The organism is Candidatus Nitrospira nitrificans (genome assembly GCF_001458775.1).
Taxonomy (GTDB): Bacteria; Nitrospirota; Nitrospiria; order Nitrospirales; family Nitrospiraceae; genus Nitrospira_D; species Nitrospira_D nitrificans.
This window is the reverse complement of the sequence record NZ_CZPZ01000011.1, coordinates 1-100071: the sequence shown is the minus strand read 5'-3', so window position 1 is coordinate 100071 and position 100071 is coordinate 1. Positions and strand designations below refer to the sequence as shown.

94 protein-coding genes are annotated in these 100071 nt (G+C 56.8%); 36 read left to right on the top strand and 58 right to left on the bottom strand.

Going from position 1 to position 100071, the window contains the following annotated elements:
• The first annotated feature begins 85 nt into the window (after positions 1-85).
• The 4 genes from COMA2_RS08085 (at position 86) to COMA2_RS08070 (ending at position 2766) form a co-directional block, all read left to right on the top strand.
• Positions 86-1363 (top strand): IS256 family transposase, encoded by a 1278-nt coding sequence (locus COMA2_RS08085; RefSeq protein WP_175304358.1) that lies wholly within the window; start codon positions 86-88, stop codon positions 1361-1363.
• A 333-nt stretch (positions 1364-1696) separates the two neighbouring features.
• The gene (locus COMA2_RS08080; RefSeq protein ID WP_090896335.1) at positions 1697-2056 is read left to right on the top strand and encodes a PilZ domain-containing protein; all 360 of its coding nucleotides are present in this window, start codon (positions 1697-1699) and stop codon (positions 2054-2056) included.
• Positions 2057-2307: 251 nt separating this feature from the next.
• Entirely contained in the window at positions 2308-2496 is a 189-nt protein-coding gene (locus COMA2_RS08075; protein ID WP_217490668.1) for a hypothetical protein, read from the top strand.
• 6 nt (positions 2497-2502) lie between these two features.
• Positions 2503-2766 (top strand): type II toxin-antitoxin system RelE family toxin, encoded by a 264-nt coding sequence (locus COMA2_RS08070; RefSeq protein WP_090896331.1) that lies wholly within the window; start codon positions 2503-2505, stop codon positions 2764-2766.
• A 154-nt stretch (positions 2767-2920) separates the two neighbouring features.
• Here the strand turns inward: COMA2_RS08070 and COMA2_RS08065 are convergent, their stop codons facing one another.
• On the bottom strand, positions 2921-3460 hold the full coding sequence (locus COMA2_RS08065; RefSeq protein ID WP_090896347.1) for a zinc ribbon domain-containing protein: 540 nt from the start codon (positions 3458-3460) through the stop codon (positions 2921-2923).
• A gap of 37 nt (positions 3461-3497) precedes the next feature.
• On the opposite strand from COMA2_RS08065, the gene COMA2_RS08060 reads away from it, so the two are divergent.
• Positions 3498-4673, top strand: a complete 1176-nt coding sequence (locus tag COMA2_RS08060) for a THUMP domain-containing class I SAM-dependent RNA methyltransferase (RefSeq protein WP_217490667.1) — start codon at positions 3498-3500, stop codon at positions 4671-4673.
• Positions 4674-4889: 216 nt separating this feature from the next.
• Positions 4890-7292 (top strand): endopeptidase La, encoded by a 2403-nt coding sequence (lon, locus tag COMA2_RS08055; protein WP_090896329.1) that lies wholly within the window; start codon positions 4890-4892, stop codon positions 7290-7292.
• Here lon and COMA2_RS08050 read toward each other — a convergent pair.
• Positions 7289-8557, bottom strand: coding sequence for a hypothetical protein (locus COMA2_RS08050; RefSeq protein WP_090896327.1), 1269 nt, complete (start codon positions 8555-8557; stop codon positions 7289-7291). The genes lon and COMA2_RS08050 overlap by 4 nt on opposite strands.
• Before the next feature lie 428 nt (positions 8558-8985).
• Here COMA2_RS08050 and COMA2_RS08045 point away from each other — a divergent pair, with 428 nt between their 5' ends.
• Positions 8986-9627 carry a hypothetical protein gene (locus tag COMA2_RS08045; protein ID WP_090896326.1) on the top strand — a complete coding sequence of 214 codons (642 nt, stop codon included), beginning with the start codon at positions 8986-8988 and terminating at the stop codon, positions 9625-9627.
• Positions 9628-9704: 77 nt separating this feature from the next.
• Positions 9705-9947: a recombinase family protein gene (locus COMA2_RS08040; RefSeq protein WP_090896324.1), complete on the top strand. Its 243-nt coding sequence runs from the start codon at positions 9705-9707 to the stop codon at positions 9945-9947.
• 19 nt (positions 9948-9966) lie between these two features.
• On the opposite strand, the gene COMA2_RS08035 is transcribed toward COMA2_RS08040, so the two are convergent.
• Together COMA2_RS08035 and COMA2_RS08030 are read right to left on the bottom strand one after the other, a co-directional pair.
• Positions 9967-10428, bottom strand: a complete 462-nt coding sequence (locus COMA2_RS08035; RefSeq protein ID WP_090896322.1) for a hypothetical protein — start codon at positions 10426-10428, stop codon at positions 9967-9969.
• Position 10429: 1 nt separating this feature from the next.
• Positions 10430-11440 carry a YlbF family regulator gene (locus COMA2_RS08030; RefSeq protein WP_090896319.1) on the bottom strand — a complete coding sequence of 337 codons (1011 nt, stop codon included), beginning with the start codon at positions 11438-11440 and terminating at the stop codon, positions 10430-10432.
• A gap of 397 nt (positions 11441-11837) precedes the next feature.
• Between COMA2_RS08030 and COMA2_RS08025 the strand changes: the two genes are divergently transcribed.
• From COMA2_RS08025 to COMA2_RS07990, 8 genes are all read left to right on the top strand, one after another.
• The gene (locus COMA2_RS08025; RefSeq protein WP_090896316.1) at positions 11838-12857 is read left to right on the top strand and encodes an alkaline phosphatase family protein; all 1020 of its coding nucleotides are present in this window, start codon (positions 11838-11840) and stop codon (positions 12855-12857) included.
• A gap of 78 nt (positions 12858-12935) precedes the next feature.
• Entirely contained in the window at positions 12936-13334 is a 399-nt protein-coding gene (locus COMA2_RS08020; RefSeq protein WP_090896312.1) for a hypothetical protein, read from the top strand.
• Positions 13327-14682, top strand: coding sequence for a HEAT repeat domain-containing protein (locus COMA2_RS08015; protein ID WP_090896309.1), 1356 nt, complete (start codon positions 13327-13329; stop codon positions 14680-14682). Before COMA2_RS08020 ends, COMA2_RS08015 begins: the two co-directional genes overlap by 8 nt.
• Before the next feature lie 90 nt (positions 14683-14772).
• Positions 14773-15876: a HEAT repeat domain-containing protein gene (locus COMA2_RS08010; RefSeq protein WP_090896307.1), complete on the top strand. Its 1104-nt coding sequence runs from the start codon at positions 14773-14775 to the stop codon at positions 15874-15876.
• On the top strand, positions 15864-16121 hold the full coding sequence (locus COMA2_RS08005) for a hypothetical protein (protein ID WP_090896305.1): 258 nt from the start codon (positions 15864-15866) through the stop codon (positions 16119-16121). Before COMA2_RS08010 ends, COMA2_RS08005 begins: the two co-directional genes overlap by 13 nt.
• Positions 16122-16126: 5 nt before the next feature.
• A complete protein-coding gene (locus COMA2_RS08000; protein WP_090896302.1) occupies positions 16127-17227 on the top strand; it encodes a HEAT repeat domain-containing protein in 1101 nt (366 codons plus the stop codon).
• Positions 17220-17987, top strand: a complete 768-nt coding sequence (locus tag COMA2_RS07995; RefSeq protein WP_090896299.1) for a HEAT repeat domain-containing protein — start codon at positions 17220-17222, stop codon at positions 17985-17987. The genes COMA2_RS08000 and COMA2_RS07995 overlap by 8 nt, the downstream gene beginning before the upstream one ends.
• A gap of 25 nt (positions 17988-18012) precedes the next feature.
• Complete coding sequence (locus COMA2_RS07990; protein WP_175304462.1) at positions 18013-18717, top strand: HEAT repeat domain-containing protein; 705 nt, start codon at positions 18013-18015, stop codon at positions 18715-18717.
• Between the two features lie 199 nt (positions 18718-18916).
• Here COMA2_RS07990 and COMA2_RS07985 read toward each other — a convergent pair whose 3' ends face one another.
• Positions 18917-20242: a UDP-glucose dehydrogenase family protein gene (locus COMA2_RS07985; protein WP_090896293.1), complete on the bottom strand. Its 1326-nt coding sequence runs from the start codon at positions 20240-20242 to the stop codon at positions 18917-18919.
• Between the two features lie 194 nt (positions 20243-20436).
• Between COMA2_RS07985 and COMA2_RS07980 the strand changes: the two genes are divergently transcribed.
• Positions 20437-21984, top strand: coding sequence for a fused MFS/spermidine synthase (locus tag COMA2_RS07980; protein WP_090896290.1), 1548 nt, complete (start codon positions 20437-20439; stop codon positions 21982-21984).
• A 61-nt stretch (positions 21985-22045) separates the two neighbouring features.
• Here COMA2_RS07980 and otsB read toward each other — a convergent pair whose 3' ends face one another.
• Together otsB and COMA2_RS07970 are read right to left on the bottom strand one after the other, a co-directional pair.
• Entirely contained in the window at positions 22046-22873 is an 828-nt protein-coding gene (gene otsB / locus COMA2_RS07975) for a trehalose-phosphatase (RefSeq protein WP_090896288.1), read from the bottom strand.
• Positions 22874-22879: 6 nt separating this feature from the next.
• Positions 22880-25120, bottom strand: a complete 2241-nt coding sequence (locus COMA2_RS07970) for a trehalose-6-phosphate synthase (protein ID WP_090896285.1) — start codon at positions 25118-25120, stop codon at positions 22880-22882.
• A gap of 48 nt (positions 25121-25168) precedes the next feature.
• Between COMA2_RS07970 and COMA2_RS07965 the strand changes: the two genes are divergently transcribed.
• Positions 25169-26953 (top strand): glycoside hydrolase family 15 protein, encoded by a 1785-nt coding sequence (locus tag COMA2_RS07965; RefSeq protein WP_090896282.1) that lies wholly within the window; start codon positions 25169-25171, stop codon positions 26951-26953.
• Positions 26954-27047: 94 nt separating this feature from the next.
• Here COMA2_RS07965 and COMA2_RS07960 read toward each other — a convergent pair whose 3' ends face one another.
• Together COMA2_RS07960 and COMA2_RS07955 are read right to left on the bottom strand one after the other, a co-directional pair.
• Entirely contained in the window at positions 27048-27260 is a 213-nt protein-coding gene (locus tag COMA2_RS07960) for a hypothetical protein (protein WP_090896279.1), read from the bottom strand.
• Positions 27257-27586, bottom strand: a complete 330-nt coding sequence (locus tag COMA2_RS07955) for a PilZ domain-containing protein (RefSeq protein ID WP_090896277.1) — start codon at positions 27584-27586, stop codon at positions 27257-27259. The genes COMA2_RS07960 and COMA2_RS07955 overlap by 4 nt, the downstream gene beginning before the upstream one ends.
• Positions 27587-27699: 113 nt before the next feature.
• Here COMA2_RS07955 and lnt point away from each other — a divergent pair, with 113 nt between their 5' ends.
• The 7 genes from lnt to COMA2_RS07920 all read left to right on the top strand — a co-directional run bounded on the left by lnt (position 27700) and on the right by COMA2_RS07920 (position 35891).
• Positions 27700-29316, top strand: a complete 1617-nt coding sequence (gene lnt / locus COMA2_RS07950; protein ID WP_090896275.1) for an apolipoprotein N-acyltransferase — start codon at positions 27700-27702, stop codon at positions 29314-29316.
• Positions 29317-29338: 22 nt separating this feature from the next.
• Positions 29339-30482 (top strand): peptide chain release factor 2 gene (prfB, locus tag COMA2_RS07945; RefSeq protein ID WP_342672605.1). Its coding sequence is split into 2 segments (ribosomal slippage): positions 29339-29404 and positions 29406-30482, totalling 1143 coding nucleotides; the frame shifts between segments, so codons are not numbered across the junction.
• 89 nt (positions 30483-30571) lie between these two features.
• Positions 30572-32056 carry a lysine--tRNA ligase gene (gene lysS, locus COMA2_RS07940; protein ID WP_090896273.1) on the top strand — a complete coding sequence of 495 codons (1485 nt, stop codon included), beginning with the start codon at positions 30572-30574 and terminating at the stop codon, positions 32054-32056.
• Complete coding sequence (locus COMA2_RS07935; protein ID WP_090896271.1) at positions 32056-33333, top strand: lipoprotein-releasing ABC transporter permease subunit; 1278 nt, start codon at positions 32056-32058, stop codon at positions 33331-33333. The genes lysS and COMA2_RS07935 overlap by 1 nt, the downstream gene beginning before the upstream one ends.
• Positions 33334-33339: 6 nt before the next feature.
• Positions 33340-34005, top strand: a complete 666-nt coding sequence (locus COMA2_RS07930) for an ABC transporter ATP-binding protein (protein WP_090896270.1) — start codon at positions 33340-33342, stop codon at positions 34003-34005.
• 119 nt (positions 34006-34124) lie between these two features.
• A complete protein-coding gene (gene traF, locus COMA2_RS07925; RefSeq protein WP_090896268.1) occupies positions 34125-35270 on the top strand; it encodes a conjugal transfer protein TraF in 1146 nt (381 codons plus the stop codon).
• A 48-nt stretch (positions 35271-35318) separates the two neighbouring features.
• Positions 35319-35891 carry a hypothetical protein gene (locus tag COMA2_RS07920; protein WP_139077184.1) on the top strand — a complete coding sequence of 191 codons (573 nt, stop codon included), beginning with the start codon at positions 35319-35321 and terminating at the stop codon, positions 35889-35891.
• A 64-nt stretch (positions 35892-35955) separates the two neighbouring features.
• Here COMA2_RS07920 and COMA2_RS07915 read toward each other — a convergent pair whose 3' ends face one another.
• On the bottom strand, positions 35956-36543 hold the full coding sequence (locus COMA2_RS07915; RefSeq protein ID WP_090896262.1) for a hypothetical protein: 588 nt from the start codon (positions 36541-36543) through the stop codon (positions 35956-35958).
• Positions 36544-37273: 730 nt separating this feature from the next.
• Here COMA2_RS07915 and COMA2_RS07910 point away from each other — a divergent pair.
• Positions 37274-38389, top strand: coding sequence for an acyltransferase family protein (locus COMA2_RS07910; RefSeq protein WP_090896260.1), 1116 nt, complete (start codon positions 37274-37276; stop codon positions 38387-38389).
• A 417-nt stretch (positions 38390-38806) separates the two neighbouring features.
• On the opposite strand, the gene trpA is transcribed toward COMA2_RS07910, so the two are convergent.
• The 8 genes from trpA to COMA2_RS07870 all read right to left on the bottom strand — a co-directional run bounded on the left by trpA (position 38807) and on the right by COMA2_RS07870 (position 46157).
• Positions 38807-39610, bottom strand: coding sequence for a tryptophan synthase subunit alpha (trpA, locus tag COMA2_RS07905; RefSeq protein WP_090896257.1), 804 nt, complete (start codon positions 39608-39610; stop codon positions 38807-38809).
• The gene (gene trpB / locus COMA2_RS07900) at positions 39607-40794 is read right to left on the bottom strand and encodes a tryptophan synthase subunit beta (protein WP_090896254.1); all 1188 of its coding nucleotides are present in this window, start codon (positions 40792-40794) and stop codon (positions 39607-39609) included. Before trpB ends, trpA begins: the two co-directional genes overlap by 4 nt.
• 53 nt (positions 40795-40847) lie before the next feature.
• Positions 40848-41474, bottom strand: coding sequence for a phosphoribosylanthranilate isomerase (locus COMA2_RS07895; RefSeq protein ID WP_090896253.1), 627 nt, complete (start codon positions 41472-41474; stop codon positions 40848-40850).
• Between the two features lie 8 nt (positions 41475-41482).
• Entirely contained in the window at positions 41483-42310 is an 828-nt protein-coding gene (gene trpC, locus COMA2_RS07890; protein ID WP_090896250.1) for an indole-3-glycerol phosphate synthase TrpC, read from the bottom strand.
• A gap of 7 nt (positions 42311-42317) precedes the next feature.
• Complete coding sequence (gene trpD / locus COMA2_RS07885; protein ID WP_090896248.1) at positions 42318-43331, bottom strand: anthranilate phosphoribosyltransferase; 1014 nt, start codon at positions 43329-43331, stop codon at positions 42318-42320.
• 41 nt (positions 43332-43372) lie between these two features.
• Positions 43373-43936 carry an anthranilate synthase component II gene (locus COMA2_RS07880; RefSeq protein ID WP_090896247.1) on the bottom strand — a complete coding sequence of 188 codons (564 nt, stop codon included), beginning with the start codon at positions 43934-43936 and terminating at the stop codon, positions 43373-43375.
• A gap of 70 nt (positions 43937-44006) precedes the next feature.
• On the bottom strand, positions 44007-45503 hold the full coding sequence (gene trpE, locus COMA2_RS07875) for an anthranilate synthase component I (protein ID WP_090896244.1): 1497 nt from the start codon (positions 45501-45503) through the stop codon (positions 44007-44009).
• Between the two features lie 9 nt (positions 45504-45512).
• Positions 45513-46157, bottom strand: a complete 645-nt coding sequence (locus COMA2_RS07870) for a LysM peptidoglycan-binding domain-containing protein (RefSeq protein WP_090896240.1) — start codon at positions 46155-46157, stop codon at positions 45513-45515.
• A gap of 230 nt (positions 46158-46387) precedes the next feature.
• On the opposite strand from COMA2_RS07870, the gene ligA reads away from it, so the two are divergent.
• A complete protein-coding gene (gene ligA, locus COMA2_RS07865) occupies positions 46388-48448 on the top strand; it encodes an NAD-dependent DNA ligase LigA (protein WP_090896238.1) in 2061 nt (686 codons plus the stop codon).
• On the opposite strand, the gene COMA2_RS07860 is transcribed toward ligA, so the two are convergent.
• The 5 genes from COMA2_RS07860 to COMA2_RS07840 form a co-directional block, all read right to left on the bottom strand.
• Entirely contained in the window at positions 48449-49714 is a 1266-nt protein-coding gene (locus COMA2_RS07860; RefSeq protein ID WP_090896236.1) for a hemolysin family protein, read from the bottom strand. It abuts the gene before it with no gap.
• 252 nt (positions 49715-49966) lie between these two features.
• Positions 49967-50641, bottom strand: coding sequence for an SPOR domain-containing protein (locus COMA2_RS20120; RefSeq protein ID WP_175304461.1), 675 nt, complete (start codon positions 50639-50641; stop codon positions 49967-49969).
• 121 nt (positions 50642-50762) lie between these two features.
• Complete coding sequence (locus COMA2_RS07850; protein ID WP_090896235.1) at positions 50763-51173, bottom strand: ACT domain-containing protein; 411 nt, start codon at positions 51171-51173, stop codon at positions 50763-50765.
• Positions 51174-51421: 248 nt separating this feature from the next.
• The gene (locus COMA2_RS07845) at positions 51422-54958 is read right to left on the bottom strand and encodes a vitamin B12-dependent ribonucleotide reductase (protein ID WP_090896232.1); all 3537 of its coding nucleotides are present in this window, start codon (positions 54956-54958) and stop codon (positions 51422-51424) included.
• Positions 54959-55208: 250 nt separating this feature from the next.
• A complete protein-coding gene (locus COMA2_RS07840) occupies positions 55209-55580 on the bottom strand; it encodes a DUF4359 domain-containing protein (RefSeq protein ID WP_090896229.1) in 372 nt (123 codons plus the stop codon).
• A gap of 248 nt (positions 55581-55828) precedes the next feature.
• Between COMA2_RS07840 and COMA2_RS07835 the strand changes: the two genes are divergently transcribed.
• Entirely contained in the window at positions 55829-56119 is a 291-nt protein-coding gene (locus COMA2_RS07835; protein WP_090896226.1) for a hypothetical protein, read from the top strand.
• Here COMA2_RS07835 and COMA2_RS07830 read toward each other — a convergent pair whose 3' ends face one another.
• Both COMA2_RS07830 and COMA2_RS07825 read right to left on the bottom strand, forming a co-directional pair.
• Entirely contained in the window at positions 56120-57406 is a 1287-nt protein-coding gene (locus COMA2_RS07830; protein WP_090896224.1) for an AmpG family muropeptide MFS transporter, read from the bottom strand.
• A 153-nt stretch (positions 57407-57559) separates the two neighbouring features.
• Positions 57560-57964, bottom strand: a complete 405-nt coding sequence (locus COMA2_RS07825; RefSeq protein WP_175304460.1) for a hypothetical protein — start codon at positions 57962-57964, stop codon at positions 57560-57562.
• 133 nt (positions 57965-58097) lie between these two features.
• Here COMA2_RS07825 and mtaB point away from each other — a divergent pair, with 133 nt between their 5' ends.
• The 3 genes from mtaB (at position 58098) to COMA2_RS07810 (ending at position 62431) form a co-directional block, all read left to right on the top strand.
• Positions 58098-59435: a tRNA (N(6)-L-threonylcarbamoyladenosine(37)-C(2))-methylthiotransferase MtaB gene (mtaB, locus tag COMA2_RS07820; protein WP_090896221.1), complete on the top strand. Its 1338-nt coding sequence runs from the start codon at positions 58098-58100 to the stop codon at positions 59433-59435.
• Positions 59432-60763: a tRNA (N6-isopentenyl adenosine(37)-C2)-methylthiotransferase MiaB gene (gene miaB, locus COMA2_RS07815; protein WP_090896218.1), complete on the top strand. Its 1332-nt coding sequence runs from the start codon at positions 59432-59434 to the stop codon at positions 60761-60763. The genes mtaB and miaB overlap by 4 nt, the downstream gene beginning before the upstream one ends.
• Before the next feature lie 657 nt (positions 60764-61420).
• Positions 61421-62431 carry a hypothetical protein gene (locus tag COMA2_RS07810; protein ID WP_090896215.1) on the top strand — a complete coding sequence of 337 codons (1011 nt, stop codon included), beginning with the start codon at positions 61421-61423 and terminating at the stop codon, positions 62429-62431.
• Positions 62432-62447: 16 nt separating this feature from the next.
• On the opposite strand, the gene COMA2_RS07805 is transcribed toward COMA2_RS07810, so the two are convergent.
• The 8 genes from COMA2_RS07805 to COMA2_RS07770 all read right to left on the bottom strand — a co-directional run bounded on the left by COMA2_RS07805 (position 62448) and on the right by COMA2_RS07770 (position 70440).
• A complete protein-coding gene (locus COMA2_RS07805) occupies positions 62448-63164 on the bottom strand; it encodes a 3'-5' exonuclease (protein WP_090896212.1) in 717 nt (238 codons plus the stop codon).
• Positions 63161-63565, bottom strand: coding sequence for a (deoxy)nucleoside triphosphate pyrophosphohydrolase (locus tag COMA2_RS07800; protein WP_245630931.1), 405 nt, complete (start codon positions 63563-63565; stop codon positions 63161-63163). The genes COMA2_RS07805 and COMA2_RS07800 overlap by 4 nt, the downstream gene beginning before the upstream one ends.
• Before the next feature lie 7 nt (positions 63566-63572).
• A complete protein-coding gene (locus tag COMA2_RS07795) occupies positions 63573-64289 on the bottom strand; it encodes an A/G-specific adenine glycosylase (protein ID WP_090896210.1) in 717 nt (238 codons plus the stop codon).
• Between the two features lie 115 nt (positions 64290-64404).
• Positions 64405-65319 carry a 4-(cytidine 5'-diphospho)-2-C-methyl-D-erythritol kinase gene (ispE, locus tag COMA2_RS07790; RefSeq protein ID WP_090896206.1) on the bottom strand — a complete coding sequence of 305 codons (915 nt, stop codon included), beginning with the start codon at positions 65317-65319 and terminating at the stop codon, positions 64405-64407.
• Complete coding sequence (locus tag COMA2_RS07785; protein WP_090896203.1) at positions 65312-66697, bottom strand: sigma-54-dependent transcriptional regulator; 1386 nt, start codon at positions 66695-66697, stop codon at positions 65312-65314. The genes ispE and COMA2_RS07785 overlap by 8 nt, the downstream gene beginning before the upstream one ends.
• On the bottom strand, positions 66682-68376 hold the full coding sequence (locus COMA2_RS07780; protein WP_175304459.1) for a two-component system sensor histidine kinase NtrB: 1695 nt from the start codon (positions 68374-68376) through the stop codon (positions 66682-66684). The genes COMA2_RS07785 and COMA2_RS07780 overlap by 16 nt, the downstream gene beginning before the upstream one ends.
• Before the next feature lie 156 nt (positions 68377-68532).
• Positions 68533-69750 (bottom strand): type II secretion system F family protein, encoded by a 1218-nt coding sequence (locus COMA2_RS07775; protein WP_090896198.1) that lies wholly within the window; start codon positions 69748-69750, stop codon positions 68533-68535.
• Between the two features lie 147 nt (positions 69751-69897).
• Positions 69898-70440, bottom strand: a complete 543-nt coding sequence (locus COMA2_RS07770; RefSeq protein ID WP_090896195.1) for a CDP-alcohol phosphatidyltransferase family protein — start codon at positions 70438-70440, stop codon at positions 69898-69900.
• A 155-nt stretch (positions 70441-70595) separates the two neighbouring features.
• Between COMA2_RS07770 and COMA2_RS07765 the strand changes: the two genes are divergently transcribed.
• Positions 70596-70913, top strand: coding sequence for a hypothetical protein (locus COMA2_RS07765; RefSeq protein WP_090896193.1), 318 nt, complete (start codon positions 70596-70598; stop codon positions 70911-70913).
• Positions 70914-71138: 225 nt separating this feature from the next.
• Here the strand turns inward: COMA2_RS07765 and COMA2_RS07760 are convergent, their stop codons facing one another.
• From COMA2_RS07760 to rsmH, 21 genes are all read right to left on the bottom strand, one after another.
• Entirely contained in the window at positions 71139-72275 is a 1137-nt protein-coding gene (locus COMA2_RS07760) for a serine hydrolase domain-containing protein (protein WP_090896190.1), read from the bottom strand.
• A 72-nt stretch (positions 72276-72347) separates the two neighbouring features.
• Positions 72348-72860: a DivIVA domain-containing protein gene (locus COMA2_RS07755; protein ID WP_175304458.1), complete on the bottom strand. Its 513-nt coding sequence runs from the start codon at positions 72858-72860 to the stop codon at positions 72348-72350.
• 20 nt (positions 72861-72880) lie between these two features.
• Positions 72881-73177, bottom strand: coding sequence for a YggT family protein (locus COMA2_RS07750; RefSeq protein WP_090896186.1), 297 nt, complete (start codon positions 73175-73177; stop codon positions 72881-72883).
• Complete coding sequence (proC, locus tag COMA2_RS07745; protein WP_090896183.1) at positions 73177-73995, bottom strand: pyrroline-5-carboxylate reductase; 819 nt, start codon at positions 73993-73995, stop codon at positions 73177-73179. The genes COMA2_RS07750 and proC overlap by 1 nt, the downstream gene beginning before the upstream one ends.
• The gene (locus COMA2_RS07740) at positions 73988-74698 is read right to left on the bottom strand and encodes a YggS family pyridoxal phosphate-dependent enzyme (protein WP_090896180.1); all 711 of its coding nucleotides are present in this window, start codon (positions 74696-74698) and stop codon (positions 73988-73990) included. The genes proC and COMA2_RS07740 overlap by 8 nt, the downstream gene beginning before the upstream one ends.
• Positions 74699-74782: 84 nt before the next feature.
• Positions 74783-75529, bottom strand: a complete 747-nt coding sequence (gene pgeF / locus COMA2_RS07735) for a peptidoglycan editing factor PgeF (protein ID WP_175304457.1) — start codon at positions 75527-75529, stop codon at positions 74783-74785.
• A gap of 38 nt (positions 75530-75567) precedes the next feature.
• Positions 75568-76764 carry a cell division protein FtsZ gene (gene ftsZ, locus COMA2_RS07730; protein ID WP_090896175.1) on the bottom strand — a complete coding sequence of 399 codons (1197 nt, stop codon included), beginning with the start codon at positions 76762-76764 and terminating at the stop codon, positions 75568-75570.
• Between the two features lie 63 nt (positions 76765-76827).
• Complete coding sequence (gene ftsA, locus COMA2_RS07725; protein ID WP_407919011.1) at positions 76828-78066, bottom strand: cell division protein FtsA; 1239 nt, start codon at positions 78064-78066, stop codon at positions 76828-76830.
• Positions 78066-78923: a cell division protein FtsQ/DivIB gene (locus tag COMA2_RS07720; RefSeq protein WP_090896172.1), complete on the bottom strand. Its 858-nt coding sequence runs from the start codon at positions 78921-78923 to the stop codon at positions 78066-78068. Before COMA2_RS07720 ends, ftsA begins: the two co-directional genes overlap by 1 nt.
• Positions 78924-78928: 5 nt before the next feature.
• A complete protein-coding gene (locus COMA2_RS07715; protein WP_090896163.1) occupies positions 78929-79906 on the bottom strand; it encodes a D-alanine--D-alanine ligase family protein in 978 nt (325 codons plus the stop codon).
• Between the two features lie 20 nt (positions 79907-79926).
• Positions 79927-80829, bottom strand: coding sequence for a UDP-N-acetylmuramate dehydrogenase (gene murB / locus COMA2_RS07710; RefSeq protein WP_175304455.1), 903 nt, complete (start codon positions 80827-80829; stop codon positions 79927-79929).
• A 47-nt stretch (positions 80830-80876) separates the two neighbouring features.
• The gene (murC, locus tag COMA2_RS07705) at positions 80877-82268 is read right to left on the bottom strand and encodes a UDP-N-acetylmuramate--L-alanine ligase (protein WP_090896157.1); all 1392 of its coding nucleotides are present in this window, start codon (positions 82266-82268) and stop codon (positions 80877-80879) included.
• Between the two features lie 61 nt (positions 82269-82329).
• Complete coding sequence (gene murG, locus COMA2_RS07700; protein WP_090896155.1) at positions 82330-83451, bottom strand: undecaprenyldiphospho-muramoylpentapeptide beta-N-acetylglucosaminyltransferase; 1122 nt, start codon at positions 83449-83451, stop codon at positions 82330-82332.
• Positions 83448-84653, bottom strand: coding sequence for a putative lipid II flippase FtsW (gene ftsW / locus COMA2_RS07695; RefSeq protein ID WP_090896152.1), 1206 nt, complete (start codon positions 84651-84653; stop codon positions 83448-83450). The genes murG and ftsW overlap by 4 nt, the downstream gene beginning before the upstream one ends.
• Positions 84654-84804: 151 nt before the next feature.
• A complete protein-coding gene (murD, locus tag COMA2_RS07690; RefSeq protein WP_175304454.1) occupies positions 84805-86205 on the bottom strand; it encodes a UDP-N-acetylmuramoyl-L-alanine--D-glutamate ligase in 1401 nt (466 codons plus the stop codon).
• 14 nt (positions 86206-86219) lie between these two features.
• The gene (mraY, locus tag COMA2_RS07685) at positions 86220-87296 is read right to left on the bottom strand and encodes a phospho-N-acetylmuramoyl-pentapeptide-transferase (RefSeq protein WP_090896149.1); all 1077 of its coding nucleotides are present in this window, start codon (positions 87294-87296) and stop codon (positions 86220-86222) included.
• Between the two features lie 14 nt (positions 87297-87310).
• Entirely contained in the window at positions 87311-88759 is a 1449-nt protein-coding gene (locus tag COMA2_RS07680) for a UDP-N-acetylmuramoyl-tripeptide--D-alanyl-D-alanine ligase (protein ID WP_090896146.1), read from the bottom strand.
• Between the two features lie 39 nt (positions 88760-88798).
• Positions 88799-90301 (bottom strand): UDP-N-acetylmuramoyl-L-alanyl-D-glutamate--2,6-diaminopimelate ligase, encoded by a 1503-nt coding sequence (locus COMA2_RS07675; protein ID WP_090896143.1) that lies wholly within the window; start codon positions 90299-90301, stop codon positions 88799-88801.
• 18 nt (positions 90302-90319) lie between these two features.
• Positions 90320-92038 (bottom strand): peptidoglycan D,D-transpeptidase FtsI family protein, encoded by a 1719-nt coding sequence (locus COMA2_RS07670; protein WP_090896137.1) that lies wholly within the window; start codon positions 92036-92038, stop codon positions 90320-90322.
• Positions 92038-92370 (bottom strand): cell division protein FtsL, encoded by a 333-nt coding sequence (locus tag COMA2_RS07665; RefSeq protein ID WP_090896135.1) that lies wholly within the window; start codon positions 92368-92370, stop codon positions 92038-92040. The genes COMA2_RS07670 and COMA2_RS07665 overlap by 1 nt, the downstream gene beginning before the upstream one ends.
• Entirely contained in the window at positions 92367-93287 is a 921-nt protein-coding gene (rsmH, locus tag COMA2_RS07660) for a 16S rRNA (cytosine(1402)-N(4))-methyltransferase RsmH (protein WP_217490669.1), read from the bottom strand. Before rsmH ends, COMA2_RS07665 begins: the two co-directional genes overlap by 4 nt.
• A gap of 262 nt (positions 93288-93549) precedes the next feature.
• Between rsmH and COMA2_RS07655 the strand changes: the two genes are divergently transcribed.
• Positions 93550-94551, top strand: coding sequence for a hypothetical protein (locus COMA2_RS07655; RefSeq protein WP_090896130.1), 1002 nt, complete (start codon positions 93550-93552; stop codon positions 94549-94551).
• 6 nt (positions 94552-94557) lie between these two features.
• On the opposite strand, the gene COMA2_RS07650 is transcribed toward COMA2_RS07655, so the two are convergent.
• The 3 genes from COMA2_RS07650 to COMA2_RS07640 all read right to left on the bottom strand — a co-directional run bounded on the left by COMA2_RS07650 (position 94558) and on the right by COMA2_RS07640 (position 98273).
• Positions 94558-95574 carry a WD40/YVTN/BNR-like repeat-containing protein gene (locus COMA2_RS07650; RefSeq protein ID WP_090896128.1) on the bottom strand — a complete coding sequence of 339 codons (1017 nt, stop codon included), beginning with the start codon at positions 95572-95574 and terminating at the stop codon, positions 94558-94560.
• Between the two features lie 25 nt (positions 95575-95599).
• The gene (locus COMA2_RS07645) at positions 95600-96097 is read right to left on the bottom strand and encodes a YajQ family cyclic di-GMP-binding protein (protein WP_090896337.1); all 498 of its coding nucleotides are present in this window, start codon (positions 96095-96097) and stop codon (positions 95600-95602) included.
• 154 nt (positions 96098-96251) lie between these two features.
• Complete coding sequence (locus COMA2_RS07640; RefSeq protein ID WP_090896125.1) at positions 96252-98273, bottom strand: carbon starvation CstA family protein; 2022 nt, start codon at positions 98271-98273, stop codon at positions 96252-96254.
• A gap of 101 nt (positions 98274-98374) precedes the next feature.
• Between COMA2_RS07640 and COMA2_RS07635 the strand changes: the two genes are divergently transcribed.
• The 3 genes from COMA2_RS07635 to COMA2_RS07625 all read left to right on the top strand — a co-directional run bounded on the left by COMA2_RS07635 (position 98375) and on the right by COMA2_RS07625 (position 99947).
• Positions 98375-98626: an AbrB/MazE/SpoVT family DNA-binding domain-containing protein gene (locus COMA2_RS07635; RefSeq protein ID WP_090896122.1), complete on the top strand. Its 252-nt coding sequence runs from the start codon at positions 98375-98377 to the stop codon at positions 98624-98626.
• The gene (locus tag COMA2_RS07630; RefSeq protein WP_090896120.1) at positions 98617-98955 is read left to right on the top strand and encodes a type II toxin-antitoxin system PemK/MazF family toxin; all 339 of its coding nucleotides are present in this window, start codon (positions 98617-98619) and stop codon (positions 98953-98955) included. The genes COMA2_RS07635 and COMA2_RS07630 overlap by 10 nt, the downstream gene beginning before the upstream one ends.
• Positions 98956-99065: 110 nt before the next feature.
• Positions 99066-99947, top strand: coding sequence for a hypothetical protein (locus COMA2_RS07625; RefSeq protein WP_090896117.1), 882 nt, complete (start codon positions 99066-99068; stop codon positions 99945-99947).
• A gap of 27 nt (positions 99948-99974) precedes the next feature.
• Here the strand turns inward: COMA2_RS07625 and COMA2_RS19750 are convergent.
• The coding region (locus tag COMA2_RS19750; RefSeq protein WP_139076923.1) for an IS3 family transposase at positions 99975-100071 on the bottom strand (97 nt) is incomplete at its 5' end.

The following is a 100071-nucleotide window of genomic DNA, read 5'->3' as shown; positions in this document are numbered from 1 at the left end:
TGGAGTTATATTGAAGTCCGTTGAATTTTGAATGAGGGGCTCCTGCCGTGGAATACTCTACGGGCACACAGGAAAGGAGCCACCGATGAGGCGGGAGACCAGACAACGGAAACAGGTGTTGGCAGGATTGCGAGCGATGACGGGTGAGGACCGAATGCTGGGGACCCTGGTCCGTGTCATTCACTCCGGGAAACAAGCGTTGGATGCGGTGATGCTGGAGATGGGACGGATGGTGGGTGAGAGTATCATGCTGATGGAGCGCGAGGAGATCGCGGGACCGGACTACCATCCGACGGACCCTGCTCTTCAAAAGTGGGCGCATGAGGACGGCTCGATCTTCCTGGGAGACCAGAAGGTCAAGGTGACGCGCCCCCGCTTGCGGCACGTGACGCAGGGAGAGCTGACCCTGCAGTCCTATGCCCGGATGCGTGCGCCGGGGGCATTTTCGGAGGAACTGTTGGCGAAGATTCTCCGAGGCGTGTCGGCGCAGCGCTACGCGGACACCGTGATCGAGGCCGCAGGGGCGTTCGGCGTGTCCGCCTCCTCGGTCTCTCGCAAGCTCGTGGAGCTGACCGCGACGAAACTGAAGGCGTTCCAACAACGATCTCTGGCCGACGTCACGCCATTTGCCCTCTTCCTCGACACCATCCACCGAGGGGGCGAGGCGTTTCTCGTCGCCCTGGGGGTGGACCAGGGTGGGGAGAAGAAGGCCTTGGGGTTCTGGCAGGGCTCTTCAGAAAATCACGAGATCTGTGAGGCGCTGTTTGTGGACCTGGAGCGTCGCGGGCTGGTCCTCTCCCGCCGAATTCTGTTTGTCACCGATGGCGGCAGTGGGCTGATCAAGGCGCTTCGAGCCCGGTTCGGTAAGAAGCTGGTGCATCAACGCTGTGCTATTCACAAGAGCCGGAATCTACAGCGGCACCTGGCAAAGCCGTATCGGGCAGAGGCGCATCGGCGGCTGATGACGGCGTTGGAGCAGACCAGCTATGCCGACGCGAGGCGGATGCTGCAGGAGTTGGAGGCCTGGCTCCGAACCAAAAACGAATCAGCGGCCACATCGCTCCGGGAAGCCTTTGAGGAATTATTGACCCTGCATCGGCTGAAGGTGCCGCCCCTGCTGCGCAAGACGCTCATATCCACCAATCCAATCGAGAGCATGTTCTCGCTGGTCCGGCACAGTGAGCGGAACCTCAAGCGAATCCGCGGGAGTGTGATGCTTCAGCGGTGGCTGGGGACCGTGCTGCTCTGCTGTGAGCAGCGGTTCCGGAAGGTCAAGGGCTATGCCGAGATTACGCAGATCAGGGCCACAATTGAGACCGAGCAGACAGAGGCGGCCTCTGTGCCGAGCAAGAAGGCAGCCTGACAAGAGCCATAACCATGGAGCGACTCAGAACATTTTCAACGGACATCTTGATAATTCCTCCATTTTGGGGCCCTCGACATTATGGGTATTGGGGCTATGGCTGGTAAACGTTCCCTGACGGGAAACCAGCGACACCGCCTTCCGTTGTGAAGGCGGCTACTCCTGCTCGGTTCGGTCTTTTCGTTGACAAGTCGCCCACGGACACATAGCCTGCTATCTAGCACCCATTAGTTATAACTCGCTACGACGCCGATCGGCTCGACAGGCAAAGAGTCAACGTCTCATGCTTCGCAGATAGGCAAATGGATCTGCCACGAGATAGAAGGACGCACGATGGTCACCCGTAAATTCCCGCGGTTTCCGGTCACAATCCCCAGCACCTTGGTTCAGAGAGACAAACTTCGATACAACGCGTCCGTGAAGGATCTCTCACTGAAGGGCTGCCGGTTAGAGAGCGTCGTCCAGCCCTTTACCGGCATGCAGGTGGAATTACTCATTGAACTGCCCGGCGAACCCACCCCCATCCACATCAGCAGAGGGGCCGTCCGCTGGTCCGGATCACAGGGAATCGGTGTCGAATTCTTAACCGTGGCACCCACCGAACAAGAACGACTCAAGCGGGTCGTCGAACAGCTTTCCGTAACGGCGGGACAGGCCCTCATCATTCCAAAAGGCACGCTGCCGAAGGCGTGAAGCAAATCGCTCAGCCGTCAGGACAGACTATTCCTCACCTTTGACGAGATCGACCATCTTTCCAAAAACAGACGGAGATCCTCTTTAACCAGAACGCCGATTTATCCGGCAAGCTGACCGGCAGGAATTGGAATTCACCGTGCTGCGCGTCATCCACGTTCGGCGCGCACAGGTTCGATCAAGTCCGCGCCCGCAGCTGGTTGCATTCCATCCATCCTGACCCGTATTCTGATTCCATGGATCTCTCGTCGTTGTCGATGGAACAATTGAAGGAACTGGTTCAAGGCCTCGTGGACGATCGGATTCGCGAGTTGATCGGAGATCCTGATCTGGGCCTCCGGCTCGGTGATTCACTCAGGGACCGACTCAAGCAATCATTGACGAACAGCGACCGGCTCTCCGGAGAAGACGTAGCCGAGCGGCTCGGCCTCCGGTGGTAAGATTCCATGCCCTGGTACCGCCTCGCCTTTCAACCCGGCATCGCACAAGATCTCGCCGCGATTGACAAACCCATGGCCCAACGGCTGCTCGACAAGTCCAAGTGGCTGGCATCCAATGTCGACAACCTGCGCCATGAACCCATTGCAGACGACCTTCCGGGACTCTGCAAGTATGCCGTGGGGGAATGGCGGGTTTTCTACACGATCGACCGAACGGAACAACTCGTCGACATCCACGCGATCCTGCCCCAGCGCGCGCTTCGCTCCTAACAGGCGGTTGGGAAACCCTCCGGCTTCGTTCTCGCGTCGTCGCCGCCTGATTCGGTGAAGGGCGCGTCTTGGCCCTCGGCTTCGCCGCGCCGGGGTGGGCGGAGAACAGACGTCTTTTTGAATAACCTGCCAAAGAACACTGATCGGGTCTCGATCAGTTGATGGTCCCCAGCACATCGGCGACATGCAGCTCAAACGTCCCCCGTGCCACGTCTTCGATGTAATGACGCAAGGCCGCCTCTACCACCGGAAAGGCGATCTCCTCCCAGGGGATTGCGTGGCGGGGAAAGAGCTGCACATCCAGACTTTCAAACCCTGCGCTGAACTGCTTGCTCTGAAGACGGCCGATGAAGGTCATGTAGACCTGCCCGATGCGAGGCAAGCTCAATACGGAATGGAGCCGCGTAATGGTCACCTGCGCCTGCGCCTCCTCGAGCGTCTCCCGCATCGCCGCCTGTTCGGTCCCTTCGCCGAGTTCCATGAAACCAGCCGGATAGGTCCAGAGGCCCAATCTCGGCTCGATGGCCCGCCGGCATAAAAGGATTTGATCTTCCCATTCCGGAATACAGCCCGCGACGATCTTCGGATTATGGTAATGAATAGCCTGGCAGGTTTCGCACACGAACCGAGGCAGGTTATCGCCGAGCGGAACCTTTTGGGTCACAGACTTTCCACAGGCGCTGCAAAAATTCATCCGCTGGCCTCTGAATCGGTAATCATCCGTGAGCAAAATGGATAGCATAAACCATCGCTTCTTTGCACCTTGTCCGCGCGGGCTTGAAGGCGTGCTTGAGGCAGAGCTTCATCACCTTGGCGTGCCGACGACGACCAAGACAGAGGGAGGCGTGGGCTTCCAAGCCTCCTGGTCGGCCATGTATCAGGTCAATCTCAATACACACATCGCCAGTCGCGTCCTCTGGGAAGTCGGACAGAGTCCTTACAGAACAGAACGCGATGTCTATCACGCCGCTTATGCACTTGCGTGGCCCCATTGGTTCACGCCCGCGCAGACAATCAAGGTGAAGGTAAGCGCCCGTCGATGTCCTCTCCCCAGCCTGGATTTCCTGACCCTCCGCATCAAAGACGCTATCTGCGATAAGTTTGCCACGGTCAGGCAGCGGCGCCCCAGCGTTGATACGGAGCGACCGAACATCAAACTCGACGCCTTTCTGGACGAGCGCGCCGTCACGTTTTATGTGGATACATCCGGAGAGCCGCTGTTCAAACGTGGCCATCGGACAGGCTCGGTCGAAGCGCCGCTTCGAGAAAACCTGGCGGCCGGCATTCTCCGGCTCGCTGGTTGGACCGCGAACGATGCGCTGCTCGATCCGATGTGCGGGAGCGGAACGATTCCGCTCGAAGCCGCCTTCATGGCCCGCCGGATCGCGCCGGGCCTCTCACGCAACTTCGGCTTTGAACAGTTGCTCGTTCACGACGCACATCGATGGGACCAATTTCGCGACGCAGCGCGAGCCAAGCAAGTGGCTCGGGCTTCCGCCGCCATCTATGCGTCCGACCGCGATCCGGCGATGGTGAAGATCGCGCAGCGAATGTTCGAAGGCGCCGGGGTGGCACACGATATCCGGCTGACGCAACAAGATATTCTGGATCTGGACGCGCCTGCCGACACCGGCGTGATGGTCATCAATCCGCCTTATGGAGTCCGCCTCAGCCGGCCGGACGAACTGGAGTCGTTTTACCCCAAGCTTGGAGATTGGCTGAAGCAGCGCTTCGCCGGATGGCGCGCCTATGTGTTGACCGGCGACGTCCGGTTATCAAAGCTGATCGGGCTGACGCCGTCCAAACGCATCCCCCTCTTCAACGGGGCATTGGAATGCCGGCTCTATGAATTTGTCATCGTCCGAGGCGGAGCGAGACGACGCCTCAGGCCGACAAACCAGCCTTGAATACTGATTCACCCGGGCGAAGATCAACAAAGTCCGCGTGAAGAAAACCGCAGCTCGGCCTCCACGAATGTGCGGCCCGTCCACCTGACCGCAGAGAGCATGAATTGAGCGAGGGTGCGCAAGGGTGCGATGGACGCCCTCCTTCCCCTTGACTTCCGAGCGTGGGAACCTATCAAGTTGTTATAATGTCTTGAACCCTGAGCAAGGATGGCCGCCATGGAACATACTGTCTTGTCGACGTTGCCGATACTTCCCGTTAAGCGAACGGTGTTATTTCCGGGCGTGATGATCCCTCTGACAGTCGGACGTGAACGTTCCGTAGCTGCGATAAACGCGGCGATGAAGACAGAAGAAAAGACCATCGTCGTGGTCGCGCAACGAGATCCTCAGACGGAAGAGCCCGTCTTGGCCGATCTGTATTCCATCGGCACGAAGGCGATCGTCAAGCAAATCGGTCAGTTGTCCGAGGGAACGATCCATGTGCTGGTACAGGGATTGGATCGCGTTGTCCTCCTGAAAGAAGAACAGTCCACCCCCTACTCCACGGCTCGTGTCCGCACCCTGGGGCGTCCATCGGACGATGGGCCTGAAGTCAAAGCCCTTCACCGAGCCGTTCAAGAACTTGTGTCCGAGTTGCCCCGATTGATCCAAGCTCCGGGCATTCAGGAAGTGGGGGCGGTGCTGAGCAATGAGGACGATTCCGTCGCGCTGGCCTATCGCATCGCCTCACTCGTCAATCTCAATGCGGTGGAAGAGCAGCAATTGCTCGAAAGTTCCTCGACCTTGGACCTTTTGCGCAGCCTGTACACCGCGCTGTCCAAGGAAATCCAAATACTTCAGTTGCGAGAAAAGATCGCCCAGGATGCCCAGACAAAAATCGGCAAAAGTCAGCGCGAGTACATCTTGCGCGAACAACTGAAGGCCATCCAGCAAGAGCTGGGCGAAGATGAGAATGAAGAGAACGAGGTCGCCCGGTTGAAAAAGCAGATTGCCGAAGCCGACTTACCCGAGCACGTGCGCAAGGAAGTCGAGCGCGAGGCCACGAGATTGGGCAAAGTGCCGCCGACCTCGCCGGACCATCAGGTCCTTCGGGCCTATCTGGAGCTGGTCCTCGAACTTCCTTGGAACAAGGCATCCGAGGAACATCTCGATCTCTCAACGGTCCGTCAGGTGTTGGAAGAGGATCATTACGGGATCAAGGAAGTGAAAGAGCGGATCGTCGAGCACCTGGCGGTCTTGAAACTCAATCCGACCGCCAAGGCCCCGATTCTCTGTCTCGTCGGCCCTCCCGGCGTCGGGAAAACAAGCTTGGGCCAGTCGATCGCAAGGGCGATGGGCCGGACCTTCGAACGATTCAGTTTGGGTGGTGTCCACGATGAAGCAGAATTGCGCGGCCATCGCCGCACCTACGTCGGCTCGCTGCCGGGCCGCATCATCCAGGCCATCCGCCGTGCGGGCGTCAACAATCCGGTCTTGATGCTCGATGAAGTCGACAAGATGGGGCGGGATTTTCGAGGCGATCCGGCTTCGGCCCTCTTGGAAATTTTGGATCCGGCGCAGAATCACACATTCCGTGATCACTATTTGGATCTTCCGTTTGACCTCTCCAAGGTTTTCTTTATCACCACGGCCAATACCCTCGACACCATCAGCCAACCCTTGTTGGATCGGATGGAAATCATTCGCCTTCAAGGGTACAGCGAGCGCGAGAAAGCCGAGATCGCTCGACGCTATCTCTGGCCGAGACGGCTCACGGAGGCAGGCATCGAGGCAAGCCAAGCCGTGCTTACGGACGAGGTACTGAATCTCGTCATTTCGCGCTACACCAGAGAAGCCGGCGTGCGCCAGCTTGAGCAGATGCTCGGACGGTTGACCAGAAAAGTGGCCTTGACATTCGCCGATCTCCGGGAAGGCCAGGAACGACGGCCTGTCGCCATTCCACCCGACATTCTCGGCGAGTGGTTGGGCTCCGAACGGTTTATGCCGGAAGAGGCCCGGAAGAGCCTGCCTCCAGGCGTCGCCACCGGCCTCGCTTGGACCCCGACCGGCGGCGATGTCCTTTATGTCGAAACCACCTTACTCCCTGGAAGTCACGAATTGACCCTGACGGGGCAGTTGGGCGACGTCATGCAGGAGTCCGCGCGCGCGGCCAGAAGCTATCTGTGGTCGCATGCGGAAAGCATGGGGTTGGACATCTCCCGGTTCAAACGAAACGGGCTCCACATCCATGTGCCGTCCGGAGCCATCCCGAAAGATGGGCCATCGGCCGGCATCACCATGGCGACCGCCCTGGCTTCCGCCTACGAGGGTAAGGCCGTGCGAAGCGACACCGCCATGACCGGCGAAATCAGCTTAAGCGGGCTTGTCCTGCCGGTGGGCGGCATCAAAGAAAAAGTGCTGGCGGCGCATCGCGCGGGAATCAAACGGATCATCATCCCGAAGGCCAATGAGAAAGATCTCAAAGAAGTCCCGCAGGAAGTGCGCGATGAGCTGACCTTCATCCTGACGGAACGGATCGAAGAGGTGTTACCGGCGGCCTTCAACCAGGACTCAGGCTACAGATCCAGCGGCAGCGGGAATGAACCTATGGCGACCTCCAGCGCCCCTGGGCATGCTTAAGTCTCATAGAAGGCACGGATGATCTGCGTCGTGTTGAACAGCAGGGCGCGCCGGCGCGTATAGACTGCGTGGCCATAGTAGTGGTCACGAGGATTCGTCGAGCCGGTGCTGTCCTTGTAGTCCACCAGCAAACAGCGGCCTTCGCTCGGGAACCGCACCGCGCGTCTTGCGCATTCCAGCCACCGTTCAAATCCATCGTATGGCTCGACCATCTCCCACACTTTCCTATTCGCCGCCTTGGCCGGTTCAGTCGGCGGGACGGCATCGCTGCCCGCAACGGCTAATTCCTGAACGTAATCTCCACCCCAGGCGATCGGCATCTCCATGGTTATCTGAGGCAGCTCCATCTTCGCCAGCCAACTTTTTCCATCTGTCCGCAAGTTCCGGTGATTCACGACGTGCAGCAGCTTTCCGATTCCGGAAGGATCCCACCCATAGCGAACCGGCGTGCCGAAGGTCACTATGTCGAGTGTCACTCCATGAAGGGGCGACGCGGTCGCGAGCATGGACTCAACAAGTTTGATCGTGTCGATGAGTGTGGTCTGACCGGCCTGGGCGGCATAGCCGGTCAACGTGTCAAGCAGCTTTGGCCGACCAGTGATGGGGCTTGGGCAGAGAAGATTCGACACGAACGCCAGCGTGAGTCCGGCTTGCCCATGCGCTTGGATGAGAATGCGGTGCCCCTTTCCCAAGTTCTGATGCTGACAGAGCTTGTGCAGTTCGGCGAGCAGGGACACGGCGGCGAGCGCCCGCCCAAGATGGTGATGTTCCGATGACCAGAGCAACCTGGTGCAGGAGATCGGCTGCGTCAGCTTCTTATTGATGGCCTTCCTCAACGAGTCGACATACTCGCCGGTGAAGTTCCCCGCGTCACCGATCTGTTCATCCAGAATGGTTTTCGTCGCATCATCGTCCGGAAGCGGCGGTGTGAGCCCGCCCGGCAGCGCCAGAATCCCGTTGCTGTCCTCGCGCATCGCGGCAAGCAAGGCATCGAGCCCCGAGACGCCCCGTGAATACCCTCGCTTGAGCCCACCCACCTCATCCAACCGCTGCGCGCCGAAGACATCGGTGCCGTGGAGCGAGCCATGGAGCAAGACAATGGCAGCGACTCCGGCCTGAAACAGACTTGTTCCGTACGCGGACATGGTCTCAGCCCAGGCTGGGGAATCCGGAGGGACCGCATCTGCCAGGTCGGCGAAACTCAATCGCTCGCCCGGACTCTTTCGCGATAGCTCGTCGTGCTGGAAATTATTCTCGACCGGCATGGGAAGATGTTCTTACCTGAAAAAGAGGTAGGAGCGCAATGAAGCGGAACAGCGGAAACGCTTATGAATACTGAGGGACAAGATTGGCCTGCTTTGATGGCGAACCTTTGGTTCATCGTTCTCTGGGAGTTGACTGAAAACCATCTTCAGCTTATAGCTGCCGTCCGAGAGTCGGTCGGTGCAATCAACCGTCTCACCTAGGAGGCGTCACATGATATGAAGTAGAGCATGGGTGAACAAAACAGATTTGCAATGCAAATGAAACACCTGAGACAGAAAAAAGAGCTAACCCAGGCCACGCTGGCATACAAGACGAAGCTTAGTCTCGGCTATGCAGCTCGGCTTGAACAGGGTTGACATGACCCACCTCTTAGCACTTTGGCAAGGCGTGCGAAAGCACTGAAGGTGACTTTGGAGGAATGAGTGAAATGAATGAGTTTATCAGTGAAGATGATCTGCAAACGTTTGAGGGATGGCTAAAGTATCAGGCTATTGACACTTCCATGATGACTACGGAGGAGTTGACCACCTGGCGGTACTGTTTCGAGGAGACACGGAAGCAGCGTGCTGCAAGCTCCAAGGTTGGGCTGATGAATCTCAAAACAGTTCCTGGGGAGAATAAATATGCGGTCGCGGTTCGTGAGGGAACAGACCTGTTCCTTGTTTTATGGATACGGCGCAATCAAAAAGGAGAGTATTTTGTTTTGAAACCGATGAGCGATAGACAATTGGATCTACATAGTAGGCACCATCATGATGGCACCCTTCACCATAAAGTTTTCAAGCAAAAGGTTCTCCCAGCTCAGAAGTCTCAGTCATTCCCCATTATAAATGGATTCACACCGAAGGATACTGGAGCCATCTGTGATCCGAAGGCATTCACCGGCATCGTCGAGGTTGCATCAGGAATTCTTGGGCCACGGCATGGCTGTATTGGTGTGGTTCTTGCTGATTCGGGTAGTGGTCTGCCCGACTATACGTGGGCGTATGAAATATTAACTCAAACGGTTTTTCGTGAAGTATCGCCGCACGTTGTAGTTTCAATCATGCGCAAGAAACATTCCGGCTAAAAGAGCCGCCACCGTGATCATCGACCTGAACGCACTAAGGTTCACAAAGCAGACCGGACATTAGCAGGGATTGAGCCATGAGAGTCGCGTTGTACGCCCGCTTTTGCAGTGAAAGTCAGCGAGAAACATCGATTATAGACCAGTATCGAAGTTGTGAGAACTATGCCGCACGACAGCATGGCTGGGAGATTATCCAGCGCTATGAAGATCGCGCTATTTCTGGCACCAAGGATGCGGATGCACGGCCTGGCTATCGTCAGGTGCTGGCCGACGTCAAGGCTAAGTTGTTCGATGTAGTTCTGGTTGATGATTTCAGCTAACGGTCACGATGCATGCGGGTTAACGAACCACCGCGGGCGTGGGTTCCGCGACTTCTGGCGTCACCTTTGGCTGGATTTGATTCTTCGGCATCACAGCCGTCGCCGTACAAATCTTATTCTCTTCATCGATCCGGCGATCAATGATTTTCACGTCTCGTAGGTATTCCTGAACGATTTCTTCACGAGTCAGTTCGATGTCTTGTTCGCTCTCGCGCCCCGACCGTTCACGGACACGGTCGATCATGTGTTCCTTGACCAACACACGAATTTGCTTGGCCAGATCGGTCCGAGCTGAAAGCTCCGACACACGCCGGCAGACAACCTGGCCTTTGGTAAGATCACCCTGGCCTTTGCCGATCCAATACTGATCGGGAGAATAGCCCACTTCGGCAGCTGAACTCGTGATGAACCCATTTCCCCAGCTAAGCCAGAACCCCACCGCCGTAACAAGGATTCCAAGGTTCTTCTTCAAGGCTTCCATTTTAGCGGCCTCCGCCCGGTGCCCCGAAGGACGGAGTTCCCCGATGAGGCGGACCTGGTTGCTGCAATCCCGGCGGCCCCTGAGGCACTCGCCTTGCTCCGCCAAAACCTTGGACAGATTGACGATCACCCTGAGGCGATCCGGGTGTCCGATGAATGATCTCATTCAATGGCCGAGCGCCCGGCAATCCACCAGGAGGCGGCACCAGCTCATGGCTCGGCATCCGGCCAGGCTTGCTCCCAGGCCTCGGCGCGTGAGGCGGAGCCGGTTGCCGGCTGGTGATGATCTGTTGCGCGATCGCGACATGTGGATTGTTCGGGGAAAGGCCGATCGCGTTATTGAGCAGGGATTGGGGGAAACCAACCGGTGAGACCAACACCCAATTTGTCCAAGCCTGCGACACCATGGCGTTTGATTGTACCCGATCGATGATTTCCTTCCGCTTGTGCGCCGCCTGCTGGATCTGATCCGGTGTGGATGCATTGCCCAACGCTTGATTGGCCGATTTGAGTTCCTCTTGCAGCTGTTCATTTTCTTGTTTCAGTTCGGCCAGCTGAACACGGGCATCCTCGTTTTCCCGAAGCGCCGTAATCGCCCGCGCCACTTCTTCCGTATCCATCTGCGCCAGGAGGTCCGCTGTTATCACCACGACATCGCCGTCGAGAGCCGTGGAGATCCGCTGATTGAGCACGATCACTAATCCAGCCGTGTAGGTACGGATTTCATCTTTGGTCACATCCATGTCACTCACGACGGTGACGCTCTCAAGGTAGGTCGCGACTTGTTCGAGGGCGTTCCGCTTGGCCGCCTCGGTCGCGAGTCGGACGGCATCTTCACGGGTATCGCGGTCACCCATCCGGTACTCGCCTTGCGCATTGACAACCCTGATATCAGCGAGCGCGGGGGCGGCGGTGATGAACACCGCAAGCGCGAGAAACAAAACAATGGGTCGATACGATTGATAAGACAGCAGGCAGATGGGAGGCTGCTGATGAAAAACTTGACCCGACATCGCCTCCCCTTTCTCGCCCCTGCGCACGGATGGAAACGGTGAGCGGTTTCAGCATAGCAGCCGGAAGGCGGTTCCGCCAGCAATCGCCCGGTGCTTCCCCACCTTGCCTTCCGGAAAATTTGCATGTTAGGGTACCGTTCTTACTTCAGCAGGCTGCGGAAAAACGTGGTCGATGCCATATGGCCAGAATTTTCCGTTCGGTGCTGACACCAGAATTACTTCAGGATGCTCAAAAAGGCTGTCCGGCAAGACCGCAGCGAGTGAAGGGGCGAGCGTACGTTTCGGTACGTTGAGCCTCTGAGCCCGCGTCGCCGACTTTGCGAGGCGGGCGAGGCGAGAACGAAGCTGGCGGACTTTTTCAGCATCCTGTTAGGATACATGCGGGTGATACTGCGCTATGACATCTCCATCACGGCACCTTCGCTCGATCCTTGTCGGTCTCCTGACCGTCTTATTTGAAACCGGGGTCTACGCAGCCGGTGGTGCGGCGCTCCCGATCGGGAAAGAAACAGCACCCCCGGGGACTGGGACGGAACATGTCATCCTCTTTGTGCTGGAGGGATTCGGTCAAGAATCGCTCAAAGGCGGAACGATGCCGGTCCTGAGCAAGCTCATCAAGGACGGGTCGGTGACCTGGTCCGCGAGCGGAGTTAAGCCGGCCCTACGATTGCCCACGATGGCATCGCTCGTGACCGGCATGCCGGTGGAAAAACATGGAATTACGTGGAACTTTTTTGAATTCAGCCGAGGGTACCCTCGCCATCCCAGCCTCTTTGACTACCTGGATCTGAGCGGGGGCCGAGACAGCGCCATCTTTTACATGGATGAGTCTCTGTATCAGCTCGCCAAGCCGGAACCCTACACCGACTATCAACTCTGCGGGGCATTGCGGCCCGAGTGCGGCTCTCAAAAACTCGTCGCCTACATCCAGCAGTATCTGCAAAAGGCGACCAGCGGACACGGATATGGGCACGCGATTCTCTCCCTGCCTCATTTGCTGGTGGTTCACCTCCCGGAAGCAGGAAGGGCCGGAGTAACCCACGGCTGGGACTCGAAAGAATATCGAGAGGCGTTACGAACGGTCGATGACGCCATGAAGTCTGTCCTGAACCTCTTTCAGGAGTATTCACTTTCCGGGCGCACCACCGTCGTCGTCACCACTCTCAGCGGAAGGGGGACCGACCCTGGCGCCGAGGTCCCCACGACAGAGTCGCCGGTCGTTCCCTGGATCGCCTCGGGAGCCGGAATAAAACATGGCCGACTCATCCGTCGGCCGGTGTCGATCATCGATACCGGAGCCACCGTGATGAAAATCCTGAAGCTGGAAACTCACATGGAATGGGAGAGTCAGGCCGTGGAGGAAATTTTCGAAACCGCCGGGGCCACTCCAGCCGCACGGCCCCGCAAGAAACGTTAGTCAACCATGCGCTACGCTACCCTCATGCGACATTGGTCTCTCCTGATATGGGGTTGCACGCTGACGAGCCTGCTGGTTATGGCCGACTCGAAGGAGGGGTCAGCGGGAGACCCTCCGGCTGCTCATCTCAGGGAACATGGGATTACCATCGACGCCACGAAGCTGGTCCCCACTTCCTGGTGGCAAGTCCCAGGTGTGACGCCCTCGATCTGGAATTCGGATCCCGAGTCGCTCGATGCGCCCAAGACATCCGAGCGCCGGGAACTGCGGTTGAAGCCGGGCAAGTATAAGTTCATCAGCTTCACATTCGATTTTCCCTTTACGGTGAATCTCAACGGCACGCTCGATTTTTCAAAATCCTTGGATCAATGCGTCGAAGGCCGCGGGACACAGGCGTTGGTGGTGGTGTGCAAACGCATGTACCCCTACGGCGGGCAACGCGACGCCTATTACGATCAGAAACCGAACGATGGCTAACGCACTCGACGATCTGTTGGAAGCGCTTGAAGATGTGGACGATGCCACCCGAGAGGAGGCGGCGAAGACGCTGGCCGACCTGGGCGATCCCGTTACCCTGGACGCGCTGATCAGCGCTTGCGGCGATGACTTCTGGTCCGTGCGGGCCCATGCAGGCTGCGGCGTCGCGAAAATCGGCGGCCCGAAGGCGGTCGAAGCTCTGGTCGGCCTTTTCAACGATTCCATCATGGAAGTTCGCGATCAAGCGGTCGAGGCCGCGGTAAAGATAGGTCCGATCCTGGTCGATCGCCTGGTGACCGCCATGAAAGACGAACGTTGGCGCATACGCGAATATGCCGCCAAGGCGGCCGGCAAGATCAAGGACTCCAGAGCGGTCGACGCGCTGATCGGCGCCTGTCGCGACCGGGACGGGGCCGTCAAAAGCGCAGCCGCGGAAGCCTTGGGCAGAATCGCCGATCCAAAAGCCATTCCGTCCCTGATCAAGCTGTTTCGGGATTCTTCGAAGATCGTGCGCGAGACAGCCGGAACGGCGCTGGTGTACATCGGGTATCCCTCGGTCGATCCGTTGATCGACAGTCTCAAAGACAAGGATTTTGTGGTTCGATGTCACGCGGCCCGCGCGTTGGGCGGGATGACCACCGACTATCAAATCGGCAGGTCCTGGGTCCAGGACGCCAAGGTCGTGGATGCCTTGATCGCCGCCTTGAAGGATGCTGACCGAGCCGTTCGCGAAGACGCGACCATCGCGCTCGGCATGATCGGTGATCCCCGCGCAATCGACGCGCTGGTTGAAGCCATGAAAGACGGAGCCGTGAAGCGCCATGCCATCGCCTCACTCGGCATGATCGGCGATGCGCGCGCGCTCCCGGCCGTGTTGGACGCCTTGAAGGGCAAGGGCATCAAACAGGAGGGCACGCCGACACCCGGATGCATCGTCAGCGAAGATGCGTTCATCAAGGAAGCCGCCGCCACGGCCCTCGGTCAGTTTCGCGATCCTCGCGTGATTCCGGATTTGATCATGCTGCTGAAAGACGGAGTCTTGCGTGAAAAGGCCGCGGCGGCGCTGGCGGTGATCGGAGACGCGGCCATCGAACCCTTGATTGCCTTCCTCTACGACCCCAAAGCGTCCGAAGTCGAGGCTGAAAAGGAACGCGTGCTCTCTTACGCGTCTGTTCGGCTGACAGCCAAAGACGCTCTGAAACAGATCGTGCTCGATACGTTGGATAAGCTTGGATGGACGCCTCCTGATGAAGTGGTGGAGATCAGCTCAAGTCAGGCCGACAACCTGCGCGTCGATCGACCGTTAGGGCAAACCGGGCGATTTGGCCCGTCCGGCGACATCGCGTGACACGCACGCGCGAATCCATCGCTCTTCGGTGACGACCGCGAGTTCTTTCCCCACGTGAACCACGATCCTTCGCGTGGGCCGGATGACAGCATGACCGATATAGTGACGGAACAGATCGCGGCACTCAAGGACCAGGATTGGGCTATCCGTGGTGAAGCGGCCGTCCTGCTCGGCACCTTCCAAGATCCGCGAGCGGTGGTTCCCCTGGTGGCCCTCCTTCGGGACCAGGACCGTTCCGTGCGGGAGGCGGCGATTGAAGCGTTGCGCTCGATCGGAGCCTCGGCCGTCGATGCAGTGGGAACCTGCCTCATGGAGCCGGATCTCTCGGTCCAGGAATCAGCGTCGGCCATCCTGGCCGCCATTGCGGATGAGCGGGTGCTCGCGCCGCTCATCGCGGCCCTGCGCAGCGGCGACTGGATCGTTCGGATGCACGCGGCCAAGGCGTTGGGGCGGGTACGGAACACAGATGCGGTTGAGCCGCTCCTTCCGCTGCTTCAGGACAAAGTCAAAGCGGTTCGTGAGGAAACGGCTGCCGCTCTGGCCGCCATCGGCGACGCGGCGATTCCATCGCTCTTGAAGGAGTTGCAGCATGAGGACTGGCTCGTTCGTCTGCATGCGGTGGAATCGTTGGGGAAGTCAAAATCGAAAGGGGCTGTGGAACCGCTGTTGTCGGTGTTGTTCAACGATCGAGACTCGGCGGTTCGCGAAGATGCGGTGCGAGCCCTCGGCGAGATCGGTGATCCCCAGGCGGTCGAGCATCTGTTCATGGTCATGCGCGAGCCCGGACTGCGGACGGTGGCGGTTGAAGCACTCGGACGGATCGGCGATCGACGCGCCGTTCCGGTCCTGATCGATGTCGTCACAGGGGCCAATCCTCCGGAAGTGACGAGGCCGGTGGCCGGCTGCGGAGACCAATGGAATGAAGAAGCGATCACGCAAAGCGCGGCGGCTCGGGCACTGGGCATGATCGGCGACGAGAGGGCCATCCCTTCGCTTGTCGCGGCGTTGGACCGGACATGTACACGAGTGGAAGCGGCGGCGGCCTTGGCCAAATTCGGGTCGAAGGTCGTTCCCTTTCTGCTTCCGCTGTTGAACGAGCCTCGTGATGAAAATCTCCTGTTTCACGTCCGTGAGACACTGGCGTCGGTCAGATGGAGAAGCAACGGGCGGTCACGGACGGGATGGAAGCAATAGCCTACGGGATGTTCAAAAAGACCTTTGATCTCACCCGCCCAACCCCGGCGCGCCCGCTCAGCGAGGCGAGCTCGCCTCGCGCCTGCGTCGACGCCCGGCGCGGCGAAGCCGAGGGCCATGACGCGTCGTTCCACGGGCAAGGCCGCGGCGAGCGAAGCGAGGCATACTTTATTCTGTATGTTGAGCCTCCAAGCGATGCGAAGGCGAAGCTGGAGGGCTTTTTCAACATCCCGCTCCCCCACTGACTATCATGCCGAAGGAAACGATAGAGACGCTGGTCTCCGAACTGATCCATGAAGAGGATTGGCGCCGCATGCGAGCCACGGCCGCTTGTGTGGCCGGCGGTCCCCGTTCGGTGCAGGCGCTCATCGAGGCCCTCCGGTCCGGGCCCACCGAATTAAAAAAAGAAGCCGCCGCGATGCTGGCCCGTATCAAAGATCCGCAAGCCGGAGTTGCGCTCGTCGGCCTACTCGAACATGACGAGGAGGTTGTTCGAAAAGCCGGTGCGTCAGCCCTTGAACAGATGGCAGGAGTGCTCGACACGGACACGGCTCGGGCGCTGGTGGCCTTGCTTCCTAAAACTCAGGACCGTGCGACCCGACAAGTCCTCAGCCACCTGATCGGGGCGATTCCCACATCGGTTCTCTCCCTCTGCGACATGCTGAAACATCCTGATGAAGAGGTGCAAGTCGCGGCGGCGCTGATGCTTGATCAATTATTGGATCCCCGTTCCCTTGATGCATTCATCGACGCCATGGGCCGGCCGGCCGTTCGAGATATCGCCGTCGGCACGTTGAAGAAACTGGGCGCGATCCGGGAACGAATCGATGAAACGTTCAATGCGTTGCGTGAAGTCGAAGGGGCCAGCGAACGTGAGGAAGCGCGCATGGCGACGGTCATCGACCTTCTCGGGATCGGTCGGCCGAGCGTGGAAATCCTGATCGAATATCTCGAAGACGATGATTGGCTTGTGCGCGAGGCCGTGGCCGACTTATTGGGGAAAATCGGGGATGTGCGAGCCGTCGAGCCCTTGATGAAGCGGCTGGAACAGGACAAGGATACCGGCGTGAAAGAATTGGCGATCAAATCCCTTGGACTGATCGGCGATGCGCGGCCCACCCGGCTCTATCTCGACGCCATTCCCATCCGCCCGCTGCGGGTGTATGCCATGGAAGCCTTGGCCAAGATCAAGGAAGTGGAGGTCCTGCGCCCGCAGAAAGAACTCTTTGACCGACTCCGAACGGATCGTGACGGCCTCGTGGCGTATAATGCGGGCTTGATCGCCGACAAACTTGAAGCCATCATGGCCACGGAAAGTCAGCCCCCCGAAGAGGATACCGAGAATGACTGAACAAGGTGCATCGGATCGAATCGATCGACTCATTCAAGCATTGCACGACGAGAACGAGGCCCTGCGCGACCATGCGATCGCGAGCCTCGGCCAAACCGGTCCGGAGGCGCTTCCCCGGTTGATCGACCTTATGGCCGATGAAGATGCGGTGATTCGAGAGGCCGCGGCGAGCGCGGTCGTTCGGATGGGGCCATCCGTCGTCGAGCCGATGATCGAAGCCTTAGAAGACAGCTCCTGGGCGATCAGAGAACAGGCGGCCTCGGCACTCGGAAAATTGCGGGACCGACGGGCCACCGAGCCTCTCGTCAAGGCAATCAAGGACCGTGACGGCGCCGTCAGGACGGCGGCTGTGTGGGCGCTGGAGCGGATCGGCGACTCGCAAGCGGTGCCCGGGTTGATCGATGCGCTCATGGACAACACCCTCCGCGAAGATGCGGCCCGGGTGCTGAAGAAGATCGGCGACGTGCGGGCGGTGGAGGCCTTGATTGATGGGCTCTTAGGCTCCAATTGGATGGTTCGGCGTCATGCGGCAGAGGCGCTGGGCAAGATCGGTGATCGCCGAGCCGTCACTCCCTTGATGGCATCGCTGAAAGACGAAGACTGGTTGGTCAGGCGCAATGCCGCCGAATCACTCGCGCGGCTCGGCGCGACAGAAGCCATTCAGGCCTTGCTGGGGCTGCGCGAGGACGAGAACACGATGGTGCAAGAAACCGTCGAGGCCGTGCTGGCCAGTCTCGGCTGGACACCTGAACCGCAATAACCCAAACCGTAGAGGATACATGCCCATGGCGGATGAAGCTCCGAAGTTGATTCAGATCGTTCCGAAAGGTGGAGAAAAGAAAGACGGTTTCAACCTGGTGACCGAGCGGGTTGTGGCGGTCAACCCCGAAAGCAGGCAACTCGAGGTCGAACTCCTGGCTTACGACGGCAAGACAGTCGTGCTGGACGTGGACGAGGACGCGCTCGAGGATCTGAAAAAGATCAAGGCGGGAGACGGCGCCACGATCCGTGTGGTGGAAGAAGGCGGCAAGCGGGTCGCGAAGAGCTTCAGGATTCGTCCTAAAGATCCCAACACCGCCAAAGCCGACGCCATGTTGCTCGATCTCAGGGATACCCATTGGCTCAACAGAAAATACGCGGCAGAAGTCTTGGGTGAGTTGAAAGATCCACGCGCGGTCGATCCCTTGGTCGCGGCATTGAACGACGAGGTCGGCGACGTGCGGCAACGAGCCTATGATTCATTGATCAAACTCGGCGGTCCCTCCGTCCCGTCGCTCATTCCGCTCCTGGTTTCCGAGGAGGACGAGATACGTCAATCCGCAACCGAAATTCTTCGAAAGATCGGCAAACCGGCCGTCGAACCGCTGGCCACCGCGTTGACCGATGCCGATGAACGGCTGAAGACTCGCATCATGAAAGTGCTCGATCGAATGGGGTACAAGCCAAAGACCAAGGAGCAGGCCAAAGCCGAGCTGCCGAGGCTGACCTAGCAGGGTTTTAAAAAAGTCCGCCTGCTTCGTTCCCCCCCTTGCCGAAGCGGCTTCGCGAGACAGGTCGCAGCGCTTGAAAGTGCCTGAAGCCCTTCGCCGGCTCAAAGGCCCTCGGCTTCGCCGCGCCGGGCGTCGACGCAGGCGCGCCTGGGTGGGCGGGTGAAAACGTTGGCCTTTTTGAACAGCCTGCGGGCTCCGCTCAGCGAGTGTGCTTGAGACCCTGTGCCATGCGCCCGACCGATACATGCGTGAATCCGACGGCCCCAACGCGTTCGGGATCGTAGACGTTGCGGAGATCGAGCAAGAGGGGAACTCGCATGACGGACTTCAGTTTTTCAAAGTCGAGATTTCGAAACACATTCCACTCGGTCATCAACACCAGCGCATCAGCTCCTTCAGCCGCGTGGTAGGTATCTCTGCAGGGCTGGAGCTCGGGCATGATCTGACAGGCTTCCGTGAGGGCCTCCGGATCATACGCGCGAATGCTCGCGCCCTCGGCCAGGAGGGCGCGACCGATCGCCAAGGCCGGGGCCTCCCGGATGTCGTTGGTATTGGGCTTGAAGGAAAGGCCCAGCATCGCCAACGTCTTGCCTTTGAGTCCCCCGACCGCCTCTCGAATCTTGTCGATCATCCGTTCTCGCTGAATGTCGTTCACCCGTGACGCGGCGGAAGCGATCTGCATAGGATAGCCGTTTCGCTCACCGGTCTGAATGAGCGCGGCGAGATCTTTCGGGAAGCATGAGCCTCCGAACCCGGGGCCTGCGTGAAGAAACTTCCCCCCGATGCGATGATCAAGCCCCATGCCCTTCGCCACCATTTGCACATTGGCTCCGACTTTTTCGCACAGATTCGCGATCTCATTGATGAACGAAATCTTCGTCGCCAGGAACGCATTGGAGGCATATTTGATGAGCTCAGCGGTCGGCACATCCGTTACAACGATCGGTGTTTCGATCAAATACAGGGGTCGATACAGGTCCTTCATGATCGCCACCGCTTGATCGCTGTCCGCGCCGATCACCACGCGATTCGGTCGCATGAAATCCTCAATGGCCGACCCTTCGCGGAGAAACTCCGGATTTGAGACCATATCGAACCCAAAGGCATTCGCCTGAGCCTTTGCAATCACCTCGCGAAGTTTTGCGCCGGTGCCGACGGGCACTGTGGACTTGGTCACGATGACCTTGTAGCCGGTCATGTGCCGCGCAATCCCTTTGCCGACTTCTTCGACGTAAGAGAGATCGGCGGAACCATCGCCCCGAGGCGGAGTCCCGACCGCGATAAAAATGACCAACGCCTTCTCGACGGCCTTCGCGATGTCCGTGGTAAAACTCAGCCGGCCTTCTCTGATCCCCTTGGCCACCAATTCCTTGAGCCCAGGCTCATAAAACGGAACCTCGCCTTTCTCCAGCTTCTCGATCCTTCGCCCGTCGCTGTCCATGCAGGTTACGTGAACGCCGAACTCGGCGAAACATGCGCCCGTCACGAGTCCGACGTAACCGCTCCCGATCACACTGATGTGCATGATTCCTCCCTGGTTGCTTTAAGTAAGTGGTGCGAAAGTATAACAACCTGAACCGCATGGAGCAACGAATTCCAGGATGATCGGCTCCATGAAGGTCCTTCCCGCTTCGTTGACTCTCGGAAAATGCGTTGAGTACAATCCGACGCCGTTTCCCACGCTATCAGGAGAGAGGCTCCATCCCGTTGTTCAAATCGATGACTGTACATCCTGCCCACATTCCCCGCTGGTTTCTGCTCGTGACCGCCCTTGTGACCGGAGCGGTGGTGATGGCGTTGGAAATCCTCGGCAGCCGGCTGTTGGCTCCCGTCTTCGGCAGTTCGTTGTTTGTCTGGGGCGCGCTGATCGGAGTGATTCTGGCCGCCATGAGCAGCGGATACGCGTTCGGCGGATGGATCTCGGATCGCTATGCCGGCAGTGGGGTGCTGGCCGCCCTGTTGTTTTTTTCTGGAAGCTGGACGTTTCTCGTCGCGTGGGCGAACCAACCTATTCTGTTTGAGATCGAGAAGATGGTGCAAGACCCACGCTGGGGCCCTTGCCTGGCCGCGACTGTTCTCCTCGCCCCCCCCGCGTTCGGACTCAGCGGCGTATTGCCGGCCATGTTGCGTTTGGCGGTCGCGGACATGGATCACCTCGGTCGGCAGACAGGCCGCATGATCGCCCTGTCGACCGTCGGCAGTCTGGCCGGCACGTGGGGCACTGCCTTCTTTCTCCTATCGTGGCTCGGAAGCCAATCGCTGATGGCCTGGCTGGGCGGCATTCAGGTCGGACTTGGAATCTTGTGGTTCATGAAAGGGACCTTAGTCCGCCCCTTGATAGGACTGCTTGTCCTTGGTTGCTTCGCCTTGTTGGGAACCCTGGCTCTCCATCCGATCCCACGATTGAAGGCCCCCATCTATCAAGAGGAAAGTCCGTACCAGCAGGTCCGAATTCGAGAAGACGATCTCTTTCGGTATCTCGTGTTGGATCGTACGTTCCACGCCACGATGTGGAAAGTCGACCCGACGACCCTCTTTCTCCCCTACAGCCAAATGATGGTGTCTTCGCTGGCATTGGTGTCCGAACCGAAGCGCGGCCTCATTCTCGGCCATGGCGGCGGTTCGCTCGCAAAGTGGTTGGCGCGGCACTGGCCGGCTTTGGAGTTGGATATCGTGGAGTTCGACCCGGTCGTCGTCCGAATGGCCGAAGAGTATTTTGAGTACCGCCCGCCGGCCAATCATCGCGTCTTCGTGAAGGACGGGCGAGCCTTTCTCAACGCGACGGATCACACCTACGATGTCATGTGGATCGATGCGTTCGCGCGAGACATGATCCCTTTTCATCTCACCACGGCGGAGTTTTATTCCTTGGTGCGCGCGCGCCTCAACCCGGAGGGAATCGTCGCGGTCAACCTGGCCTCATCCGGGAAAGAAAGCGATCTCGCTCGAGCCGCGGCGGTCGTGCAAACCATGCGACAGGCCTTTCCGGTCCTCGCCACCTTCGCCGTCGAGGGGCCGTGGAAAACGGGAATGACCCCGGCGAAGAATCTGATCTTCTTCGGAGGCCATGCGATCGAGCATGAAACAGAGAACGCGCTCGTGGCCAAGATCACGGACATGGCGATGAATCAGCGCCTGCCGATGGAAACACTCGCGCTGTTGAGCACTCGCCGGATCGATCCCTGGCCGCCCGGCGTCGTCCTGAGCGACGATTTTGCCCCCTACGATCTTCTCCTCGGACGAGAACGATCGCCATTGGTGGAATAATGAGGACAGGCGGCGTATCGGCGGCTGCGGTAGAAGTGTCCATGAATACTGCGGGCGAGATCTATTCGTTGGGATGCTGAGCAGGCCGAGTGGCTCCCTGTTCATGGCAGCCGCTCCACGTACAAATGCTTTGATCACCGGCCTCGCCGAGCAGTCGAAGCACCTCGGCGATTTCCGCCTGTCTTTTGAGAAAATACCGAGCCGCGGACCCTTTCTTCTTGCCGACTCGCACGGTCAGAATGCGGTGATCCCGAAGCGCAAAGACATCCTCATCAGTTTCGTCGTCTCCCACGTAGAGAGCCGTGCCGCAGTCAAGACGGCGCATGTACTCCAGCACCGCCGTGCCCTTGTGTGACGCCGTCGGCGGCATCACATTGACGACGGATTTCCCAAGGACAATGCGAGGAGGCGGAGACAATTCGGCGACGATGCGGGAGATCAGCGCCCGAGCCTCGTCCCGCTGATCGACGGTTCGATAATGGAACGAGAGCGAATAGGATTTATTCTCGACGGCCACGCCGCTTCGAGTCAGCTCATCCTGAAATCGTCCGGTGATCAATTGCAGCCATCCGGAGCTGGTCTCGCGGACTTGCTGGATATCCTCCTGGCGCGTGTGAGGGCCTTCTGAACCATGGTTTCCGATCAAGTGGGGCACGGCGGTTCCAACACGCGAGCGGAGGTCCTCCACGGAGCGTCCCGAGATAATGGCGGTGGGAACGCGCTTCGCGAGTTCCTCGAGCCAGAAACGGATGGGACGCGATAGCCTCGCCGCATGATGCTCTCGGACGATCTTCGCCAGAGTTCCGTCAAAATCAAACGCATACAGCGAACGACCTTTTCGGAGCGCTCCGAGCTCGCTTCTCCCTGTTTCCGTCAATAAATAGTCCATCGTCCGTCAACTCAACAAACTCGGCCGCCGCACCTGTTTCATGACCCGCTCCTTTTGTCTCATGCGGGCGGCATCGATCAGCATGCGCCCGGCCCAGCGATACACGTTGAATTCCTGGATCAAGCCGCGCATGCTCTGCATCCTGGCCCGCTGCTCCACCTTCGGCATCGTCAGGCCAAGGTGCAGCGCGGCCGCAAATTGATCGATGTCGTAAGGGTTGATCACCAACGCCTCCGTCAGTTCCCGAGCGGCTCCTGTGAATTGACTCAGAATCAACACTCCCTGCTCGTCATCCCGGGCGCCGACGAACTCCTTGGCCACCAAATTCATGCCGTCATGGAGGCTGCTGACGACGCAGATGTCCGCGCCGCGATAACACTCACAGACCTGAGACGCCGCGTGATGCTGAATCCGCAAGCAGATCGGTTCATACCCGTCGCGCCCAAACCGCTTGTTGATCTGCTCGGCCAAGGCATAGACCTGGCTGGTGAAATGCTGGTACTGCTCGATCATGGAACGGCTGGGAGCGGCGATCTGAATAAAGGTAAACTTCCCGATCCATTCGGGCTGGAGTTCCAGTAATCGTTCCACGGCCATGAATCGCTCTAGGATCCCCTTCGTATAATCAAGCCGTTCGACCCCAAGGCCGATGAGGCGATCGGGAGGCATCCCGTAGAACGCGCGCAGTTTCGATCGACATTCCGGAACCGGTTGTTGATCGCACAACCCTTGCAGGGGCCACTCGATGGAAATCGGATAGGGGTTGACCGCCGTCATTTTCCCCCCATAGGAAACCGTCGAACTGTTTCGATCGATGCGCGCCTCGAGTATCCGGTCGACACAGTCGATGAAGTTGTTGCAATGGACTCTGGTATGGAACCCCAGGATGCTGCTCCCAAGCAGCCCTTCCAAAAGTTCCTGCCGCCAGGGACAGATCCCGAAACTTTCCGCATTAGCCCACGGAATGTGCCAGAACGTGATGATCGTCGCCGTCGGCAACCGATCTCGGATGAGCTTTGGAACCAGGGCGAGGTGATAATCCTGAATGAGGACGACCGGATTGTCGGTCGTGGCCTCCTCATAGACCGCTTGAGCGAAACGCTCATTGACGGCGACGTAGTGTTTCCAGTCGGACGAACGGAACGTGGGCCGAACGTGGGCGATGTGGCAGAGCGGCCATAATCCCTCGTTGGCAAACCCGTAATAGTATCCGGCCTCTTCCTCCGCGGTCAGCCACACACGCCGAATCTCATAGGCGGGATGCCCCGGTGGAACACTGACATGGTTTCGGCCGTCCACCACCTCTCGATCTGCGGATCCGTTCCCATGCGCGACCCATGTCCCGGAACAGGCGCGCATGACCGGCTCAAGCGCCGAGACCAGTCCGCTCGCCGGCACCTGCACGACGATTTTCTGATCCTGCCAATAGTGCGCATAGGGCTGCCGGTTGGACACGATCAGCACCTGATCGCCCGAAAACTGCTCATGGAGAATGGATTTGAGGCTGGCCGGAGACCATGAAATCTGCGTCTCATCGCGCATGCGGCGATCCGCTTCAAGAGCCTGGACCAACGAGCGCAAGTCCTTCGCCAGCGGCTGGAGTTCCGGAGCATGTTGCTCCTGCGTCAGGGGGTTCAGGAGTCGTTCGCCCTTGACCATCGCTCGAACCCCGGCCACCCATTCTTTCCAGCTGAAATGCGCGACCAAGACCGTCACGAGCGAGATGACCGCCGTAAGTCCCGCAAATAAATAAAAGACGTAGCGTTTGGTGTCGCTGCTCCGTTGTTGGATAAACCTCATGTCGTGCAGAAGGAGAAGACGTCCCAGCCGGCGCCCGTTGGATTCAATGGACGCCGACATGATATGAAGCGGTCCGCTGCTGAAAGATCGCAGGGTCGAGGAGTTGGGAGCGAGGTTCAGCGTATCCCGACAGGTCACATCCTGCGGATAGGCCTGAGTCTCGTAGAGCAGCCGATTCTCAAGGTCGCAAAAGCCCAGGGCATATAGCCGCTCATCCTGAATAATGCGCGTAAAATAGGCGGAGATCTTGTCTTTCGAATTGGTGATCAGAAGGTCCGCCAGCGGTCCTTCCATCGTGTTGACCATGAGCTTGGACCGCATATCGAGATCACGGACAAACCATTTCAATTCGAGTGAATCGACGAGCGGGATGACCCCATAGGCGATCACGGCCAACACGATCACCAAGGGGAGCACAAAACGCAGAGAGAGCGCGAGCAGCCTCATGGAAACAAGGTAGTTTACTTTCCCCGAGAAATCAAATATGGTCACTCTATGTATCAGTACGGTCTCATCGGAAACTGTCAGGTTTCCGCTCTGATCAGCGCGCACGGGTCTCTCGACTGGCTGTGTCTTCCGAGACCCGACAGCCCCCCGATCTTCGGGAAAATCCTGGACCAGGAGGGCGGCCAGTTTTCCATCTCCGCATCTATCCCGTCCTCGGAAACAACTACGACACAACAGTACCTCCAGAATACCAATATCCTGGTGACGACCGTCTCGTTACCCAACGGGGACGCCTTCCGGATTACCGACTTTTGCCCGCGCTTCCTGCAATATGGCCGCATCTATCGTCCGGCCGCCCTATTTCGAATCGTTGAGCCGCTGAACGGATCACCGTCTATTCGTGTCTGTTGCAAGCCGGTTTCCGGTTGGGACAAAGCGCCGGTTCGACCCGTCCGCGGCAATAGCCACGTGCGGTACGATATTCGCGGAGACTACTTGCGGTTGCTGACGAATATGCCGCTGACATACCTCTGCGAGGAAACGCCGGTCATCCTGACGTCGAAGATGTATTTCGCGTTGACGTGGGGACTCGGGATTGAAGATGACCTCGTCAAGGTCAGTCACGAATTCCTCGATCAGACGACCAAATACTGGCAAACCTGGGTCAAACAGTGCTCGATCCCCGTCGTCTATCAGGAGGAGGTCATCCGCTCGGCCCTCGCGCTTAAACTCAACTGTTATGAGGACACTGGAGCGATTCTCGCCGCGCCCACCACCAGTTTGCCCGAGGAACCAGGAGGACCACGCAACTGGGACTATCGCTACTGCTGGCTGCGCGATGCGCATTTCTCGCTCTCGGCGTTTCACAATCTCGGCCAATTTGAAGAAATGGAAGGCTTCCTGAAGTTTCTCCTCAATGTCGGCTATGCCAGCGAGCAATCCCACGATCGCTTGGCGCCGGTTTATAAACTCAGTCAGGATCTGCCCCTTCCGGAAATCGAGCATGTCAACTGGCAAGGCTTTCTCGGAAGCCGGCCCGTCCGGAGCCATAACCAAGCCGCCGAACATACACAGAGCGACGTGTACGGCGAAATGATACTCACGCTGGCTCCGATCTTCTTCGACAACCGGTTCATTGACCTGCGGACCAAAGATCATGAAGCGCTGGTCGCCAATTTAGTCCGCCTCTGCGAACGAAGCATCTCTCAGCCGGATGCCGGGCCATGGGAGATTCGTAACGGCTGGAAAGAACATTCGTTCACAAATCTCATGTGTTGGGCCGGCCTGGATCGCGCCTATCGCATGCAGCGGGCCGGGTTCCTCCGCGATCTCCCGACCAATCTGGACAGCGCCCGCGCGCGAGCGGCAAATGCTTTATTGCAAGCCACCAAGGACAAGGCCCTCAGGAACGGACCGACCGACGATAGTTACGACGCATCCCTAGCCCAATTGGCCATTCTTGGGTTTCCGGATCGAGAGGTGTGCGATACGACGATCACGCAAATTAAACAAGCCCTCTCTGTGCGCCGAGAAGGAAAAGAAACGGGGTTTTTCTTCCGCTACCTCCGGCAGGATGATTTCGGCAAACCGCAGTCGAGCTTTGTCATTTGCTCGTTCTGGGTCGTTCAGGCGTTGGCCAAACTCGGTCGTCTCGCCGAGGCGAAGCAGATCATGAATCAAATCCTCGCGGGCGCCAACGGCGTCGGGCTCTTTGCGGAGCACTTTGTGCCGGACACTCGCGAACAACTCGGAAACTTCCCGCAGGCCTATTCCCACGTCGGCTTGATCAACGCCGCGTTCGCCGTCAGCCCTCCCTGGAGCGATGTGCTGTAACAGCGCAGTGCCCGTATCCGTTCTCTTCCATTGCCATAACGTCGGAGGCGGCAGAAACCGGGACGGAGCGTCCCGGGGAGAATGGAATCCACGCTTATTTTTTATTTCGACAGAGGAGGCCGAATGAGCTGCCGAGGGCGAGACCCCCGAGGAAGGTGAGGCCGAGGATGACGCCGAGCAGAGAGGTGGGCGGACCCGCTTGACGGCGAATATGGCAGCGGGCTTGGGATCCGACGGTCGCCTCACCCCCGATCCAGAATCGCGGGTCATCCGGCTGCGTTTCGGTCTCAGGCCCCATGGATTTCATGTCTTTCCTCCTTCATCAAGCGCAATACTTTCATCGATCAACTGTTCCAATTCATCCAACTCCTGCTCAGGGAGATCGACAAACCGAACCCCGAACGTTCGATCGACCGCCCATTGCACTTGGGCTTGCTCGATCAGGATCGGTGTGTCGTCGCCTGGGACAATCAGCTTGACGGCGATCTGCCTTCCTGGTTGAACGACAAGAGAGCTTTCAATCCGGGCGCCGCCGAGCGACAGATCGACGGTTTCCCCCTCGACCTCGTGCGAGTTTGCCCGAAGCAGACTCTTGACTTGAGCCGGAACCCGACGATGCCGACGTCGCTCCATGCAAACTAGAATACCTCTTCCATGAGGGAAAAGCACCTGGAGCTTTCCCAAGTCGCTGATTGTTCAAGCCTTCTCTTGCAAGTCGTCGAATCTTTTGGATAAGGTACGGCACGATGGAACAAGTTCGTTCGCGTCAGATCCTCCTTGCTTGCGCGAGCGGACTGCTCTTGCCTTTCTGTTTCCCGAAATTTGACCTAGGGTTGCTGGCCTGGATCGCCCTGATTCCCCTTCATCTCGCGCTCGATCAATGCTCCAGACGGCGAGCCTTTTGGCTCGGCTGGCTGACCGGTCTCGTCGGGTTCACCGGGATCATGGCCTGGGTCGTTACCGCCATGACCACCTACGGCAAGGTTCCCGAACTCGTGAGCTACGCAATTTTGCTGCTGCTGACCACCTATCTCGGACTCTATGTCGGTCTCTATAGCCTCGCCGTCGTCTGGTTGCGCGAGCTCATCCCACGCTATGGGATATTCTTTGCGCCCTGCTTCTGGGTCGCGCTCGAATTGTTCCGTACCCACCTGCTCTCCGGCCTTCCCTGGTGTTTGCTCGGCTATTCGCAATACCGCGAACTAGACCTGATTCAGGTGGCGGACCACACGGGGGTGTACGGCATTTCCTACCTCATCATCCTGGTGAATGTGGCCTTCGCTGAGCTGTTCTTATGGATCATGCCGTTTTTTCGTGGATGTCACCCGGTCAAGCTTCCGTGGGAACTGCTCACGACGGCGGCAGCCTGCATGCTGCTGTCCTGGTTCTATAGTTCGGCGGTCCTGAGCGATCGAGATCGGCAAAGCCTGAAGACCTTCATTACCGTCGGCGTCGTTCAACCGAATATCGATCAAGCCGTGAAATGGGATGCGTCATTCCGCGACGAGACTATGCGGAGGTTCGACCGCCTGACGGCCCAACTGGGAACCAATGCCGACCTCGTCGTGTGGCCCGAGGCGGCCACGCCGTTTATTTTGGAGCGGGAGAAAGAGTATCAGTTGCAGCTCATCGCATGGGCGGAACGCGCGCAGGCGCCGATCCTCCTCGGCAGCCCGGCCTTGAGATTTTATCCGGATCGCCGCCCCTACCTGTTGAATAGCGCCTATCTGCTTGGAACGGACGGCATAGTCCTCGGCCGTTATGACAAACAGCATCTCGTCCCGTTCGGCGAGTATATCCCCCTCAAATCATCGCTCCTGTTTTTCCTCGATAAACTCGTCGAAGGCATCGGCGATTTCGAAGCAGGACCGGGACCGACGACTTTTTCGTTCAGCCCGAAATCATGGAACACTCAACGTTCGTCCGGTTCCCGACCGGTCAAGTTCGGGGTGGCGATCTGCTATGAGGTCATCTTCCCGGATTTGGTCCGTCAGTTCGCGGCAAACGGCGCGGAGTTTCTGGTGACCATCACCAATGACGGCTGGTTTGGACCGTCCTCGGCCCCCGCCCAGCACTTTGCCATGGTCGTCTTTCGCTCCGTGGAAAATCATCTGGCTTTCGCGCGGGCGGCCAACACGGGGATCTCGGGGTTCATCGATCCGTTCGGACAGATCATCGACGCGACGCCTATTTTTGTCGAGCAGGCATCGTATACGACGATCCCGACCAGACAAGCCCGCACGTTTTACAGCTATTACGGCGATGTGTTTGCCCACGCCTGTGTTATAATCTGCGCCCTGTTGTGTCTGTTCGGCTATTTCCGCACCAAGGAACCAGCCCTGACGGCCATCACCCCGGCATGACCGAAGAAGGAGGATCGTGGCAATGATAGAGGACGTGGAAGTTCGTGTTCGCTCTCTCGCGCAACAAGTCTCTGAACTACGGGGGCATCTTTGACTTCGCTCATATGACGGCCGACTTACAAGAACTCGAAGCGCAGATGGGCCAGCCGCACTTCTGGAACGATGCCCGTTCCGCCGCCGCGGTGAGCAGGAAAAAATCGACGATCGAGCAAGAGCTGCGGCAGTGGCGCGAGATCGAGACCAAAATGGGCGATGTGGATGCGCTGCTTGAGCTCGCCCGCGAAAGCGGCGACTCGGCGCTGGAAGCCGAGCTGGCGAGTGAACTGAATCAGTTGGAACCACGCCTCGCCACCCTGCGTGTCGAGCTCCTCCTGTCGGGAGAGCTGGACTCCAATAATGCCATTATGGCGATTCATCCCGGCGCCGGCGGCACGGAATCGCAGGACTGGGCGCAAATGCTCCTTCGGATGTATGTGCGGTGGGCGGAACACAAGAAATTCAAGGTGGAAACACTGGACCTGTTGCCCGGCGATGAAGCGGGCGTCAAGAGCGTGACGCTCTCCATCACGGGACCCCATGCCTATGGATACCTGAAGGCGGAAGCCGGGGTCCATCGCTTAGTGCGCATTTCCCCGTTCGACTCCAACAAGCGGCGGCATACGTCGTTCGCGTCCGTCTTCGTGTATCCTGAACTGAGCGAGGACCTCGACGTCGCGGTAGAAGACAAGGACCTCCGGATCGATACCTTTCGGGCGGGCGGCGCCGGAGGGCAAAACGTGAACAAAGTGGAAACCGCCATCCGGATTACGCACTTGCCGTCCGGTATCGTCGTGCAATGCCAGAACGAACGCTCCCAACTGCAGAATCGAAACGGCGCGATGAAAATCCTAAAAGCGCGCCTCTTCGAATTGGAACAGAAAAAAAAGGAAGCGGAGTTCAACGCCATCGTCGGCGAGAAAAAGGATATCGCATGGGGCAGCCAAATTCGGTCCTATGTGTTCCAGCCCTATCAACTGGTCAAAGACCACCGGACAGGCCATCAATTCAGTAACGTCTCCGCCGTCATGGACGGGGATCTCGATGGGTTCATCGAGGCCTTCTTGAAGAAGAAACTGGAGAAGGGAAGCGATCAACTCTCACCGGTCGGACCGGAAGACGACCTGTGACAAAACACCGTATCTCGTGAAGCGTATTTCGCGAATCTGAAGGATCTTCGCTTGCGAGCGACGAGATACGAACGACGGACGACGATGCCATGGACGAACTGAACGAACAGCGGCAACAACGGATCAAGAAACTCGAGCTCCTGCGAGAGGCCGGCGTCGCTCCGTACGGCAGCCGCTTCGAGGTCAAGGATCGGGCTGGACAATTACTCAAGCTGCATGGCGAGAAGACGAAGGAGACCTTGGAGCAAGAAAAGGTCTCATGCACCGTCGCGGGACGGGTCGTCGCCTTGCGGCGTTTCGGGAAGGCCGGGTTTGCCGTGCTGCAAGACGGATCCGATCGCCTCCAGGCATACCTCAAGAAAGATCTTCTCTCCGCGCAGGCCTACACCGTCGTCGAGCAGCTCGATCTCGGCGACTGGATCGGCGTCACGGGGACGTTGTTCCGCACAAAGACGAACGAGTTCACGGTCGAGGTCCGCCATCTGACGTTTCTCAGCAAAGCCCTCCGGCCGCTCCCCGAAAAGTGGCATGGGTTGACGGACGTCGAAACCCGCTATCGACAGCGCTATGTCGACCTGATCGCCAACCCCCAGATCCATCAGATTTTTTCGACCAGGAGCCGTATCATTGCGGGCATCCGGACATTTCTCATTGAACGAGGGTTCCTGGAGGTCGAAACGCCCATGATGCATCCCATTCCCGGGGGAGCGGCGGCCAAGCCCTTCGTGACGCACCACAACGCGCTCGGCGTCGATCTCTACCTGCGTATCGCGCCGGAGCTGTATCTGAAGCGCCTGATCGTCGGCGGATTTCCACGCGTGTTCGAGATCAACCGCAACTTCCGGAATGAGGGCATCTCGACGATCCACAACCCGGAATTCACGATGCTGGAGTTCTACGTCTCGTACGCGGATTATCACGATCTCATCACGCTCACTGAAGAACTGGTCTCGAGCCTGGCTCAACAGATTTTCGGCAAGACGGTCATTCCGTACCAAGGGAACGAGATCGTCCTCACGCCTCCATGGCGTCGCTGGTCGTACCACCAAGCCGTCCTCGAGGTGAATAATCTGGACCCCTCGGTCCTCCAAGACCGAGAGCAGGCATCGGCGGCCGCCAAACGGCTCAATGTCCCGGTGGATCCGAAGGCGTCGTTGTTCACGATCATCAACGAGATTTTCGAGGAAACCGTCGAGCCTAATTTGCAACAACCCACGTTCATTACCGATTACCCGATCGAGATTTCTCCGCTCGCCAGGCGGAAGGATACGGACCCGAACCTGACCGATCGCTTCGAGCTCTACATTGCCGGGCGAGAAATCGCGAACGCCTTTTCCGAGTTGAACGATCCGCTGGACCAACGCGAGCGGTTTGAAGGCCAGGCGGTTCAACGGGAGGCGGGCGATGAAGAGGCCCATCTCGTCGACGAAGACTTCCTCCGCGCTCTTGAATTCGGAATGCCGCCGACCGCCGGAGAAGGGATCGGGATCGACCGATTGATCATGCTGTTCACCGATCAAGCCTCCATCCGCGACGTCGTGCTTTTCCCCCAGCTCAGGCCAGAGAAATCCTAGTGACGCTTCCCTATGAAATCTTCGTCGGACTCCGCTACCTGCGCGCCAAGCGCCGCAATCGGACCATCTCGCTGAATACCTTCGTGTCGGTGGCCGGGATTACGCTGGGCGTGGCCGCGCTGATCGGGACCGTCGGCATCATGACCGGCTTCCGAGAAGACATTCAGAGCAAGATTCTCGGGACGACGGCCCATATCATCGTCCAGGAACGAATGAAAGAGCACATGACCGACTATGACCGTCTGACCGACAAGATCCAGACGGTCCCCGACGTCGTCGCGGCCACGCCGTTTGTGTTCCGCCAAGTGCTCCTCACCGCGCAAAGCGGGGTCCAAGGGATTATCCTGCGCGGGATCGATCCGAAACGAGAAGCCAATGTCACCGAACTCGCCAAGAACATCACGGCGGGACAGCTGCTCGACCTGCTCACCCCGGTGAAAGTGATGCAGGCCCCGATCGACAATCCTCAAGGCGACCTCCGCGCCGTTGAAAAGCCCGGCATCATTCTCGGCAAAGAACTGGCGCTCAGGTTGGGGGTGTTTGTCGGCGACACGGTCAATGTGGTCTCTCCCGTCGGCCCGATCAGCGCGATGGGGATGGTGCCCAAGATCCGCACGTTCGCCGTGGTCGCCCTATTCCATTCAGGAATGTTTGAATACGATTCTTCCTTTGCCTACATCGAACTCAGCGAGGCGCAGAAATTTTTCAACCTGGGCTCGAGCGTGACCGGCATCGAAGTCAAAGTCACGGATGTGTTTCGCGCCGGAGAGATCGCCCACACGATCGAACAGGAGCTGGGATTCAGCCATGGGGCCAGAGATTGGATGCAGATGAATCGCAACCTCTTCTCGGCCCTGAAGCTGGAGAAGACGATGATGTTTCTCCTGCTGGTCTTGATCACGATCGTGGCCTCATTCAACATCGTCAGCACCTTGACGATGATCGTCACGGAGAAGCAGAAGGAAATCGCGATCCTCAAAGCGATGGGCGCGACGAAGCGCAGTATTCGGCGCATCTTCATGCTGAACGGATTGATCATCGGATTTGCCGGGACAGGCATCGGCATTCCGTTGGGCTACGCGTTTCTCTGGTTGATTCAAACCTTTTGGACGTTCGACCCGAGCGTTTATTACATCTCGAGCATTCCGGTTCATGTGCTGGCCGAAGACGTGTTCCTTGTCGCCGGGTCCGCCATCCTGATCAGCTTTTTAGCCACGGTCTATCCGGCCAATCAGGCCGCGAAGCTGGAGCCGGTCGCCGCGTTGCGGTATGAATAGATTCGCATGATCAAAGTCACCGATCTCCATAAATCCTTCTCGATGGGGTCTTATGAGCTGCCCGTCCTCAAGGGGATTAACCTTGAAATTCAGCGCGGCGAGCTGGTGGCGATTGTGGGAGCCTCCGGAGCCGGCAAGAGCACGTTGCTTCACATTATTGGGACCCTTGATCAACCGACCGACGGGACGGTCACATTCGACGGGCATGACCTCTTTCGAATGACGGATCCTCAACAGGCGGAGTTCCGGAATCGGCGTATCGGATTCGTGTTTCAATTCCACCATCTGCTGGCCGAGTTCACCGCATTGGAAAATGCCTGCATGCCGGCCCTCGTCCAGCGGCGCGAACCCGCTTCCGTCAAAGCCGACGCGACAAACCTCCTCACGGAAGTCGGATTGGGGGATCGCCTGCATCACAAACCAGGAGAACTCTCGGGCGGCGAGCAGCAACGTGTCGCCATGGCGCGCGCATTGATACAGAATCCTGACTTGGTCTTGGCTGATGAACCAACCGGCAACCTTGACACGCGCAGCGGGGACGGGCTGTTTGGATTGATGCGCAGCTTGAACAAAACACGTGGAACCACGTTCGTCATCGTGACCCATAACGACAAACTCTCCGCCCAATCCGACCGCATTATTCATATGCGGGATGGACAAATTGTTTCGTGATCCCTCGGCACACACCTCTCCTGCGCGCCTTCCCGACCGGTGAACAGGCCGTGATTTCTTGACGAAGAACCATTCCTTCTCTAGACTCGCAAGACTGCTGATTGATTCGAGGATCTGACATGCGCTGTTCGCCATGGCTCCGAATGGCCATCGTGCTGGTGGCCTCAGCGTGGCCGTCGTACGGTTTGGCAGCCGAGTTTGTGATCGTGGGGCCTCGCGCGATGGGGATGGGAGGCGCCGGAGTCGCCGTCACGACCAATGGGTTCGCTACCTACTGGAACCCCGCCGGCTTAGCCATGACCCAGACTGTGGATATCCGAGTCCAGGGGGGAGGGTTGGCGATCGATCGCCGCGGCTTGGGCGATGCCCTGCACGATCTGGAGAATTTTACGACCAGCGACACCTCGCCGGGCAATTTGGCGAGAGGTCAGAGCATCGCTGATCGTATCAATCAGCCGGGCGCGACGGTGTCGGTCAACGGATCGGCCGGTCTCTATGTGAAAGGGCATCTCGGCGAACATGCGTTTGGATTCAACGTGTCTGACGTGGCAACCGGCGGTGGGTTTGTCTCAACCCCGGTACAGGCCTCTCAACCAGGCGGACCGGGAACTCCCATTACCGTGGCGGGCCAGATGTCGCTTCGCGGTCTCGAAGCCAGGCAACTGGCCTTTTCCTATGCCTATGCCTTTTCCGACAAGACCTTTGCGGTCGGCATCACGGCAAAGGTCATCCAGGGCGCTGCGTACAACGGTTCGACGGACCTCACCGGCGGAAGCGGTGTCAGCACGACCGATCATTTCGGCAAACCAAACATCTCAACGACCTATGGTATTGACCTTGGAGCGATCTATCGTCCATCTTCATGGGTGAGATTCGCGGTCGTGGCCAAGGACATCAACAAACCGACGTTCGATGCCGCCGGTGGAGGCGAATTAACACTGGAACCACAGGTCCGATTCGGCGTCGCAATCAATCCGTACTCTTCTCTCACGTTGTCGGCCGATGTGGATGCGACCTCGAACAAGACCTTCGTCCCGGGGGTGAAGAGCCAGCTCTTGAGTTTAGGGCTCGAGCAAACGATCTTATCTGAGTTTCTTTCTTTCAGGATCGGCACCTTCAAGAACATGCAGGATGCTTCCACTCCCTTTGTTCCCACGGCTGGGCTGGGCATCCGATGGTTTAATTTTCGCGCCGATGCCGGAGGGGGGTATGACTTCCGGGAAAAAGGCGCCCTGGTTTCTGCCTCTATTTCAGTGACATTCTAATGGTATACTAAACCCATGCTGTCTCGGTCATCTGCGCATATCGCATCCATGATAATGCTCGTCGCACTGCTCGGAGGCTGCGGCGGTTTACAGGAAGTGTGGGAAGGCCCCGGCGCGAAGGTATTTCGACCGCAGACCATCGCCGTATTGCCGCCGATGGCCAGCCAATACGACAGCGCTCGCGAAGACATTCAAGAGGTCCTGGCCGGAGCCCTCAACCGTCAAGGAAACATCGAACGGGTCGTCTCGCCGGAGAACGTGACGGATATTTTTCAGGCCTCAAAAGAGGCGTTCGATTCGCTCGTGTTTTACTTCTCCCGATTGGAGATGACCGGTCAATCCGATAAAGAGTCGGCCATCAAGCTCGGAAAAGCGCTCAACGTCGACTCCTTCCTGGTGGTCCGCGTCAATTCTTGGGAATATGTGCGCAAGGAAGGAGATAACGTCGGACGAGTGGGCCTGAGCCTCCGACTCATCGATGCCACGACCGGCACGACGGTCTGGAAAGCGCGCCATGAACGGTCCAGCAGCTATATGTTCATCAAGCCCAGCCTAAAGGACATCGCCAAAGAACTCGCCGACGAGATGATCAAGTACATGCCTCCGCAAGCAAAGCGGTAGATTCCCTTGTCACTATCACGACCAAACGTCCTAGCAAAGACTTCTGGAACCTGTATCCGTCCTGCTAACTCGCCCATCTGAGTCTGACGTCATCCACGGTAGGATGTGGGACAATTGCCATACTTACCAGAATCAAGAGTACGTCACGTAGTTCCCACGAGAGGGAGCGATCATGAGGTATAGAATTGTCATACAGGTGAGTATGGCAATGGCGATGCTTAGTAGCGGACCGACCTCCGCCCAGGCTGTCTTCCCCGAGACCGAATTCAGTCAGGGATTCACGGAACCGCGACGCCCGTGGCGCGAGGTGCAACAGAACACGCAGGAGCTTCGTGAAGGTCATCGTAAGCCGCACGATGAACGCCGTGACAACCAAGATATCCAGGGCGACCGGCGGGATCTCCGGCAAGACGAAGCAGTGGTTCGCCGTGATCGGCAACAGCCTCGGCAGGATGTACGGGACCGAGCCAATGTGGGACAGCTTCATCAAGATCGGCGAGACCTGCACCACGCCCGTCAGGAACTCCCATACGACCGACAGGACCTTCAAGCCGATCGGCAGCATCGTCGGGAAGACCGCCACAAAGCCCGGAAGGATCGACGCAAGATGCATCACGATCGGAAAGACCTGCGAGCCAACCATCGAGCGCATCGGTGAGGTGTCTCCTCGTCCAATGGGGCAGGATCAGCGAATAGCCCTATGGACCGTTGTTTGCCCAACCCCTAGCGCCTAGATCCTTTCAGATAAATTTCTGAGAACACACAAGAAGAGAAAGATAGAGGATCAGGCCTGGATCAACCACTGTCTCGGAGAAACGCAATGCGACTGATCGTCGCATAGTGCAAGCCCACGGCACGGCCGATCTCCAAGAGGCTATGGCTGGCCGGCGAGTGGTCATTGCGCCGTGACCGATCGATGCAAATCCTCGATCCGAAGAGTTGAATGAGCATCGGTCGTGAAGCAAAACGCTGCCGTCAGGGGAATCTCGTTAAAGAGACGCATATCTTGAAGCCTAGGCGCCGGACCTTCGACGAACCGCTCGCGGTCGACTAGTACCCGGCCTTGAAGCTCGTCCCATGGGCGAGCTTTGGCTAATCCCTGCCGATCATTTGATGGATCTTTTCAGAGGACAATCTGATCACGCATTCGGGTTTTATCCGATAGGCACATTTCACTTCATTCTTATATGCTTTCTACAGCTAGTTTGACGAATTTCTTCATAAGTTAGATCAGGGCTCCGGAACACTCTTGTGATAGATTGATGCACTGCCGCTGAACCCTACGAGGGAAAGCCTGAATCGGAACCGCAAGCTGATGAGGAGACAATGCCAAACGCTCTTCTTGAACTGTTTCGTTCAGGGATGGCGAAGGATATGATCTGGTGAAGATACGCATAGCCAGCATAGAAAGTTTTCGGGTGCTCGCCATCTTTGCGGTGATCCTCTGGCACACCTCCACCTTTGTCCCTAATCTCTCACGGTTCGCAGAGGGGCACCTCCCTGTAGTCCTCGCCGGACCCGTCGTCCTCACCGGGCATTTACTCTGGTGGATGGGGTTGCCGTATTTCTTGATCACAGCCGGATATTTTTTCCGGCAATCAGCATTGCCACACGAAGATTTCATTGCTCACTTTCTTCGATATACTTCCCCTCTCGGATGGTTACTCTTCGGATGGCTGTGCATCTACATCGTGGTTCCGTCAAATTGGCCTACCGAGGTCCTTAGCCATGGCTGGTGGCAACCGTTTTACTCGGCAGTTCAGAAGAACATACATATCCTCGCCGACAAACATATCCATCTTTTCCTAGAGGGAGGGCGCCCGGTCTGGCATCTTTGGTTCCTACCCGCTCTCATAGCCAGCCTTGCCGCTTTGACATTGGTTGCGGTTTTTCAACTGCAGAAGTACCTGATTCATTTGATTGTCATCCTCTACGTCTTGATACTCGCTGAGGAATTCATTGGTGGAGATCCCTTCAACTCGGCCATTTATCTTGGGAAATGGATGCTGGCCATTCTCCTCACAGCCCTTGGGTGGTGGCTTGCAGAACGAGAACAGCCCTCGATGGCCATGGCGTGCAGTCTGATTGTAGGAGGGTATGTTTTTACCATAATCGAAGGGACAGTCATGCGGTCTCTGTTTCAGAGTTCATACCTGGTCATTCAGAAACACGCCTTCTTGGGGGGCATTGCCCTGAGCATAGGTATCTTCCTCCTGGCGCTCGCGAAGCCTACATTGGGTCAATCGACTCCCCTCCCTTTCCTGGCCCGATTCACCTTGGGAGTCTATGTGTCCCACATTCTGGTGATGTATACGCTTAGACCGATCCTATGGTCGAAACTGGGGAATTGGCCCTTGAGAGAAGTTCTTGGTGCCCTTGTGGTCTATGCCGTTTCAGTACTCGTCACGCTTGGTGTAGGGAAGGTGCCTATAGCCAGATATTTGGTAATGAAGCCTGTTCGGAAGCAGCCACGAGCAGTTATCGGGGACGCCAACTGACCGGCAAAAACCTTCAGGGTGACGGCGAGGACCAGAGATCACATGCAGCCTCCTAGCAGGCTGCGGAAAACGCTGTGCGCATGCACCTAATAAGCTCCATGTTGAGCAACCAGTCCTCTTTTCTTGAAGGCCGCGGCTTTGACTAGATTGCGATGCCCACCAGGTTGTAGACGGTGGCGAAGGTGAACATCCAGCTGACTCGCCGCATGTTAAAATCCTATCGTCAGATCTTGGATCCTACATAGCGGAGCATTGACCATCCACCACATAACTATCCCTACGACAAGGTTTTCTCCCTTGTTAATTGTGCATCTGTCGGTGCGGAAAGCTGATCGATCCTATGGCTAGTCAGAATGTTCGCCGTAACCGTCTCAGCGATCCTTCTTTGGATTGGAAAGTCGATTCGTGTGTGGCTAGCTAGGCCGGCGCCATCGCGGCTTTGAGCGACCGCACAAACTCAGCGACGTGCCCGACCATCCCAGGATCTTGCTGGTGGGACGCAATGCGTTTCACAATGGCGCTGCCGACGATGACGCCATCCGCCATTTTCGAGACCTGCGCGGCATCCTCGGGCGTTGCGACACCGAAGCCGACGGCGACGGGAGACGCCGAGACTTTCTTGAGCTTTTGAACATTCTGTTGGATGTCCGTCACGTTGCTGAGCTTTGCCCCGGTAATACCGGTCAAGGAGACGTAATAGACAAACCCGTGCGATTCTTCCGCCACAAGTTTTCGTCGGATGGGTGTGCTGGTCGGCGCGAGCAAGAAAATGAGCGGCAGACCGGCAGCATCGGCGGGACCTTTGAGCGGCCCTGCTTCATCCGGCGGCATATCCGGCACGATCAAGCCATCCACGCCGGCAGTCGTCGCAGCCGTACAAAACGGCTCGTACCCCATCGCATGGATCGAGTTGTAATACAACATAAGGACGATCGGGATCTCTGTGCGCTGCCTGAGCGACTTCACGGAATCCAGGATCTTCCGCAGCGACGTGCCGCTCTTCAACGCCCGCTCGGCGGCCTGCTGAATCACCGGCCCATCGGCAATTGGGTCTGAAAAGGGGACACCCAGTTCGATGATATCCGCCCCGGCCTGTTCCAAGGCCACCACTAACTGTTCCGTTTCTGCCAACCCAGGGTCCCCCGCCATGAGATAGGCAATGAGCGCTTTCTCGCTCTTGTCGCGCAATCGCTTAAACGTCGCTTCCAGCCGCCCCCTCATAGCTCAACTCCTCGCATCCTCGCCACTTGCTGCACATCTTTATCTCCACGACCGGAAAGGTTGGCGATGATCACCTGTGACTTTTTCAGTGTGGGTGCGAGCTTGATGACATGCGCAATGGCATGGGCGCTTTCCAACGCCGGCACAATTCCTTCTTCACGAGCCAGCAGATCAAAGGCCGCCAACGCCTCGGCATCCGTCGCAAAGGTGTAGTCGATCCGGCCTTGGTCACGGTAGAGGCTATGCTCCGGACCAACCGCCGCATAGTCCAATCCCGCCGAGACGGAATGGGTCGAATTGATCTGCCCATTCTCGTCTTGAAGCAGATAGGTCATGGTGCCTTGCAAGACCCCCGGCTTCCCGCCGGAAAACCTTGCCGCATGTTTTCCACTCTCGATCCCAAGCCCCCCGGCCTCCACTCCGATCATCTTGACCTTGAGGTCGCGGAGGAACGCATGGAACAGACCGATCGAGTTGCTCCCTCCCCCGACACAGGCCACCAGATAATCCGGCAACCGTTGTTCAGCGGAAAGAATCTGCTTCCGCGCTTCTTTGCCGATGATCGCCTGGAAATCGCGGATCATCATGGGATAGGGATGCGCGCCCAACACCGACCCGAGAATGTAATGTGTGGTCCGCACGTTCGTGGTCCAATCGCGCATCGCTTCGCTGATGGCATCCTTGAGGGTGCGGCTGCCGGCATTGACGCCGGTCACCGTCGCGCCCAATAAACGCATGCGGAAGACGTTCAGCGCTTGGCGCTGCATATCTTCGGTGCCCATGTAGACTTCACACTGCAAGCCGAACATGGCAGCCGCCGTTGCGGTTGCAACACCGTGTTGACCGGCTCCCGTTTCGGCGATGATTCGCGGCTTCTTCATGCGCAAGGCCAGCAAGACCTGCCCGATCGCATTGTTGATCTTGTGCGCGCCGGTATGGCACAGGTCTTCCCGTTTCAGGTAAATTTTTGCCCCGCCCAACTTTTTCGTCAGCCGATCGGCACGATAGAGACTCGTAGGGCGCCCAACATACTGTTTGAGATAATAGGCAAGGTCCGATTGAAATCGGCGGTCCTTTTTTGCCTTGGCATACTCTGTCTCCAGCTCCAAAAGCGCCGGCATGAGGGTTTCGGGCACATACCGCCCACCATAAGCTCCGAACCGGCCATGGCTGTCTGGAAGCATTGGCATGGAATCAACCCCTCCTCAATGGATTTCCGCGAGTATAGCCATGGCGATCAGAGGGGCACAAGTCTCGCCGCCTCGATAAAAGTTTTCACCTTGTCAGGATCCTTCTTGCCAGGGCTCTTCTCCACACCGCTGCTGACATCAACTCCATAGGGACGGACCGCTCTGATCGCTTCTGCGACGTTTGTCGGATTCAACCCCCCAGCCAGAATGATCGGCGTCGAGCGAGCCGCCTCCTGAGCCAATGTCCAATCGACTGTTTGCCCCGTGCCGCCATAGGCCTGGTCCGAAAACGCATCAATGAGAAACCCTCGCACATTCGCGCACCCTTGAAATTCAGCCAGGGCGAGAAATGTACCCCGGTCCTTCAGCCGAAAGGCCTTCAGAGCCGGACGTCCGAGGGTCTGACAATAGAGAGCTGATTCATCTCCATGGAGCTGAGCCAAGGCAAATCCACATTCGTCCATGAGCGCTCGAACTTTCTCCGCCTCTTCATTGACGAACACCCCCACAGGGAGCACAAAAGGCGGAAGGCCCGCCACAATAGCCCTGGCCACCGCCGGCTCGACAAAACGGGGGCTTTTACGATACATGACAAACCCCAAGGCGTCCGCGCCAGCCTTGACCGTCACGGCCGCGTCTTCGACATTGGTAATCCCGCAGATCTTGATTTTCATGTTGAAGTTTAGCCGGCCCCTTCACTGCGCGCAGCCAAGCCAAGCAACTCTCGAACTTTGTCTGCTGTGTGCTCCGCGCGAATGAGCGACTCTCCGATCAACATGGCATGGACCCCTGCCTCGGCCAGCTTAGTCACGTCATCCCGACCCTGAATCCCGCTCTCACTGATGATGAGCCTATCGGGAGGAATTCGTTTCGCCAAGCGAAACGTCACATTGAGGTCGGTGGTGAACGTGTTCAGATCCCGATTGTTGATCCCAATCATCCTCGCAGCGGGAATCCACTCTAGAACCGTATCCAGCTCTCTCTCATGATGGGTTTCAAACAGACTATCCATGCCGAGTTCCGTGGCTAGGGCATGGAAATCCATCAGTTGGCGCCGCTCCAACGCCGCCACGATCAGCAAGACGGCATCGGCGCCGTGGGCCCGCGCCTCATAAAACTGCACGTCGCCGACCATGAACTCCTTATTGAGCGCCGGAATCGGCAAGGCTTGTTTGATCTCTTTGAGATACCGAAGGTCGCCTTGGAAAAAGTCCTTGTCGGTCAAGACGGATAGGGCCGCTGCCCCATGCTCCCGGTATGTTCGCGCAAGCCCCAAATAATCGAACGTGTCCGAAAATTCTTCTCGTAACAGCCCCAGGCTCGGCGACGCTTTCTTGATTTCCGCGATCAAGGCCGGGCCGGCAGGAGACCTTGTGGCATCCAGGGTGACGGCGAACCCAAGAGCCGGCGGAGCATCCCGGATCGCCGCCTTGAGGTCGGCCAGATAGGAACGGCTCTGCTTATGCCTCAGTTCGGCTCGCTTGTGCTCAAGGATGCGATCGAGAATCATGCATCACTCACGCCTTCTTGGTGAACGCAATGAGCCGCTCCAGCTTCTCGGAGGCGGCACCCGAATCGATGGTCTGCTGCGCAAGACGGAATCCATCTTTGAGTGTCTTCGCTTTTTGACCGACGACCATCGCAGGCGCGGCGTTTAGGCACACGATGTCCCGCCTCGGCCCCTTCCTGCCCTGTAGAATCTCTTTCGTCATTCGCGCGTTTTCCTCCGGCGAACCGCCGGCGAATTCTTTTCGCGCCGTACGCCGGACCTCGAATTCCTCCGGCGCGATAAAATAACTCGACACGACACCACCCTTGCCTTCAGCCACTTTCGTCCGGTCCGACAAGGTGATCTCATCCAGGCCATCCAGGCCGTGAATCACGAAACAATGTTGGGTTCCTAGCTCCAGGAGAACACGCCCAAGAATATCGGTCCACTTCGCATCGTAGACCCCAAGCACTTGATGGGTGGCCCCGGCCGGATTCGCCAGCGGACCGATCACATTCAGAATAGTCCGGATTCCCATTTCCTGGCGCACGCCCGCGCATTGTTTCATCGCGCCGTGATAGAGCGGCGCGAACAAGAAACCGATACCGACTTCGTCGATACAATCGGCCACACGACTTGGCTCGATGTCGATCGTCACACCGAGCATGCTCAGGAGATCCGCGCTGCCGGACCTTGAGGACACGGAGCGATTTCCGTGCTTGGCCACGGTAATGCCGGCCCCTGCGACCACGAATGCCGCGGTCGTGGAAATATTGAACGTATCGGCCCCATCCCCTCCCGTTCCGCAGGTATCGACAACGATCGACGAGCCGACTCTGATTCGGATCGCTCGTTCCCGCATGGCGCGCACCGAACCGACGACTTCAGCGACCGTTTCACCTTTTTGTCTGAGCGCCATGAGATAGGCGGCCATCTGAGCCGAGGTCGCGGCCCCATCCATGATCTCCAACATGATCGTCTCGGCCTCTTGCGCGGAAAGATCGGTTCGGTCGGCTAATTTGGCAAGCGCGTCTTTGATCATGAGACTCTCAGTAAAGGAGATCGGTGGCGGAATGCATTCTGTTAGAGTTTCAAGAAGTTTCGGAGCAGGTCTTTCCCGACGGTCGTCAGAATCGATTCAGGATGGAATTGGACCCCTTCGACACCCAGCGTCTTATGACGGATTCCCATGATCTCACCTTCGGCGGTCTCGGCGGAAATCTCGCAACACTCCGGGAGAGTACCTCGATCGACGATAAGGGAATGATAGCGCGTCGCGTCGAAGGGATTGGGCAACGATTGAAAGATGGTCTTGCCGTCGTGCTTGATCTGCGACATCTTTCCATGCATCAAACGCGGAGCGCGAACGACTTCTCCTCCGTAGGCAACGGCCATCGACTGATGCCCCAGGCACACGCCGAGAATGGGCAGCTTCCCCCCGAACCGACGGATCGCGTCGACTGAAACACCCGCCTCCCTTGGTGTGCACGGCCCCGGGGAAATCACAAGACGGCTCGGCTGCAGTTCCTCGATCTGGTTGAGCGTAATTTTATCGTTTCGATAGACCTGCACATCTTCCCCCAATTCTCCGAGATACTGGACGAGGTTGTACGTAAAGGAGTCGTAGTTATCGATGACCAATAGCATGGGTGTCACTCGTCGCTCGTGAAGCGTATCTCGTACGTATCCTGCGCTTCACGATTCACGAACCACGTTCTCATTCCAGCCCCTGTTCCGCCAGTTCGATCGCCTTCATCATGGCTCGGGATTTGTTGCAGGTTTCTTCATACTCATGTGCCGGATTCGAGTCAGCGACGATGCCCGCCCCGGCCTGGATGAAGGCGCGACGACGCGAGACCACCACCGTACGGATATTGATGCACATATCCATATTCCCTGAAAAACTGATGTAGCCGACGGCGCCGGCATAGGGGCCACGTCTGGTCGGCTCAAGCTCCTCGATGATTTCCATCGCTCTGATTTTCGGCGCGCCGGAGACGGTACCGGCGGGAAAACACGCCTTCAGCACATCATACACCGTCTGGTCCGGGCACAACTTGCCTGTGACATTCGAAACCATATGCATGACGTGCGAGTATCGCTCGACATTCATCAGCGACTCGACCTGGACGGATCCCCGTTCAGCCACGCGACCGACATCATTGCGTCCGAGATCCACCAGCATAATGTGCTCGGCCCGCTCCTTGGCATCGGCAAGAAGACGACGCTCCAATTCCACATCTTCCTCCGTCGTCGCGCCACGCCGTCTTGTTCCGGCGATCGGACGTACCGAGACCAACCCGTCCTCACACCGCACAAGAATTTCCGGAGACGAGCCGACCAGTTCAACCCCCGCAATTCGGAGGTAATACATGTAGGGCGACGGATTCACAAGGCGCAAGGCCCGATAGAGTTGAAAGGGGGGAGCCTGGAGGCTCGTTTCCCATCGTTGCGACAAGACACACTGAAAGATGTCTCCGGCCTTGATGTAGTCCTGCGCGCGAGACACGATCTTCTCAAAGTCCGCCTGGCTCATGTTGGCCGTGAAACGAATCGGAGTTCGCCGACGCCTCGGCCGGGCTGGTCGAAGCGGTCGACGGATTCGGGCAATCATCGCTTCAATCCTGCCGGTCGCGTCACGATAGGCCGAACGAATATCCCGTTCCGACGGAGACTTCACGTAGGCGTTGGCGACGACCTTGATCTTCTGCGATACGTTGTCGAAGATGAGCAGCGTCTCGGTCAGTAAAAATGCAAAGTCCGGAACCTTGAGTTGTTCCTTCCTGCGAGTGGGAAGATCCTCGAACGTCTGCACCATATCATAGCCGAGGTATCCGACGGCTCCGCCTACGAAACGAGGCAAATCTGGAACGGTGACGGGGCGATATGTCTCCATGATCTCCCGCAGGCGGTCCAGCGGTGCGCCTCGACTGGGGATCCGGCGTCGATGAGCCCCCTCCTTCACGCACAGATCGCCGTCATCCTCATAGATGACAATGGGAGAGCCACTCCCAAGAAACGAGTACCTCGCCCACTTTTCTCCCCCTTGAATACTCTCCAGCAAATAGGCGGAAGGACCGTGATCGATCTTGGCAAAGGCCGAGACCGGCGTGTCATGGTCCGCCAAAATTTCACGGAATAAGGGAATGAGATTGCCCTGCTTGGCGTAGGTGCGAAACTCATCCAACGTGAGTGAATAGATCGCTGCCCGCATGTCGTTCGCTTATTCGACCCCCACCAGGAGCTTCTGTCCGATCTCGACGATGTCATCCGGCAGTTTATTCAGCTTCTTGATCTTATCGACCTCAATGCCATACCGCCTGCCGATGCTATAGAGCGTTTCCCCGGCTTTGACCACATGCACCATCCCTGGCGTGACCTTTATCGGAGCAGCCGGCTCGGTCGCAGCCGCCAGACCTTTCTCTGAAAGACTGCCTCCGCTCCGACCGCCGGAAACAGCTTTCGGCAGTTCGACTTTTTTCGGTTTGGCGGAAGAAGAAGGACCTTTCCGCTGCATATCCTCCAACGCTTTTCGTTCCAGCACTGTCGCTTCCCTGATCGCCTCCGCCTCCTCTTGAAGGCGCCCCATCTGCTCGCGTGCAAGCTGTACCTGCGCGGACAGCTCACGATTTCTCGACTCAAATTCAGTCAGTTCGGCCTTGGTGTGCCTGATCTCACTGTCGAGCTCCGCCGTCCGTTTCTCTTCCTGTGCCAGGAGACGCTGGAAATTCAAGCTTCTCGCCTTTTCTGCGTTGTATTTTTCTTCCAACACGACACACCCACTTGCCGACAAACCGCTGCAGAGCAATATCCCTAGTACAACCATCCCGCGCGCGCGATCGCAGACCTGCCGCTCTCCCTTCCCCATATATCCTCCTTTGCCCAGGCGCTTTGCCGACTTCGGACCTGCCGAAGATGCTTAGAATAGTGGCCACTGCTGCGAAAGTCAAAGCGGACCGGCCCCATCGGATTTGACCGTTTCGTAACCCCTATGCTACGGTCGGCACGACTCAGCCCTCTCTCCTTTCTCATGCCAAATGTCGTCTGTCATGGCACTGTAGCAACAATCGCGAAGGCATCACCTCATTGAGCGCAACAATGCCGCAAGATTCACCCTCTAGCGACTCTCCATCCCCTTCGCGACCCGCTCGCCCCGGGCAGGAGCGACTCGCCCAACTCAGGAGCCAAATCCGGCACCACGACTACCTCTATTACATCAAGGACCACCCCGAGATTTCCGATGGGGAGTACGATCGGTTGTTCCGAGAATTGACCGACTTGGAACGGGCGTACCCGGAACTGGTTACCCCTGATTCCCCAACTCAGCGTGTCGGAGCTGCGCCTCGGGAAGAGCTCGGCAAGGTCCGGCATGAACATCCCATGTTGAGCCTGGATTCCTTAGTCGATCCCGACGAAGTCCGAGCCTTCGACCAGCGGATGAAACGGGAGCTGAGCAGGGACCAAATCGACTACACGGTCGAGCCAAAATTCGACGGGCTGTCGGTTGAACTGGTCTACGACCACGGGGCGTTTGTCCGCGGCGCAACCCGTGGTGACGGACATGTGGGCGAGGATATCACCATCAACCTCCGCACGATTCGATCGCTCCCGCTCCAGTTGCAGACAGGCGCATACCCGGACCACCTGGTTGTGCGAGGCGAGGTGTACATGCGCCTCTCCGACTTTCATGCGCTCAATCGGCGAATGACCGAACAGGGGAACGACGCCTTTGCCAACCCACGCAACGCCGCCGCGGGCTCTCTTCGGCAGCTCGATTCGCACATTACCGCGTCACGGCCGCTCGTCGTCACATGCTATGAAGTGACGGCGATGACCGGATCCTATCCCCCGTCTCACTGGGCTGAACTGGAAATGTTGGTCATGTGTGGGCTTCCGGTCCCTACCCTTCGCCGACGATGCGAAACCATCGACCAGGTCTTGACGTTTCACCGAGAAACAGAGGGCCAGCGCGACAATCTCCCCTATGAAATTGACGGAGTCGTGGTCAAAGTCGATCGCCGAGACTGGCAGGCCCAACTGGGCATGAAATCCCGAAGTCCTCGTTGGGCCATCGCGTTTAAATTTCCTCCTCGGAAGGAGATCACGGAGGTACAGGATATCGTCATCTCCGTTGGTCGAACCGGAACCTTGACTCCTCTCGCCCTCCTGAAGCCGGTGGAAGTAGGCGGCGTCACCATCAGCCGAGCGACGCTACACAATGCCGACGAGGTCGCAAGAAAGGACATCCGGATAGGCGACACGGTTCGAGTCGAGCGCGCGGGGGATGTCATTCCGGCGATCGCTGAGCGTATCCCCGTCTCGAATGAAGTCAGGGCAGATCCGTTCCAGATGCCACATCACTGCCCGATATGCGGTTCTGCCGTGGCAAGAGAGGGTGCCTACGTCTACTGTACAGGCCAAGCCGCCTGCCCCGCCCAGCTGAAAGGCGCCATCGAACACTTCGCATCGAAGGCCGCTCTCAACATCGACAGGCTGGGCAAAAAAACGGTCGCCCAATTGGTCGAACACGGCCTTGTGAAAGATCTATCCGACCTCTATCGGCTAAAGCCTGAACAACTTCTTGAGCTTGAGGGGTTCGCGGAACGGTCATCAATCCTCCTCTTTGAGGCCATCGCTCGAAGCAAACATGTCTCGCTCGACCGATTTTTGATGGGCCTGGGAATCCGCCAAGTAGGGCAGCACATCGCCAAAGTGCTCGCGAAAGAGTTCGGCTCTCTTGATGCCATTATGTCGGCTGACTGCGACCGCTTTCAGACAATCCGTGAAATTGGTCCTGAAATTTCTGAGAGTTTGGTCTCCTACTTCCAAGAACATTCGAACCGACGGGTCATCGACGAATTGCGAACACTCGGTGTGTCGATCGATGAGACCCCCCCGGCTCAGAGCCAGGCGGTTTTGCCTTTTTCAGGAAAGAGCTTCGTATTCACCGGTGGATTGGCAACGCTGACAAGAGATGAGGCCAAGGCCTTGGTCGAACGGTTGGGCGCCACGGTGTCATCCGGCGTCAGCAAGAAAACAGGCTATGTCGTAGCCGGCACAGACCCTGGCTCCAAACTCGAACAGGCTCAGAGATTGGGGTTGATGGTGCTTGACGAGCGGGATTTCTTAGACTTGATCGAGCAACAGAAGAAAAGCTAGTCACACCGAAGCTTCGACCGGCACAGGCACTTTCTCATCCTTGAAAATTTGCACGCTTCGTATCGAGCGTGGATCAGCTTCGTGAACGATCAATCGGCAGTTCTCAATGCGGAGTTCTTCTCCTGCCTGCGGAATGCGACCGAGATTTTCCTGGATCAGCCCTCCGATGGTCAGCGCTTCCTCTCCAAGCTCGACTTTCAGAAAGTCGTTCACCTTACGAACTTCCGTCCGTCCATGGACCAGGATTTGGTTTTTTCCGATCCGTTTGATGAGTTCTTCCGTGATATCCGTCTCATCGACAATCTCACCGACTACCTCTTCGAGGAGATCCTCGAGGGTCACCAGCCCCATGACTCCGCCGAACTCATTCACCACAATCCCCATATGCCGCTTTTCCTGCTGGAACTGCTTCATCAAATCGTCCGCCGTCTTGCCGGCCGGGACGAAGAGCGGAGGATGGGCGATATCCCGGAGACGCAAATCGGTTCTCCCTTTGGCCAACTCGGTCAGCGCTTTCGTCTTGTAAAGAATTCCGGTAATGTTATCGAGCATGCCGTCATAGAGCGGAATTCTGGAGTATTTTGAATTATAGAGCGGCTCTTGTGCTTCCTTGAGCCGAAGGTTCCCGTCAAGAGAAAACACGTAGATGCGCGGCGTCATCGCATCTTCCGCCGTGATATCTTTCAGCTGAAACACATTCTTGATCATTTTGACTTCTTCCGATTCCAATTCGCCGGCCTTCCCTCCTTGGTCGAGCATAATTTTCAGCTCTTCCTCTGTTACCAAGGGAAGCGTCAACCCCTTTCCTCCCGTCAAACTGTAGATCAGAGGAACGATTAGAAAAAGAAGCGGTCTCAACATGACCTGAACCCAATAGATAGGGTAAGCCATATTCAGCGTCACGGGCACGGAGAATTTTGCCGCCAGGGTCTTTGGGATAACATCCACTGACACGAGGAGCACGAAGGTCAGGATACCGATCATGACGGCGATCGCTTCTTCAAGCGCACTCTTGCCCCCATAGGCATTCAATGTGATGAAGGTGGCGAACATGGGTGTCGCGGTACTGACGAGGCGATCACCGACGAGAATGGTCGAGAGGAGCTTTTGAGGGTCGCTCCTCAACTGGAGGGCTTTGGCTGCTCGTTTACTTCCGTTCTGCGCCAATGCCTTCAGCCGGGTTTCGTTGACCGAAAAGAAGCCGATCTCGGCTGTAGAAATAACGGCGGATAACCCTATCAATCCTAATAGGATGAGGATGTCCATCGCAGTAGTCTATTAGGGACGTTGGACCAGTATGGCTGGCCTGATGAGAAGCCGGGCGTCTTCCAGAGGATACCTCTTGGTCCACCCTTCAGAGGATCGTACGATTAGGATAATCGAACTGCTTAGAATAGAGTCCACAGCTGATACATCTATCACAGGGATCAAATGCAGGCAAGTAATTCAAAAAATGTCACTTGAAAATCAACTGGTTCCAGATAGAACTTCCAGGGGCGGCACCCCGCCCTTCCAGGGTCAGCCATCATCCCGAACCACAAACGAGTGTAGGTTAAAGGTGCGATCGAGCCGACCCACGGCTATCTGAGCCTCGGATTCGATCAAAAATCGACCGATTTGAACTCGGTACCGGCGCCCTTCTGGAAGATCGACCTGAATGATACGCCCATCGGCAAAATCTCGTTGAACGTGTGCCAACAGCGCCCTGGCATTCTGAAGGGCGGTGAAGGCACCGACTTGTACCCGTAACACCCCCATCCCTTCGGGTTGAGGATGATAGTCCACAACTCGAATTTCGACCTGGTCGGTTCCGTTGCCGACCATCCCGAGGACTTGGGCGCCGGCCAGCGAAAGGTCTAAAATTCGCCCCTTCGCGAACGGCCCTCGATCATTAATCCTGACTGTAATGTGGCGACCAGATATCAACGAATGAACAATCGCGACGGACCCAAGCGGCAGCGTCCGATGAGCAGCCGTCAATTTGTACATGTCGTACCGCTCTCCGTTAGCCGTCCTGTTCCCATGAAAACCAGGACCATACCACGAGGCCGTCCCTCGCTCTACAAAGCCGACAGGATATCCGATGAAGCGATCAACGGAACGGAGAGTTACGGTACAACCCTGGTAGAGGGCGGCACTCAGTCCGATCACGATGATGGGCAGAGTAGATTTCGTGAGCGGCCTAACGCACATTATTCATGACCGTTCGTGGAGAAATCGCGAAGCCGCCACGCGAGACAGGTGCACGGAGCCCGGATGGGCCGACACGTGCTTGAAATAGTACGTCGAGGTCACGAGGGGAGGGTCCGCTTGATCAAAACTCGTCGAGCGACTGATTGCGTAGAATGGCCAAGGCTCTGTCCGTATTGGAAACGGTCAGAACGACGATCGCCCGCTTCCCTTCCCGTGAAGGCGTGCAATAGCCGCACTTGATGTTGATCCGGCTCTTCATCAAGGTATCCGCCACTTTCCTCAGCGCCCCGGGCTTATTCTCAAGACTCAGAAGGAGCGCGGTTTCTTCGCCGAACTTGATCTTCGCCGCCTTAAGGGCCGCGCGAGCGCTGTCCAAGTCCGCGACCAGAAGCCGCAACTTGCCCGTTCCCATCACCTCCGGCGCGGAGAAGGCCTTGATATTGACTCCGGCTTCACCGAGGACCGCCGTCACTCTGGCAAGGGCGCCCGGTTTACTCTGACCACTGATAATAAGTTGCGTTGTTGTCGGCATAGTAAGACTCCTTGTGTACCTCCGGCGTCAGGACTTTTTTCGCTTCGCCGAGCGAGCGGCTCGCAACGGAGACCACGACCCACAATGATACGATATGACGCGAGAGGACGCCGATCTCACGCACGGTTTTCGATCCCGTAACCCTAACGACATACAGACGCCGGCACCCGATCGAACGCGGAGGAACCGCCGCTTTCTACACCAACGACACAATGACGGCCGCCTACTCCGCATTCGTACCCTCCTCTTTATGAACATCCACTTGTTGCACCGCACGTCACACACTTGAGGCAGGTGCCGTTACGAACCATGGTAAATTGCTTGCACTCTTGACAGGGATCGCCTTCATACCCCTTGACCTTGGCCTCTTTTGCGTTTTGGACCTCCGTCAGCGTGACCGTCTCGCGCATGATCTCCACTTGTCTGGCCACACTGTGTCCATTGCCATGACCATTTCCTTTGCCGCCGTTCCGACGGATGGGAAGATGTTCCGTAATAATGGAAGATTTCGCCAGTGCATCAAGGTCCGCTTCTTCCTCGAAGCATTCGGGATCCATGTTGTCTTTTTTCATCGAATCCATGCGGAGATCGTCTTCCTTCACCTGCGCCAGATCATACCGGTCGAGATACGTCACAGCCAATTCACGGAAGATATAATCGATGATCGACGTTGACATTTTGATTCGATCATTCAATTTCACGGGACCGTTCGGCTCAAACCGGGTAAAGACAAACGCCTCAACGAATTCTTCCAGCGGCACGCCGTGCTGAAGTCCCAAAGAGATGGCGATCGCAAAACAATTCATGAGGCTTCGGAACGCCGCTCCTTCCTTGTGCATGTCCAAAAAGATTTCTCCGACCGTCCCATCCTCATATTCACCGGTGCGCAGGTACAGCTTATGTCCCCCGACAATCGCCTTTTGAGTGTATCCGCTTCGTCGACTTGGGAGCGGGCGTCGCTTGGCGAGATACCGAACGAGCACCCGTTCAGTGATCTTCTCCGCCATCCCCATCACGCCGGTGGCCGTCTCCACGGCCTTTCCACTGTCCGTCGAAGCGCTCAACGGCTGACTCAGTTTGGACCCATCACGATAAAGAGCGACCGCTTTGACCATGCTTTTCCAGGCAAGCAAATAGGCCGCCTTGACGTCTTCGAGCGTGGCATCGGCCGGCATGTTGATGGTCTTGCTGATCGCGCCGCTGATGAACGGCTGCGCCGCGGCCATCATGCGGATATGCGCATCGACGGCGATGGAGCGTTGCCCGATTCGACCGCATCGATTGGCGCAGTCGAACACCGCGAGATGCTCGGCCCTCAAATACGGGGCGCCTTCCACCGTCATCGTTCCGCAGCAGAAATCATTCGCGGCAGCGATCTCTTCTTGCGTAAAACCGAGCGTCTTCAGCATGTTGAAGGTCGTTTCATTCAGCTGGGCCTCGGTCATGCCGAGCTTTTCCACGCAAAACGCCTCTCCCAGCGTAAACTTATTGAAGACGAACTGAATTTCAAAAGCTTGCCCCAAGCTGCCTTCCAAACGATCGAGGGCCGCGTCGTCGAATCCCTTTTGACGCAGCGTGTCGTGATTGATGAACGGTGCGCCCTTGAGCGTCCGAGCCCCGACACAATACCGAACGATATCCTGCGCTTGCTGGTCCGTGTAGCCGAGGTTGGCCAGCGCCATCGGCAAGCTCTGATTGATGATCTTGAAATACCCGCCACCGGCCAGTTTCTTAAACTTCACCAGCGCAAAGTCCGGTTCAATCCCCGTGGTATCACAGTCCATGACCAACCCAATCGTGCCGGTCGGCGCGATGACGGTCACTTGTGCATTGCGATATCCATAGGCTGTCCCTAATTCAAGCGCATGGTCCCACGCTCGTCTGGCGGCGAGGAGCATATCGGGAGGACAATGCTCGGGGCGGATTCCCGCCGGAGTGATCGTCAGGCCTTCATAGTCCACATGAGACACCTGGTATGCAGCCCGACGGTGATTGCGGATGACCCGCAGCATGTGCTCTCGATTGTTTGCGTATCCCGGGAAGGGCGACAATTCGGCAGCCATTTCAGCCGACGTCCCGTAGGCTTCCCCGGTCATGATGGCCGTGATGGCTCCGCAAATCGCCAAGGCCTTGGGCGAGTCATATGGAATCCCTTGCCGCATGAGCACGGTGCCCAAATTTGCATACCCCAACCCAAGCGTCCGGAACTGATAGCTCTTTTCGGCGATGGAGCGGCTCGGGAAGGAGGCCATCAACACGCTGATTTCTAACGCGATCGTCCACAGCCGAACGGCATGGCGAAAATGTTCCAGCTCGAATTGCCCATCGGCGGTATAAAACTTCGTGAGATTCAGGGATGCGAGATTACAGGCCGTATCATCCAAAAACATGTACTCGGAACAGGGATTCGACGCGTTGATCCGACCGTCCTCCGGACAGGTATGCCACTCGTTGATGGTGGTATCGTACTGAGTCCCTGGATCCGCGCAAATCCACGCCGCCCACGCGATCCGGTCCCACAGCTCCCGTGCCTTGATGGTCCTACAAACCTTGCCGTTCGTTCGGCGCTTGAGTTGCCAGTCGCCGTCGGCTTCGAGGAGGGCAAAAAACTCATTGGGAATCCTGACGCTGTTGTTGGAGTTTTGGCCGGAGACAGTCTGATAAGCCTTCCCATCCCAATTCGTGTCATATTCGTGAAAGACGAAATGGGTGAAACCTTGCTGCGCATAAGAAAACATTCGTTGGATATAGGCCTCGGACACCAGATCCCGACGGGCCAATGTCAGCGCCTCACATAAGACCGGATTGGTCTTCTGATCGAGATCCAGCCTGAGAGCGCCCTCGCCATCGACCGTATGACAAGCTTTCAGCACGGCGTTGAGGCGCTGCGCGCAAATCTTCGACCCCGTCACCATCGCTGCGACTTTTTGTTCTTCGATGACTTTCCAATCGATGAATTCTTCGATATCCGGATGATCGAGGTCCAAACAGACCATCTTAGCGGCACGGCGCGTCGTCCCTCCGGATTTGATCGCTCCGGCGGCTCGATCGCCGATCTTAAGAAATGACATAAGGCCCGAAGACTTCCCGCCGCCGGAAAGCCCTTCGCCGTCCCCACGCAGTTTCGAAAAATTGGTCCCGGTCCCGGATCCATACTTGAACAACCGCGCTTCCCGAACCCAGAGATCCATGATCCCGTTTTCATTCACAAGATCGTCCTCGATTGATTGAATGAAACAGGCGTGCGGCTGAGGATGTTCGAACGCATTGGTGGCTTTCACGACTTCACGAGTCGAGGGATCGACGTAATAATGTCCTTGCGCCGGTCCCGATAACCCATAGGCGTAATGAAGGCCTGTATTGAACCACTGCGGTGAATTAGGCGCCGCCATTTGACGCGCCAGCATGTAGCACATCTCATCGTGAAAGGACTCGGCATCTTCCGGCGTCTTGAAATATCCATAGGACTTGCCCCAATGGGTCCAGCACCCGGCCATGCGCTCGAAGACTTGACGGGCGTCTCGCTCGCCACCCAACACCGGCTTGCCGTCTGAGCCGACGAGCGGCTGACCGTTCGGATCGCGCTGCGGCACTCCAGCCTTCCGGAAGTACTTCTGGGCCAATATATCGATGGCCAGCTGCGACCAGGCCTCAGGAACATCGATATCATCGAGCTTGAAGACGGTGGATCCATCGGGATTCCGAATCTCGGACGAACGCTTCACAAAGGTGATCCCCTCGTAGGGATTCTGGCCGCGACGGGTAAATCTTCGATCAATTCTCACGGTAGCCCTCCTACGGAGTGGAAAAAAATGTACGTTGAGCGCCTGTAGGTTCCAATGGATAGCTACATATAGTTATCATAAATTTTTGTCAACACCAAGTATTGTGGATCATTGGGAAATGAGAGGAAAGGCTGTGAATAGTCGAAATGCGAATATCCGAGCCAATTTTAATCGCTTGTCAACGAGGTTATCCACAGAAATAACCAGTGGAAATCCGGCCCCGCCAGATTACCCTGGCCATTTTTTCTTGTTAGAAGGCCATTCGTCCGATTTTCAACGTCGCTTCCTCGACACCTTGAAGGGGAATGAACCGACCACCGAGACCGAGCACGATGACTTTCGTGCCCGCCACCTGTGTTTCATATTCGCTCATAATTCCCCAGTTCTGTCGCACGGTATTCGGCCTCACGACTGATTCGAGAAGCTTCTTACTTTGCGACTGAAACACCTGCCGAATGAATTGCTGTTCTCGAGTCGATGTACCCTGGTCCATTCGGTCTATCGCTTTGCTCAATTCTCGTTCAACGAAGCGTACATAGTCGTCCATCGTTGGATTCGATAAAGCCAGACCGATCGCGGCAGTCAATCCAACGACGATTACGCTCAAACGAAGGAGGCTCATAACGTTCTTGCCCGAACAAGCCGGGGTCCTATTCGAGCTTCAAGTCAAGTCCAATACATTTCCACTCTTCATGCGCCGTCCGTCCTGAGCTTGTCGAAGACATGCACCGTTAAGGAAGTTCGCTCACGGTTCGACACGCTCACCACGAACGAAACACGATACGACCCCATGATTTGACAAACAATTGTCGGGCCAATTAGCTTAAGCCCAGATTCAGTTCACACGGCCTTATCGAGTCTGGAGGCGCTATGTTTGTCTGGAGCAAAAAGCTTGTCGGTGGCCTGTTAGGCGCATTTGTTCTGCTGTTAGGAATCTTTCTCCTCCAAGGTTCCTCGGAGAGCACGAGCGTCCTCAAAACTCACACCACCCAATGGATCATCTTGAATTATGCCTGTCTGCTGGTGTGGCTCTTCGTCTGGATGATCGACCAAGCGCGCGTGCGCGGCAAAAATGTCTGGTTATGGTTGTTGCCGTTCATACTGGCTCCGCTGCCCACCCTGATGCTTTTCGTACTGTTCCTACAACGGCGCTTATCGTAGTCATTCGGCAACAGGAGCGACTGCCGGCTTCAGAGCGGGAGGAGGCGCGCCGCTCTGCTGCTCGGGCTCGATGGAACGCCGGATTCGCCACACTGCCCAAAGACCCGGCAGCGCCACCACGACGGTCAAGACGAAAAACTGTGTCCATCCGACCAGCGTCACGATATCCGCCGAGGGGCGCCCGGCAAACACCCGCCCCAACGCCTCAAATGAAGACAGCAGCGCGAACTGAGTCGCGGTATACCGTGGATCGCAGAGCGACATCACCAACGCGACGAACGCAGCGGTGCCCATTCCTCCCGTCACATTTTCGATGACGACCGCCGCAGTCAGGACGCTCGCGTCTTTGCCCATCAATGCCAATACGACGAAGCCCAGATTCGAGACCGCCTGCAAGACCCCGAAGATCAATAGCGACCGTACAAGTCCCGACTGGGTCATCATGAGTCCGCCGACAAAAGCACCCAGCAAGGTGGCAAAGACCCCAAGTCCCTTCACGGCGCCGACGTCCGTCGCGGAAAAACCAAGCCCTCCGATCAGGAAAGCGGTCTGAAGGGCAGACGCAAAGGCATCTCCAAGCTTATAAAGGATGATGACGGCCAAGAACCCCAGGGCGTGGGGCCGTCCGAAGAACTCCGCCAACGGCGCGCCGACTGCTTCTCTCATGCTCTTCGGAGCCTCGGCAACGAACGTGGGGTTGGGGCTGATCAAGACGATGCCTACTCCGGCTACCATGACCGCCGCCATGGCCAGATATGTCATGGGCCACCCGACATAATCGGCAAGGACAAGCGCGCCGGCACCGGAAGCCAATAGTGCGATTCGATAGCCGTTCACCCATACGGCCGCACCCAAACCGCGCTCATGAGATCGGAGCGTGTCCGTGCGATAGGCATCGAAGACAATATCCAAGGAGGAGGCCAGGAACGCCACGAGCACGGCATAGGCCGCCAGCCATCCAGGATGTATCCGAGGATTGGTCAGGGCCATGAGTCCAAGGCCGACCGCTACACAGAGTTGCGTCAGCACCATCCAGCCGCGACGCCGCCCGAGCCAAGGAGGTATCACACGATCCATCACAGGAGCCCATAAGAACTTGAGCGTATAGGGCAGGCCGACCATCGTGAAAATACCGATGGTCTTGAGGTCGACTCCCTCCACCGTCAACCAGGCCTGCAAGGTCCCGGACGTGAGGGCGAGTGGAAGGCCGGAGGCAAAGCCCAACGGCAGCATCACGAGGATGCGGCGATTCATCAGGCTTGATAGGCTGAAAGATCCTGGTGTCATGGAATTTACTCGCACAAACGTGAGCTGAATCCGACAGAGGTACCATCAGCAGCGCAACTCGTTTCAGTTGCCATGCAGAATACCACCGCCTTGCGCCGCCGTTCAGTAGAATCACAAAACAGGCGGGAACCATCTCACTGGCTGGCGCCGAGATTAACAGGGCTGTCCGTTGAACAAACAGGGCTTGTATCGCGAGATATCGAAGTCCGTATTTTCCTGGTAGACCTTTTCGTTGCCGTTGACCCCGTCCTGCTCAGGATCATTCCACATGGTGTGGTTCCACCAATAGAACAGCGGTTGGGCCTCGGTCTGATAGATAGGATTCCCGTAGGTGCTGCGCGAATATTCTTGAACCAGTCGGGCCGTGACATAATCGATTTGGCCGTTTCCGCGAAGAGAATACAGCATGATGAAGAGACGGGCCTCATGGTCATACAGCTCATCGACACGAGTGGTGAGATCGGGCTCGGCAGGAAGTGACTCCGCGTTCCATCCCGTCACAGGATGGCTCCAGAACAATCCCGCCAAAACAAACACGATGAGCGTGCGCAAATGCATGTCCGCGCTCCCCGACGAGGTGGATGCAACCCTACTCTAGGTCGTTCCGACAATGAGGCCACAATCCTTAAGATTTCCGGTCACAAGGGGCAACCTTGCCGGAACACGCATGATCTCCCTATAATGCCACCCTATGGTAATGCCCCGTGCCTCTCTTCATACGCTCGGCTGCCGCTTGAATCAAGCCGAAACCTCGATCCTGGGGGAAGGGCTCAGACGCAAGGGGTTTGAGCTCGTCGAGTTCGGCCAACCAACCGACGTTCTCGTACTCAATACCTGTTCCGTGACGGAAGACGCCGAACGGACATCGCGATATCTGATCCGGAAGACACTGAAACACTCTCCGAATGCCTTCATCGCTGTCACAGGTTGCTACGCCCAAACAGGCATGGAAATGCTTAAGCGGCAAGCAGGCGTCGATCTCATCGTCGGCCACCAATTCAAGCTCGACCTGCCGGCCTACATTCCCCCCGCCCACGAACTACGGAAACGCTCCATCCCTGAGGTGCATTATACGAAAATGATCGTTCGCGGAGACTTCGATCTTCCGTACTTTTCGGAATCGGATTCGACCCGTGCGGCAGTGAAAGTACAGGACGGCTGCGGCGCAATGTGCGCCTTCTGCATCATCCCATTCGCCAGAGGGCATGAGCGCAGCAGAAGATTTGACGACATCCGGCGAGAGGTCGAAAGCTTGACGGCTCGGGGATACCGAGAAATCGTGCTCACCGGGGTGAACATCGGTCGATACGCACACGATGGCCTGAACTTTTGCATGTTGCTTCGTTGGCTCGATCAACAGCCAGGGCTCGAACGCATTCGCATCTCTTCAATCGAACCAACCACTGTCGGCGAGGACATGATTGACCTCCTCGCCTCCTCCACCAAACTCTGCCCTTACCTCCATATTCCTCTGCAAAGCGGAGACGACCAGGTATTACAGGCCATGAATCGACGCCATACAGTCAAGGCCTATACCAAACTGATCGAAACGGCGCTCACGAAGATTCCCAACCTTGGCCTTGGAACGGATCTTCTCGTCGGATTCCCCGGCGAAACTGAGACCGCATTTCGGAATACAGTAGCGGCTGCGACGGACCTTCCCTTTTCTTATCTTCATGTGTTTCCATACTCTTCCCGACCGGGAACGGCCGCGCTACGTATCAAACAACGTGTGCCGTCCGCGTCGGTCAAGAAACGCACCGCACTGCTGCTCGATCTGGATCATGCCAAACGACTGGCATTTCACAACAAACAGATCGGCAAGACCGTCTCTGTCCTGTTTGAAGCCGGCACTCGAGACTCCCATCGCTTCGGCACAACTCCAAACTTCACCAGAGTAGCAGTCGCAGATACAGGCGACCTTCAGAATCGGATCTTACCAGTCACCATTACCGCCGCCGCAGACCGTTTCACGTTTGGCCATCTGACTGCTTCTCGACATACACACACTGCCATGGCGATGCTATGATTCTGAAGACCATCCCCCGCGTTCATATCGAAACGTTCGGCTGCCAAATGAACGAGTCCGACAGCGAACTTGTTCGCTCGATGCTGAAGCGAGAAGGATTCGTCTTTACTGAGGATCGTGAACGGGCCGACGTGGTGTTGGTCAACACTTGCGCCATTCGGGAGAACGCGCACAAGAAGATCTACGCCCACCTCTCCGAGCTAAAAGCGATCAAAAAGCAGCGCCCTCTCGTCGTTGGCATCCTCGGTTGCATGGCCCAGAACCTCAAAGGTGAACTGGCGGAAAAGGAGCCGCTGATTGACGTCTTGGCCGGCCCGGATGCCTATCGTCAACTTCCCTCATTGCTGACGGCCGCACTCGAGGAACAAGAACAGGGACTCTCTCAGAAAGGACTCGCCCTCGATCTGTCGGAGTACGAAACCTATGAAGGGATCATGCCGGATCGCGACAGCGGAGTAAACGCATGGATTACCGTCATGCGAGGCTGCGATAACTTCTGTTCCTTCTGTGTCGTCCCCTATACCAGGGGTCGTGAACGGTCGCGCGACCCGAAGTCCATTTTACTCGAAGCCCGTGATGCCGCGGCTCGTGGGTTCAGGCAAATCACGTTGCTCGGCCAGAACGTCAATTCCTATCGCCACGAAGAATGGGATTTTTCCAGACTGATTACCGCTGTGGCGGATACTCCGGGAATCGATCGAGTTCGGTTTACCTCGCCGCACCCGAAAGACTTTCCCGCCGCGCTCATTGAGGCCATCGCCACGCACCCAAGAATCTGCAAACACATTCATCTTCCCCTTCAGGCAGGAAGCGATCGGATCCTCGAACTGATGGGACGAACTTACACGGGAACCGAATACCTCACGTTGGTCGCGCTCATTCGCCGCGCCGTCCCCGATATCGTCCTGACCACAGACATCATCTGCGGTTTCTGCTCTGAGTCGGATGAGGACTTTCAATCCACGTTCCGTCTGGTGAAACAGGTCCAGTTCGACTCAGCCTACATCTTCAAATATTCGGAACGGAAACATACGATCGCGGCAAGAAAGTATGCCGACGATGTCCCTGATCAAGTCAAGGGTATGCGCGTCGCTCAACTCTTAGAAACTCAACGCCGCATCACCCTGGAGCGCAACCGACGGTACATCGGCAAGTCAATACGGGTGTTAGTTGAAAGGGATGCAACCCGCTCGCCGGCTCAGGCCATGGGGAAAACCGACGGAAACATCACGGTTGTATGGGATAAGGGTACGGGTGGTTTTGGTCCGGGCACTCTGACCACGAAACATATCATTGATGCCTCGGCTGCGACCCTCTACGGGAGGTGAGGTCACCGGCATCAAATGCAGTTTTGTATTGGAGACATTAACAATCTCACCTCTTTGAACAATTCTGCACGCTCACTTGAGTGAAATGAACATTTTTTGACCAGCTCCCTCCTCTCTATTCAGACTATTCTTCGGCCATTCTTTTGTTCTATCGCTCCCAGATGGCCTCTTGATGATCAGTTGGCCCCCAATATTCCATCCTGCCTGATCAAGCTTGCGCCGCTAACCCCATGATTACAAAGGCACCATCTAAATTCTTCCTTTTGGAGTGTGGCCACCAGTCCTGACCTTCTGATCCTGAGACCTATTCAGGATCTCCCTTACCTGTGGCGATGATACACCCTACCCTTCCAACAATCGGAAGGCATGGACCTTGCTGAAAATCCTGAGTCTTTACGTTCTGCAATCTGAGATTTCGTTTCTCGTTATGAAATCCGCCGACTCCGATTCAAAATCTAATCCCAACCCACCTGATTCTCGTGTCACGCTCGAAGCGATCATTTCGGTCGGTGTAGTCGGATGGTTGGTAATCGGTATTGTACTCATGGGCCTAGGCGTATGGTAGTTCGGTATAAGAACCATCGTGAAACCCAGCGCTCTCTGGCATATGGCCAACCGGCCTTTCCGGTCACAAGCCCACAGATGAGGAGATCCCGTATGCATGTCCACTTCAATGTCCACAGTTCTCTCTATGTCGGAGCCTTGATGTCTCTCAGCCTGATAGCGACCGGATGCTCGATGTTTTCCGGAGAGACAAAGCTTCACAAGAACACTAAAGGATCCGTCTATCTTAAGGAGATCGCCGATTGGTCATTTGTAGCCAATCATCCCGCCACTATCGACCAGATGACCATGCTGAAAATAGTCAAAGGCGTGGTGACTGATGACGCTCAAAAAATGTCAGGCAACATGCCCGCCAGTGGCAGCAAGCCGATGAGGGTATTCAGCGATGAAGATGCCGAGTTTCTTGCTCCCCTGCTAGCCCAAGGCTTATCGCAAGCGAAACCGGAGCAGATTGTCGGTTTCAAGGTGTCTCCATCGGCAGGGTCAGGCACTGAACCCACAGCGGGCACCCTCTATGTTCATAAAGGGTCGATCTATTTGACAATCACTCCTTCTCAAAACAAGAAGGCTTTGGAATTCACTCCTAGCTCTGCTGCGCGCCATGAAAAAGCTCCTCTCTTTGTCGCTCTGGGAAGGGGCGCCATGACGATGGTCATCGACTATCAAACCCTCGCTAAAGCAGCGGCGCCGGGTTCACCTCCTACAGCAAGGGCGCTTAGACCTATCCCTGCTTCGGCATCTCAGATTGCTCCGGTGGTATCAGCCTCTGCCCCGATGCACCCATCGGTTACGGAGGCAGCATCGCCTCAGGAAGCGTCCGTCTTGCCGGCTCCCCAAGCGTTTCCGGCTCATAACCGGACTGAGTCAGGACCTCCTCAATTGAACACCGATGAACTGCTCAATCGGAAACTGGATGAGCTTCGTGAAGCGCGCGAAGCCAACAAACGGAAAGACTCCGAGATCGCAATGCTGAAGAAGGAAGCAGTGTGGATGAAACAAGAGCTCCGTCAACGGGCGGAAGAAGTGAAAGCCGTGAAGACCGGCAAGACAGCCGTTCGCTCAGTCCCCAAAAAGAAATCGGCGGAAGCCTATCCGACCCGTTGATCGTCGACCGCTCGATCTACCCGACGTCGTAAAGCTCAGGCTGCAGCAGAACAACCTCCCGAGACAGAGGCTGACGAAAGTTCATGCGGCAGTAGCAGGCATAGGTCACATAGGTATCTTGCAGACAGTACTGCGCAAGCTCGCGACCTTGCCTCCGCTCCCACATTTCGGCGACTTGTTCCCCACTGCCTGACTTCGTTTCGACCTGCAACGCTCTGGCCAGCACATCGAGCTTGACCCAACCCCTCGTATCCCAATTACTCCAAAGGGCCATCGTGTCATAGACCGGTTCGGCGCGGAATTTCGCAAGGTTGATATCGAGACTGGGCTTTACTTGATTGATGATCGACCGTTTCTTGATGAAGGGCAGATCAAAGCCAAGTCCGTTATGCGTGATGAACAAGGCGGGACGGTCCTGGGCAAGCCTCGCCCAGAATTGGCGGAGCAGCTCCCGTTCATTCGCCCCGAACCAGGCGACGGCGCTGCGTGCTTCCATCTGATCGGAAAATTCCAGCAGACCGATACAGACGATGCGGCTGAACGTCCCATCGAACGCCGACTTGGCGTACAGCTCATCTTCCGCGTGCCGCCGTTCTTCTGCCGCACCGGCGGCAAAGAGGTCGTACCCCTCATCCGCGTGAGAGGATTCACTGCACACCGGTGCCTTCCCCACCAACCGTGTCCATTCTTCACGAGTAGCTTGGATGGTTTCGATATCGAGTACGACCTTCATCGCGAAACTCCGAACGCATCACGCCGCAACGCTTCGATAATCGCATAGTCCGCCGGCGGGAATGTAAACTGCGTGAGATCTTCGGGATATACCCAGCGGATTTCTTCGCAACCGATAGGCATAGGTTCTCCCTGTTCAATGGCACATCGAAAAAAATGCAACTCGATGATTTGATCCAGATAGTCGTGCCGAATGATTCGATACGGAATAGGTTGGTCGACGCGAACACTCAGCTCTTCAAATAGCTCCCGTTGCAAACACTCCGTGAGCGATTCGTCCATTTCCCGTTTTCCCCCAGGGAACTCCCAGAAACCCGCTAAGTGGACACCGGGTTTCCGGCGGGCGATCAAATAGCGGCCATCACGGTGGATGAGCCCTACCGCCACTTCAATAACTTGCATGATCAACCTATTGCCGTTCGCGCGTCGTCGGACTGAACGGATATGTCTTACAGAAGGACTTCATCGGACAGAGGAGACAATAGGGATCCCGAGCAGTGCATACCGTCGCGCCAAAGTCCATAATCGCCTGATTAAAGTCATACCCTTTGCCAGGCGGGATCAAGGTTTCCGACAATTCCCATAGCATCGTCTTCTGTGCTTTGGGATTACCTTCCGCCACAAACACCCTGTGCAAGACACGGATTACATTCGTGTCCAGAATGGGGGCATCTTCATTGAACGCGAAGGAGCGAATTGCCCCGGCAGTATACCGCCCGATCCCTTTGAACGAGAGTAACTCATCAGCGTCGTTGGGTAATTTCCCCCCATACCGTTCCACCGTTTCACAAGCAATCCCATGCAACCGTTCCGGACGAATGTTGTACCCGAGGGGATACCAGGTCCTCTTGACGTCAGCAACCGGAGCCTCTGCCAAATCTTCAAAACTTGGATACCGTTTCAAAAACTCATGGTACTTAGGGATCACCCGATCAACTTGGGTCTGCTGCAGCATCACCTCGGAGACGAGGATATGATACGGGTCCGAGGTTTTCCGCCAGGGCAAATCCCGGCCATGTTCTCCATACCACTTCAGAAGCCTCAGTTGGAATCGCCGCTTGGCAGATAGCTCGGGCAAGACGGACTTCCCAGGCTTTTTCTTATTGGAGGGGCGTCGCGTAGACATGCACCAAGCTCTGTAGTCTCACTCTCCCAGCCACGACATTGTATGAGTGCCCTTCCTTCAAAATCAAATGCGCCGTCACCCACTGGGGCGAAGGAACATTTCTTACATCGCGTGGTTACTGCTGGGGATCGGAGGGGGTTGACACCGCATAGACCTTGAGGTGGGGTTCCACCTGAAGACATGACTGGGCCTGCCGAGCTGATATCTCGTCATGAAATACACCAAAGACCGTGGCCCCACTCCCCGACAATAAAGCCGCCTCAGCCCCTTCACCAAGCAGTTTCTGCTTGATTCCGTGAAGAACCGGATGCGCCTTGAACACCGCTGCTTCAAAATCGTTCTCCACCAATTGGAGCAGGTTCTCCCATGCGAGTTCAGATGCATTCCCCAGCGCCGCATGGACCTCCGAAATCGATCGTACCCCTGTTCGGCTTCCAGAAAGCTGCTGATATGCCCACTTCGTTTCGACGGGGAACCCCGGATTAACCAGGACGACCCATCGCTGCCCCTTGATTCGCACTGGGGCCACCTTCTCACCTCTCCCTTCCACGATTGCAGAAGGAGCGAAAAAGAAAAACGGGACATCGCTTCCGAGTGTTTGACCAACGTGAGCCATCTTCTCCATCGACCAGCCTAAATTCAACAGCTGGTTCAGGCCGATAATCGTTGCCGCCGCATCGCTGCTCCCGCCTCCCAATCCCGCTCCCATCGGAATTCGCTTTGCGAGCACCATATCCAATCCAACTACTCGTCCACTGCGCTCAAGTACCGCTGCCGCGGCACGATAGACAAGATTTGAAGGGTCTGTCTCCAACGAAGGATCATCGCACCGCAGGGTAATGGTCGAATGATTGCCGCTAAGCGATATCGAGAGCTCGTCCCCCAACCCCACGATCTGCATCAGCGACCAGAGATTATGATAGCCGTCTGGCCGGCGGTCGAGAATGCGGAGCACGAGATTAATTTTGGCGGGTGCGAAAACGGTAAGGGAGGCAGGGAGGATGGTCGATCCGGAAGAAGGGTTAGTCACGGCCTCCTTTTATAGCATACTTCTCCAGGCGATACCGAAACGATCTGGTGTTCAGACGGAGCATGCGCGCGGCTTTCTTTTTGACCCACTTCGATCGCTCAAGCGCCTTCAGCAACAAATCTTTTTCGATGCTGTTGATGAGCCCCTCAAGATCCAATCCCTCGTCGGTCAGATCCAGCGGCATCGCCGGGTGCTGAGGCTGCGTCGTAGGTCGATGAAGCCATCCGTGCACTTCGGCGTCGGTCACAGACTCTTCCGTTGCAAATGCGACGACCCGTTCGATCAGATTCTCCAACTCACGGACGTTGCCGCGCCATTCATGCCCCAGCAAGACGTGCATCGCCTCCGGGCTGATCACGGGCTTGGGCTTGCCGCTTTCTTTCGAAAAGCGTTCCAGAAAGTGAGTGACCAGTAACGGAATATCGCCGGCACGCATGCGCAAAGGCGGGAGCCGTATGGGAAGCACATCCAACCGATAGTAGAGGTCTTCGCGGAACGAACCGTCGGCAACCGCTTTCTCAAGATCCTTGTTGGTGGCGGCCACCACGCGCACATCGACCTTGACGTCCTGACTGCCGCCTACCCGTCTGAATTCTCGTTCTTGAATCACGCGCAGAAGCTTGACCTGAATGGTGGGAGTCGTATCACCGATCTCATCGAGAAAGATGGTCCCTCCATCGGCGACCTCGAACAGTCCGGCTTTATTGGCAATAGCCCCCGTGAACGAACCTTTCATGTGGCCGAACAGTTCACTTTCCAACAGCGTTTCAGGTACGGCACTGCAGTTCACCGCCACAAACGGCATGACGCTTCTGGCGCTGTTGTAGTGAATCGCACGCGCGACCAACTCTTTTCCTGTTCCACTTTCGCCGCAGATCAGGACATTGCTCTTTGAATCGGCGACTTTCCGTACGACGTCGAACACTTTCTGCATCGCCTCGCTCTGGCCGACCAGCTGCGCGAATGATGACTGACTCGCCATTTCCCGCTTCAGGAGCATGTTCTCGGTCGTGAGACGCCGTTTTTCCAGCGCATTCCGAATGATCAACTGTACTTCATCGACCTGGAAGGGCTTCGTCAGATAGTCGTACGCGCCTTGTTTCATGGCCTCGACGGCAGAATCCGCGCTGGCAAAGGCCGTAATGATCAGCACGACGGTTTCCGGCGAGGCAGACTTTACGGCCTTCAGGACCTCCATGCCATCGATCTTCGGCATCCGTAAATCGGTGATGACCAGATCAAAGATTTCCTTATTCAGCAGCTCGATGGCTTCTTCGCCGTCCATGGCGCTGGTGACGGCATACCCAGCCCGCTTGAGCATAATACTCAATACGTCGCGCAAACTTTGTTCATCATCAACGACTAAGATCTTTTCCACGGCTCTCTACCTTCGTGCCAAAGTCGCACGCCTGAATCCGCCGTACGGGGCAAGCAAACGCCGAATCGTGTCCCGTGCCCTTCCTGACTGTCCACTTTGATCCACCCTCCGTGAAGATCGACGATGCGATGGACTGCAGCCAACCCCAACCCGGATCCTCGCTTTTTGGTGGTAAAGAACGGAAGAAAGATTTTACCGAGATTGTTCTTCGGAATGCCTTCTCCGGTATCTTGAAATGAGATCTCTACCACCTCAGCCTTTCGCCCGCCGACATCAACCTTTCTCCCCCCCGTTGCGATCGTCAGTTGCCCGCCCTTCGGCATGGCATCGAAGGCATTCACCGCCAGATTCCAGAACACTTGTTTCATTTGATCCTGATCCACTTGCGCGGGCAATGCCCCGGTGCACGGTGCCGCCGCGATCGTGATATTCGTTCTGCTTTGTGCTTCATGTTGTACCAGATCAAGGGTCTCGGCAAGGACTTTGTTTAAATCGTACTCCGCTAAATTCAGCGCCGGCGGCCTGGCATACTGGAGAAACTCTGTAATGATGGTATCCAGCCGGGTCGCTTCGCGAACCGCAATGTCCATCAGGCGTTGGCTGATGTCATCGGCCTGGAGATCCTTCCGAAGCATCTGCATCGCTCCGGCGAGTGCACCCAAGGGATTCCTAATTTCGTGCGCCATCCCCGCCGACATCTCCCCGAGACTGGCCAACCACTCCTTTCGCTGCATTTCTTCTTCGAGATCACGGATCTGCGTGAGATCTTTGAACACTCCAACCAGTCCCGTTTGCCCTCCTCGTTCATGCAATGGCGCGAGCGTCATGCCGAGAATCAACCGGTTGCCGTCGGACCGTTTACACTCCACTTCAAACCGCATATGAGAATACACATCCTGCGTGAGATCGTCATCGTGCGGACTGGGATACCAGTTAAACACTTCCCGCCAGGGACGCCCCCGTACATGCTCAAAGCCGTAGCCCGTGGCTTCCTGCGCCGCTGGGTTGAAGGAAGTAATCCGACCCTTCTCATCGGTCGTAAAGACACCGCTGCTGATACTGTGAACGATATTCTCATGGAATGCTTGAAGGCGGCTCAGCCCCTGTTCTTTTTCGCGGAGCGATTGATCCGCCAGCCGAAGCTGATCCGCAAGGGCCCCGCTTAAAAAGCCGACGACGAGGAATGCCAGGCCATAGACGCCGAACGCCTGGAGTGTCTCGGCGGCAGTGAGGTCCGCATGAGGTAGCCATCCCCAGACTTCGGCAAGGCCGTAGAGCTGCACATTGGTCAGAATCCCAAACAAGATGATGCAGAGGCTGGCCGTCAAAAGCCCCACTCTGCAACGGGGAACCAAACTTGCCACCGTCACACTGATCACATAGAGCACCGCGAACGGGCTTTCGATTCCGCCCGTCCTGGCAATCAAGACCGTCTCGGTCAAAAAATCGACGGCGATCTGAGCCCAGGCAAACTGCACAAGCGCATGAGGAGTAGTCAATAACCGGAACAGGAACGCGTAGAGGATTGTGACCGCATAGGTGAAAATGATCAGGGCATAGAACGTTTCAACCCGTTCACCCTTGGTGACCTGAAAGGCAAGGGAAAGCCCTAACAGCCCGGTGACGATCACGACTCGCCACCCCATTAACCGATAGATTCTTGCCTTAATATCGCCCATGGGTCCATACGTCATCATGACATGATTAGACCCATATCCACGTTCATCGAGAAATATGGCGCTGGGATAAGATCGAGGTAGGGTCTATTCAGATCCTGACGACCGGAGTCAGCCTTTCCTAATAGATACATCGCTGCACATCAAACGCATCCGTTTTCAGGAGCTGATGGCCTGGGCCATTGTGAAGATAGGCAGATACATGGCCACCACGATGAAGCCGATGAGGACTCCGAGAAAGACCATCATCATCGGTTCCAGCAATGCGGTCAGCGAGGCCACCGCCTGATCCACCTCGTCCTCGTAAAAATCAGCGATTTTCCCTAACATGGCGTCGAGTGCCCCTGTTGATTCGCCGACCGCGATCATGTGTGTCACCATCTTCGGGAATACCTGACTTTTCGCGAGCGGCTCGGAGATCGTCTTGCCTCCGCTGATACTTACCCTGGCGTTGACCAGCGCTTCTTCAATGATTTTGTTCCCCGACGTCTTCGCGCAAATCGTCAAGGCGTCCAGCAACGGCACGCCGCTAGTTATGAGTGTCCCCAACGTTCTCGTGAACTTCGCTACCGACGCTTTTCGCACCAAATCTCCGAAAACAGGCAGCTTGAGGAGCAGCTTGTCGATCTGGTACTTGCCCTTGGCCGTTGCATAGTATTTCTTGAACGCGACGACTGCGAGAATGACCCCACCAAGGATGATGTACCAGCTCGACTGGGCGAAATTACTCATATCAATCACGAGTTGAGTCGGCCCGGGGAGCGCTACTTTTCCGCCGGACATATCTTTGAACATCTTCTCGAACACCGGAATCACGAAGATCATCAATACGGCAATCACGATAAAGGCGATTCCCAAAATCGACGCCGGGTAAACCATGGCGCTTTTGATTTGCCCCTTCAATTTCATCGCTTTTTCAATATACTTGGAAAGTCGACCGAGAATGGTGTCGAGCAATCCTCCCACTTCTCCCGCATGCACCATGTTGACATACAGATCGTCAAATACTTTGGGGTGCCTGCGGAGGGCATCTGAAAACGTCGAACCTCCCTCGACTTGGACTTTGATCTCGCCCACAGATTTCCTCAGCGCTGCATTCTCTGATTGGTTCGATAGAATTTCCAGACACTGAATCAAGGGTAACCCTGCATTGATCATGGTCCCGAATTGTCTGGTAAAAACGACCAAGTCCTTTTCGCTCACCCCGCTACCGATCTTAAAGCTAAATCCCTCTTTGGCCGCCTTTTCCTCAAGACTCGTCACCACCACGCTTTGTTTGCGTAATTGCTCCACCGCTTCATCGCGCGATTTCGCGACAAGTTCACCTTTTTTGACCGCTCCGGACCTGCTCCGTCCGACATATGCAAACGTGGCCATAAATTCTCGTCCTGTTGTGGCTCTCTGAGCCGGTTGTGCGGGAAAGCTAGGACTACGAAGCGAGTCTACTGGGGGGTCGGAAACCTGTCAAAAACAATTGAATTATTTACCGGGCCGCCGAAGAAGTCGTATTTGCGGCCGACATTATTAGGCAAGCGGAGGCGCTACATTCGTGTCTCGATATCCGCGATACAGGTAATGTAACCCGGAGGCCAGGGTGAACCCAACCATCAGCGCAACGAGTGGGGTAAGTATGGAGCGGTCGAACCCTCGCCATGTTAAAAGGACAATCAAAAGAACGTAACTCAGCTGAAATAGGGTCGCGCCTTTTCCCAAGAATGTCGGAGTCACATTAATCGGTGTACTGGTGACGTGAGCCACCACCGTCCCCAGGAGGAGAATAATGTCCCGGCTTACGACCAGGATGACCAGCCAGGACGGCACTAGATGGAGCATCGCCAGCGAGATGAAGCTTGACGTCAGCAGCAGCTTGTCTGCAAGAGGGTCTAACAAGGTCCCTAATCGTGTCCGCTGATTCAGTTTGCGGGCAAGATACCCGTCAATGGCATCCGTCAGGCCTGCGACGAGTAGCGTCAAGAGTGCGAACCCATATGAGCCATAGGTCATGAACCCTATGTAGACAGGGACCAAGAGGATCCGAAGAATCGTGAGGCTATTGGGGATATTCATGGGATGGAGCCGGACAAACCTCAGAACTGGATGGGGAAAGCCATCATAGTAATCAACACACCGCTTGTCAACGAGTTGCAGGCTGCACGAATGACCTTCTATAATTGATGGATCTAGGCTTGTCGTCAACTGTTATTTCTGGGGGATGAGAAAGCATGAGCACGTTGCCGTTGATGTTTAAGAAAGAAGGATTGGTTGAGAAACATCAGCTTGAAGGGGTCGATCCGAGCGATCGATATTTCAACCGCACCATCCTGGTCAATCGGATCCCATCGGGATACTCGGCTAAGATTATGTATGAAGCCTTCGTTGTGGAGAGCGGCTCACACTCAACGATTGCCGCAGCGGTGAAAGAATTAGTGGGTAAACTTCAAGAATTTGGGTTCACTCGCCTCAGATCGCGGGCCAATTTCAAGGGGACTCGCTATCTGGCTGAAAAAGAAACATGGCTTGACTACCCAGACCTGCCTTGATAGCTGCGGAAAAGCTTAGATAATGCCGCGATATGGCCGGAAGTTTGTTCGGTGCTAATACTAGAATAACTCAGAATGGTCAAAAAGGCTGTCCAGCAAGGCCGCAGTGAGCGAAGTGGCGAGGCATACCCTTCGGTACGTTGACCCTCTGAGCGATGCGACCTGCCTCGCGAAGCCGCTTCGGCAAGGCGGGGAACGCCGCTGGCAGACTTTTTCAGCATCCTATTAGAGCGAGCCGATGAATTCCTGATACACCAAATCATGAATCGCAGGACGGAACCCCCGAATCGCCTCATTCTTGCTCGAGGGATGCACGCGATTCGAGAGCAGCACGACCTCCAATTCCCGGTCAGGATCGATCCAAATCGAGGTCCCTGTATAGCCAAGATGACCGAACGATCGGACCCCGAAACAACACCCTGCAGATGACGGTGCTGATGGAGTGTCCCACCCGAGCGCCCAGCTGGATGCTTCTTCCTGCTTTTGTCGTCGTGTAAATTCACGCACAATTCCTTGATCAAGGATAGCCTTTCGACCATGGTATGCATGCAACCACTCACCCGTAATGGCCAACACCCCGTCGGCAGTCCCAAACAACCCGGCATGGCCGGCCTCGCCGCCTAAGGCTGCGGCATTCTGATCATGCACCTCTCCACATAAGAAGTATCCTCGCCATTGATCAACCTCAGTCGGCGCCACGCCACCAGTGTCGCCGTCCACGCTGTTAAAGAGTAGACGGCACTGTTCGGACAAGATGAATCCGATTTGCGGCCCTCCGAGCGGACGTACAATGTGATCAAGGAAATAGTCGTTCATCGATTGCCGGCTGATTCGTTCAACGATCATGCCGAGCAACATGAAACCGAGGTCGCTGTACAGGCTCCGCGTTCCTCGTTCGTACACAGGAGCTTCAGCGCTGATTGTTCCGAGCATCGCTTGTTTCGCGCGATCCCTCTCGTCTTGAGATGAAGGAATCTTTCCTTCCGGATTGATCCGCTCATAGAACGGCCGCCATCCGGGTAATCCGGAAGAGTGGGTCAATAAGTCCCGAAGTGTGGCCGAGCCGATGGACGTCTCGGCACATTCTTGAAGATGCTCCGCGACAGTATCTTCAAGCCTGAGACTGCCTTGTTGAATCAGTAGGGCGAGAGCCGTGACGGTTGCCAACGGTTTCGTCAACGAAGCTAGGTCATAGATGGTGGAGGTGTTGACAAGGGATCCTGGGGGGACGGTTGAAAGATGCCCGGCATGAAAGCGAGCAACCGGTCCGTCTCCGCGCCGCACCACCAATACGGCCCCCGGGAAGACCCCGTCGGTAACGGCTCGATCGAGCGCTGTTTGAATAACACGAAGATTGGGCATCGGGATGAGGATGACGGAGAATGCTCAGGAGTTGATCGCGCCTTACTCAGCGCGGCACTCTCACGGAAACGGTCAACGGGTAGGGCTTGATTCCCCTTCCAGCTTTTCTTCGTGCATGACGCCATGATCCTGATACGCTTCACTGGCTTCCACGTCCAACATTCGCTCGAAGGTATGAAGCGTGGCCCGCATCCGCTCAACCGTGAGCAGCCGCTGCTTCTGCAACACGGATAGGTCTCTCTGTGTGTTTCCTAACTCGATTCGCGCCTGTCGAAACAGTTCGCTGGCTTTCAGCTCCGCTTCTTTGACGATCAACTCCGCATCGCGTTGCGCGCTGCGCTTGACATCCTCGGCCAAGGACTGCGCCGAAATCAACGTGGTAGACAAAGTCGCCTCGGTCCGTTTTAGGTCCGAGACCTGCTGTTCCAGCGTCATAATTCGATCACGCAACGTGGCATTGTCACGGTTCAGGTATTCGACGGTTTGCGCGATCTCTTCTAAAAAGCGGTTGACCTCTTCACGGTCATATCCACGAAGCTTGACTTGAAAGACCATCTGTTGAATGTCGAGCGGTGTGATCTTCATGACATCCCCCATTCGTTGAATCAATTCATCCGTACCGCGAGATCCTTAATCGACTGTACGACTGCAATCTGCAAAAACCAGATGGTCACGATGACGATCAATGGCGACCAATCCATGCCCACACCCGAGCCCACTCGCCGTCGGATCGGGGCCAAGATCGGTTCGGTGGCGCGGGTAAGGAATTGCACGATTGGATTCCACGGATCCGGATTCACCCAAGAAATCAGCGCTCGAGCAATGACGATCCAGCTATAGAACGTCAACGCATAATCAAGCACCGTGGCCACCCCTAACAACGTATTTCCCACGACAAACATCAGCCTCCAAGCTCCTGAGAACGTTTCGTCGCGGCCTCGACGGCGTCGATCAACACGCCCCGGAGGCCTCCCTGTTCCAGCCGATGCAACCCCGCAATCGTCGTCCCGCCAGGAGACGCAACCTCATCTTTAAGCCGCGCCGGATGCTTCCCGGTTTCGACGACCATCCGGGCCGCACCCAACACGGTCTGCGCTGCAAGGAGGCTGGCCGTTTCCCGCGACAACCCCATCTTGACTCCGCCATCGGCCATCGCTTCGATCATGAGAAAGACGTAGGCCGGCCCGCTTCCGCTCAAGCCGGTCACGGCATCCATGAGGCGCTCATCGACAGGCATCACCTTCCCGACCGATTCAAAGAGCTGCCGCGCACAGGCCACCTCGTTTTCTCCTACCCCGGGACCGATCGCCAAGGCAGTCATCCCTTCACCGACCATCGCCGGCATATTCGGCATCGCGCGAATGACGCGGGCCTGCGGCCCACAAGCCTCAATAATTCGTCTGAGCGGCACTCCCGCAACCACCGAGACCACAAGCCGTTTCGCCAACCCATCCCCGATCTCCTTGAGAACTGCGGCGGTTACTTGAGGTTTCACGGCCAGCACAACGACATCTCCCGAGACGACCGCCTCATGATTCGTGGCACTGATCTGAACGCCGTACTGCTTCTTGAGATGATCCAGGCGGGCCGTATCGGGATCAGCGACATGGATCTGCTCGGCCTTGTAGCCCCCTGCGGACAGCACTCCGCTGATCAATGCCTCCGCCATTCGGCCACCGCCCACAAACACGATGTCGCGCGTGACTGTCGGATTAGACATGACGCGCTCCAAAGATGGCGGTGCCGACTCGGACCAATGTCGCCCCTTCTTCAATGGCCACGTCATAATCGTTGGACATCCCCATTGACAGCTCATCCATCCCGACGGTCGGTAAGTGTAAGGCCGCGATCTGTCGAGCCAGTTCATGGAGTTTGCGGAAATATGGCCTGGCCGAATCCTGACCCGTGGTCGGCGGAGGAATCGTCATGAGGCCTTTGATACAAATATGAGAAAATTGCGCCATCATGGGTATCGATCGTACCACGTCATCGGGGTCAAACCCTGCCTTTGTCGGTTCCCCCCCGATATTCACTTCCAGCAAGACCTCCTGCCGGCAACCGGCTTCCTCCGCGCGGCGATTGATTTCTTGCGCGAGGTCCACCGTATCTACCGAATGAATGAGGTCGAATCGACCGATCACGGACCGGACCTTCCTCCGTTGTAACTGCCCGATAAAATGCCAGTGAACCGGGGCCTGGGTGAACAGGGCTATTTTAGGGAGCGCTTCCTGTACCCGATTTTCACCTAAAATGGACAAGCCGGCGCGCACACCTTCCGCAATCTGGTCGACCGTCACGGTCTTCGTCGCGGCCACGAGCCGCACCGCGCCGGGGGAACGTCCGGATCTTTCCTCGGCCAACCGAATCTTCGTCAGAATCGATTGAACGCGTTTCGCAAGCGTTTCAGGGGTGAGCGGTTCCATGACCCTCTCGCACAAGTCGCGGCCGCTCATTCAGCGAACCGTTCTTAATTCTAGCGGAAGCGCTTCAGAATTGGCAGAGTCTCCCTATTCTCGCCTCATCGGCAACCCGATGGCGCTGACCATAGTCCCGTTGACCTTCCCCTCCCGCCGATAGGAAAAAAAGAGGTCTTCGCGGCAAATCGTACAGACGTTGACGGTGGTGATGGACTTCGGCGACACCCCGACGGCTTGCGCCTGTTCTCTGACGAGCGCCTTCAAATCAAGATGCGCTCTTCCTTCTTCCTTCGTTCGAACCACCTTCTTCCAATCCGGAGATCCCTGACGCAGACGGTCAAGAACCGGCTCATCCACTTCATAGCAGCAAATCCCAGCGGATGGCCCGATACTGATCCGTACATGCGCCGGACGAGAGCCAAAGCGAGACTCCAACAGAGCCAACGTTTTGGGAACAATGCCAGCAACCGCTCCTCGCCAGCCGGCATGGACTGCGGCCACGACCCGATGTGTAGGATCATGCATGAGGATCGGAACACAATCGGCTGTCCGCACCGCCACCATAACACCGGGTTGATCAGTAACCAAGGCATCCCAACCGCCAAGAAATCGATCCGTCGGAGCGAGGGCTCGGTCCACCACCAACGCCTCCGTTCCATGGACTTGCTTCACTGAGAGCGTCCACGAAGACGATGCCGCGCCTGCTATCCCCCGCTGCGGAATCCCCGCTTCAAGGCCAAGATCCAGGGCATGCCGACGCGTCCCGAAAAAATGTCGGACCCGAGTCCCGGTCGCCGCAAACGCCGGCACGGTAATGACCGCTCTGTTTGTCATCATCACATTCCCCGCCTCATCCCCTGAAGATCGACACGAGATCAGTCTGTTTGTTTGCGAAGAAAGGTCGGCACATCCCATTCGTCTTCGGCGGTCATCACCGCTCGGTCCATCGACTCTCGCACATCATTCATTCGTCTCAAAAAGGTCGGACGATCGAGGTCTTTTATCGGTCGATCTCCCGCTAAGGAAGCACCCATGCCGGCTAACGCCGAGGGAACGGGTTTGGCCGGTCGACTTGCTCCCCGATCAGTTCCCATTGTGACGGCCGATGAGTCCTCTTCTCGTTCAAACCCGGTCGCGATCACCGTAATGATGAGTTCTTCGCCCATGTCCGGGTTGATGACCTGACCGACGATGATGTTGGCTTCAGGATCTGCCGTCTGTTGGATGATCGAGGCGGCTTCTTCGATCTCGTGCAGCGACATGCTGGGGCCTCCCGTAATGTTCAGAAGGACACCGCGAGCCCCCTCCACACTGCCTTCTTCAAGGAGAGGGCTACACATGGCCTTTTGCGCCGCTTCGATTGCCCGGTTCGGCCCATAGGAAACGCCCATGCCCATGACCGCTCGTCCGGTGTGCGACATGACGGTACGAACATCGGCAAAATCGACGTTCACATGTCCCGTGGTCGTAATCACGTCGGCGATGCCTTGGATCGCTTGGCGCAGCACATCATCCGCGACCTTGAAGGCTTCAAGAAGCGGAGTTGATTTATCGACGATCCCCAGCAGCCGCTGGTTGGGAATCACGAGCAATGTATCGACGTGCCGACGCAAGTCGCGGATTCCTTCTTCCGCGTGTTTGTGTCGCCGTTGGCCTTCATACTGAAACGGTTTCGTCACGACGCCGACCGTCAGAATGCCCATTTCTCGGGCAATACTGGCCACAATGGGGGCGGCTCCCGTGCCGGTCCCTCCTCCCATCCCGGCCGTGACGAAAACCATATCGGCCCCTTCGAGACATTCTCGGATATGCTCTTTACTTTCGAGCGCCGCATCTCGACCGATCTCCGGCTTCGCCCCAGCGCCCAACCCACGGGTACGTTCCGGCCCGAGTTGAATCTTATACGGCGCCAACGACCGATCAAGCGCCTGAAGATCAGTGTTGCCGGCGATAAAATCGACGCGCGCGAGCCCGGAGGTGATCATCGTGTTGATCGCGTTGCACCCAGCACCGCCGATTCCGATCACCTTGATGCGGACCGGCGACAGCATATCTTCCTGAAATGAGAACATTGGGGCACCTCCTCACATCGCCTCGCACGACGACTCATCCGTCGCCCGCAAGGATTCTAACGGTTAGAAAACCTCCGACACCCACTTTGTCCACCCACGCACTTTGGCCCAAGGTCCTCCATTGCGCAGACCGGCCGTTTCTAATTCATCGACATGTCGCCGGGCGCGTAATAAGAGACCGACCCCGGTCGAATAACTGGGATGGCCGACGGTTTCGAATAGCCCTCCCACACCGGACGGTATGCCTCGGCGCGCCGGCAAGTTCAAGACCTTTTCAGCGGCGTCGGGCATGCCGTCTAATAACGATGTACCCCCGGTAATCACGACCCCGGCCCCTAATATCTCTTCATAGCCGGCGCGCGCAATTTCTCTCCGGACCAACTCAAACATCTCGTCCACGCGCGGCTCCAAAATCTCAGCGATATCCCGTCTGGAAAACGTTCGAGCCGGACGATCTCCGACAGACGATACTTCGACGACCTGATGCCCCGTCACCAATTCAGTCCGCGCAACCCCGTACTGCGTCTTGATCTTCTCGGCCTCGGTCTGTGACGTATGGAGGCCGTAGGCCAAGTCCCTCGTCAAGTTTTGGCCGCCGATGGGAAGGACCGCCGAGTGACGAATGCTGCCGTCCAGGAAAATAGCCAGGTCCGTCGTCCCTCCTCCCAAGTCCACCATCACCACACCCAAGTCGCGCTCTTCTTGGCCCAATACGGCTTCACTGGAAGCGAGCGGCTGCAGAATGATGTCCACGACATCGAGTCCGGCTCGGTTCACGCACTTCACGATATTCTGCGCCGATGTGACGGCCCCGGTGATGACATGCACGTTCACTTCCAAACGATTGCCGGAAAGGCCTAATGGTTCGCGCACGCCTTCCTGCCCATCCACCATGAACTCTCGCGGGAGCACGTGAAGAATCCTGCGTTCGTGGGGAATCACGGCGAGCGTGCGAGCGCTTTCAATGGCCCGCTGGATATCTTCGCGAGTCACCTCGGCCCGTTTCAGCGCCACGACGCCTTTGCAGTTTTCAGCGGAAATGTGGCTGCCCGCGATGCCGGTGTAAACCGAGTTGATCTGGACGGCCGCCATCAACTCCGCCTCTTCGACCGCTTTCTTGATGGATTCGACGGTGCTTTCGATGTTAACGACGACTCCTTTGCGTAAGCCACGAGAAGGACTCGTTCCGACACCGATAATATTGAGCCCTCCCGCGTCGGTCATTTCCGCCACGATCGCGCAGATCTTCGTGGTTCCGATGTCGAGGCCGACCAGAATTTGATCCCGTTTCGGCACCGCGATCACCCCCCTTCCCGTACGACAATCCGATTTTCGTACCGGAGATCCACTTCGTTCGCTACGCGCCCACGACCGTCAAAGTTCAGTGTTTTGAGTGTCGGTTTGACGCGTCGGAACCGTTCCCACTGCTCTTGGACCGCTGCCTCCCCGAACTGAAATCGCACTCCCTGTACAAGAGCAATGAGGTTTGACGGATTTTCAGCGTTCACCTGTAGTCGGCCTTCGAAGGTTTGCCCGACCAAATGTGCAAGCTGGATGCCCGAGGCGACGACCTGTTTGACCGACTCGGTTTCTTCCAGCAAACCTTTGGAATCGATTCCCGTCACCAGCGGTAACGCATCATCATCGGTCTGGCCGAGCCTGGTCAGCACATGCCCCTCCGCGTCAGTCAGAAAGTTCTGAGAGTCGGCGCGGACGACGGCAGCGGGTTTTCGCTCGACCAGGGAGATACGTAACTCATGAAACGGGACGCGGGTCACTTCGGCCTCTTTGACCCAAGGATGAGATTCCACCTGCTCCTTAATCGCTCTCGTGACAATATGGTGGAGTCCCGTGCCTGGTTTCACCTTTGCAAGATCGAGCACGTGCTGCCTATCGATGCGCTGGACTCCTTCGACCGTGATGGTCTTGATCTCCAGCAATGCTTGGAGCGCAGGGCCGGCATATTTCACGCTCATTACGATGAACCATGCCGTGAACGCTATGCCGATTGTCATTCCGGCCCATCGAGCAAGGGCCTTTCGTCTGACCGTTTTCCCTAGGCGGGCTTCCTTCCCGGCCCTCTCTCCTTGCGAATCCTTCCACTGATTCTTTCGCGGCTCCACCGGAGACGTTCGCTGTTTTCTTCCCAAGAATCGCATCACACTCACTCCTTCGGACCGACCCGCGCAAGGCGATTCGCACGATCGAGTGCCGACTGCAGAATCCGCTCGACTAAGTCATCGTACGCAATTCCCACTTGAGCTGCGGCCATGGGCAGAAGACTGGTTTCCGTCATGCCGGGAACCGTATTGATCTCCAACACATAGGGCCGGCCTCTCGGAGTGATACGGAAATCCACGCGAGCAGCGCCCTCGCACCCCAACGCCTCGTAGGTCCGTCTCGTTAACTCGCCGATGTGGCGCATCACCTTGGCAGGGAATGGAGCGGGACAGAGATATCGGGTTTTACCCTTCTGATACTTGGCCGAGAAGTCGTAAAAACCATCAGGCGCCACGATTTCGACGGCAGGGAGAACCCTGGGATCGTCCGCGGCCGTTCCCAGAATGGAAACGGCCGCTTCATGTCCGGGAATATAACTCTCCACCATCGCCTCGGGGTCATAGCGATGCGCAAGGGCGAGCGCCTCCTTCCATTGGGTGCGGCGGCGCACAATCGTCACCCCGATCGTGGAACCCTGCGAAACCGGTTTGACGACGATCGGCAGTTCGAGTTTGGTTTTCTTCAGCACCTGCACGAGTGAGAGTTTGTGGCTTTTCCGTAGGACTGTTCCGGGGGGAACGGGGACGCCATGCGCGGCCAATACCGTTTTGGTCACCGCCTTATGCATGCCGACGGCGCTCGCGCGCACACCGGATCCGGTATAGGGAATCCCCAACGTCTCGAGAAAGCCCTGGACGGTTCCGTCTTCACCACCAGGTCCATGCAACGAGAGAAACGCGACGGCGACTTTCTGATCTTCCAAATCTCGATGCAGACGATCCGTGACATCGATAGGCACCGCATCGTACCCTCGACGGATCAACGCCTGATGGACCGCCTGACCGGTCTTGAGTGAGATATCCCGCTCTGAAGACCGCCCCCCCATGAGCACGCCGATCCGAGCATTTGTCAGAGGACCCATCGTCACCACAACTCCCTTCTCTACGCTTCCCCCACGACTTTCAATTCCAACTCCAATTTGATCCCCGTCTTTCGAGCGATTCGCGCGCGCACCTTCCTGATCAGTGAGAGAACATCGGAGGCACTGGCGTGCCCATGATTCACGATAAAATTGGCATGCTTCGTCGAAACCTGTGCATCACCGACCGATGTGCCTTTGAGCCCTGCCGCCTCGACGACTCGCCCGGCCGAATCGTTCAATGGGTTCTTGAACACGCAGCCGGCGCTCGGTAGGGTGAGCGGCTGCGTCTCACGGCGGTAATGGAGATAGTCTTTCACAACCTTTTCAAGATCCGCCCGCATACCCGGCTTCAGTTGCAGCCATACCCCGACCACCACACCCGCCGGCAATATCGCCCGGCGATACCCAAATTCGATCGCTTCTGCGGGACAGTCGATCAGTGCGCCTTTCGGCGACACAATCCGAACAGCTTTCACCGAGTCCTTCATCTCGCCGAGTCGCGTCCCCGCGTTCATCACGACACAGCCGGCGACAGTGCCGGGAATACCGGCCGCCCACTCCAATCCCGCCAAGGACCGGCGGATGGCATGGCCGATCAGCGTCGGCATGCCGACGCCTCCTTCGGCATACAACACAGACCCTGGTTCTTCCTTGATCGCCCGTAGTTTTCCCAAACTGACCACCACACCCCGAATGCCTTTGTCTCGAACGAGGAGGTTGGTGCCACCCAATACAAAGATCGGAAGTTTTTGTTCGCGCGCCTGCCGGGTGAGCCGGACGACATCTTCCACATCAACCGGCTCCACCAATACATCGGCCGGACCGCCGATATGGAACGACGTGTACTCTTTAAGCGGCGCAGTGAAGCGAACCACCCCTCGAACGCCGGCCACGGCAGACTCCAATCTGCGCTGTGTCCGCATTGATCGTTCCTTCGTTCCACCTGTATGCAGCGATGCGCCATGGGCCATCACGCAGACTCAAGCCGCGCAAGAATCCCGGTTCCGGCCTTCCAGATATCACCCGCCCCCAACGTCAGCACGAGGTCGCCCGGCCTAAGATAAGGCAACACCTGATCCGGCAGCGTTTCCTTGCGCTCCAGAAACGTCACCGATGGATGACCTGCCGATTTGATCGTGTCCGCAAGCGCCGCTCCGGAAACTCCCGGTATCGGGGATTCACCGGCCGGATAAATTTCCGTCATGAACAGCACGTCGGCATGCGCAAAGGCATGAGCAAACTCTCCGATGCAATCCCGCGTCCGGCTATATCGATGCGGCTGGAAAATGACCACCAATCGACGATCCCAGCCTTGCTTGGCGGCCGCCAGGGTCGCCTTCACCTCGGTGGGATGGTGGCCATAGTCGTCGACCACCATGATGCCGCCGGCCTCGCCTCGCAAATGAAACCGCCGTTCGACTCCCGTGAAGGCCGCCAACCCTTTGCGGATCAGGTCGACAGGAATCTCCAGCTCGATGCCGATGGCAATGGCCACCAACGCGTTGGAAACGTTGTGGATCCCCGGCACAGCCAGGCGGAAGGGACCAAGATGCTTCCCGCGAAAATGCGCCCGGAACTCGGCACTCCATTGCCTCAAGTTGATGTCGGTTGCCTTGAAATCGGGCGTCGCCCCATCTCGATCGCGAAGCCCGTACGTGTGATACCGCTTGACCAAGCGAGGGAACAGCGCGGCCAGATGATCGTCATCGGCACACAAAACCGCCACGCCGTAAAATGGTATTTTGTTGATGAATTCCAGAAAGCTTTCGGTGATTCGTTCCATCGACCCATAGTGATCAAGGTGCTCACGGTCCAGATTGGTCACCGCCACGATGGTCGGAGAGAGGCGAAGAAATGATCCATCGCTTTCGTCCGCCTCCGCCACGAGCAAGTCGCCTCGTCCAAGCCGGGCGTGGCTGCCCAAGGCATTGACCTTGCCCCCAATGACCATCGTGGGGTCGAGCCCGCCTTGCGCCAGTACGTTCGCGACCATCGATGTCGTCGTGGTCTTTCCATGGGCCCCCGCGATGGCCACCCCGAATTTCAGACGCATCAGCTCCGCCAACATCTCCGCCCTTGGAATCACGGGAATCTGCTTCGCCTTCGCCGCCACAACTTCCGGGTTCCCCGCGGACACGGCGGAAGAGATGACGACGACTTGCGCCTCTCCCACATTGGACTCCTGATGACCAAGGAATATCTTCCCGCCGAGTTCTTCCAGCCGCCTCGTCGTCTCGGAAGCGTGCAGATCTGAACCGGTCACCTTGTATCCCATCGTGAGCAGGACTTCCGCGATGCCGCTCATGCCGGACCCGCCGATTCCGACAAGATGAATCTGCTGTATTTTTCGAAAAAGTGTCATATGCGCTCGCCTTTGTCGTCCTGCCGACGTCTGTGATCGAGTCCCTCGTTCCCCGACAACGCTACCCTCCGGTCGCTCCAGTAGATTGGTTGCTGTCATGTGTCACTCCCATGAGCGCGTAACATTCACCGACGATCACTTCGCCGGCATCGATTCGTCTCATCTCCAAGCTCTTCCGTTGCATCATTCCCAACCGTTGCGGGTCCGACAAGACCGTGCCGATCATCTCGCCCAGTTTCACTCCGGTGAGATCTGCCTGCGGAAGCACAATGGCTCCTCCCGCCGCCTCCATCGCCCGCGCATTCTTCATCTGGTGGTCATAGATGGCCGTCGGCAACGGAATCAGAATCGCGGCTTTCCCGCAGGCGGTCAGTTCGGCGATCGTCATCGCACCGGCACGAGCCACCACCAGATCGGCCGTCCGAAGCACTGCCGGCATGTCGTAGAGAAACGGGACAACGTTGGCGTGAATACCCAATGTCCGGTACGCGTCACTGACTCGCTCGCAATCTCCCTCGCCCGTCTGATGCGTGATGGTCAGGCCTGGAAGCCGCCGGCTCAGTACGGGCAATGCTTCCAACACCGCGCTATTGATCGCCCGGGCGCCCTGGCTTCCACCGAAAATCAGCAGATGCCGTCCATCCTGCTTGGGTGGCGCGTTGTTGTCCGGTTGCGCCAAGAACGCTTGCCGAATCGGAGTCCCGACGACGCGCACCTTTCGCCGATCAAAGGAAGTCCCGGCCGATTCAAACGCCAAAAAAATCCGTTGCGCAAATGGAGCGACCACCTTGTTGGCCAATCCAGGATAGGCATTTGGCTCCAGAATCACTCGAGCAGTTCCTTTCAAGGCAGCGGCAAGCAACATCGTTGGACTCGTGTAGCCCCCCACTCCGATCACAAGATCGGCCTGCCGGCGCTTCAGAAGGTCCAGTGATTGCCAAATCCCAATGGGCACAGAAAGCACTCCCCGTATGACGTCCAGCAGTCCCTTTCCCATAACCGGCTTAGCGGTAATCAACGCCAACTCGAATCCTTCGTGAGCCAACACCTTAGACTCGACCCCGCGCGCGGTCCCGACAAAGAGAATGTTCGAGGATGGATCGCGGCGCAGAAACTCTCGAGCCAGCGCGACAGCCGGATAGAGATGCCCACCGGTGCCTCCCGCGGCGATCACGATCGTCATGGTCGACTCGCCCAGCCACGTCTGCCCTGCTCTCTGGTCTCTTCTCGCCCAGCCTGCCGATCTCGCGAGATGTTCAGCAAGATCCCGACACCGATCAGGCTGATCACCAAGGAAGACCCGCCATAACTGACGAACGGCAAAGTGAGTCCCTTGGTCGGCAGCAAACCCGTCACGACACAGGCATTGATGAGCGCTTGAATACCGATCAGTGTCGTGATGCCGATTCCCAGGTAGCGGCCAAACGGAATGCGCGCTCGGGAGGAGATCTGAAATCCTCTGATCACAAAGAGGACGAAGAGCAGCACGACCATCCCCGTTCCAACAAACCCAAGCTCCTCGCCGACGAGCGCCAGCACGAAGTCCGTATGCGCCTCCGGAAGAAAGAAGAGTTTCTGCTTGCCTTCTCCCAACCCAACGCCGAAAAGCCCTCCGCTGCCGAACGCCAGGAACGATTGGGTAATCTGAAATCCCGTATCCGACGCATCCCTCCACGGTTCCCAGAATGCCATGAACCGCTGGCGCCTGTAGTCGGATGTCAGGATCAGGACAAGCCCGATCGGCAGAGCAACGAGCGCCAGCGTTGAGAGGTGGGACAATCGCGCGCCTCCGACAAACAAAAGCCCTCCCGTGACCAACCCCAGCATCACCACGGTCCCCAAATCCGGCTCCAAAAGAACCAACCCGCTGAGGATCCCGATGATGAGCAACGCCGGCAGCAACCCGGTGGAGAACTGCTGTAGCTGGTCCTCTTTTTTCGCGAGGTACGCCGCGAGATAGATCACACCGATCAATTTTGCCATCTCGGCCGGTTGAACTGTAATGACCCTCAGGTCCAGCCATCGTCTGGCCCCGTTTCGCATCGCGCCGATCGACGGGATCAAGACGGCCACCAACAACACCATGATGAGGCCCAGAAGCGGAAGCCCTAGTCGCCTCCACCACACATAGTCGATACGGGACACGACATGTAAAAACGCCAAACCGAATGTCAGCCATGCCAATTGCCGCTTCAGGTAGTACCAGGAATCGTGGAACCGGTTGCCCGCCACCACAGCACTCGCGCTGAAGACCATCACAAGGCCGATCAACGTCAGAGTGATGGTCACACACAGCAGGACGTGATCCATCCCCGGCCGCTTCGGGCCCTGTGGGCTGCCGGTGGGCCATGGCAACGCCAAGGTCCCTGCAGATCTCTGTGACATTTTTCAGCGTCAATGCTCCTCTTGCCTGCAAGCTGTTGAAAAAGTCCCCCGGGGGCCTGCTCGCATCGCTCATACCTAACGACGTATCCCTCGCTCCTTCGCTCACTGCGGCCTTGCCGGACGGCCTTTTTGAACAGCCTGTATATCCTCGTTACTCCGGCAAAGACCGCACGAGAGTTTTAAACTGCCGCCCTCGATCTTGATAATCGGCAAACATGTCGAAACTCGCGCAGGCCGGCGACAGCAGCACCACCTCGCCTCCATCGGCTCCCGATGCCGCCGACTCAATGGCCTGCTTCAAGGTATCGGCCCGTTCGATCGTCTGGTAGCCTTCCATCGCGGTCGCAATCAGCGGCGCCGCTTCCCCGATCAAAATAAGGCGTTTCACTCGCCGACGAATCGCGGGAGCCAACCGAGAAAAATCTCCTCCCTTGTCGCGTCCCCCGGCGATCAGCCAAATCGGTTGATCGACGCTTTCCAACGCTTTAAGCGTCGCGTCCACGTTGGTGCCTTTGGAGTCATTGATGAACCGCACGCCTCGCCGCTCACGAACGACCTCCAACGCATGTTCCAAGCCCGGAAAGTCCTTGAGAACTTGACGGACAACAGTGAGAGGGCACCCGCTCAACAAGGCGAAGGTGGCCGCCGCCATGGCGTTTGCGACGTTGTGATTACCGATGATTTTGATCTCGCTCCGCGCGCAGATTTCCTGAATCCGGCCTCCCACGGTGGTCATGATGCGATCGCCGTCGAGATAGGTCCCCCCGGCCAGATCGGGCGGCAACGTCTGAGTCATGGTGAAACCCAACGCGCGAGCCTTCACATCCCGCCGCAGCGGAGCCACTTTCGAATCGTCGAGATTGAAGAGGGCGTAATCGGACGGAGTTTGGTTTTCGAAAATCCGATTTTTGGCGGCGACATATTCGTCGATCGACGAATAGCGATCCTGATGATCCACCGTCACGTTGAGAATCGCGGCAATCCAGGGATGAAACTGCTCGATGGTTTCCAGCTGGAAGCTGGACACTTCCACGATCAACGCGTCATACGGGCATGGACGCCCTGCCTTCACGGCTTGCAGTGACTGTACGGCTGCCTCACTGATGGCCGTCCCCAAATTGCCTCCGACAAATACCCGTTTTCCGCTCTCTTGCAACATCTTCCCGATCAACGTGACCGTCGTGCTCTTCCCATTGGTGCCGGTCAACGCCAAGATCGGAGCGGAAAGAAATCGCGATGCAAGATCGAGTTCACTAATGACCTTCACGCCTCGTCGACGAACACGCTCAAGCGCTTCCAACCGATAGGGAACTCCCGGACTAATGACGACGAGTTCGGCTGCATCGAGAGCCTCTTCATAGTCCTTGCCTAGAACGACGCGGGTCGTGGCCTGGTTCAGCGAATCAAGCACACCGAGCAGCTCTCTTCGATCCTTTCGGTCGGTCACCGTCACCACCGCACCGACTTCCTCGAGCAGGCGGGCGGCAGCGACGCCGCTCCGGGCCAACCCGACGACGGTGACGCGCGTTCCGGCCAACTGCGTGGTGTCCACCCCCACCATCCTCATTACCTCAACTTGAGTGTGCTCAAACTCAATAGCGCCAACAAAATGGCGATGATCCACAGACGCACGACGACCTTGGGCTCTTCCCACCCTTTCATCTCAAAATGATGGTGAATCGGGGCCATCAGGAAGATCCGCTTCCCTCGAGACTTGAATGAAGCGACTTGAAAAATGACCGAGACGGCCTCGATCACAAAAACACCGCCGACCAGCAGCAACAACAACTCATGCTTACTGATGACCGCTACCGTTCCAAGGGCCGCCCCGAGCGGGAGCGACCCGACATCTCCCATGAAGACCGAGGCCGGATAGGTGTTAAACCACAAGAACCCCAGACTCGAACCCAGGATGGCCGCCGTAAACACCGCCAACTCTCCGGCTCCGTCGATATGCGGGATCAGAAGATATTCCGACATCAATCGATGACCGGTTACGTAGGCGACCACGGTGTATGCCAATGCAGCGATCATCACCGGACCGATGGCCAGCCCATCGAGACCGTCAGTGAGGTTGACGGCATTGGAACATCCGACGATCACCAGGACGGCAAAGACAACATAAAACCATCCCAAATCAGGCGTGAAATTCTTAAAAAACGGCACGCTCAGTTTCGTGCTGTAGCCGGGCAAGGAGTACAAAACCAGTGCGACGATGAGCGCGACGATTATTTGAGCCGTGAACTTTTGGGACGCCGAAAGCCCCTTCGATCGAGCCTTGATGAATTTGAGGTAGTCGTCCACAAACCCGATGGCGCAAAACCCCAACGTCGAGGCAAGAACCAGCCAGATGTGGGGTCGTGAGATGTCGGCCCAGAGGAACGTGGACAGCGTGACAGCGAAGATAATGAGGATGCCGCCCATCGTGGGTGTTCCACTCTTGGCGAGATGCCGTTTAGGCCCGTCGTCGCGTATCTGTTGCCCCAGCTTGATTTCTTGAAGCTTGCGAATCACCCACGGGGCGAACACGAACGCAATCAGAAACGCCGTGACGGCGGCGTAAATGACACGAAAGCTCTGATATCGAAAGACATTCAGAAACGAGAATTCTTTATGGAACGGATAGAGCCAGATGTACAGCATAGCCTGGACGACCGTTACGAAGCCTTCTTCGTCGCGCGTTTCGCTCCTTGGAGTGCATCAGCGACAAGTTCTAATTTCATGCCGCGGGACGCTTTGATCAGCACGGCATCGCCGGATTTGACGATCGTTTTCACGGCGGCGGCTGCCGCGCGCGCATCCGGCACTTCGAAGATCTGGGATGGAGCCAACCCTGCCCGCTTCGCCCCTTTGGCAAGGTTTCGCCCTAATGGCCCACAGGCCACGAGCCGATCAATCCCGTGGCGAGCCACGAACCCGCCGACTTCCTCGTGCATCTGAGCGGCATTCGGGCCCAGTTCCAGCATGTCGCCAAGCACGGCAATTTTCTTTCCCTTCGCCCCCGTTTGCGCGAGCAGCCGAACCGCTGCGGTCATGGAGGCCGGATTGGCATTGTAGCAGTCAATGATCAATTTCACGCCCTGACTCACTCGTACTTGCGACCTCATGGCGGCAGGCCGAAAACGGGACAGTCCCTGAGCGATCACCCCTCCGGACAAACCCAGAATCGAACCGACCGCTCCTGCCGCTAATGCGTTGGTAACATTGTGGTCGCCCTGGACTCGAATATGAACCATGGTACGGCGTGCCGTTCCTGGGAGCAGAAGACGAAAGATCGTCCCATTGCGCCCATCGGATTTCAGATCCATGGCGCGGACATCGGCCTTTGATGAAAGGCCAAACGACACCACCCGGCACCGAGCTCGCGCGGCCAGGTAGTCGTAATACGAATCATCTGCGTTCAGGATTGCCACTCCATCAGGAGGAAGCAAATCGAGCATCTCCGCCTTCGCCTGAGCCGATACCTCCATCGTCCCGAAAAACTCCAAGTGGTCTGGGCCGATGTTCGTAATGATCCCGATCGTAGGTCGAGCCATTTCACACAGCCTGGCGGTCTGGCCGAGATTATCGACTCCCATCTCGATGACCGCTCCGCTGTGTCGATCATTGAGGCGAAGCAGAGTCTGAGGAACTCCCACTCGGTTATTCAAATTGCCTTCGGTCTTGAGGATCTTCCATCGATGGGCCATGACAGCGGCGACCATTTCCTTCGTCGTCGTCTTGCCGTTGCTTCCCGTGACGGCAACGACAGGAATGTGAAATCGGCTTCGGTGATAGGCGGCCAGTTGCTGATACGCCTGGAGCGGATCGCTGACGCCGAGGACAAACGGCTGCGTCCGCTTCGAGCCAGGCTTCACGGAAAGCCCTGCCATATTATAGGAATCGAGCACGACCGCTCCAACCGCTCCGCGCGACAGCGCCGTCGCCACAAAATCGTGGCCGTCGAATCGATCTCCCTGCAGCGCAAGAAAGAGATCGCCAGGCCGCAGAGACCGAGTATCGATGCTGATTCGCCGGATACGTTGCTTCGCCCAACCCGCTCCGTCGCCGGCCATGACTTTAGGACCGATCACTTCCCGCAATTCTTCGACGGTAAACAGCGTCATCTGGATGCTTCCGTGCACCGACCGGCCCTTCCCCGTGGACTACACGCGGGTGCCGAGTCGTTCGATGGCGTCGCGCGCCACCTCGCGGTCGTCGAAATGAACTTTCTTCGTGCCGATGATCTGGTAGTCTTCGTGCCCTTTCCCGGCAATCAACACCGTATCGGTATTCCGGGCCTCCCGCACCGCTTCCTCGATGGCTTCTCGCCGATCAGGCACTTTTCGGTACCGGACGTGTGGCCGTTGGCGCAGCGCTTCGAGCACCCCGACTTCTACTTGTTCCAGGATTGAACGGGGGTCCTCGGTTCTGGGATTGTCCGAGGTCAATATCACGACGTCGCTGTAACGCACGGCCGCTTCTCCCATCTTCGGCCTCTTTCCTCGGTCGCGGTCTCCACCGCACCCGAAGACCGTGATGATGCGTCCGGTTTTCAGCGCTTGGGCTGCCGTCAGCAATCGGATCAGCGCGTCTTCGGTGTGGGCATAATCGACGGCTACCGTAAACGGCTGGCCCGCGATCACACGCTCGAATCGTCCTGGCACGTTAGTGACTCTTGCCACAGCCTCGCGAATTTGCGCGGGTGTGGCTCCTTCGTGAAGCGCGACCCCGATGGCGGCAAGTAAGTTATAGACATTGTGCTCGCCCACCAGGTGACTCTTGATGGGAAAACTTCCGACCGGCGTTGCGGCGGTAAACGTTGTCCCTTGAAGAGACAATCGCACCGCTTCCGCGCGTAGATCCGCCTTGGCCTTTAAGGCGTAGGTCCACACCGGAGCGGGACAATGCTCGACAATGCGATGTCCATAGGGATCATCAATGTTGACGATCGCCCGTTTATTCGCCTTGAGTCCTTTTTTCAATCCCGAAAAAAGCCTCAATTTTGCCTGAAAGTACTCTTCCATGGTCTTATGAAAGTCGAGATGGTCCTGAGTCAGATTCGAAAAGACCGCTACATCATATTCGCATCCACTCGTGCGGTCCTGTGCCAGGGCGTGAGAAGACACTTCCATCACGGCAGTGGTGCACCCGCCGGCCACCATCTCGGCAAGCAGTTGTTGGAGTTCAAGAGAACCAGGTGTCGTGTGCGTCGCCGGTATCGAGCGCTCACCGATTTGATAGGCGACAGTCCCTATCAACCCTACCGGGCGGCCCAGGGCTTCCAGCAAGGCTTTGCAGATATAGGTCGTGGTGGTTTTTCCGTTGGTTCCAGTCACGCCGATCATCCGCATATGCGACGACGGCTCTTCATAAAAGCAGCTCCCCAGCAGACCGAGTGCCTTCCTGGAGTCATCTACACGGACAAACGGCAGAGCCACCTCATCCAGCGGCTGCTGCGACACCAATGCGACCATTCCGCCGTTCATGGCTTCCGAAATAAATTCATGCCCATCGACCCGCTCGCCTTTTACGGCGACAAAAAGGCTGTGGGGCGAGACAGCCCGAGAATCATCGGTGATCGCATGGACAAACACGTCTAAATTCCCACGGCGATCAAGAATCCTTACCTGTCCTTCCAGCGACTGAAGCAAGGCTGCCAAAGTCATCAACACTCCCCGGTACGATTATGATTTCCGCGAGGCCATCGCCAAGGTGACAGGTGCATTCGATGGCACGCCCAAGTAACTGAGCACCTGCTCCCCGACACGGCTGAAGACGGGGGCAGCGACCGAGCCTCCCGAGGTATCGCCCTGTGGCTCATCAATCACCACAAGCATGGCAAGCTGAGGCATGTCCGCCGGAACGTATCCGGCGAAGGACGCAACAACTCGAGTGGCTGAATAGGCACCGGTTCGAGGGTCGATCTTTTGAGCTGTACCGGTTTTCCCAGCCACCCGAAACCCGGGGATAGCCGCCTTCGTCCCGGTACCGTCCGTGATGACGCCTTCAAGAATCTTCGTCACACTACGGGCCGTTTCCGGGGAAATAACCCGCCGCTTGATCTGAGGAGGAACCTGTCTAAGGATGTGGCCGTCAGCATCTCGAATTTCTGACACCACGTAGGGCTTCATCAACACACCGTCATTCGCGATGGCCGCAACCGCAGATACCATTTGAAGCGGTGTGACGCCGATCTCTTGTCCCATGGAAATAGACGCAACCGAACGACGCCCCCAGTCTTTTGGGGTTCTAAATAGTCCGGCTCCCTCACCAGGCAGGTCGATCTCCGTTCGCTGGCCGAAACCAAACGCCTGGAGATACCGATAGAGCCGCTGCTCCCCCAGTGCCATACCGGTCTTTGCCGCTCCGATGTTGCTGGACTTCTGAATCACCTGAGCAAAGGAGACCCATCCCAGTCGTTCATGATCATGAATCACGGTGTTTGCGACCGTCATCCGACCATGCTCCCCGAACACCATCGAATTCGGCTTTATCACTCGTTCCTCAATGGCGGCCGCAGCCATCATTGCCTTCATGGTGGACCCTGGCTCATACGCATCCGTCAGCGCCCTGTTTCGCCAGCGATCAGGGGTGAGGGCCGACACGGCATTGGGATCAAACCGTGGACTAACCGCCATAGCCAACACCGATCCGGTCTTTGGATCAAGCACAATCATTGTTCCCGACTTTGCCCGGGCGCGGCCGACCGCATCCTCCAGCTCTCTCTCGACGATATATTGAATCACTTCATCGATCGTAAGCGTCAAGCTATGGCCTGGCGTCGGACTCTGTTCCGTCATTCCCTTGGGAAACACCGTGCGCCCCTTGCCATCACGCTGCAACACCATCATTCGCTTCTCACCGCGCAAGTACGATTCATAGCGGTGCTCTACACCTTCCAAACCCTCACCGTCCATTCCCGAAAAACCCAAGACATGAGCCAAGAGCGGTCCTTTGGGATAGAACCGCCGCCCTTCCATCACAACTCCGATTCCATCAAGCGACAAATGATCAAGTCGACGCCCCTGCTCTGGATCCACCTTGCGAGCCAACCACACGAAACTCCGGTCCTGTCGAAGCTTTCGTTCCAGCTCATCGGTCCTTACATGCAAAATCGGCGACAACTGCCGAGCGGTCTGGACACGGTTTTCTAATGCGTTCGGCACTCCGAATACAGACGGCACTTCCACATTCATAGCCAGAATCTTGCCATGTCGGTCGACAATCGAGCCGCGCGCCCCTTCCAGCGATACCCTCTTTTGATGTTGTCGATCCGCTTTAAGCGAGAGTTCAGCTGCTTGCAACACTTGCAACGTGACCAGCCGGAACAGAACTACTCCAAACCCACACAGCAGCAGCAGCAGCAGGACATACCGACGACCGCGAGAGAGGGAGCCGGCCACTAGAACCTCCCGGTGGGAAGATCGTTCCTAGCGACTTTCAGCTCAACCAGCGCAATATCGGAGGGACGGACACCACTTGGTCTGGACTGGACCACAATGATCTGTCCTTGTTGAGGCAAGCTCATGCCGAGTTTCTGGGTTGCCAATTTTGCGATGCGGTCGGAGGCACTCAATGTGGAAAATTTCACGCGGAGCTCATCCCGTTGACGTTCCAGCGCTGTCTTGTCACGCTTCAACCGTTCAATTTGATAGCCGATCCGAACCATGTCTACGCGCTCCCACACAAATACAAACACGAGACAGAGTCCTAAGAAAACGGTGAAGAGCTTCATAAAGGTCCCATCCTCGGTTGACGTTCAGCGACTCGTAATTTCGCGCTTCTCGATCGGGGATTTGCTCCACACTCAGCTCTAGAAGGGAGGACCGGCTTCTTGGTAAGTATTGACAAGGTGGCTTCCGGACCTTGTGCGAGGGACCGGAATGTATGCTTAACGATGCGATCTTCGAGAGAGTGGAAGGCGATCGCGCAGACCTTCCCCCCTACAGCCAACACTTCGGTTGCATCTCGCAGCGAGGACTCCAAGAAGTCCAACTCCTGATTCACCACAATGCGGAGCGCCTGAAAGGTTCGCGTGGCACAATGAATCCGTCCATGGCGATACGAGGCCGGCACAGACCGAGTGATGACAGAGGCAAGTACTCCCGTGGTCTCAACCGGATGTCGTTGCCTTTCCTGCACAATGGCCCGAGCAATTCGCCTGGCATACCGCTCTTCTCCATACTGAAAGATGATGTCCGCAAGCTCATCTTCGGGACTACGGTTCACCAGATCGGCGGCAGTCTTCCCAACCGTTTGATCCATACGCATATCCAGCGGACCCTCTCGCTGAAAGCTAAACCCTCGCGAGGGATCATCCAACTGTGGAGATGAAACCCCGAAATCGAAAAGGACCCCATCGACCTTCGCGATACCCGCTTCAGCAAGGTGCGACTTCAGATCGCGATAATTTCCTTGTCGCAACACAATGCGGTCTCCAAATCGACTCAAACGCCGCTGACTGAACTCAATAGCTTGAGAATCTCGATCTAGCCCAATAACCCTTGTTCCAACAGGACTAGATGTTAAGAGTATTTCAGCATGCCCACCATATCCCACCGTACAATCCACAATAGTGGTGGGTCGCTCAGAAATAAGCCAAGAACACACTTCTCGACCAAGTACTGAGATGTGCAAATTTTCGTCCACAATACTTTCACCCACACGCCTCCACTTTCACCCACCTGACGAAGTATACTCTGGCATTTTTGCTTGTCAACAGTCTTTCGGTAACTTAGAGCGTCCTAAATTCAGATAGAGAAATGTCATGTGGCAGCTGATACCAGATCGATTTATTCTTTAATTGCAATAGGCTACGCATCTTAGCCTTCTGATAAAGTGCCCACACTTTTCAAGCCTCTCAAACTGGTGAAGTTTGATTGACTTCAAGGGATTTCGATTAGAGAATGTTGTTATGTCTCTAGACTATTCGTCTTCCTCATACATAAAACCGTTTCTGTTCTTCATCCTTCCGCTCTTCTGCCTGGAGCAGGCCGACGCGAAGGACTTCAATCCGGATAATCCACTCAATCAGCCGGCACCGATCTATTGGTGTTCGAGCAAGATGCCGGGCCAACAGATTTCAGCCAAAAAGAGTGCGGGCTGTGAGCCGCTCTACGACCAGCAGGCAGCAGAATCTTTTCGGGAGAAAGCACGCCAACAAGGATTCGATCTCCCCGATCGTGATCCGATAAAAATTGCAGAATTGCGGAATGTAGCCTCCAAATTTTCAGATCGTTATCGGACCTTCCTGTCCTGCTGTTTGACCACCAGCGAAGCACCGAGCGAAATCGTCGAGATGATCGATGAGGCCAATCATATCCTCCAAGCCGTTCGACAGAATGGCGTCTATAATTCAACGGAGCTGGGGAAACGCCAAGGAACCAGCATTGTCGGAACGGTTGCACATGCTCGGGAAGATCTATTGCGTCTTCAGAACCGCCTGGATAAATTGATCGAGGCACAACAGAGTCTCAAAGAGGTTGACTACGAAACCAGCGGTAGGGTCAAAGCACAGATCCAAGAGGATGAAGAGGCGATCAAGAACGAGTTCAAAGCCAACAGGCCGCCATCAGCAGCGCCGACCGGGATGGAGATTCAAGATACGACCTTGCGCTCACGAATCGGAGGAGATATCGAAGACACGAAGTTGAATCCCCACTTCGGGGCAGACATCGGAAGCTCGGTCTCCCCCTATACCAAGACAGGAGAATTACTGCGCCCAAGGAGAGGAGAGACCGTTCACAATAGCCAACTTCCCCATCGGCCGGGAACGGATATACAGGACACCTCAATACCCAGCAGCACAGGGCTCGAGGTCGACAGTGCGCAGAATCGTGAAGGAATCTCGACGCTTCCACGACGCGGAGTCGGGGCCTCTATCGGAGACTCCGACTTGAACAGCAAGAGACGATAGCCTCCCTCAGGGCTTCCCTCCCACTGTCGGCATCGGCTCCCAGGTCTCCCCCGCATCCTTGCTGCGATAGAGCCCACTCCCATTGGTCCCGGCATAGAGCACCGGCGGATCCGTCTGACTCTGTGCAATGGCTCTAATGTTGGTAGTCGACAACCCTCTGTTCATCATCACCCACGTGGCCCCACCGTCATCACTCCGATGTATGCCATCCCGTCCCGTGATGTAGAGCACGCCCCGTCGCGTTCGGTCGAGCACCATGGCAATAATCATTTGATCAGGAAGCGACGCTCCGATTCGATTCCAGGACGTGGCTCCATCGGTCGTTTTGTATATTCCTGCCAGTGTAGCGGCATAGATGGTATCGGGCTCGTATGGATCGACCAGTATTGAGGTGACATTCAACGCCCGGGACGTCTTCACCATGTCCGGCGGCACCAGCCCGTTGTTCACTTTTATCCAATGGCCGGCCTGATCAATCGACTTATAGACGCCGCCGCTGGTTCCTGCATAGAGAATGGACGGTCTGGTCGGATCCATGCCTAACGTCACGACCATCAACACTTCTTTCATACCCTCCATTTTCTTCGTCCATTGCTCGCCGCCGTTCTTGGTTTCAAACACACCCATCGTTGTGGCGAGAAAGATGTGCTGGGCGTCGGCCGGATCGAAGAGGAACTGATTCACCACAGACGTAATAGTCGCATCATCAAGACCCGATCGCATTGAGGTCCAGCGCTGCCCCCCATCATGGCTCTTGTAGACGGCATCGCCCTTCGTCCCTGCATAAACCGTCGCAGGATAAACAGGATCGATGGCCATGGCGATCACACGGGAATAGCTCATTCCTTGAGAAAGGTTCGTCCATGTCTGGCCAGCATCACGGGTCTTATAGATATAATCGTTCGTCGCGATGTAGATGATATCGGGATTCTTCGGATGGAGCTGGATGAGAACGATCGGGTCGCTGCGATTGCAGCCGGCAAGAATGATCGCGAGAAAGAGAAGAGAGAGCAGAATCTTCATGAAATCGATGCAAATCCCTCACTATTTATCTATAGTTCGTGAACTGTAGGTCGATCCCGAAATCCTTCCCCTTCAAGAACGCGATCGCGGACTGCAATTCATCCTTGCTCTTGCCCAATACCCGCACTTGCTCGCCCTGAATCTGCGCTTGGACCTTCAATTTGGCATCCTTGACCGCCTTCGTGATCTCTTTGGCCTTCTCCGAAGCGAGGCCGCTCTGAATCTTCGCCGTCTGCCGAACCGTTCCGCTTAACGACGGCTCCACGGCGCCGTAGTCGAAAGCCTTCAGCGATACTCCGCGCTTCACGCATTTCCCTTTGATGATCTCCTGCACCGCGTTCAACTTGTATTCGTCGTCGGAGACCACGACCAGCTCCTTTTCTTTCTCTTTCAGAGTGATCTCCGTCTTCGTGTCCTTGAAGTCGAACCGCTGCTTGATCTCCTTCGTCGCCTGATCCAGCGCGTTCTTGAGCTCCTGCATATTCACTTCCGACACCACATCAAATGAAAACTGATCAGCCACGATTTCCTCCCTCTTTACTTTACTCTCCACTCCAAGGATCGGCCTGGTTGATCCTCGAATGCGCGCGGCGAACGAGCGCATCGTTCACATCAAGTGGCCTAATCTAATAAGCAGACGTGCGCGTCCGGCGAGCAAGAAGATCAACCATGTCGCCTCAACAACACCCCGTTCCATGCGGCAGCTTGAAGCACCTCTGTTCGTCATCGTGTTGACGGATCGCCGCCTGCATCCTTCCCGCCGATCCTCCACCCGCCATCACGACGACTTCGCTCGACGTAAACGGCTTCTTCAGAACCACGTAACCATACCACTGCCTCATGCTGTCGCTCAAAACGATCACGCCCAGCACCGCCACCAGCGCCACCAATACCGCATCCAGATAGAGAGCAAAGGCCTGTCCCGCCGTCAATGTTCCGGCTTTCTTCAAGAACATCCAAAACATTTCATAAGATCCGGTCAGGGTGATAATGCCCACGAAGAGCATCGGCAGCGCCGTCACCCACAGATAGGGCGACTTCCACATCTTGATCAAGACGGTCGTCCCAATGCAAAGAGCCAGCGTCCCCAACAACTGATTCGCGGCACCAAACATCGGCCAAATGGTCGAAATACTTCCCGTCCCAATCAGGTAGGCCCATGCTCCCACCACCAAGCCACTGCTCGACATCACACCCGGCACCCAGTTCATCCGGCGAAAGGGGGCATAGACCCGCCCAGCCATTTCCTGGACGAGATAACGACCCACACGGGTGCCCGTATCGATCGTTGTCAGAATGAACAGGGCCTCAAACACCAGTGCAAATTGGTACCAATAGGCCATCAGGCCCGTCATACCGGGCAGTGCGGAAAAGATAGACGCCATGCCGACTGCCAGCGACACAGCCCCTCCTGGGCGTCCCGCCACATCCACCTCGACCATTTGTGACAGTTCAGCAATTCGCGACGGGGGAAAACCCATGGCCGCCAATGCATCCGCGCTCAATGTCGTATTGATCGCCAGGTAGTCGCCAGGAATCAGCACCGAGGCCGCGATCAACGCCATGACTCCGACGAAGCTTTCCAGCAGCATCGCCGCGTACCCCACTACCGCCTGTGATTCCTGTTCGATCATCTTGGGCGTCGTACCGGACGAGACCAGTGAGTGAAATCCAGAAATCGCCCCGCAGGCAATCGTGATGAAGAGAAAGGGGAAAAGCGTACCGGGAATAATCGGCCCGCCGCCATTGGCAAACTGTGTCACGCGCGGCATCTCGACCGTCGGCGCCATGAGGATCACGCCAAGTCCAAGCAGAAACACGACCCCAAGCTTCATAAATGTTGAAAGATAGCCGCGTGGGACCAGCAACATCCAGCCCGGCAACACCGAGGCAAGAAAGCCATACCCGGCCAAAAGCCAAACCAACGCCGGTTTATCGAATTCAAAAAGCCACGCGTAGGACGACTGCGCCACCACACGGCCGAACAGGACCGCGACAATCAACAGCGCCACGCCAAGGATCGACACCTCCGCCACCGCGCCGGGACGAAACTTCTGAAGATAGAAGCCCATGAGGAGACCGATCGGAATCGTCATCGCGATCGTGAACGTGCCCCAAGCATTGTGGTAGAGCGCATTCACCACGGCGAACCCAAGTCCCGCCAGCGCCACCACGACAATAAAGAGCACCGCGACCGCCGTCGCCGTGCCGGTGACAGAGCCCAGTTCATCATGCGCAATCTCAGGGAGCGAGCGCCCATTGCGCCGCATGGAGGCAACGAGAATGATGAAATCCTGCACCGCCCCAGCCAGCACCGCTCCGATCACCAACCACAGAAATCCCGGCACAAATCCGAATTGCGCCGCCAAGACCGGACCAAGCAAGGGTCCCGCTCCCGCAATCGCCGCAAAGTGATGACCGAAAAGCACGACTTTATTGGTCGGATGAAAATTGACCCCATCGTTCAACCGCACTGCCGGTGTCACATGCTGATTGTTCAGTCCGACGACCTGCTTGGCCAGCCAACGACCATAGAACCGATAGGCCAGCACATAAATGCAGGCCGCTGCCACCACCAACCAGAGCCCGTTTACCTTCTCATCTGGATTGACGACGCCAACCACGTGGGCAAGCGCAAGCGCACCGAGAAGAGAGAGCAGGACCCAGAGCAGAGAAAGAAAGGGTTTCACGCCAGGCATAGTAACAACCCGCCTGCTGCTTGTAAATCCAGAGTTCGTCAGGGGGTTTGCCTTCCGTGCAAGATGTGATTACAATGTAGCCTCATGGCTGGAGGGGTGACATGAAAGCACACATCGTCCGGATCGGCAACTCAAAGGGAATCAGGCTCCCCAAGACCTTGCTTCAGGAAGCCCAGCTTGAGGATGAAGTCGAGCTCCAAGCAGAACCAGGCCGCATTCTGATCTCCAAATCGGCACAACCACGCGCAGGCTGGACTGATGCCGCTCGACGCATGCGAGCGCAAGGAGAAGACGGCCTTCTCGACCCGCCGACTGCCACGCGATTCGATAAGGAAGACTGGAAGTGGCGCTAGAGCACGCGCGCCCGGCACGCGGTGAAGTCTATCTGATTGACCTTGATCCAACCCGAGGCAGTGAAATCAGAAAAACGAGACCTTGCCTGGTCGTCTCTCCAGATGAATTGAATCAATATTTACGGACTGTGATCATCGCGCCAATGACTACCGGCGGGCAAACCTACCCTTGGCGAGTGAGATGCCGTTTCCGCGACCGTTCCGGATTCGTGGCCATAGACCAGTTACGCACCGTTGATAGCGAACGCCTCGTCAAGCGGCTTGGCCGCGTCACGCCCGGAACCCTTGCTGCCGTCCTCGCGGTTCTACAGGAAATGTTCACACCATAACAATTAGTCCCATCCTTCAGCTTTACGAGAGATTCAAATATTGACAGAGTTGCCTAGCCACAGTAGTCTTTCGCGATTTTGACAACTGATTTTTCCCTTAGTGGGCTAATATGGGAGCTATCGATCGCACCATTGACCAACTGCTGCTTGATTCAGAAAACCCTCGAAACGAAAGTGCCGCTAATCAAAGAGACGCACTCCAAAAGGTTTTGGACGATCAAGAGGAGAAACTTTTTGTACTCGCAGAGGACATAGTTGAAGCAGGTTTGAGTCCAATGGATCGCATGTTGGTTCTTCGCGAGAAAAAAGATTCTGAGAGGTTCATTGTGTTGGAGGGTAACCGACGAGTTGCTGCTCTAAAGATTCTCTCAAATCCAAGTGTGTTAACAAGCCTGCACGTAAAATCACCGCTCCAAAAAAGATTTGAGGCATTAAGCAAACGATTCATTCGTGAAGAGATTGAGCCGATTGCTTGTTTTGAGGTAACGGACCGTGAAGAAGGCAATCGGTGGATCTTACTTAGACATACAGGTGAGAATGAAGGCCGCGGAGTAGTTGGATGGTCTGGGCTTGCAGCCTCTCGCTTTCGAGGAGGAGATCCAGCACTACAGGCTCTTGAATTTGTAAGAACCTATGGAAACCTCTCCGATAACCAAAAACACCTCCTGATAAATTCCTTCCCGATTACAACGCTGGAACGTTTACTTTCCACGCGTGAGGTCAGAGAACTGATTGGCCTAGAGGTTGTCAGCAGGAAATTGTCTACAAGCCTGCCAGCTGACGAGATCATTAAACCTTTAAGGCGAATGGTATTGGATCTGGTCGAAAAGAAAATTAATGTCAGTCAGCTCAAGAACAAAGTTGCACAGACCACATATATTCAAGGGTTCGACAGCTCCGACAAGCCAGACCTCTCCAAGAAAGGAGCATCGACACCGATTGAGGACATACGAGGAGGAGATTTCCAACAAAAGCCAGGTAAGACACAATGATCTTCCCTCGATTTCATGGACACGTGGTTACGCGACTGCTGCCCGCGCTTCATACTCAGCTGGGGAGTGATAGCCGAGGGTTGAGTGCCGACGCTGCCGATTGTAGAACCCCTCGATGTATTCG

What these genes read in the sequence shown, in the direction of transcription:
- COMA2_RS08085 (WP_175304358.1), top strand. Translation starts at nt 86, where the DNA reads ATGAGGCGGGAGACCAGACAACGGAAACAGGTGTTGGCAGGATTGCGA.
- COMA2_RS08080 (WP_090896335.1), top strand. Translation starts at nt 1,697, where the DNA reads ATGGTCACCCGTAAATTCCCGCGGTTTCCGGTCACAATCCCCAGCACC.
- COMA2_RS08070 (WP_090896331.1), top strand. Translation starts at nt 2,503, where the DNA reads ATGCCCTGGTACCGCCTCGCCTTTCAACCCGGCATCGCACAAGATCTC.
- COMA2_RS08065 (WP_090896347.1), bottom strand. Translation starts at nt 3,460, where the DNA reads ATGAATTTTTGCAGCGCCTGTGGAAAGTCTGTGACCCAAAAGGTTCCG.
- COMA2_RS08060 (WP_217490667.1), top strand. Translation starts at nt 3,498, where the DNA reads ATGGATAGCATAAACCATCGCTTCTTTGCACCTTGTCCGCGCGGGCTT.
- lon (WP_090896329.1), top strand. Translation starts at nt 4,890, where the DNA reads ATGGAACATACTGTCTTGTCGACGTTGCCGATACTTCCCGTTAAGCGA.
- COMA2_RS08050 (WP_090896327.1), bottom strand. Translation starts at nt 8,557, where the DNA reads ATGCCGGTCGAGAATAATTTCCAGCACGACGAGCTATCGCGAAAGAGT.
- COMA2_RS08045 (WP_090896326.1), top strand. Translation starts at nt 8,986, where the DNA reads ATGAATGAGTTTATCAGTGAAGATGATCTGCAAACGTTTGAGGGATGG.
- COMA2_RS08040 (WP_090896324.1), top strand. Translation starts at nt 9,705, where the DNA reads ATGAGAGTCGCGTTGTACGCCCGCTTTTGCAGTGAAAGTCAGCGAGAA.
- COMA2_RS08035 (WP_090896322.1), bottom strand. Translation starts at nt 10,428, where the DNA reads ATGGAAGCCTTGAAGAAGAACCTTGGAATCCTTGTTACGGCGGTGGGG.
- COMA2_RS08030 (WP_090896319.1), bottom strand. Translation starts at nt 11,440, where the DNA reads ATGTCGGGTCAAGTTTTTCATCAGCAGCCTCCCATCTGCCTGCTGTCT.
- COMA2_RS08025 (WP_090896316.1), top strand. Translation starts at nt 11,838, where the DNA reads ATGACATCTCCATCACGGCACCTTCGCTCGATCCTTGTCGGTCTCCTG.
- COMA2_RS08020 (WP_090896312.1), top strand. Translation starts at nt 12,936, where the DNA reads ATGGCCGACTCGAAGGAGGGGTCAGCGGGAGACCCTCCGGCTGCTCAT.
- COMA2_RS08015 (WP_090896309.1), top strand. Translation starts at nt 13,327, where the DNA reads ATGGCTAACGCACTCGACGATCTGTTGGAAGCGCTTGAAGATGTGGAC.
- COMA2_RS08010 (WP_090896307.1), top strand. Translation starts at nt 14,773, where the DNA reads ATGACCGATATAGTGACGGAACAGATCGCGGCACTCAAGGACCAGGAT.
- COMA2_RS08005 (WP_090896305.1), top strand. Translation starts at nt 15,864, where the DNA reads ATGGAAGCAATAGCCTACGGGATGTTCAAAAAGACCTTTGATCTCACC.
- COMA2_RS08000 (WP_090896302.1), top strand. Translation starts at nt 16,127, where the DNA reads ATGCCGAAGGAAACGATAGAGACGCTGGTCTCCGAACTGATCCATGAA.
- COMA2_RS07995 (WP_090896299.1), top strand. Translation starts at nt 17,220, where the DNA reads ATGACTGAACAAGGTGCATCGGATCGAATCGATCGACTCATTCAAGCA.
- COMA2_RS07990 (WP_175304462.1), top strand. Translation starts at nt 18,013, where the DNA reads ATGGCGGATGAAGCTCCGAAGTTGATTCAGATCGTTCCGAAAGGTGGA.
- COMA2_RS07985 (WP_090896293.1), bottom strand. Translation starts at nt 20,242, where the DNA reads ATGCACATCAGTGTGATCGGGAGCGGTTACGTCGGACTCGTGACGGGC.
- COMA2_RS07980 (WP_090896290.1), top strand. Translation starts at nt 20,437, where the DNA reads ATGACTGTACATCCTGCCCACATTCCCCGCTGGTTTCTGCTCGTGACC.
- otsB (WP_090896288.1), bottom strand. Translation starts at nt 22,873, where the DNA reads ATGGACTATTTATTGACGGAAACAGGGAGAAGCGAGCTCGGAGCGCTC.
- COMA2_RS07970 (WP_090896285.1), bottom strand. Translation starts at nt 25,120, where the DNA reads ATGAGGCTGCTCGCGCTCTCTCTGCGTTTTGTGCTCCCCTTGGTGATC.
- COMA2_RS07965 (WP_090896282.1), top strand. Translation starts at nt 25,169, where the DNA reads ATGTATCAGTACGGTCTCATCGGAAACTGTCAGGTTTCCGCTCTGATC.
- COMA2_RS07960 (WP_090896279.1), bottom strand. Translation starts at nt 27,260, where the DNA reads ATGAAATCCATGGGGCCTGAGACCGAAACGCAGCCGGATGACCCGCGA.
- COMA2_RS07955 (WP_090896277.1), bottom strand. Translation starts at nt 27,586, where the DNA reads ATGGAGCGACGTCGGCATCGTCGGGTTCCGGCTCAAGTCAAGAGTCTG.
- lnt (WP_090896275.1), top strand. Translation starts at nt 27,700, where the DNA reads ATGGAACAAGTTCGTTCGCGTCAGATCCTCCTTGCTTGCGCGAGCGGA.
- lysS (WP_090896273.1), top strand. Translation starts at nt 30,572, where the DNA reads ATGGACGAACTGAACGAACAGCGGCAACAACGGATCAAGAAACTCGAG.
- COMA2_RS07930 (WP_090896270.1), top strand. Translation starts at nt 33,340, where the DNA reads ATGATCAAAGTCACCGATCTCCATAAATCCTTCTCGATGGGGTCTTAT.
- traF (WP_090896268.1), top strand. Translation starts at nt 34,125, where the DNA reads ATGCGCTGTTCGCCATGGCTCCGAATGGCCATCGTGCTGGTGGCCTCA.
- COMA2_RS07920 (WP_139077184.1), top strand. Translation starts at nt 35,319, where the DNA reads ATGATAATGCTCGTCGCACTGCTCGGAGGCTGCGGCGGTTTACAGGAA.
- COMA2_RS07915 (WP_090896262.1), bottom strand. Translation starts at nt 36,543, where the DNA reads ATGCGCTCGATGGTTGGCTCGCAGGTCTTTCCGATCGTGATGCATCTT.
- trpA (WP_090896257.1), bottom strand. Translation starts at nt 39,610, where the DNA reads ATGAGGGGGCGGCTGGAAGCGACGTTTAAGCGATTGCGCGACAAGAGC.
- trpB (WP_090896254.1), bottom strand. Translation starts at nt 40,794, where the DNA reads ATGCTTCCAGACAGCCATGGCCGGTTCGGAGCTTATGGTGGGCGGTAT.
- COMA2_RS07895 (WP_090896253.1), bottom strand. Translation starts at nt 41,474, where the DNA reads ATGAAAATCAAGATCTGCGGGATTACCAATGTCGAAGACGCGGCCGTG.
- trpC (WP_090896250.1), bottom strand. Translation starts at nt 42,310, where the DNA reads ATGATTCTCGATCGCATCCTTGAGCACAAGCGAGCCGAACTGAGGCAT.
- trpD (WP_090896248.1), bottom strand. Translation starts at nt 43,331, where the DNA reads ATGATCAAAGACGCGCTTGCCAAATTAGCCGACCGAACCGATCTTTCC.
- COMA2_RS07880 (WP_090896247.1), bottom strand. Translation starts at nt 43,936, where the DNA reads ATGCTATTGGTCATCGATAACTACGACTCCTTTACGTACAACCTCGTC.
- trpE (WP_090896244.1), bottom strand. Translation starts at nt 45,503, where the DNA reads ATGCGGGCAGCGATCTATTCACTCACGTTGGATGAGTTTCGCACCTAC.
- COMA2_RS07870 (WP_090896240.1), bottom strand. Translation starts at nt 46,157, where the DNA reads ATGGGGAAGGGAGAGCGGCAGGTCTGCGATCGCGCGCGCGGGATGGTT.
- ligA (WP_090896238.1), top strand. Translation starts at nt 46,388, where the DNA reads ATGCCGCAAGATTCACCCTCTAGCGACTCTCCATCCCCTTCGCGACCC.
- COMA2_RS07860 (WP_090896236.1), bottom strand. Translation starts at nt 49,714, where the DNA reads ATGGACATCCTCATCCTATTAGGATTGATAGGGTTATCCGCCGTTATT.
- COMA2_RS20120 (WP_175304461.1), bottom strand. Translation starts at nt 50,641, where the DNA reads ATGTGCGTTAGGCCGCTCACGAAATCTACTCTGCCCATCATCGTGATC.
- COMA2_RS07850 (WP_090896235.1), bottom strand. Translation starts at nt 51,173, where the DNA reads ATGCCGACAACAACGCAACTTATTATCAGTGGTCAGAGTAAACCGGGC.
- COMA2_RS07840 (WP_090896229.1), bottom strand. Translation starts at nt 55,580, where the DNA reads ATGAGCCTCCTTCGTTTGAGCGTAATCGTCGTTGGATTGACTGCCGCG.
- COMA2_RS07835 (WP_090896226.1), top strand. Translation starts at nt 55,829, where the DNA reads ATGTTTGTCTGGAGCAAAAAGCTTGTCGGTGGCCTGTTAGGCGCATTT.
- COMA2_RS07830 (WP_090896224.1), bottom strand. Translation starts at nt 57,406, where the DNA reads ATGACACCAGGATCTTTCAGCCTATCAAGCCTGATGAATCGCCGCATC.
- COMA2_RS07825 (WP_175304460.1), bottom strand. Translation starts at nt 57,964, where the DNA reads ATGCATTTGCGCACGCTCATCGTGTTTGTTTTGGCGGGATTGTTCTGG.
- mtaB (WP_090896221.1), top strand. Translation starts at nt 58,098, where the DNA reads ATGGTAATGCCCCGTGCCTCTCTTCATACGCTCGGCTGCCGCTTGAAT.
- miaB (WP_090896218.1), top strand. Translation starts at nt 59,432, where the DNA reads ATGATTCTGAAGACCATCCCCCGCGTTCATATCGAAACGTTCGGCTGC.
- COMA2_RS07810 (WP_090896215.1), top strand. Translation starts at nt 61,421, where the DNA reads ATGCATGTCCACTTCAATGTCCACAGTTCTCTCTATGTCGGAGCCTTG.
- COMA2_RS07805 (WP_090896212.1), bottom strand. Translation starts at nt 63,164, where the DNA reads ATGAAGGTCGTACTCGATATCGAAACCATCCAAGCTACTCGTGAAGAA.
- COMA2_RS07800 (WP_245630931.1), bottom strand. Translation starts at nt 63,565, where the DNA reads ATGCAAGTTATTGAAGTGGCGGTAGGGCTCATCCACCGTGATGGCCGC.
- COMA2_RS07795 (WP_090896210.1), bottom strand. Translation starts at nt 64,289, where the DNA reads ATGTCTACGCGACGCCCCTCCAATAAGAAAAAGCCTGGGAAGTCCGTC.
- COMA2_RS07780 (WP_175304459.1), bottom strand. Translation starts at nt 68,376, where the DNA reads ATGGGCGATATTAAGGCAAGAATCTATCGGTTAATGGGGTGGCGAGTC.
- COMA2_RS07775 (WP_090896198.1), bottom strand. Translation starts at nt 69,750, where the DNA reads ATGGCCACGTTTGCATATGTCGGACGGAGCAGGTCCGGAGCGGTCAAA.
- COMA2_RS07770 (WP_090896195.1), bottom strand. Translation starts at nt 70,440, where the DNA reads ATGAATATCCCCAATAGCCTCACGATTCTTCGGATCCTCTTGGTCCCT.
- COMA2_RS07765 (WP_090896193.1), top strand. Translation starts at nt 70,596, where the DNA reads ATGAGCACGTTGCCGTTGATGTTTAAGAAAGAAGGATTGGTTGAGAAA.
- COMA2_RS07760 (WP_090896190.1), bottom strand. Translation starts at nt 72,275, where the DNA reads ATGCCCAATCTTCGTGTTATTCAAACAGCGCTCGATCGAGCCGTTACC.
- COMA2_RS07755 (WP_175304458.1), bottom strand. Translation starts at nt 72,860, where the DNA reads ATGAAGATCACACCGCTCGACATTCAACAGATGGTCTTTCAAGTCAAG.
- COMA2_RS07750 (WP_090896186.1), bottom strand. Translation starts at nt 73,177, where the DNA reads ATGTTTGTCGTGGGAAATACGTTGTTAGGGGTGGCCACGGTGCTTGAT.
- proC (WP_090896183.1), bottom strand. Translation starts at nt 73,995, where the DNA reads ATGTCTAATCCGACAGTCACGCGCGACATCGTGTTTGTGGGCGGTGGC.
- COMA2_RS07740 (WP_090896180.1), bottom strand. Translation starts at nt 74,698, where the DNA reads ATGGAACCGCTCACCCCTGAAACGCTTGCGAAACGCGTTCAATCGATT.
- pgeF (WP_175304457.1), bottom strand. Translation starts at nt 75,529, where the DNA reads ATGATGACAAACAGAGCGGTCATTACCGTGCCGGCGTTTGCGGCGACC.
- ftsZ (WP_090896175.1), bottom strand. Translation starts at nt 76,764, where the DNA reads ATGTTCTCATTTCAGGAAGATATGCTGTCGCCGGTCCGCATCAAGGTG.
- COMA2_RS07720 (WP_090896172.1), bottom strand. Translation starts at nt 78,923, where the DNA reads ATGCGATTCTTGGGAAGAAAACAGCGAACGTCTCCGGTGGAGCCGCGA.
- COMA2_RS07715 (WP_090896163.1), bottom strand. Translation starts at nt 79,906, where the DNA reads ATGGGTCCTCTGACAAATGCTCGGATCGGCGTGCTCATGGGGGGGCGG.
- murB (WP_175304455.1), bottom strand. Translation starts at nt 80,829, where the DNA reads ATGCGGACACAGCGCAGATTGGAGTCTGCCGTGGCCGGCGTTCGAGGG.
- murC (WP_090896157.1), bottom strand. Translation starts at nt 82,268, where the DNA reads ATGACACTTTTTCGAAAAATACAGCAGATTCATCTTGTCGGAATCGGC.
- murG (WP_090896155.1), bottom strand. Translation starts at nt 83,451, where the DNA reads ATGACGATCGTGATCGCCGCGGGAGGCACCGGTGGGCATCTCTATCCG.
- ftsW (WP_090896152.1), bottom strand. Translation starts at nt 84,653, where the DNA reads ATGTCACAGAGATCTGCAGGGACCTTGGCGTTGCCATGGCCCACCGGC.
- mraY (WP_090896149.1), bottom strand. Translation starts at nt 87,296, where the DNA reads ATGCTGTACATCTGGCTCTATCCGTTCCATAAAGAATTCTCGTTTCTG.
- COMA2_RS07680 (WP_090896146.1), bottom strand. Translation starts at nt 88,759, where the DNA reads ATGACGCTGTTTACCGTCGAAGAATTGCGGGAAGTGATCGGTCCTAAA.
- COMA2_RS07675 (WP_090896143.1), bottom strand. Translation starts at nt 90,301, where the DNA reads ATGACTTTGGCAGCCTTGCTTCAGTCGCTGGAAGGACAGGTAAGGATT.
- COMA2_RS07665 (WP_090896135.1), bottom strand. Translation starts at nt 92,370, where the DNA reads ATGAAGCTCTTCACCGTTTTCTTAGGACTCTGTCTCGTGTTTGTATTT.
- COMA2_RS07655 (WP_090896130.1), top strand. Translation starts at nt 93,550, where the DNA reads ATGTCTCTAGACTATTCGTCTTCCTCATACATAAAACCGTTTCTGTTC.
- COMA2_RS07650 (WP_090896128.1), bottom strand. Translation starts at nt 95,574, where the DNA reads ATGAAGATTCTGCTCTCTCTTCTCTTTCTCGCGATCATTCTTGCCGGC.
- COMA2_RS07640 (WP_090896125.1), bottom strand. Translation starts at nt 98,273, where the DNA reads ATGCCTGGCGTGAAACCCTTTCTTTCTCTGCTCTGGGTCCTGCTCTCT.
- COMA2_RS07635 (WP_090896122.1), top strand. Translation starts at nt 98,375, where the DNA reads ATGAAAGCACACATCGTCCGGATCGGCAACTCAAAGGGAATCAGGCTC.
- COMA2_RS07625 (WP_090896117.1), top strand. Translation starts at nt 99,066, where the DNA reads ATGGGAGCTATCGATCGCACCATTGACCAACTGCTGCTTGATTCAGAA.